The organism is Paenibacillus sp. MDV22-iso6, assembly GCF_058408365.1.
On record NZ_JBZVDZ010000002.1, the window covers coordinates 173015 to 288357 of the forward strand.

A 115343-nucleotide genomic window follows, 5' to 3' on the forward strand; every position below is an offset into this window, starting at 1 on the left:
AAAGGGAACGGAAACAGATCTGAAACAGCCTTCCCAATTCGATATTGTCATTGATTTGAAGCCAAACGCCAAGCTGATCGGTGGATTAAGTCTGGAGGGCAAGATTGAAACGCTGCGCAAGGAGAAAGCGACGGTCGTTCCCACGCTGGCGGTCATGCGAGATCAGGATACGGCATATGTGATGCTGGATCAGGGCAACGGGCAATATGTACAGCAGACGATTCAAACAGGCATCGAGACAGATGACAAGACTGAAGTATTGAACGGCTTGAAACCAGGAGATATTGTTGTGCTTCCATAAAAAAGTAGCATGAGAATATGCTATGTCAATTAGCTCATTACGGGGGGATAAGCCCGTAATGAGCCTTTTTTATGGCTTGGGGAGGCACATCTCGGAATTCCTGCCTGATTTATGGAATTAAATATAATAAATTTTAATAAATTCAATTTACAGTAATATTTACATGGAGTATAATCGATTCATAAGGAGGTGGACACGCGATGTGAGGTTTGTATCGAGGGTAAGCCTTTTTTTAAAACCTCTAAAAGTAAGCGCTTACTTTAATTAAGTCAGAGCAATGCCTTGAAAGCCGTTCACCAAAGATCACCCGCACACACCTACAGATGTTATCCCCCTTGCTTTGTCCCTTAACCTCAGTGTAAGACACCATTTCTGTTTCTTGTTTCACACCTTATTGTTGTTGACCTAGCTTGTCCCAATTGAACTACATTCATGGAGGTGAAGTTCCTACAGCTCATCCATACGTTCTCTACCGTGCATAGCATCTTGCCGACACAGAGGATCAGACATGAGTATATACCCAATCCAAGTACAAGAAAGGTGGAACCCTAATGACAAAATCGAAAACCTTATCGAAAGGCGGAAAGGTGCTTCGCAGAAGTGTAAAACAAATGCTGGCAGCAACGCTGCTCGCGGCGGGCATTTTCCCGGGCATGGCTCCAGGAGTGAGTCAGGCGGCTGAAGCGCATGTGGATAATCCGTTTGTCGGAGCTACGTCGTATTTAAACCAGGATTATTCCGCTCTCGTGGATACGTCCATTGCTCTCACCAGTGATGCAGCGTTAAAAGCCAAGATGGAAACGGTGAAATCCTATCCAACGGCAGTCTGGATCGACCGTATTGCTGCCATTAATGGTGGAACAGACAATGCCGGACGCAAAAGTGTGGAGCAGCATCTGGATGCCGCCTTGGCACAAAAGAAGTCAGGTACTCCAATTACCGCTTCATTCGTTATCTACAACTTACCTGGGCGGGATTGTCATGCCCTTGCATCCAATGGTGAACTTCCACTAACACAGGCGGCCCTACAGACGTATAAAAATGATTATATCAATGTAATTGCCGATATTTTTGCAAAGCCCAAGTATCAGGACATTCGCATCATCGCCATCATTGAGCCGGACAGTCTGCCCAATCTGGTAACCAATCTCAGTACACCAGCTTGTGCCCAAGCGAGTTCAACAGGAATCTATGAAGCTGGTGTGAAATACGCATTGGAAAAGCTGCATGCCATTCCGAATGTGTACAACTACCTGGATATTGGTCACTCCGGCTGGCTTGGTTGGGATAACAACCGTACAGGCGCAATCTCGCTGTATACTAGCGTTGTCCAAGGAACAGCAGCAGGTCTGAATAGCGCCGATGGCTTCATTACGAACACAGCGAATAGCACACCGCTGAATGAACCGAATCTGCCTAATCCCGATCTGAACATCGGCGGACAACCGATCAAGTCTTCCAAGTTTTATGAGTGGAACCCTTACTTTGACGAAACCGATTTCACTGCGGCACTGTATAGCGGATTTGTACAAGCTGGCTGGCCGGCCAGCACGGGCTTCCTCATTGATACCAGTCGTAATGGATGGGGCGGGGTGAATCGTCCAACGTCTGCCACAGGCAGTGATATTAACACGTACGTGAACTCCGGGCGTGTGGATAAGCGCGATCACCGGGGGAACTGGTGTAATAACAGTGGAGCAGGCATAGGTGAAGCACCTAAAGCTGCACCAGGACCAGCCCATCTGGATGCCTATGTATGGGTCAAACCTCCAGGGGAGTCTGATGGCTCCAGCTCGGAAATTCCGAACAACGAAGGAAAAGGCTTCGACCGGATGTGTGATCCAACCTTTACAACTCGTGATGGTGTATTGACGGGTGCACTGCCTAACGCACCAGTGTCAGGTCACTGGTTCCATGACCAATTCGTCATGCTGGTGCAGAACTCATTCCCTGTTCTTCCAGCCAGCAATGGTGGAGGGGGTGGAACGACAGCTCCAGCTGCTCCGGCAACACTGTCTGCGACAGCAGGCAACGCACAGGTTTCCCTGAGCTGGACAGCCTCCACAGGTGCGACCAGTTATAACGTGAAACGGGCGTTGAGTGCGTCGGGTCCATTCACTACGGTTGCTGCTGGCGTGACCGGCACATCGTATGCCAACACAGGTCTGATCAATGGTACAACCTACTATTATGTGGTTAGTGCCGTGAATGCTGCGGGTGAGAGTGTGAATTCGGCTGTAAAAAGTGCGGTACCAGTAGCAGGTGTGACTGCCCCTGCTGCACCAACAGCGCTGACAGCTACGGCAGGCAATGCTCAAATCAGCTTGACCTGGGCGGCTTCGGCAGGAGCGACAGGTTATAACGTGAAACGGGCGTTGAGTGCATCGGGTCCATTCACTACGGTTGCTGCCAACGTGAGCGGCACATCCTACACCAATACGGGTCTGACCAATGGAACGACCTATCATTATGTGGTTAGTGCCGTGAACGCTGCCGGGGAAAGTGTCAATTCTGCCGCAGCTTCTGCAACACCGCAAAGTGTAGTTGTTCCGACCAGTGACCTGGTTCTGCAATATCGTGCGGGAGATACCAACGCGGCAGATAACCAAATTAAACCGTATTTCAACATCAAAAACGTAGGTAACACGGCTGTAAATCTGAGTGATCTGAAAATCCGTTATTACTTCTCCAAAGAAGGTACCGCAGCGATGGACTCTGCTGTCGATTACGCTCAAGTTGGCGGAGCCAACATCCAGCGCACGTTCACCGATTCCTATGTGGAGCTGAGCTTCACTTCTGGAGCAGGCGCGATCCAGGCAGGTGGACAATCCGGGGATATCCAGCTCCGCATGTACAAAACGGACTGGAGCAACTTAGATGAAACCAATGATTATTCCTACGATCCAACCAAAACATCCTATCAGGACTGGAACAAGGTGACCCTCTACAAAGGCGGTACCCTGGTCTGGGGCATTGAGCCTTAAAAGGAGCGAATACAAAACAGGGGCGTTTCCCAGTCATGAACATGACTGGGAAACGTCCCTTTTTTCAATTTTAACGAATGGAGTGCGTCTTATTTCGTGTAATGGAGCTAGTGCAGTGTTTTAACGAATCGTATACACGTTATTACCAGGTTTTCGCCCTGTGTTCACTCTGTTTTCCGATGGTTTTTACCAGATAACGTACCGGAGTTCGTTAGTTTTTCTATTGCCGCTAATCTTCGGAATAAGGTGTGCTCGTTTCGATAGAGTCCTGAACAACACTGAATATTGATCGTTTTGGACGGATATTTGCCTATGTCACAGCAGGTGGGATGTCTATAATAATACCCGATGGGCAGGATGAAGCTGCTCTAATGGAGAGGGAATGGAAGGGGGACGGAGTCAAAGAAGTCTGTTCAGGAGAGCTATTCATTTATATTTTTGTAAGCGCATTCAGTAAAATTTGAAGGATATGAACGTCTGTATGGATTGACGGATGTCGCAACGATCCAAGCACAGCCATAAGCATCACCCATTCTGTCTCAAGGAGAGTGAAGGTCGATGAAATCCAAAACATTAGCGCCGATACATAAAGGATCGGTTTCAGGTATGTACTCCAATCGCAGGAAGGTGCGTATGCCACTTGCAGCCAAAATGCTGTCTTCGGCACTAAGCGTTGCTTTGCTCGTTGCGGGAACAGCGGGTGCGAGCGGAGCAGCAGCTTCCAGTGAGAACAGCGCGGCAGAGGCCAGCGTGCAGTCACATAAGGGAGGGAGTTCTTTGAAAGACATTCAGCTTGAGTATCTTGATCGCGGTCTGGTTGCGGCGTCTACTTCCGAGGGTGTTTTTCTCAGTTGGAGGTTGCTTGGTGACGAGGCCACAGGGTATAGCGATAAAGGTCTGACAGGCACGGATTTCAACGTATATCGTGATGGCAAGAAGATTGCTACGGTCACCGACAGCACCAACTATGTTGATGCCGCAGGCAAATCGTCGTCCCGTTATGAAGTGGCAGCGGTAAGCAAGAAGGGCAAGGAGAGTAAACACAGTGCATCCGTCAAACCTTGGGCGAACGGCTACGTCGATATTCCTTTGCAAAAACCGGCCGATGGTGTGACGCCAGTGGGAGAAGCCTACTCGTATTCTGCGAATGACATGAGTGTGGGCGATGTGGACGGGGACGGTCAATATGAGTTTTTTGTAAAATGGGACCCTTCTAACTCCAAGGATGTCTCGCAAAAAGGCTACACCGGTAAAACGTACGTGGATTGTTACACGCTGGACGGACAATTGTTGTACCGGATCGATCTCGGGGTTAACATCCGTTCGGGTGCTCATTATACACAGATGCTCGTTTATGATTTTGACGGGGATGGCAAGGCTGAGATGATGTTCAAGACTGCACCGGGAACCAAGATCATCAAATATAACAAAAAAGGAAAGGTCACTTCCGAAAAATACATCACCCTTCCGAAGCAGGATCGTAAGGCAGGTTATTCTAACGAAGATGATTACCGTTTAAGTGCAGATGGCTACTATGATCATGTCGTGGATATGTTCAAGAACTGGCATAAACATGAAGAGGTCGTGAAGGGCAACTGGCCTGCTACGTTGGAGGAAGCTTTTGGGATTGAGAAAAAGTATAGTTATCCATTGTCTCAGAAGGATGCTGAGAGCTTGGCCGATTACTTCATCGATGTGTATGCACCAAGCCGCAGTGACAAGAATGAGCTGCGCAAGTTCGAAGGTTTTATCGTGGATGGACCTGAGTATGTAACGGTGTTCGAAGGAGAGTCGGGCAAAGAGCTGGAGACCATTCCTTATGAACCGGGACGGCAGGATGATGGGTTGATGTGGGGCGATTATGCAATGGCGCGTATTGAACCAGCGAACCGGGTAGATCGTTTCCTGGCAGGCGTGGCATATCTGGATGGAAAGAAACCGTCTGCGATCTTTGCACGCGGGTACTACACACGTTCGACCATGGTCGCCTACAACTGGGATGGCAAAAAGCTCAAGCGTGAATGGAAAGTGGACAGTGGCTGGACGCCAATGAAGAACCCGTTCAATGACGGTCCGCATGGGGTGGACGGTACAGATCCAGTATACGGCTCAATTACAACGCAAGGCGCGCACTATTTCAGTGTCGCTGATGTGGATGGAGATGGTAAACAGGAGATTGTGTACGGCTCGGCCACGATTGATCATGATGGCAGTGTGTTGTACAGCTCCAAGGACCTGATGCCAGCGGAGAGTGCTGCTCCGGGAACGATTGCACGTCTGGGGCATGGGGATGCGCTTCATGTAGCGGATATTGATCCGGATCGTCCGGGGCTGGAGATCTTCATGGTGCATGAGGGTGGCCCTTGGGCACCATACGGATATTCCCTGCGGGATGCGAAGACTGGGGAAGTGATCTATGGCGGGTACACGGGCAAAGATACCGGACGTGGCATGATCGGTGATGTGGACCCGACCCGCCGCGGATTGGAGACATGGGCTGTGGGACTTTGGACGGCCAGCAGTGAGAAAATAAGCGATAAGGCTCCCGGCACGAATATGAATATTCGCTGGGCCGCTGATATGACAACTCAAATCGTGGACGGTGCCATTAATGTCACGCCTACGATTAAGGATTGGAATCGGGGAACTCTGCTGACCGCGAACGGCACGTTGACCAACAATTATACCAAGGGTACGCCATCTCTAGTAGCGGATATCTTCGGGGATTGGCGGGAAGAGATGCTGGTGAGAACCGAGGACAGCTCGGCGATCCGCATCTACCTGAGCACCGAAAAGACTGATCGCAAACTGTACACGCTAATGCACGACGCGATGTATCGTGTCGGCATTGCTGGACAGAACAGTGGATACAATCAGCCGTCCTACCCATCCTTCTACATGGCATCGGATATCGACTGGTCGAAGGTTACGCTGCCGAAGTTCGACACGCCCAAGTCGGGTAAGGGTGAAAAGTGAGATTTGAGAAGTGTCCCAATCCTCAGATGATCTTATGATGGTTGGGGTTTGAGGACTTAATACCAGTATGTTGATACTGTTGAACGTATTTGGAAAACCTGAATCCAAGTGTTTCCAACAGTGTTATTTTGTTATAAGAAGTTTACTATTGTATTAAAGTGAAGCTCTGGAGTAACCTCGGTGCGTTTAGGCGTACGGGAGGTTACCCGGAGTTTTTTTGATATGGTCAAACCGAAACAACAAACGACATCATCATTTCAAATGTGCTACGGATGCAAAATCTTGAATGGTATACTTTCCGTTTTCATGAATCAATGTGGTGATGGAGCATTCGGGAATCAGTTGACTTTGCATGGCGATAAAATTAGGATGCCAGACGTTAAGTTCAAGCTCTGGGAATGTGTTTACTAGAAAATCCGTAATTAACCCGCCATGAGTAACGATAACGATATGGCTATCTGGTGGCTCTACATTCGTCAATTCCGTTAGGAAAAAGGCCAAACGTTGGCCTGCCTGCTTAGAGGAATCACCCACAGGTGGGAGGTAGTATGGATCACTTGTGCATCTGTCCCACATCGCGATGAATTCTTCAAAGGTTTGTTCAGGTAGGTCCCCCCAGTTGGCGCGTTCACGCAGACGCTGGTCTTCAGTCACTGTAATGTTTGTTTGGAGAGCAATATGTGCCGCAGTGTTGATCGCTCTTTGAAGTGGGCTTGCAATGATTTTGGTGACAGGTACGTTAGCCAAATGAAGTGCTGTCGACTTAGCTTGTGCTACTCCTTCGGATGTAATGGGAACATCACCGATGCGCTTTTCTTTTAATGCATGCCTCACCAGAAAAAATGTAGTTTTCATAGTCTCACTACCTCCTCGTTATAGATTAGATTAAATAAAATAAAATTGATTAGATTTATAACTAATTATATGTTTATCTAATTTGTAATCGCAATGATTTTTCAATTACATGGTGAAATACATCGCCGAGACTTGCTACAATGGAAAAAAGTGAGGATCGTTGCAGCAACGGAGGTGCAGGCATTGGAAGCAAAACATTGGACAGGCAGTCTGTTTCAGGAGAAACTGCGCACAGAGGACTATGGACCGCGTTTTTACGCGTATTATTACAAGCAATGGGACAACTACCAGATGTCTTATCACGATCATGATTCCACGGAGATCATGTACATTATTTCGGGAATGTGCCGGGTCGATGTACAGATGCAGGATGGCAGCTCGGAACAGGCAGTATTAAAAAAAGGGCAGTTCATTCTGCTGGACGCAGGGGTTCCACACCGTCTGCTGGTGAAGGATGGCGTACCGTGCCGCATGCTCAATGTGGAATTTGGAGTTGCCAGATCGGAGCCAGGGCATCCATCCATTCGCCAGCTTGCGTTGGAAGAGGAGGAAGTCCATGCTTTTTTAGCACAAGCCACGCCTTATCTGGTTTTGCCTGACCCGGAAGAGGTGTACCACATTATGAAAAGCCTTGTGCTGGAGCTGGATCAGCGTGGACTGATGGAGCAGGGTCGATCTTCTGCACCTATTCGGATTATTCCGCCGGAGGAACGCTCGCATCATCGCGAAGCCCGTGATCTGAAGTCGCCTGAGCAAGGTACGCTGGTACGCACGTTGTTTATCCAACTGCTGGTTCGGGTCGCAAGACTGCGCGGGGAATTCAACCGAAGTGCGTTGGATCAGACGGAGCTGTACGTGAAACGTACGATTGAATTCATGCATCACAATATGGATCGTAATATTCAAATGAAGGATATCGCAGCAGCAGTGAATCTGCATCCAGGCTATTTGCACCGTATTTTTCGCCAGCACACGCAGCGCACGCCTACCGACTATCTCACGATGCTCCGAATGGAAAAGGCGAAGATGCTGCTGCAACAGACCGATATTCCAATCTCCGAAATTTCCGATTACGTTGGCGTGGGGAGCAGACAGTATTTTCATATGTTGTTCAAGAAATATACAGGCCGAACTCCGGTTGAATTCCGTTCCTCGATGGAGCGACATGTCAGTCATTATCCACTGGAATAATAGGGGGAATAGGTACTCTGTTTTTATCTGAGCAGGATAGGCTGAATGATCTTCGGACACAAAAGTGAGGATTTTTGACAGCTACTTCGTGAACTGGTCATGATTTTGATAACGCTTCCTTATGTACCGTTGTTACAATGATTTCATCAGGCAACTTCAATTCAATTGCAAGTGTTACTGAATGAAGTCATTAACCGAAGCCAATCGTTTCGGATTACGGGAGGAACTGTGCATGTCGTTTAAAGTGGCATTTATCGGGGCGGGCAGTATCGGATTTACACGGGGGTTGCTGCGGGATTTGCTCGCGGTACCGGAATTCAACAATATAGAGATTGCGTTCTGTGATATTAGTCAGCACAATCTAGACATGGTTACCGAGCTGTGTCAGCGCGATATCCGCGAGAATGGACTGAATATTCAGATTCAGCCGACAACAGACCGGAGAGAAGCGCTCAAGGATGCGAAGTATGTACTGTGTACAATCCGTGTAGGAGGGTTGGAAGCTTTTGCAACCGATGTGGATATTCCGCTCAAATATGGGGTAGATCAATGTGTCGGCGATACATTGTGTGCAGGTGGGATTATGTACGGACAGCGTGGAATTGCCGAAATGCTCGACATCTGTAAAGATATTCGTGAACAAAGCACACCGGATGTGCTGCTCCTCAATTATTCCAACCCGATGGCTATGCTGACATGGGCCTGCAACAAGTATGGCGGTGTTCGCACGATTGGATTATGTCACGGGGTACAGCATGGGCATCACCAGATTGCGGAAGCGTTTGGACTGAAAATGAATGAAGTGGATATCGTATGTGCCGGAATTAATCATCAGACCTGGTACGTCAAGGCTTCCCATGAAGGTAAAGACCTTACGGGTGATTTGCTCGAAGCTTTCGAGAAACATCCAGAGTATAGCCGTACCGAGAAAGTGCGGATTGATATGCTGCGCCGATTTGGTTATTACAGTACGGAATCGAATGGTCACCTTAGCGAATATGTGCCTTGGTACCGCAAACGTCCGGAAGAGATCAAGGACTGGATTGATCTGGACAGCTGGATTAACGGCGAGACGGGCGGGTACCTGCGTGTATGTACAGAGGGAAGAAATTGGTTTGAGACTGATTTCCCGAACTGGATGAAGGATGAGCCAATGCAATTCGCCCCGGAAAAACGAGGCGGAGAACATGGTTCCTACATTATAGAAGGGCTGGAAACGGGACGCGTATACCGCGGACACTTCAATACCGTCAATAACGGTGTGATCTCCAACCTGCCGGATGATGCGATCATCGAAGCACCGGGATATGTGGATCGTAATGGTATTTCGATGCCACATGTAGGCGACCTGCCACTCGGCCCGGCTGCCGTGTGTAATGTGAGCATTTCCGTACAACGACTTGCGGTGGAAGCTGCGGTACATGGTGACGACAAACTATTGCGTCAAGCGTTCATGATGGACCCACTCGTAGGTGCGGTATGTAATCCAAAAGAAATCTGGCAAATGGTTGACGAGATGCTGGTCGCTCAAGCCGAATGGTTGCCTCAATATGGTGACGCCATTGCTGCGGCAGAAGCAAGACTTGCTGCAGGCAACCTGATTCCTACGAAGGAATATGAAGGTGCTGCACGTCTCAAAGTGAAAACCGTTGAGGAGATGCAGCAGGATCGCGATGCCGCCAACAAAAATGCGGGTGAATCGGATAAAGGGAAAGATCGGGAGAAAGTGCAACAATAGATAAAAATGAGTAGGGCTTCTCCAAAATTGGAGGGGCCTTGTTTGGTTCTATTTTTTTTCGACACCACGGATTACAAAGGCAAAAGAGGTATCACCCAAGGAAACCTGCGAATTTTTTGGGGAAGACCAGCCGATAAAGGCTCCATAATAATGAGTACCTTTTTCCTGTGCAAACTGGAATGATCCTTCTCGGAAAGAGATGGGACGTGCCTCCCCGTTCACATATTCAACCAGAGTGAATTCGTTAGGCGGTACATCCGTACTCAAGTTAATAGATATGTTCTCGCCCACCAACACCGAGACAGGTACTTTACCTTCCAGCAATTCCACATCACCTGCATAGTCAGCACACATACCTCCCCAGCAATAACTGCCCTGTACAGCTGGAATAGAGATGCCGCTTTCGCTCTGGATAGTTGGCGTAGGCAGTTCCTGGGGTAAGTTGGGTCCAGATTCCTTAGCGTTCTCCTCTAGTGAACCCAATTCAGCTTCCTTTGTATCTGGCAATGGGAGAGAGGGAGGTTCGTTTGTGCCGTTACTTGGAGTAGGATTACAGCCGGATAATATCAGCAAAGTTGTAAGGAACACGAGTGAAGCCAATGTTCTTATAGTAATGAAAAAATTTATTTTAGCCACCCCCTAATATCTTCCAGACGAAGAAAAAGAGAAGAATGTTGCTCATTGCGACGCATATGTATCATGCAATACATATTACCTTTACAGACATAGTAATATGTCTTATAGTATACCCAGATTGAAGAAAGTCGGTGAATCTGGCAGATGGATGAACAAGCGATTAACAGTGACCTCATTCGAGGCAACATTGACCCCATTATTCTGAGTGTACTTATACCGAAGGATAACTACGGTTATAGCATTATTAAGGAAATTTATCGCAAGAGTGGAGACCGGTTTGAATTAAAGGAACCGACACTCTATTCCAGTCTGAAAAGGCTGGAGAAGAGTGGATATGTGGAATCCTACTGGGGGGAAGAGACCCAGGGAGGACGACGCAAATATTACCGGATTACAACGCAGGGGCAGGAAGCTTATACCCAGCAAGTTCACGCTTGGCACGCAGCCAAAACATTGATTGACTGCATGATTATTTCCGGGGAAAAGGGAGATGAAGAGATATGACATTGGAAGATCGCATTACCCGCTATGTGAATCGTCTGTTCAATGATGCGCAGGATACATTGGCCAATCAGGAGTTAAAAGAAGAGATTCACAGTAATCTCGCTGCACGAATTGAAGATTATATGGAGCAGGGTATGGACGAGGAGCAGGGTTTTCAGACTGCCATACAACATGTGGCTGGCATGGAGCAGATCATGAGTGATCATCGCAGGGTGCATCGCGTTCCTTATTGGACTGCGGTGTTGCAGTCTGCCTTGATCTATAGTCTTATCGCCTGGATCATTACCATTCCAATGAGAGTCATGGTCCAGGGCGCAACCATTAACAATTTGCTTATGATCATGAGTGTGATCGTTGGTGGAGCGTATGTATTTTACATGATGAAAAATAAAAATACTTCGACTGATCCAGAGGACACTGCCGTTATTCGTACACCTGTGTTCTTACAATGGACGCGCAGAGTGTGGTGGTTATGGGCAGGGCTCATCGTTGTGTTATGGGGTACACAGGCGGCGCTGCGATTTGGAAGCAACATCTGGTATAGTCGACCGATTCAGGTAGAGGGACCCTATCAATTTACGGTAATCGCAATTGCTTTTGCCATACCTTTATTAAGTATTATTATTCCTTTGATCGTGCAGAGGGCGTATCGGATCGTGAGCAAGTATGAGGCAGGCGATGTCATATGACGGGAAAGAATAAATGGATTATTGCATTGGTCATGCTCGGTATCTTTGGTGTTATTGTGGTTGAGGGCGTCGTTAATCCGAGAATAGAGGCGAAGCAGTCGCAGTATGAAGCAGAGCAGCAAGATCCGTTGACCCATGATTTTGCGGCATTAGCGAAATATCGCAGTGCTTATATGGGAGACTTCTCTAATCTCAGCCATTTGAATCAAGCCTTGCCTCTAAACGGCCAATTGAATGGGTATCAGTTGGTTCCAGAGACATTTACGGCTCAGATTAATTACAGGATGAATACCAGCGAGATGAAGCCCGAAGAGTTGGAACGAATACTTGTATATAATGCTGCTGCCAATTTTGTATGGATTGATAATTTGGAGCATGTGCTTTATTCATTTGAGGATGTTCAATATACTTTGAGCCGTGAAGCCGCCCAGCAATGGGCCGGAACGGAACTGAAAACCCTTCAGGAACCTGAGGAGTGGGATACATTGGTGCGTAAGAAGCTAGTGGATCCCGCGCAAGTGAACGAAGCTTTTTCACAAATTGTTGACAATTAAGCTGGTTCAAAGATAAGGAAAAGGTAAGAGGCTCGACTCTTCTCCTATGCTATGTTATTATAAGACTCTGATAACGTGGTAACGAACTAAAGCGTTTGGGTTTGGTTATAGACATGGAGGGGTTAGAGAGATGAGAAAACAAGCGATATTTCTATTATTGATCAGCATATGCATGATTGTTGTTGCGGGATGTTCCAGCTCGGGAAGCAAAGATGAACATGCCATTATTGTGGGGATAGATGATAAATTTGCTCCAATGGGCTTCCGGGATGACAAGAATGAAATTGTTGGTTTTGATATTGACTATGCAAGAGCGGCAGCGGAGAAAATGGGTAAAGAAATTACGTTCCAGCCCATTGATTGGTCTTCCAAAGAATCGGAGCTGAACAGCGGCCGAATCGACCTGATCTGGAACGGGTACACGATTACGGATGAGCGGAAAGATAAAGTGCTGTTCACGAAGCCGTATCTGGAGAACAGCCAGGTTGCAGTCACACTCGCGGACTCACCGATTACGAAGCTGGATGAACTGGATGGCAAAAATGTAGGATTGCAGGCGCTGTCCTCTGCGGCAGATGCACTCGCGGCAAGTCCTCTGAAGGATAAAGTGAATGCTTCCGAATTCCCGGACAACGTACTGGCCCTGACCGATCTCAAGACGAAACGTTTGGATGCTGTCATCATCGACGAAGTGGTTGCGAGATATTACATGTCCAAGGAAGAGGGAACGTTCAAACTGCTGGATGAATCCCTTGCTCCGGAACAATACGGCATTGGTGTGAAAAAAGGCAATGAAGAACTACTGAATCAGCTGCAAAAAGCATTGGATGAGCTGAATGCCGATGGCACAGCAGCCGAGATTTCCACCAAATGGTTTGGTGAAGATGAAGTTTTGAAATAGGATCAGGCCACTTGCCTGACATATGTAGTAAACAACATGACCCCGGATTCCAAAAAGGAGCAAGACTCCTGCGGAATGCGGGGTTAACAGATTAGAGGAGCCGATTGCGATGAGCTGGGAGTATTTATTGGGCGTCATGAAGCCCATGCTTGAAGGTGCACAGACCACGATCTTTTTATTTTTGCTGGCCATTATAGTGTCTGTACCACTTGGATTTGGAGTAACCTTATTGATGAAAAGCCGATTCAAGCCGTTGGCATGGATCGCTCATACGTACGTATATGTGATGCGGGGAACGCCGCTGATGCTTCAGCTGTTGTTCTTTTGCTTCGGTCTGCCGCTGCTTCCAGGCGTAGGAGAGTATCTTGTATTTGACCGCTTTACGGCGGCAACGTTGGCTTTTATTTTGAATTATGGTGCGTACTTTGCCGAGATTTTCAGAGGTGGATTGCTCTCGATTGATAAAGGACAACATGAAGCCGCACAGGTACTGGGCCTAAGCAAATGGCAGACGATGACGAAAGTCATCATCCCGCAGATGATCCGGGTTGTACTGCCTGCGACGGCGAACGAGTCCATTACGTTAATTAAAGATACGGCGTTGCTGTATGCAGTTGCCGTACCCGAGTTGCTCCATTATGCACAGGCCGCAGTAAACCGGGATTTCCGTCTGACGCCGTTCCTGGTTGCAGGTATTATTTATTTGTTGCTGACCATGGTACTTACCTTGTTCTTCAAGGCACTGGAGAAACGTTATACATTTGAGTAAACGCGCACGGAACAGAAGTATATAAAGTTATCTAATCTCATCAATTAAAGGACTGTCTGCATATGACACATATTATAGAAGTAAATCAATTAAGAAAATCATTCGGTACACTTGATGTGCTGAAGCAGGTATCGTTCAACGTGAAGCCAGGTGAGGTTATTGCCGTAATCGGGCCTTCGGGTTCGGGTAAAAGTACGATGCTGCGCAGCCTGATTCATCTTGAGGATATTTCGGGTGGCACCATTCGTATCCAAGGCCAGGCGCTGGCTGAGAACGGATCGTATGCAGGTGCCGCGGATATTCGGAAGATTACGGATCGCATGGGCATGGTCTTTCAGCATTTCAACCTGTTTCCGCATCTGACGGTACAGGCGAATCTGGAACTGGCACCGAAGACGTTGAAAAAAGAAAGCTCAGCGATCATCCGGCAGCGAAGTCTGGAGTTGCTCGGTAAAGTAGGGCTCTCCGACAAGGCGGATGCGTATCCCGCCAACCTGTCCGGTGGACAGAAACAGCGCGTAGCGATTGCCCGCGCACTTATGATGCAGCCCGACATTCTGCTGTTCGACGAGCCGACCTCGGCACTCGATCCCGAGCTGACCGGAGAAGTGCTGCGTGTCATCAAGCAGCTGGCACAGGAGAATATGACGATGATGATCGTCACCCATGAGATGAGCTTCGCCCGCGATGTTGCGGATCGCGTCTTCTTCATGGATAACGGCGAAATCGCCGAGGCGGGTCCGCCGGAGCAGATCTTTGGCAATGCCAAGCTGGAGCGCACACGCACGTTTTTGCAGCGGGTGGAAGTGGAAAGGTAGAGGACTGAACAGGAACATGGGCAGGTGCGAATGCCAAGCTCCCATGAAATCCCCGGGAGATTCGCATCTCGTAATTTGTCGAAAACGTCATTTTGTGACCTTTTGGCAACAGATTACTTGAATATAATGGGTTTCATATATTAAACTAAATATAGTAAATGACAATATGGCTGAAAACACGTAATTAGTATATATACATATGCTGTTGTTACGTGTTTTTTTCGCTGTGGCACTCCGTATGGAGTGCGTGGATTGAAATTTCTTGATCCTCTCAGCCAGTTCGCGGTTTGATAGGTGGCACTCCGTATGGAGTGCGTGGATTGAAATTACTTCAGAGTAGTAGTCGATGATATATTTCTGAAGATACAAGCAGACGTTACATGCCCCCTCTGTATTATGCCCGTTCAGGACTTTGTTATTATAAACACAATAATAATTATATAAAATTTATTTCATATTGTATATATTTGACATTTTTTATAAGTATGTGTATGATTATTTCATACCAAATAAAGGAGTTGTTTGAATTATGAGGATGTTGAAAAACAAATTTTCTATCATTATGTTGGTGTCAGCAATGTTTTTTAGTTTAGTTGGTAGTACCTACGCTCAAGCTCAAAACTCTGTAGATGCGAATGGTATGACAAAAGAAGAAGTGTTAGTTGCTAATTTACTTATTGAGCATTTAAAAGTCGATGAAAAAACAGGGTTATTTTATTTCGTTGATGAAGCTCAGTTAAAGGAAACTATACTCAATCAAGCGCCTAATACCAGTTATGAACAGATAAGAAAAGATATTGACCAGGTTAACGGCCTCATTGAAGAAAACCAAAAAGACGGTCCAATTATTCAACCCTATGGCGCCTGTTCAACTGCATTGAGTCTAATCGGATTATTTCACGGCGTTCAAATGAATGCAGCAATGCTGATTTTGGGTGTTGCAACCACGCCAGCACTGTTCGCAATTACGGCGATAACAGGGGCTATATGGGTTGGAGGCTCCTTATTATGCCCATAGGGGGATAATTGATGAAAACATTCTTGGATCGTTATATAATTTCAACTAATTTCTTGTTATTACTAATAATACTTTCGCTGGGATACACACAATTTTACAGTAGTAATGTTTTACTGTATTTTTTCCTAGCAACTGTAACCAGTGCATCTACTTTTTTTGTTGAATTTCTATTTAACAAAGCAAATTATGAAAGAAAAATAAAAGCAAAAAGAATGGCCGTTTACATCATGCCTTTTAATATTATTATTTTTGCTGTAGCAACTTATTTTTTACAAGTTTGAAGTCAGAGTTCGCTCGTTTCAATAACACTGCACTCCTTTATAAGAAATAGCTATACTTTTATGGCTTCAGTTGTGGAGAACCCCCCTGTTTTTGTGCAGGGGGTTTAATATTTCCTGTAAAGTAGGTAAATCGTTTAAAAACGTTGATTTGGTTCAAGATCATATAGGTGTAGGAGACGAAGAAAGCGATATTGATTTCTATTATTGGTGAGTTTAATGAAGGCCGAGTCAGTGAATTTATGAAAACTACAGCTATGGCTAACTCAAGATCAATTACGATACGTATCCGTCAAATAGCCAATTTCCTTCTGGGGAACGAACAAAAGAGAATTCATACGCAATATTTCCTTCAGAACCCTTTGTCGTGATGTATTTGGCTATGAACAGCATGAAGTGGTCTGAATCTTTTTGATTATAACCTCTGAATTCGAATTCATCCCACTGTATACCGTTAAGGAAATGGACTTCATAGGAGTGGCCTGCATTATAAATAGTCATGGTATTGCTGTTTTTGGATATATCTACATTGGGTGAAGATACGGACTCCATATAAGCAATATCTCCAGACTCCATGGCAGCGATCAGCTTAAACGTCATGTTTAGAGTTTCTCTTAAATTGTTTCTGAGCTCCTCGCTATGTACGTTCTCTTGAAGTTGAACGATCTGTTCCTGAAGACGAGCGTTTTCTTCACGTAGTTCCTTGATCGTTTGGATATTTTCCTCATGAAGCTCTACCGACTTCAAAGCTTCGACCGATTTATCCGTTTCACTGCAACCCGTCATCAGAAAAGTAAGTGACAATAGTAAAGGTGTGAATTTATACATAATAAACCTCCTTATCCTTAAAATAGAATATCATATTTCCTGTGCTTCTAGGTGCTCCGTATTTCCGGACAAATAAGTAAATATATTTAATAAAATCGGAATATTTACAAATAATGGAGCATATTTTCCTGGCTTATCAAGTATAATGAGACTACTTAATAAACAGGGAGGATTTACCTTTGGATCAACGTCACAATGATGTGGATCGTTATTATAGCGATCCGCTTCCACCACCACCTTATGTAGTACCAAAAACTAATAGCAAGTCTATTGCAGCTCTTGTCTTGGGGATTTTGTCGCTAACCATACCATACTTGGGATTTTTTATTGGTATCGTAGCTATCATATTTGCGTCGCTGGCACTGAAAGAACTCAGAATTCGTATGGAACAGGGGAAAGGGTTGGCTATTGCGGGTCTTGTCTGTGGGATTATTGGGACGGCTCTCTATGCTATTCTCATTATACTTGTACTGCTATTTACTTTTTTGGTAAGTACCAATGTTACTTCTACATACTAAGTGTTTGAGCTTGTTTCCTACCTCTTTTCCTCATGATCAAAAAAAGCAAGGCCGTGTATAAGCAAACACCCGCTTTTATTGAGGCGAGGGCGTTGCTTACAACATGCCTTGCTTTTTATGTTTCCATCCTACACGTGAAGCACTGCTTCTCTACTTACTTCCTCGCCTTCATTCGTACGATGCACCATGAAATACGTAAAGGTAGCCGCCAGACCAATCACGGCAAAGAGGCACAAAATTCCGATCTGATCCCAAGCCACACCGAACTGTCCACTCGAAATAACAGCTTTATACCCGGTGACCGAATAGGTCATTGGCAGCCATGGATTGAAACCTTTCAGCCAATTCGGAATGAGCTCCAATGGGAATGTACCCGCACTGGTGGTCAGTTGGAAGATTAACATGAGGATCGCCAGGAAGCGGCCGGGATTCTCCAACCAAGTAACCAGAGCCTGAATGATATACATGAAGGTCAGGCTGGTAACGAAACTGAATAAAAGGAACAAAGGCACGCTTTGAACTTCCAGGCCCAAGCCGGACAAAACAAGCCAGGAAGCGAGCAAGGACTGCACGGCACTCATGATCGTGAAAGCCAGCGTTCTGCTCACAAAACGATTCCAGCCACTCGCATCGGTAACCGAGCTGCTGCGTGTTGGTACAACCAGCGTTGCAATCAATGCCCCGACAAACAGTCCCAATGATAGGAAGTATGGCGAAAATCCTGTACCATAGTTGGGTACTTCATTGTGTTTATGTTCATCCACCTGAACGGGCTCTGCGTACATCGTTACGAGTTCATCCGTCTTTTTCACACTACCCGTTTGATCGGCGGCATCATTCAGTTTGGTGGCAAGCTCACCAGAGCCGTCGGTCAATTTGGAGGTACCTTCTTTTAAATCTCCAGCGCCATCATCCAGCTTGCGGGAACCGTCTGCAATGGTGGTGATTCCGTCTGAAAGTTGGTCCAAGCCATCAACCAGTTTTCCTGCACCTGCGTTTAATTGACTCGAACCCTCTGAAAGTTTGGCTCCGCCAGCGGCAGCCTCAGACAACTTGGAGTTGAACTGCTGGAGGCCAGTCGCAAGCTGTACCTGTCCAGTGGATAATTGCGATGCTCCTTCTAGAAGCCGCTGCTCACCCTGCACTAACAGGCTGCTGCCTTGGTGCAGCTGCTGTTGAGCAGCTTGCAGGTTTTGGCTGCCTTCGAGCAATTGCTGTCCACCTTGATATACCTGTTCGCTACCAGCGGCAACAGCCTGGCTTGCTGCCAGAAGTTGCTGTACAGCTGGGTTAGCAGCTAACTCTGGACTAGCTTCAGCTAATTGGGCAAGACCTTGCGCAACGGCCTTGGCACCTTCACTTACTTTGCCACTGCCTCCGACTGAAGCCTGCAATCCAGCGGTCAGCTTGGCACTACCCTCCTCAGTTGCTGCCAGTCCAGCATCCAATTTTGCGGCTCCTTCCTGAGCAGATTGAATCCCAACCTGTAACTTTTTGCCGCCAGCTTCAGCCTGTGCTGCTCCGTCACCAAGCTTCGTACCTGCTGCCGCCAATTGGGACAAACCATTGGAAAGGGAGCTGGCTCCTGTATGAAGCTCATCAATACCCTGAGCCAAGGTGTTCGTGCCTTCTTTTAACGGGGTAATGCCTGTTTCTAGTTTGTTGGTTCCATCGGCCAGTTTGGACAGGTTCTCTTTCAACTTGGAGGCACCTTCATCCAGCTTAACCGCGCCCTCGTTGATATGACTTGCGCCGTCTCCGGCATCTGCCAAACCGCTAGAGATTTTCTCTACCTGATCAAGCAGGGTTTCCGTATAAGATTCCGTCAATTTCGCAGAGACTTTGGATTTGATCTGTTTGACCGCTGTCCCGCCAATCTGACCCGCAAGGAAGTTGTATCCTTCATTGGGTTCATAGATCAGCTCTGCCGGTTGTGGATGGTCATCCATCAGAGTGGTTGCTTTCTCGGAAAAATCCTCCGGAATAACAATCGTCATGTAATATGTGTTGTCTTCCATGCCTTGCTCGGCTTGTTCTCGGGTCACAAATTGCCAGTTGAAGTCATCACTTTTTTTCAATTCATCGACCAGATTCTGTCCGACTTCCAGCGATTTGTCATTGTAGGTTGCCCCCTGATCCGTGTTGACCACGGCGACAGGCAGTTCATTCATTTTGCCGTAAGGGTCCCAGAACGCATTGAGGAACAGACCGCTATACAGTACCGGAATGAACAGCACCACGAGAATCGGAATAAATACTTTTGGTTTCTTGAAGGCGGATTTCAAATCCTGCCCAAATACAGTGAATGATTTCATCATGTTCTCTCCCCATCATTACGCTACTCGGTTGCTATATCTATCTCTAATCGATAAAGGATTCATATTCACATCTTTCTTTATATAGGGGATAGTCCACTTTTGAGAAAGAGGCCCACGAAATCCTTGATCTGATCCTTATGCAGCGAAGGATGCGCTTTGTTCCAATCGGAAGTTAAAGTGACATACAGCTTCAGCAGGACAAAAGAGACCAGTCTGGGATCGTCTTCACGAATCTGCTCTAGTTCCATGGCGCGCTGAACTTGACGTTCTAAATATTCGAGAATGGCTGTCTCTACTTTCTGCAAGCCTTCTTTCGCCTGAGGCGTGCCGAACTCGTTCACCTCCTGAAACAGCTTGATCAACAGTTCATGTTCCTCTCTATACTCCAGCAAAGCGTCCATGCTCTGGTGTACGTTCTCAAGAAATGGTTTGTCGTCCTGCACAGTTTGCTCTGTAATCCGCTTCATATCAGTAATGATCGAGTGGAGGATTTCTCCGAACAGTTCTTCCTTATTCTCGAAAAAAGTATAGATCGTACCTTTGCCCACATTAGCCAGTCTTGCAACTTGCTCCATTGTAGTGGCTTTGTATCCAAACAACGCGAACGATTTCTCAGCAGAGTCAATGACCTGCTGCCTTCGATCGATAGTTTTCATGGCATATGCACCTCCTAATCGTATGCAATGATAAAAGACAACTCAGAGTTGACCGGATTACTTATTTGGTCAATTGGTCGTAAACAAATGTATCATTGAATGGGGAGGAAGGAAGTGATGTTTGTCATAATGTTGGATAAAAGCTTTTGAGGGGGATTAAGTGAAGCTAGTATGTATTCAGACAGGTGCTAACGAAAAAAAACGAGTTTTTGATAAGTAAGACTTTTTTTGTTTCAGAGAAGGATAAGATCTAGGGGGAAATGCCGATAACTGAAATGCATCTTATTTTAAACTATGATGGTTAAGAATCACAGTTGAAGAATCGATAGATGAAGTTAAATATTATGCAGAGATCTCTAAAATTAATTTGATGGTGTTAAATTTATTGGAAGGCAAAACAGAGGTTTTAGATGAATATGTATCATTTATTCTGCAAAGTAAGGAAGAGTTGATTACTGGGCTCTTAACGCTACTTGAAGCAAACCGATTAAGTGGGTTACCAATAAAAGAATATGAAAGTTTATTTGAAGAAAATATACAGATCATTGACTGGAAGAACATTTCAGATACTGATGACTCATATTATCTAAAATTCTGCTATGAACTGGCGATGTATTACGGAAGGAGTGGGAGAAACACCCAAGCAGTAAGAGTCTTATTAAACTGTACTGTAAGTCATACGTAGTTGAAATATCATGTTTGTCTAGGTTGAATAAGGTTTTTAAATAGAATAAATAACGTGGCTGAGTTACACTTGGCTTTGTAGGTTTTGACGATAAAAAATGACTTTTATTGATTAGAGATTAGCTTCCAAATTGCCTTTTGAAATTGCATAGATTTAGTTTTATGTATGACTCATAGCGCAAGGATAACGCTTGTCGATTTTCAATGAAGGCCGCGTATTAACTCATTATCTGTTCGCCCTCCATACGGAGAGCGAGCAGAAGGTCTTATAACAGTTAAAAGAAAATTTCATAAACCAATAACTACTTCACAGATGGCCGAGCTGTCTGTGTTTTTTGACATGATATCGGGTGGAGCAACGTTTACTACAGAAGCGTTGCAGCCCGTTTTTGGAATGATCCATAAATATTTCCTCGCAAGGTGCAGAAGCACACGCTTTAAGGCGTGATCTACCGTATTCGGTTAATTCCATCCCTAATACCAATGAGCAGATGGAAAGCAGTGAATCGCTCAACGAATGTCCTTTTCCTTCCGGTTGATCATATACGAACATGAATTGCCCACCCGTAGTTGTAGATAGGCTTGACTGGATTGGGGCACGAGAGAGATATGTGTTTAGGAAAAGAGAGAGTTCTTCGTCCGTTGCCGTTCGAATAAGATCACGAAAATTATCGCGATACTCATGAACAGCTATTAAATCTTTCGAGGTAGGTAACTTGGTTGACAGCAACCCATGTTTATTCAGAAGTTCTGTGAGTAGAGCCACGCTACCGAGTCTTTCGGGTTCTTCGTAAAAGGGATCATAGGTGTTGATTAGTTCAAATGTGAAAGAAAACCACGTTTCGTTGTAAGACTTCATATTAGTTTGACTCCTTACATTTTTCATTATATAGTAATGCTTAAATTATGTTTTAGTACTTACATAAAGTCAAGTGAGGAGATAGAAATCGATGAACAAAACCATTCAAATGATACATGCACCTACGAATCTTGGGCTCCGTAAACATCCAGATGGACGTGAAAGAGGTTGTGACAAGCTTCCAGATACACTTGAGCAGTTGGGCTTGCATTCAGCTATTGATGTGAAAGTTACTCAACGAATATCCAAGCCTGAGCATCCTATCGAAGAAGTTTTCGATGAAGGAACATTAAATGGCCGACAAGTGGCTACTTACTCCGTTAATTTAGCTAATGTGGTCCAAAAGGTAATAGAAGATGACGATTTTTCATTGGTATTGGGAGGGGATTGCAGTGTCCTGGTCGGGAGCGCTCTTGCCCTCTCGCGGAAGGGGACATATGGATTAATTCATATCGATGCTCATCCGGATTATTATCATCAGGGGAACAGAAAACAGGCTGTTGTTGGCGGAATGGATCTGGCAATCGTTACTGGAACGGGGACAAAGTTTCTTACCAATTTAGAGGGAGGAGCTCCTTATATTCAACCAAAACACGTTCTTTCGATAGGTTACCGAGAATCTGATCCTGAACAGGACATTATAGAGGAAGCCACAATAGCTGGTATTTCTTTTTGCAGTGCAGAACAGATCAGGCGGGAGGGGCTAGAGAAGACGACAACGTTAATACAGAACTATATGAACCGAACCAATGAAGTTGAAGGTTATTGGCTTCATCTGGATGCAGATGTGCTGGATGCTTCGATTATGCCTTGTGTGGATTGCCCGGAATCCAATGGTCTTACCTGGCATGAACTGGAGCACATACTCCAGACGATTTTGGCTTCCAATCTAATTATAGGGATGACGGTAGCTATTTTGGACCCCGATTTAGACTTTACTCAAGAGGTTTCTCGAAAATTTTGCAATCTGCTTATTAAAGTGCTGCAAGGCAAAGAGTAAGCCCATCCGAAATATTAGTTATTAGCCCTCTCACCATCATCCCCACCTAAAGAAAACACAAGTGAACGAAAAGACAGTCCATTGTTGCTCTCTCACAGGAACGCTAAGATGAAGTTGTTGAAGCGTTTACATTATATGGTGAAGGGAGCTTAACTCGGATGCCAGAAATTACGATCAGGCTGTATGAAGGCAGGACGGATGAGCAAAAGCAGGAGATCGTGGAGGTGTTCACACGCGAGCTATCTCGTATTATCGACCGTGAGCCGGATTATATTTCCGTTGAATTCAATGAAATCCCATGGGACGAGAACGTTCCTGATAATTTGAAAGCCATGCAATCACAGAAGCAAGGAGGGGAGAAGACGTGAAGCCGACGGACATTGCGCCGCCAAGCCGAGGAACAGCCAGACTTAACTCGTCTGGTCTGGGCACTCGGCTCGGAGATGCGGGACGTTATCTGTGGCGATACCGGATACTATACCTGCTCTCCGTACCGGGCATCCTGTATTTTTTCCTCTTCAAATATGTGCCTCTGTTCGGCTCGATCATTGCTTTTCAGAACTACAACATTTTCAAAGGCATTACCGGAAGTGATTGGGTAGGCCTGGAGCATTTCCAGAAGATGTTCAGCCATTATGACTTTTTACGAATTCTCAACAACACACTTCTGCTCGGACTATATGATCTGGTGATTGCATTCCCGGTTCCGATCTTACTGGCCATTCTGCTGAATGAAGTACGGATGATTGTGTTTAAGCGTTTGCTGCAAACGATTGTTTACATGCCTCACTTTCTGTCCTGGGTCGTCATTAGTGGTATCTTCATGGGTATTTTCTCGATGGATGCCGGGGTGGTGAACAAGGCACTTGGATTTCTGGGCATGCAACCGATCTACTTTCTTGGAGAAGACTCGTACATTCGTTCCATTCTGATCGGTTCCGGGATCTGGCGCGACTCCGGTTACGGAACGATTATTTTCCTGGCTGCCATTGCGGGCATTAATCCCGATCTGTATGAGGCGGCAGAGGTGGATGGAGCCGGACGTTTGAAGCAAATATGGTCAATTACCCTGCCATCATTACTGCCAACGATTATGATCCTGCTGCTGCTGCACATCGGGAAGTTCCTCGATCTGGGCTTTGAGCGTGTGTTTGTATTCCTGAATCCGCTCAATCTGGAATCTGGAGAAATTCTCGATACGTATATCTACAAAGCCGGCCTGCTCTCACAGCAATACAGCTATACAACGGCCATCGGGTTGTTCAAGTCGGTCGTGGGTTTGATGCTTGTTCTACTCGGTAATTTTTTCAGCAAAAAAACAACCGGCGAAAGCCTGTATTAGGAGGCGAGATAGATGCGTACCCCCAGTGTCCGTTACCGTATATTCCGCATTGGAAATCTCGTTTTTCTTACGCTGCTCTCGTTGACGATGATTCTGCCTTTCATTAATGTGCTGGCTCAATCTCTTAGCAGCTCGGAAGCGATCATGGGCGGAAAGGTCAGCTTCTGGCCAGTTGCTTTTACCTGGATCAATTATGAATATGTATTCGGCGATGCTTCGTTCTGGCGGGCATTTGCGGTATCGGTTGGGGTGACGTTGTTCGGGACGCTGGTCAATCTCGCTGCAACGGCATCGTTGGCGTATCCCGTTTCCCGTCCAGAGTACAAGGGGCGCTCCCTGGTTGTCATGTTTGTCCTAGTGACCGTTGTGTTCTCGGCGCCGCTCATTCCGAACTTCATCTTGATGAAGGAACTACATCTGGTCAACAACCCGCTGGTTCTGATTGTGCCAGGAGCGATTAATGCCTTTAACTTTTTCGTCATGCGCTCGTTCTTCGCACAGCTACCGGGTGAACTGATCGACGCTGCCCGTATTGATGGCTGTGGGGAATTCGGCATCATCTGGCGTATCGTCATTCCATTGTCCAAACCGGCCATGGCATCACTCGGCATTTTCTATGCGGTGGGCCACTGGAACGCCTATTCCACCGCGCTTTATTATCTGAATGATCCGGCCTGGTGGCCGATCCAGGTAACACTCAAGAAGCTGTTTGAGAGTGACGATATTTCCGTCGATCCAGGTTCTGCCGTCTACAGTACCCTTGCACATACATCGCCGGAAGGCATCAAAATGGCAACCATCATCATCGCCACCCTGCCGATTATTATCATTTACCCTTTCCTGCAAAAGCATTTTGTAAAAGGAATCATGGTCGGCTCCGTCAAATCTTAAGTACAAGAAGCATACAGATCTGACGGAAACGGGGGAATGGCGATGTTCAGAATCTTGATTACAGACGATGAACCGATGATTCGGATGGGTCTGGCGAAGATGATCAAGCAAGCGGGACTGTTCGACTGTGAGATACGTCAGGCAGCGCATGGGGAAGAGGCCCTTCAGGTGGTAGAGGCCTTTCGGCCACACATCCTGTTTACGGATATCCGCATGCCGACGATGGATGGTATTGAGCTGTGCCGACGTTTATCCGAGCAAGGAAGTACGATGCGCATTATTGTGGTTTCCGGTTATTCGGACTTTGAATATGCAAGAGCTTGTATGGATTATGGAGTAAAGCGATATCTGCTAAAGCCTGTGGGACGACAGGAGCTTCATGAACTGCTGCTCAAATTGCTGGCAACCGAAGAAGATAAACCTACGGTTTCCCTTGTACCCGTGAGGGAGCTGAATGATTGGGCGATGCGTCTGGAAGATGCCATATGGGAGCTGAGACAATCAGATGTCACGGAGCTGCTCGCAGCATGGTCTGGTCGTTACCCGTCATATTCCTTGATGCCTGAGCAGACAGCGGAGCTTTTTCAGGAATTGCTGGAATTGATTGTGGCCCGCATGAACGCACGTGGCAACGGAACGATGAGTACATCCTGCGAGATAAATGAAAGCGCTTCCTCTAAAGAATGCTTTGAGGCGCTGGGCAACGAGATCCACACGTTAATGAAGACGATCAAGGAAAAGCGCAGTGGCAAGCGCAAGCATCCAGTGGAAGAAGCAAAAGCCTATCTAAAGAAGCACTTGCGCCGCGAAGTGTCACTGGACGAGATTGCCGCCAAGCTGGGCCTTAACCCGTCCTACTTTAGTCAACTATTTAAGCAGACGACAGGGCAGACCTTTATCCAATACCGGATACGCAGCAAAATGGAACTGGCCAAACGCATGCTGGAACAGCCGGGCAACCGGATTACGGATATATCCTACGAAGTGGGGTATGCGGATCATCCCCATTTTACGAAGACATTTAAGAAAATTACCGGACTGACCCCGTCCGAATATCGTAGCAAGTTGGGCATTGAATGATGAAGCGCAGCCTGTCCATCCGTCTGTTCTTTCATTTTGCCGTCGTGATTACGTTGTCACTGTCCGCCATCGGCCTGTTCACCTATACCTATGCCTCGACTGAAATGAACGACCAGCTTGCGGACAACATCGCCCAAACGATGCGCAATACGGCGTACCAGACCGATCTGTATTTGCAAAATTATGATCGTGCGACCTACTCCATTCTCTCGAACGGAAGTGTGAAGCATTTCCTCGATATGAATTCGGAGGACAGTTATGCCTATTACGAGTACAGCCGTCAGATTAAGACGAACGTGTTCCCGCCTGTTTTTATGTTATACCCACAGATCAAGTTCCTGTATGTTATCGGGGATAACGGGCGTGTTGTGATTGATGACAACCAGAATTCAGCTGGCATACCGGATATCGACGCGGCACAGCAATATAAGGAGTTGCTGGCTGCAACCCCTGCAAATGGAGAATCGACGTTGCTTACCCGCAGTATTCGCAGTGGACAGAGCGCCAATGTGATTACGATCGCTCGCCGGATTAGAGGGGTATCCTCCTATACGCCAAACGGAGTACTGGCGATGGAAGTAAATGTGCTGGAGCTTGACAAAATATGGGGAGAACTCGACCTCGGTCAAGGTGGGTATCAGTATGTGATGGATCAGAACGGAACTGTAATCTACACACCCGGGGACGAAGAGGCGCAGACAGCGATGGCGTCCAACACTGTGAATAGGCTTATGCACATGGAGGCAGGATCACTGGAACAGAACACGGATGGCACCAAACGGCTGCTCATATCGGAGCTTTCTGCATATTCGGGTTGGCGTTTTGTCGCTTCCGTGCCGCTGTCGGAGCTGCAAAGACCGATTGCAACGATCCGTTCAGCCACATTATGGGTTGGTGCGGGGACCTTGCTCGCCGCGCTTGTCGTGGCCTACCGGATCGGAGCATCTCAAGTGGAACCTATTCGTGTGCTGATGAACGGAATGAGACAGACGGAGAAGGGAATCTGGAACAAGGTGGAGATGAAGGAAAGGCGCGATGAAATTGGTGTGCTGATCCGCAGCTATAATCTGATGGTCAGCCGCCTGTCGGACATGATTGAGAGTGTATACGAGTCGGAGCTGCGCCGCCAGAAGTCGGAAATCGAGCTTCAGCAGGAGGCGCTGGAACGGCACCGTGCGGAATTTCAGGCGCTTCAGTTGCAGATCAATCCGCATTTTCTCTACAACACACTGGAAACGATCAAATGTTATGCCGTCGTACAGGACTCCGAAGAAATTGCACAGATGGTGGAATACATGGCTCATATGCTCCGTTATTCCATTCAGACCAATCTGGAGGAAATTACGGTTGCTAATGAGTTGAAGCATGTGCTGGCCTACCTTTCCATCATGAAACATCGCATGGATCGAGAGCTTGAAGTTGAGGTTATCATTGCACCGGATCTGTTGCTGGAAAAAATGGTCCGACTCACCCTTCAGCCACTGGTGGAAAATGTGTTACAACACGCATTTCCGCGAGGCATGGAGCCCGGTCACTTTATCCGTATCGATGCTCGGCGCCTGGAAGATCGCTTTCTTGTCATTGTCCAGGATAACGGTATGGGCATGAGCGAGGAACGCCTGGAGAAGCTGCGTGACCGTCTGGAATTGAATCGTCTGGCAGGCGAAGATTCCGATGATGTCTACCATCGCGGAGGCATCGGACTCATGAATGTCCATCGGCGGATTCAGCTTGTATTTGGAGAAACGTATGGCTTGATGATTGAGAGTGAGCGAGGTTTGGGAACGACCATTACGATGGCGCTTCCTGCAGATCAGCATAGCAAACGGATTTAATTGAACCTATACAGGGAGGAAGATCAAAATGAATATTAACTTGCAGAACAAAATTGCGCTGGTTACCGGCTCCAGCGGAGGAATTGGTGCTGCCATTGCTGGGGCATTGGCTCGTTGCGGAGCAAAGGTGGCTGTGAATGGCCTGCATAATATGGATCGGGCGGAGGAGGTCGTGGCCGCCATCCGGGATGCTGGCGGTGAAGCAGCTGCATTTCAGGCAGATGTGACCGATACGAATGCCATAGAATCGATGGTTGGGGAGATTACGCTCCGCTTTGGCGGTCCGATTGATCTGTTGATTAATAATGCAGGGCATCTGGTGGAACGAAGCCCCATTGAAACGATGAGCGAGGAGCTTTACAGCCGGATTATGGATGTCAATCTGAAGAGCGCCGTATTTGTCTCCAAAGCGGTCATTCCTGGTATGAAAGCGGCTGGAGGCGGCCGAATTATCAATCTGACCTCGGTAGCGGCTCATAACGGGGGCGGTCCGGGTGCAGCTATTTACGCAGCCTCCAAGGCGGCGGTCATTGCGTTAACCAAAGGACTTGCCAAAGAACTGGCTCCTGGCGGGATTACGGTCAATGCGCTCTCCCCGGGCTTCATCGGGCAAACGGCATTCCACGCAACGTTCACCTCGGCGGAAGGTCGATCTTCTGCGGTAAGCAGCATCCCGCTTGGACGGGAAGGGACTCCCGATGATGTCGCAGGAGCGGCGCAATACCTGTGTTCCGAGCTGGGTTCTTTTATAACCGGAGAAACGATTGAAATCAATGGGGGAATGTACATGCGTTGATGCTACACCATTGCGATAAGGAGGGGACGATACGATGGAAGTGAAGCGGAAGCTTGCAGAAAGACCTTTGTACCAACCAATCAGCGGGCCGTTCCATGTGGACTATGCACCTGACGAACATACTGTTCTGACAGAAAATCCGCCAAGGTTTACCTGGATGGCGGCACAGCAGGAGGATGAGAATGCCTATCTGCTGCAGGTGTCGGTGGGGCCTTCTTTTCAGGAAGAAGGGACGATGACCTTTGTGCCGCTCCCGTATAACTTTTTCACGCCTGACCGGGTGTTTGAACCTGGGGAATATTATTGGAGATATGCGCTGCTTGTAGATCATCCAGTGCAGCAAGATAGCGAAGCCAAAGCGGACGCTGTGCTGGGTAAGCAACAGGAAATGTCGGCATGGAGTGAGGTGAGGCGATTTACGGTACCAGCGGGATTACCCGACACACCGATACCTTCTCGGGCCCAGCGGTATGTTGCCACGGACACGTCTCACCCCCGGTTATGGCTCGGAGAGAGTGGGCTAAGGGCACTTGCGGATGGCATTGCGTCAGATGCTACATATTGCGGCTGGGATGTGTTTATGGCAAAATCCGTGGAGACGTGGGCCAATCGCGAACTGATCTGTGAACCGCTGCCTTACCCGGAGAACAAACGTGTCGCCCCGCTCTGGAGGCAAATGTACATTGACTGTCAGGAAACGTTATATGCGATTCGGCATCTCAGCATCGCGGGGCGGGTGCTACGTGACGAACGGTTGCTTGAAGCAGCCAAAACCTGGCTGTTGCATGTGGCGGCTTGGGATACGGAGGGAACGACATCCCGTGATTATAACGATGAGGCGGCCTTTCGGGTCGCAGCTGCACTCGCTTGGGGCTATGATTGGCTGCATGATGAGTTGAACAGTGAAGAGCAAGAGGTGGTAAGACGCAGTTTGCTGCGGCGGACAGAACAGGTAGCCCAGCATGTGATGGTCCGTTCGAAGATCCATCATGTGCCTTATGACAGCCATGCTGTGCGTTCATTGTCTTCCGTGCTTGTGCCCTGCTGTATGGCCTTGTTGCATGAGGAGCAGCAGGCTGCAGAGTGGCTGGATTATGCGATCGATTATTATGCCTGTCTGTACTCCCCTTGGGGTGGCAGTGATGGGGGATGGGCCGAAGGTCCAATGTACTGGACAACAGGCATGGCCTATGTGACTGAAGCAATGAATTTGTTGCGAAATTATGCGGGCATCGATTTCTTTCGTCGGCCGTTCTTCCAGCGTACCGGAGATTTTCCACTCTACGTGTACCCGCCCGACGCTCGGCGTGCCAGCTTTGGAGATCAGTCTACGTTGGGTGACCCGGTAAACTTGAAAACAGGCTATCTTGTCCGCCAACTGGCGGGTGTTACAGGCAACCGCTGGTACCAGTGGTACTTTGAGCGTGTCCGCCAATCCGATCCGGGGACAGAGGGAGCTTTTTATAATTACGGTTGGTGGGACTTTAACTTTGACGACTTGGTATACCGCCACGATTATCCACAGGTGGAGGAAGAGTCGCCTGTGGACATTGAGCCGCTTAAGTGGTTCCGTGATGTGGGGTGGGTAGCCATGCATCACCGGATGGACGATCCGGATGAGCATGTTATGCTGCTGCTCAAATCGAGCCGTTATGGCTCCATCAGCCACAGTCATGCGGATCAGAACAGCTTTACCCTGCATGCATTTGGTGAGCCGCTTGCGGCGGATACGGGCTATTATATCGCGCACGGCAGCTCCTTTCACCGGGAATGGCGCAGGCAGACACGCTCCAAAAACAACCTGCTGATTGGTGGAACAGGTCAGTATGCTGAGAACAACAAGGTGCTGAACATGGCTGCCACCGGGCAGATCGAAGAGGCCTATTGGCGGGATGGCGATGGTTATGTGCGCGCGGTAGCGACCGATGCCTATGCCAGCACCGTACCCCATGTGAAGCGTGTTGTACGGGAGATTCATTTTCTGCAATCCTCCTATTTCGTCATTGTGGACCACATTGATCTCGAGAAGCCGGACAGCGTTCAATGGCTGTTCCATGCACTGCACCCGCTACAGCTGAAAGGGCAGAGCTTCCGTCTGAACGGTAATAAGGCGGGGCTTGAAGGGACGTTTGTATATGCTTCCTCCGGTGAGTTGTCGCTCAGCCAGACGGATCAATTCGCAGAGGTGGACCCGGCAGAGTACGAAGGGTTGGAAAGACATTATCATCTGAGCGCAGAAACGCGGCCTGCCTCAAGCCATAGAATTGTAACGCTGCTTGTGCCATATAAGATCGAGGAGCCGAAGTATGTCCCTTATTTCATTGATGACCAGGATCACGGCATTCATCTCTATTTTACCGACAACGGTGTAACGAAGAAGATCGAGGTATCCAAGACGTACTAGGGAGTGCTGACCTAAAGAAAACGCAATCTCATCTAAAACATCCCCATTGTTGCAGGCGGTGGGGATGTTTTAACATCTATTTGAAAGCGCTTCACCAATGAGTGGTACCTAAATCAGGATGAAAAGAGGGGTAGCATGAAAAAGTGGATGGTCTCAGGCATGGCGCTATTGCTGGCGGCAGCTGTCATGACGGGGTGCAACAAAGGGAGTGGGGCAACATCCGGTGAGGGCGGGGGAGACGGCAAAACAAAATTCTCCATTTCACTACGGACGCTGGCGTATACCTATGTGGAGAAGTCACCGGACATTAACAAGGATCAATGGGTGAAGAAACTGGAGGATCTGACCAATACCGATCTGAAAATTGTCCTGGTGCCCCATAAGGAATATGAACAGAAAATGGTCCAGATGTTTGCCACAAATGATATTCCTGACGTGGTGCAGGGTGACGGCGGCGTCAACGGCAAAGAGATGGCCGGCTCGGTCGAAGCTGGAGTATTTCAGCCGCTGGATGAACTGTTACAGCAGTACGGGCAAGATTTGCTCAAAGCCGTGCCTAAGGAAGCCTGGGACCAGGTAACTCATGACGGCCATATCTATGCCATCCCTGAATATTTATCCAATCCATCCCGCCGGGCAACCTGGATTCGCAAAGATCTGCTGGATCAAACGGGACTACCGGTGCCAACTACAGTTGAGGAAACGATGGACGTCTTGCGCGCCTTTAAGAAGCTCGGCGTGGAGAATCCCTATATGGGGCGTGAGGATTTCAAATATGCAGATACCTTTTTCGGTGCCTATGACGTACAGCAGTTCCTGTCCATGATGGAGCAGCAGGGCGACCAGGTTGTTCCGAAGTTCATGGATAACGAGAATATGCAGCAAGCCCTAACTGTCTATAAGACGATGTATGAGGAAGGGCTGATCAACAAAGAGTTCGCGACCATCAATTCCACCGTATTCAAAAATACGATTCTCTCGGGCAAGGCAGGTATGTGGTCCATGAACGCCAACGAACTGATCCAATGGGAGAAGCAGATTAAAGCGTCGGTTCCCGATGCCAAAATCGAGATTATCCCTTCCCCAGTCGGCCCCGACGGAAAGGGCGGTTATTATCTGTACGGTCCGGTGACACGTGCCTACTTTATTAATAAGGATGCTGCTGATCCAGCTTCCATTATCCGTTTCTTCAACTGGATGGTGTCAGACGAAGCCGAGAAGTTTTTCACATACGGCACAGAAGGAGAGACCTACACAGAGGATAATGGCGTGATTTCATATACAGCTCCAACAGACTCTGCTGGTGTGGACGAAGAGCGTTACCGTCAGTCGTTCTTATGGTTCGTACAGGACACGACGTACAATAAAGGCTCGTTATCGCTGACAGAAGAAGGCAGAAAGCTGATGAATATTTACGATACCATCTTAGCCAAAGAAGGTAGGGATGGCATCAACTTTGATCCGCGTTTGGAAGCTTTTGTACAGAATCCCGATATTGCTCCCAATTCGGATACACCTCCTCAGGTATTGCTCACACACATGATCAAGATGGTTTATGGTAAGGAGCCAATTTCCGATTGGCCGAAAGTGGTAGAGGAATGGAAATCCAAGGGCGGCGATCAGGCAATCGAAGAAGCCACTGAAAAATTTAAAAAAGGTGAGGGAGTGTCGACACCGCGTCGCTAACTAAGCAGGATGGAACCAGTGTAGTGAGTCAGCTGAATACGGAGGGGATACAAGTGAATGACGTGTTCAAAACGTGGAAGAAGCGGGTCGTACTTGTTGCCATGTCTGTCATACTCATTAGCGGTATTACCGTTCCCGTGCATGAAGTCCGGGCGATGGAAGACGCTGATCCTCATTCTATTTTAAATACTACGCAGGAAGAAAATATCCCAGATCCAGAGGGCCCAGAGCTGGAGATTTACGCGGAAAACTTTGATGACCCGGACAATTTTGGCTCTACAGGCGGAATTGCACTGAGAGCTCCCTGGCTGCAGGAAGGAGTAGGTGGAAGCAAGGCCAAAACATCATCTTCCACAACTGCACCCTCGCTGCCCAACATGATCAAGATTGACGGAACCGATGCACTTGCGCTGCCACTTGATCTAACTGGATACGGAAATATCCGGCTGAGCTACTATACACGCGCCTCGTCCTATATCAGCGGAAGCATTATTATCGAATGGTCGAAGGACGGGGGCAGTTCCTGGGCAACGCTGGAGACATTTGAACTTCCCCCAGGCACTCCAGATGTGAAGAACAAGGAAGGTAATACGCTAAAAAGCTGGGCGCTAGGTTCGGAAGCGAACAATAACAGCACGGTGAAAATTCGTTTTCGGACAGGAGATGCCATGCAGGCCAACATGTATATCGACAATGTTGCCATTTATGGTCAGGCTATTCCCGGTATAACGCCTGCCCCATCGCCAGTTCCGCCTGGAGAGGAGAATACTGAATTTACGCCACCACAAGGAGTGACTTTATACGAGGATGTGGAGATTGGCACGGCTGGTGGGCGAGCAATCTATTCATCCATTGCTGTTCCTGAGACAGCGGCAGCTGAACCGATGCCGGTCATGGTCTATATCCATGGAGGTGGATGGAATCACGGGGACCGAAAGCAGGCATTGAACTCCATTTGCAATTATGTACTCAAACGCGGTTACATCGGTGTATCTCTGGACTACAGGCTGACGCCTGAGGCGCCTTTCCCTGCCCAGATTCAGGATGTAAAGCTGGCTATCCGATATTTGCGGGCCCATGCGGCGCAGTACAACCTGGACCCGAGTCGTATAGGCGTCTGGGGATCATCTGCGGGCGGCCATCTGGCTGCATTGCTCGGTACAACAGGGGACATTGTGGCTGGTGACACTGTAATGCTCGATACAGGGGTGACGGTAGATGTACCTGATCTTGAAGGCTCTGGCGGATGGCCTGAGTATTCCGACAAAATGCAGGCGGTCGCCGACTGGTACGGACCCGCTGATTTTACAACGACATTTGCCAATAACTATAGCTCGGTCACGGCTCTGCTTGGCGGACATCGTGCATTCGATGTACCGGAGCAGGCCAGACTTGCGATGCCGGGAACTTATGCTTCACCGGATGATCCACCGTTCTGGATTCGGCACGGTGATGCTGATGCCACCATTCCTTACACAGACAGTGTTACTTTCGCGGGACAGCTTCAATCTGCGGGTGTCCCGATAGTGGATATGAAAATCGTACCTGGTCAGGGCCATGGATTTACAGGGACGGCTTCCGAGGTTGCCAATGCGGCGGCATGGGCCTTTCTTGATGAACATGTGAAGAACCGGATCGTTACGGAGCCCATTATGTTCAAAAACAATCCCGAAGACACTTCGCCTGGAGCCGAAGAAGAAAAACCGTTGATTGAAAAGGTCATCGCCAGCAAGCTGCCAAGTGACGATGCGGCGATTGACAGCAGCAAGCCTGATCTGAATTTCAATCAGGCAACGGGCTCCAGCACCGGATTACTAAGCATCTCTTCCACTTCATCGACCAAGAAATATGTGTATTTCAAATTTGATATGTCCGGAAATGAGCCCGATGGAGATCGGTATCGACTACGGATTGCCGCCAAAAAAGGCACATCAAATATCAATACAGAGTTGTCTCTTTACGGTTTGAATGAAACAGACTGGAGCGAATCATCGTTAACCTGGTTGAATGCTCCGGTCCAAAGTCTCAGCGAAAGTTCGCTGCTTGGCAAATTCCGGGTCACGGCAGATCGTAGTGGAAGCCCGGCCGTCTATGAAGTGGATGTAACCGATTATGTGAAGAGTCGTCCAGATGCCGGGCAGATTGCATTTTTGCTCGCGGATGCGGGATCAACAGGTGTTTCCGTTAACGTCTATACCAAGGAAGCCAACGGAACGAGCAATCCGCGTCCACAGTTATCTGTCATTGCTTTAATCGAAGAAGGCAGTGACGCGCAATCACCAGAATGGGAGCAGGGAGCTATACTTGAGATTCGCAACTGGGGAACGGATTTTGCGGAACTGAGATGGCCCGCTGCCAGCGATGATACGGCTGTATCTGCATACCGGATATATCGGGATGGAGTTTTGCTGGCTGAACAAGGTAAGCAGTCATTTCGTGACAGCGGACTTGCAGCCGGAACATCGTACACGTTTCAAGTGAGGGCGATTGATGAAGCTGGCAACGTCAGCAGTGCCCTATCATCCGATTTGACCACCCTTACCGTTCCGGTATCGTCCCTGCCTGTTGCCTCCGTCTCGGCAAGCGGTAGCGACGGCAACCTGGCGACTAATACCATCGACAATAACAGTTATACACGCTGGTCTGTTGCCGGAGAGGGGCAATGGATCACATTTGATCTGGGGCAGGCACAGCAAGTGGGCTATGTTGGGATTGGTTTTTACAAAGGGGATGTCAGGAAGACCTTTTTTGAAATAGAAACGTCTGTTGACGGTGATCATTGGACCCAGGTATATGGCGGCGAAAGCAGCGGGGATACAACAGAAATGCAGGCATTTGATATCCCGGATACTTCTGCACGTTATGTACGGATCACCGGACATGGCAATTCTGATTCAAGTATTTATACAAGTCTGACCGATGTGCATTTGTATGCTCCTTTTGTAGGGGGAGGGACGCCTGTTGCCCTGATTCCATACATTGAGCCTCAACCACCGGAGGGAACGGAGTCCTTTATCGCTCCAGGTCTGACGGAGACAGATGGAACACCACATGCAGTCCATCCTCCTCATGCTGTAACCGGACGTACGATTGATGTACGGGATTACGGAGCAGATCTGGCTGATAATACGAGTGATGACCGACCTGCAATACAGGCTGCCATTGATGAGGCCAGCGTAGGTGATGAAGTGTTTTTGCCTGATGGAGTGTACAATTTTTTGTCCGGGCCGGATGGAACTACCAACCTGATGCTCAAATCCGGGGTGAACCTGAGAGGAGAGAGCAGTGGAGGAACCGTGCTCAAGACATCGTTGGATCAGGTGACGGGCAGCGCCGTCCTAAAAGCATCGGCTCAGCACAGCATTCTCGTATCCAATATGACCCTAACTTCATCCTGGTCTGGCAGCTACACGACCGATCACAAATCCAACAATCCCTCCGCAGGGGGGCCGGATAGCATGATCCACATCGCTAACTATGGTGAGGAACCATCGTATGACATTACGATCGACGGTGTAATTGTGGAGAAATTTAAACGAATGGCTATCCGCATCGAACACAGCCGAGATGTCGTTGTGAAGCATGCAACATTCCGCAATGCAACAGATCTGGGCCCTGGGGGTTCAGGCTACGGAATTTCCATTCAGGGAACGGCCAAGACCGATCGGCTCGGCTTTGACAATGATACGTTATGGAATGTGGTGGAGGATAGTACGTTTGAGGGCCCTTATCTCAGACATGGAGCGTTGATCCAGTTTGTTGCCCATAACAACGTACTGCGTGGCAATACATTTAACGGAACGAAGTTGGATGCTATTGATCTTCATGGTGAACTGGAGTATTTGAATGAAATCTCGGGCAATGTCATTACGGATGTGCTGACAGGCGCAGGGATTGGACTTGGCAATACAGGGGGTTCAGCACCCAGCAATCACAGCAAGTCGGGCAAAGGAAACTACATTCATGACAACACGATCACAAACAGCCAAATCGGCATTTCGGTAACCATGGGCACCCCGGATACTCTAATCGAGGATAATCTCATCGAGAATACAACCACGATTACAGATACGGCAGGAATCAAAGTGCTGAATGGACCGGGCACGGTAATTCGAGGCAATGTGATCCGTAACAATACCGCTAGCGGTTACTGGGGCGTGCGTCTTGAGCGCGACAAAGGTGATGCCGGAGCCGGCAATATTGGCGAAGGAAACCCCGAGAATGTGTTAATTGAAAATAACCGAATCGAAGGTAACACAAACGGAATTGGACTCTTTGCCGGAGTCGGCATTCTGCTGAAGGCCAACATTCTAAACAATGTGAATGAGGACTATTACAAAGCAGCAGGTGTTACCGTTACCGAGCTGTAAAGGATCAGAGCAAGTAGCCTAGCAGGCGTCTATATAAGTTGAAGCTCAATTTTACACTATACTGCAATCGGAGTGATCAGGTGTACCATTTATAGTTCAACTTATGTAGCCTGATGGGCTACTTTTTGTTGTGAATCATTTATTTAAGATTCATTAAAGGTTTGTCCTCTACCATGGTTTCATAAGCCTAAGTTGCTTAACAGAAACCAAGAAGGAGGATTCATCATTTGAATAGTTTACTACGTAAAGTTGCAGTAACGGCCTTGTCCGTGACGATGGTAACATCATCTTTTGCCTTGGTAGGAAGCCCGAACGCTGCGTTTGCCGCAGAGGATACAAGCACCAGCACAGGCGTCACGCAAGCCTATGAATCGTTGTTCCAAACGGACAACGTCATTGATGTGAATGTTACGATTGATGATGCAGACTGGAAGAGCATGCTCGAAAGCCCGCTGGATAAGGATTATAAGAAGGTAAGTGTGGAAGTGGACGGCAACAAGCTGGATAACGTTGGTTTCTCCACCAAGGGTAATCTGACTTTGAAATCCGTAGCCTCCATGCAAGATTCGGACCGTTACAGCTTCAGACTGAAGTTCGATAAATACGACAAAACACAAACCCTGCTCGGTCTGGATAAAATGGTCCTGAACAACAACTATTCCGATCCATCGTACATGCGTGAAGTTCTTCACTATGAAGCGCTGCGCAGCATTGGCATGGATGTACCGATGACGAACTACGTTAATCTGTATATCAACGGCGAACTGGTTGGTTTCTATACCGGGGTTGAAGCAGTAGATGACAGCTACCTGGAACGCAATTACGGTGAAGATTATGAGGACGGTGTCCTCTACGATACGGATGAGAAGAGTTACCTGCAATATTCAGAAGGCAGTGACTACAGCACCATCACCGAAGATTTGGGTACGGACGAGAATAAAACCAAACTCAAAAACTTCATCAAAACGCTGAACGACATGCCTGAAGGTGAAAAAGGTGATATCGAGAGTGTGCTGGATGTGGATTCGGCACTGAAATATATCGCGGGCAACATGGTCTTTGGTAACTATGACAGCTATAGCGGCGACAAAGGGCATAACTACATGCTTTACGGAGATGCGGCTGGCAAATTCACCGTTGTACCTTGGGACTTTAACATGTCCTTTAATGGATACTCGGGTGGAGGCGGACGTGGTACAACAACAACTGGATCAACCACGACCAACACCAATGCAACGAACGTATCCGTGGACGAGCCAGTACTGGGCATTAGCATGGAAAATGTACCGATGATCAACAACCTGTTGGCCGTGCCTGAGTATAAGGAAAAATACTTGAGCTACGTCAATGAGTTGACGGATTATATGGAAGGCATCCAGGACCGCATCACAGGTCTGGCTGACATCATTCGTCCATATGTTGAAGCAGATCCAACGAAGTTCTACACAACAGAGCAGTTTGAATCCAACATTGCATACTCTGCCAACGCTGATGCAACAGGTGGTATGGGTGGCATGGGTGGTACACCACCAGAAGGATTCGAAGGCATGACACCACCAGAGGGCATGGAAGGTATGACGCCTCCAGAAGGTTTTGAAGGCATGACACCTCCCGATGGTACAACACCGCCGGATGGCACAACGGGAACAGGAACAACAGACAGCACAGGCAATACCCAAACACGTCCGGGCGGTAACTTTGGCGGAGGTGGAGGCATGGGCTCCATGGCAGCGGGGTCGCTGACGACGTTTGCCCTGAACCGACTTGCCAATCTGCAAGAGCAACTTGGACGTGAAGTAACGCCTTTGCCAGAGACTTCAGAAGATACAGGCACGGATAACGGAACAGGAACGACCGACAAAGCGATTACGGTAACTCTCGATGGCAAAGCGATTACGTTCCCGGATCAGGACCCGCTAGAGCAAAGTGGCCGGGTTATGGTACCAGTGAACGCCATCCTTGAAGCTTTGGATGCAGAAGTAACGTGGGACAAAACAGCGAAAACGGTAACAGCTGTTCTGAATGACCAGACGCTTGTGCTCCAGATCGGAAGCAGCACAGCAACGGTGAATGGTGAAACGCTCGAAATTGATGCACCAGCCATTATCAAAAACAGTCGCACGCTTGTGCCGGTACGCTTCATCTCTGAAGGACTGGGACTGACCGTGGATTGGGATCAAACGGCTGCACAAGTAACACTTACATCCAAATAAGAAAATCTCTCAGGTATAGTTAGTAATGTTGTACTACGGAGAACAAGAAAAGGGATTCGATGATCAGATCGAATCCCTTTCTGGTACAATGAGGGAAAAGGAGGGAACACATATGGCTCCCGATAAAACAAAACTTTTCCCTAATGATAATATTCGTACCGTTTGTTACATTCAAAATTTGCCGCCGCGCTCTAATGTGCTGATCGGTGATTATACGTATTATAGTGACAACAGTCGTCCACCCGAGCAGTTTTATGACCGCATTCAGCATCATTATGATTTCCTAGGCGATCGTCTGGTGATCGGTAAGTTTTGTGCAATTGCCGAAGGTGTGACATTCATTATGAATGGTGCCAATCATCGGATGGAGGGCATGACAACCTATCCCTTCAATATTTTTGGTGGTGGTTGGGAGAGAGTGACCCCTACGCTGGATCAACTGCCTTTTAAGGGAGACACTGTATTGGGCAATGACGTCTGGATTGGGCAAAATGTAACCATCATGCCGGGTGTCACGATTGGAGACGGTGCCATCGTCGCTTCCAATGAGACAGTCACCAAGGACATCGAGCCTTACACCATTGTGGGTGGAAACCCGGCCAAACCAATCAAAAAGCGTTTCGACGACGAGATCATTGCTTTACTGCTGGAACTGAAATGGTGGGATCAAGATGAGGCGTGGTTGGACACACATTTGGAACGACTGGTCTCTACATACGATCCGCAGACATTGCGTGAGCTTCTGAAGAGTAAGTAGGTTGGTGTACGTAAATTGATTTGCAAAAAAAACGAGACTATCGCTGGTTCCTTATGGAGCCAGTTTTTTTATTTTGCACTCCATATGCTCATCATCATCACACTTCATGGAACCTTGCATATCCACAATAAGCCCCTGGATGGAAGAAGTTAAGAGAGCCAATCCATCTATAGGTGGACTTAACTCCCGTTAAATTCGGCTACACTAAATGTAGATCAGAGAACACGTGGAGAAGGTGAGGAAAAAAACATGATGAATATTGTTATTGTAGCTGTCATTGTTCTATTGTTATCGCTAAGGGAGAAGGAAGTGAAGACATCCCGTTTATGGGTCTTTCCAGCGATTATTGCGTATTGGGTGCTTTCGAGCGTAGTAAATACACCATTAACGGTGGGCAACATTCTGTTATATATTGTTTTTCTCATCATAGGTTGCGGGATTGGTGCGTGGCGGGTACATCTGGAACAGCTTCGAATCCATCCAACTACAGGTAAAATGATGTCTAAGGGATCGCTGGCCAGTAGCTTGCTTCTGATCGCGGTTATGGTGTTAAGACAGCTCGCCAGCCAATGGGATGTGCATCATACGGTGGTTTCACTGAGCAATGCTCTTTTGTTTCTACCTCTGGGAAGTATTGCTGCCCGGCGTTATTTTCTGTATGCCAAAGTCCAGCGCTTTCAAGGCAGAGGTGTATAATCATTTCAAACTTTAGGATTGGAAAGGATAGCTATGCAGAACGATTCGAAATGGATGCAGATTCGAAAGGTGGTACTGGATCATACAGCAGATCTTATTTTAACGTTGCTGCTGCTCTCCAGTCTGATCGAGCCCTTCAAAGAATTGGCGTGGGTCGATTTGGGTGCAGGACTGGTCGTTAGACTGCCCTACCTTATATTGGTTTGGGTTCCACAGTCACTTCGAAATGAGCGGATGCGAACGTTAGGGATATTGGTGATTTGGATGGTGACGCTGCTCTATGCCCAGTTCTTCCAGGCCGAGTATCGTATATTTGAATTAACCTTTTATCTCATCGGATATACTGCGCTAAAATTGCCCATCCATCGTTCTTCGTTGCTTGGCTTCGTTATCATCATTGGGAATGCGGCGCTGCTCTATATGGATGAATACGAACCCAATCAGATTCTGGTGTATTCGATGGCTCACGCTGTAACCTATATTCTATGCTGGGCTGCGAGAATCAGGCGGGAAAGCAGACAGGACAGCAAACGACATTATGAGGAATTGCAGAAGGTGCACGCTGAACTGACACATGCCCATCAGGAGCTTCAGGATACACATCAGGAGTTGGAGCAGGCTACCGTGCGATTGATGCAGTATGCCGTACTTGAAGAACGAAGCCGAATCTCAATGGATTTGCATGACAGTGTTGGTAACCGATTGACATCCATTATTGTTCAGCTTCAGGCATTGCCATATATGATGAAGATGGATGCAGCGGAAGCCGACAAAGCGATGGGTACGGTGCTTGAAGTAGTCCGACAATGTCTCCAGGAGGTTCGGACTGTTGCTCATCAGATGGGCAGCAATGAAGCAGGCCTCGGGCTGGTCGCCTTGACGAGTCTGGTGAATGAGATACGGGAGATGGCAGGTTTCACGATCAAACTGACCCCCCAAGAGCAGACGAGCCATTGGACGCCAGAAACGTCCGAATTATTGTATCGTGTACTTCAGGAAGCGTTAACGAATATCATTCGTCATGCCCAGGCTTCGCAAGTGAAGGTGGACATCTTGGAGAAGGAGCATCAGCTACATATGATTGTGGAGGACAACGGAATGTATCGCAAAGAGAATCCGATCTCTCCCGGTTTCGGACTGTCGAGTATGAGAGCAAGATGTGAAAGGGCAGGCGGTTCCTTATCCATTGATGCAGTCGATCCACATGGAATGAGGTTAACCCTTACCATTCCTCAAGATGTGAAGGAGATTATGGGAGGTGATGAACAATAATGGAGCAAGACATACGGGACATACGTGTACTCCTCGTGGATGACCAGCATCTGGTCCGGCATGGTTTACGTTTTATTATTAATGCACAGCAGGATATGGAAGTGGTAGGCGAAGCGGGCGGGGGACATGAAGCAGTCCTTCTGGCAGCAGAGCTTCGTCCACATGTCGTATTGATGGATGTGCAGATGGAAGCAGGAGACGGACTGGAAGCGACAGCGGAGCTGATGAAGATACTGCCTGACTGCAAAGTGGTCATCCTGACCACATTCGATCATGAGGACTATGTGTACAAAGGAATACGTGCCGGAGCTGTTGGTTATCTGCTCAAGGATGCGGCGCCAGACGAACTCGTTGATGCGGTTCGTGCTGCATATCGGGGGGAGGCGATCTACCGCACGGCGGTGGCAGCCAAGGTGATCGGTCTTGCTATTCGTTCAACTCCGAGTCATTCGGATTCAGTGAAGGAGACGGTAGCAAACGAACAATTGCCGGAACCGTTTACGGGACGGGAATTGGAGGTTTTGCAGCAGATGGCATATGGATTACGGAATGAGGAGATTGCTCGCAAGCTTTTTATCGGAGAAAGTACGGTCAAGACTCATGTACATCGCATTTTGCAAAAGATTCAAGTGGAAGACCGCACACAGGCGGTCGTCTTTGCCATTCGTAATGGATTCGTCAAGTAAACCGTTCTTGATCTTCTGTGGAGTAGTGATCCAAATTCAGCAAATAACCAGCTGCCCCATGCGGAGCTGGTTATTTTGTATGACCTCAAAAACAATGTCTCAAAATTGAGAAAAGAGATGGAATGTTGTGTGAGATAAGTCATAGAATAACTTTAAGTAAGCGCTTCCAACAACATCAATATGAATTCACGGAGGGGTTCAGAATGCGATTTAAGAGAGCTGCCACACCGCTCGTCGCTCTGTTCATGTCGGTCACATTGTTAGCCGGATGCCAAAGTGTTCAGCCGCCATCAGTAAGTGAACCACAAGGGACGGTGGATACACCGACCACGACAACCCAGAACGAACCTGCACCTCAGAGCAACAAGGAAACACCACGTAATGAGACCTTGTATATCAATGGGTTGCAATGGGGGCCACCAACCAACTTCAATCTGTTGAGCGGAAATCCCGCATTTCCAGTGAATTACGGCAACTCCAGGGAACTGGTGTACGAAACCCTGTTTATGGTAAACCAGCTTGACGGTGGCCTTGAACCTCTCTTGGGCAATTCGTATGAATGGAAGGATGAAACGACTCTGCGCATTGAGTTGAATGCGGATGCGAAGTGGAGCGACGGAACGGCTTTTACAGCAGATGATGTTGTATACACCTATGAACTGGGCAAAAAATACGATATCAACTGGAGCAGCTTCTGGACCTACATCAGTGAAGTGAAAGCAGATGGAGCACAGGCCGTGGAAATTAAGCTGAACCCTGATAACCCCAACAAGCTGACCGTACTGGATAGCATTGAACTGATCCCGATGCTGCCGAAGCATATCTGGGAAGAGATCGAGAAGAAGAACAATAATGATCTGACCGCGATTCGTAAAGAGGTTAATGACAATCCAGTGGGAACCGGAGCCTATAAGCTTCATTTTTACAACGACCAGAAAATTACGATTGTCCGTGACGATAACTACTGGGGGCAGAAATTGTTCGGCAAATTGCCCGCACCGAAGTACATCACTCACGTGATCTACAAGGATAATGCCGCAGGTGATCTGGCGTTCAAGAGTGGGCAAGTGGACGTCTCCCAGCAGTTTATCCCTCAAGTGTGGAAGATGTGGGAAGGCGGGGCTGCTGTCAAAACGTATCTGAAGGATGCGCCGTATTATCTGCCCGGTTCCATGCCAAGCATTTTCTTCAATCTGTCCAAAGCCGGACTCGATAATGCTGACGTTCGCCGTGCGATAGCCATGAGCATCAACTATGACAAAATCTCGGAGCTGGCCATGAGCGGATATTCCGCACCGATGCAGCCTTCCCTGACCTTGAACTCGGACGCCGAGTCCAAATATATTGACCAAGATGCCATCAAGTCGTTGCAATGGACGATGGATATTGAAGGAGCCAACGCTCTGCTCGACAAGATTGGAGCAACCAAAGGTAAAGACGGCATCCGTGTTCTTAACGGCAAACGCCTTGGACCTTTCGAGGTTGAATGTCCTTACGGCTGGTCTGACTGGAACGCTGCCCTGGAGATCGTAGCGCAGAGCGCCAAGGCCATAGGGATTGAGATTCGCACCAAATTCCCGGAATCCCCGGTATGGACCAATGATCTGCAAACCGGCAAATTCGATATTATCATGAACACGCCTGCAGGCGGGGTCAGCCCAAGCCAGCCGTGGAACCGTGCGATGACGATCATGTACTCCAAAGGGGTTGCCCCAATGGGTGAGATGGCTTTCTGGAACTGGGGACGGTACCAGAATGACCGTGCAGACGCCATTATTGAAGAGATTCCATCCGTGTCTGACGAGGCGAAGCTGAAGTCACTGTACACTGAACTGAATACCATCTGGCTGAAAGATATCCCTTCTATTCCGCTAATGTACAGACCATGGGTGTTTGACACCGTGAACGAATCGGTTTGGAAAGGTTTCCCGACAGAAGGAGATGGCACCAACATTCCGCCGCAAATCTCGATGGACGGCGCAGGTATTAAGGCATTGTATCAGATCCACAATTAAGGAACTCATATTGAATCAGGACACGATGAAGTGACACGCCACTTCAGACATAAGGCCCTTATCCGCTAAACTCGGGGGTGCTAAATCCTATGAATGCCTATTCCAGATATGTCGCCAAAAAAGTATTCTGGTACGGCCTGACCCTGGTCATTGCCATCGGACTGAATTTTATTTTGCCTAGACTGATTGAAGGTAACCCGGTGAGCATGATCGCTTCCAAAATGACGTCAGGGATGACTGACTCGGATTCCATCAAGCGGGTGTATGAGACGTTTACGGTTGAATTCGGCATTGATCAGCCACTATGGACCCAATTCGGCATCTATTTGAAAAATCTGTTCACAGGCAATCTGGGCACGTCCTTTGGACTGTATCCGAAGCCTGTGACGGACATTCTGGCCTCCGCCGTCCCTTGGACGGTGGGGCTTCAACTTCCGGCCATCCTGGTCGGCTGGATCATTGGTAATTTGCTCGGTGCGATTGCAGCGTACCGGAAGGGTGTTTTTGATAAAGTACTGTTTCCGGTAGCTTTATTTATCAATTCCATTCCTTTTTTTACTCTGGCTATTATTATGCTGTATGTCTTTGCGTTATCACTGAAATGGTTCCCTTTATCGGGCGGATATGACTTCCAGATGGTACCGCAGCTGAGCTTCGACTTTATCATGTCCGTGGTTCGCCACCATACCTTGCCGTTCCTCTCCATCGTGCTTGTGACCATTGGTGGTCAGGCCATTGGCATGCGGGAGATGTCCATCTATGAGCTGAATTCAGACTATGTGTTATACAGTAAACTGCTGGGTATTCGCGACGGCCGAATTGCGCGTTATGTATTCCGTAACGCTATGCTGCCGCAAATTACGGGACTTGCGCTCTCCATCGGTACGATGGTCGGTGGGTCACTCATCTGTGAGATTGTCTTCAGTTATCCAGGCATCGGCACATGGTTGTTCACGGCCATAAGGCAACTGGATTACCCACTAATCTCGGGGTGTACGCTGCTGATTGCCATTGCTGTATTGCTTGCAAATTTCACTATTGATGTCATCTACGGTTTCATTGACCCGCGCATCAAGGCCGCTCAAATGGAGGAACAGTGATATGAAGCATTCGATCTCTATTTTGCTGAAGTCACCCAAATTCATGATCGGCGCGGTGACTTTTGTCGGCATGCTGCTCTTGGTTACGATCTATCCGCTCATTAATCGCAGTGATCCCCTCGAGATGATTGCGATGGCGTTCCAGCCACCTGGCGATGGCCTGCTGCTAGGATCGGACAATTTTGGACGGGACATCTTCCTTGAGTTGATGTATGGCATCCAGACATCCGTACGTGTGGGGCTAATTGCAGGTGTGTTTGCGACCGTTATCGGTCTGGTTATGGGCCTGGTGTCGGGATATATCGGGGGAATGCTGGATAACTTTCTGACGGCGATCACCAATATTTTCATTGTTATTCCTTCGTTCATCATCCTGATCTTGATCTCCGTCAGCATTGATTCACGCAGTTCCCTGGTGACGGCGATCATTATCGGTATAACTAGCTGGCCTTGGACGGCCCGGGCTGTGCGAGCCCAGACGACATCTCTGCGTAGCCGGGATCATGTGCATATTGCAAAAATTTCGGGACACAGTACGCCGCGTATCATTATCCATGAGATTTTGCCCTATATCGCGTCTTATGTGGTGATGGCTTTTGTGCTCCAGACGGCATCGGGCATTCTGTCCGAAGCATCCATCTCCATGCTGGGACTGGGGCCGTATAATACGATCTCGCTCGGCATCCTGATGAACTGGGCACTGGTGTTTGAAGCGCCAGTAGCAGGGGCGTGGTGGGCGTTCATTCCTGCGGCGCTGGCGATTGCCGTCATTACCTTCTCGCTTTATCTGATGAATACGGGCATGGACGAAATTTTTAATCCGAAAATAAGGAGCTAAGACCATGAACCAACCTATACTTCAGGTCAGCGGTCTGAAAACCTATTACCGTACCCGGCTCAAGGAGAATGTATTTGCCGTCGACGGGGTGGAGTTCGGACTGAAAGAAGGGCAGACGCTGGGCATTGCAGGTGAATCGGGCTGTGGAAAATCGACGCTGGCGCTCAGCCTGATGGGCTTTTATTTCCCGCCGCTTCATTATGGCAGTGGTTCGATCCGGATTAATGGTACCGATATTATGCAGCTGAACAAAGAGCAGCTTCGTTCGCGCATTCTGGGCAAGGAAATTGCTTATATTCCGCAGGCTGCCATGAATGCACTGAACCCAACGCTGCGTATTATCAGGTTTATTGAAGATATCATGAAGGAGCATCGTCCGGAGATGAAACGGTCGGATGTGCGGAAGATGGCTACGGAGCGCTTCCAATCACTGAACTTGTCGCCGGATGTGCTGGATATGTATCCAAATGAATTATCCGGCGGCATGAAGCAGCGAACGGTTATCGCCATCTCAACAATTCTGAATCCCAACGTGCTCATTGCGGATGAACCTACTTCGGCACTGGATGTAACCTCCCAGAAGGCGGTCATTCGTCTATTGAAGGATTTGTTGAAGCGCAAAGTAATCAAATCACTGGTGTTCATCACGCATGAGCTGCCGCTACTGTATCATGTCACGGATGAAATTATGGTGATGTATGCCGGTGAGATTGTGGAACGAGGCACGGCAGAGCAGATGATTTTCAATCCGCTGCATCCGTACACTCGCAAACTGATGGGCTCCATCATTGTGCCGGAAGAGGGCATGAAGGAGCACAAACTGGCTGCCATTCCTGGTGCACCACCAAATCTGAAGAATGTGCCGGAAGGCTGCCGCTTTGCAGAGCGCTGTACACTGGTGACCGACGAGTGCCGCCAGGGCAAAATCGAGAACATTCATGTCGATGGGCGAATATATCGCTGTCTCCTGACACCAGAAATGCTGGAGCAGATCAGGGAGCAGGAGCAGGACAGTCACTTACAGCAGGAGAGCATGAACGAAGAGCCCCAGGAGAGGGAAGAAAATCAGGAGGAGAATGACTCAAATAAAGAAGATGTCCGAGATGTTCAATCTGACACAGACGATATCGCAGACCAATGAAATGATTCTTTCTGGGCGTAATGGGCTCGGATCAAGGCTCCCCGAAAGGAGTGAGGTAGTATGGCGATGGGCAAGGTGCTGATCAGCGGCCGCCATCTGACCAAGGTGTACGGTACAGGCAATCGCAAAAAGGCAGCCGTGGATGATGTGAGCTTTGATTTTCATGAAGGGGAGATTATCTCCATTGTCGGAGAGAGCGGCAGTGGCAAGACGACACTCGCGAAAATGATCATGGGCTTGCTCAAGGAAACGGGTGGAGCGATTGAATACGATGGCAAGCCCAGACAAATGAAGCGGTACCGTGAGCGTAAAGCCTATTGGAAGGATATACAGGCCATTTTCCAGGACCCGTTCTCTTCGTTCAACGTATTTCACCGGGTGGAAAAGCTGCTGGTGGACTGTATCAAACTTCAGGGGCTGAAGCTGAACAAAGACGAGGAATATGCCAAAATGAAGGAAGCCTGTTCTTTCGTCAACTTGAAGTTCGAAGAGTTATACAACAAATATCCGTTTGAGCTGTCCGGTGGACAGATGCAACGGCTCATGATTGCCCGCATTTTCATGCTGCATCCTAAGGTGTTGATCGCCGATGAACCAACGTCCATGGTGGACGCATGCTCGCGTTCAACGATTCTGGATATGCTGCTCAAGCTGCGCGATGAGAACCGCATGACGATTGTGTTTATTACGCACGACGTGGGTCTGGCTTATTATGTGAGCGACACGATCTGTATTATGGAGCATGGACGAATGGTGGAGGCGGGGAGAGCGGAGGAAGTTATTCACCATGCGGAGCATCCCTATACCAAACAATTAATCAATGACGTACCCAAAATTCATTCTCCCTGGGTGCTCGATTGACACAAATCAAGCCCTGGACCGTTTTGAGCGGAACAGGGCTTCTTATTGTCCAAGATGAAAGGTTCGTTTTAGCGAGTGGGTAGTTGTGGTGTCTGTGCAGACTCTGTTGATGGGGGTGTTGAATGGGTGTGATCTTCCGCGTTATTCTGGTCTGTCTGCTTGCCCGAATAAAAGTTAATGATATCATCAACCGTAGAAAACACGACATTTACATCAAAATGTTCGTTGTGTGTTTGAATAAAAACCTCTTTTCCGATCTTGTTGTTGCTGTTTAGTTTAAAGCTTCTTTCATTGTTAATCCTGCTGTGAATACAGGAACTTTACCTGCTGGAAGTTGAATTTCCTTACCAGTTCGACGGCTTTTACCCATACGTGCTTCACGATTACGCACTTCGAATTTGCCGAATCCAACCAGTTGAACCTCTTTACCTTCTTTTAAAGCTTCCAAAATCGAATCCAGTACAACCGTTACGGCCTTTTCAGCGTTCTTTTTGGAGAATCCGCCGTTTTTGGCTACTTCTGTGATCAATTGTTCTTTATCCATTTGTCATACCTCGCTTTTCGTTTTTGGATGATAAGTTTATGAAGTCAGCATTTTGAAAGACGCTCTTTGAATCTATGCAAAATGCTCATGTAATAAAACAAAAAGCTGCCTTGTACAAGGCAGCTTTAATATAATTAAACTTTAGTAACGTTCTCAGCCTGTGGACCACGGTTACCTTGAGTTACTTCGAATTGGACGCGTTGTCCTTCATCCAATGTTTTGAAACCGTCGCCTTGAATTGCACTGAAATGAACGAATACGTCTGTTCCTTCTTCAGTTTCGATAAAGCCAAATCCTTTGTCCGCGTTAAACCATTTCACTGTACCTGTTTGCATGTAGTTCCTCCAAAAAATAAGTTTTTAAACGACCATTTTGAAAAGGTTAATTTTAGAATCAACGCTAATCAGGTATATTCAACCCACAGACTTGATGTCCGCTAATGTATCGATTAATATGATAATACCATGTCCGCTAATATAAGTCAAGATTTGGAGGTTTTTTCTAATGGATAAGGGTTCTGGTACTTCGGTACAAGGGGAAATGGTTGTTCAGGAATTCATACATATGCTTACGAATCAGGGAGAATTGACTCCCAAAACCTTGAAGGAATATGCGAGTGATTTGAAGCATTTTACCGAATGGTATATAGGGAACGATTCTCGGAGTGAAGAGATTTCATTTCGAATCGAAGACGTGCATACATCGACTTTGGTCCGTTATCGGGAAGATTCACAAAAGGTAATGCAATTGAAGCCATCTACCATTAATCGTAGACTAATTACATTGAAGCGTTTTTTTAAGTGGGCTTCATCGGAAGCCAGGATCAAGAGTAATCCTTCCAAACCTTTGAAATTCATTCCGGAAGACAAGGTTAGCCCCCGCCGAATGACCACCGAGGAAGAAAGGTCATTCATATCTGCCGTCGAAGACGGTAACTCGCTTCGGGATCAGACTATCCTTACCCTCATGTTTCATACCGGTATACGAACAATGGAGATATGCAATCTCGCTCCCGGTGATATTGAATTGGGCAAACGAAGCGGGCAACTCACCGTGCGGGCTGATAAACGAAACGGTCAACGGAAAATTCCGCTGAACATGACATGTATTGCTTTGTTGAAGATGTACATGGTTGGCCTCGCACCGGATAGTCCTTACCTATTTCCTTCCGAGAAAACCAGTGATCGCTTAACGGAGAGGGCGCTGCGCCATTTGATCAAAAAGGTGATGACTACAGCCGGTCTGGAAGGGCTAAGTTCCCATGATCTGCGTCATCGGTTCGGATACGCTATGGCCGAGCATACACCACTGCATCGCTTGGCAGAAATGATGGGGCATATCAACCCGGATACCACGATGATTTATGTGAAGGGGTTAAATGCCAATTTATCTTTGTCAGCAGAAGAGGATGGAGAAACGGAACCGCATTAAAGTACATGCAGCACTCTTTATGAGGCATTACGAATGGATATAGGATCAATGATGCCCTGACCCACTTCAAGTGGATGAGGGTTGTTTGGTTATCCAAGAATGACTTACATCCCATTCAGACTTGTTGTTTGCATTGATTTGCAATTCTAATGTAATCATGGCATAGGTTCCATCAAGCTTTTCCCAAAAAAGTATCGCCTTTGTATGATCGGGATGTAAAAGCAAGGCAGGCATGACATCTCCGTTTTCCAGCATGGTTCTTCGTTCGTTACTATAATAGGCAGCGATGAAGGAAGAGTGATCTTTATGGGAAAGGGTGTTTAATGAATCCTCCAAGCTGTAAAACAGTTTCCATTCAGTTATATTCTCCTCCTCACTATTCTCATTCAGCGTGTTACGTATCGCCTCTATTCCTCCGCTCCATGATTTTGTTAATTTCTCTTGAAGTTCTTGAGGTTGGTTCTCCCAGAGTGAAGACTGGGTGGATGCTTCAAATCGATCGGTTCGAATCGTCTCCGTGATTGCACCGCTGCAAATTAATATTGCGGCAATACCGGTCGTTATCATTCCGGATTTCAAGTAATTCATCAGTTAATGGATTCCTTTCCTATTTCTTAATTTACTCCTTTCAATAATTTACCATATATTTCGTTTGTGAGCGCTCATTATATCAATCTTATCATCTTAAAAGTAAGCGATTACATAATTAAATTTATATTGTATATTATGATGGCAACCTTGGATCATATCGACATATACATTATTGCTTGGGCTTAAGGCCCGTTAAATAAAGGAGGAATCTGACGTGTACCGGGTATTGCTGGTGGATGATGAAGAGGATGTACGCGAAGGGTTGGTTGTAGAGGTAGATTGGGAAGCGCTCGATCTGCGCATAGTTGGTCTGGCGGAGAATGGACGTGAAGCACTGGAGATGGCAGAACGAGTGGAGCCGGATATTGTGGTAACGGATATCAGCATGCCATTTATGGATGGACTTGAACTTGCTCGAAGGTTGCGGGAGCGCAATCCGCTTGTGAAAGTGGTGATTTTGACTGGATATGATGAATTCGACTACGCCCGACAAGCGGTCTCGCTGAGTGTGGATGAATATTTACTGAAGCCATTCTCGGCGGGACATCTGACAGAACTGCTTACAAGGTTGCGTGCGCAGATGGTGGCTGAAGTGGCCGAACGAGAGGATGTACAGCAGCTGCGCGACCATTATTATACAAGCCTGCCCCTGTTACAGGCGGATCTGATGGCCACTTTGCTACATCGGCAAAAATCACCGGAATATATCCATGGCAAAGCAAAGCAATGCGGACTAGACCTGCATGGTGACCGCTATGGTGTATCCGTATTAACTCTGCATATGGACGGAGAACAATCCGCGGATGCAGAGCTAAAGCAGTTTGCTGCGCTAAACATTGCCGCAGAGGTATGGACGGAACATGGGGCCGGACATGCTTTTATGCATCAGGAGACGATTGTGCTGCTCTATGTAGATCGGTGGGGTGGAGAAGATGGAGAGAAACGACAGCAGCAGGCGCTGGAAAATGTAATGCGCAGCATCAATCACTATCTGCGTATTCCTGCCACTGTTGGATCGGGCTCAATCGTGAACACACTGGCAGGTGTGAAGCATGCCTATGAGGATGCACTACTGGCACTGGATTATCGACTTGTACCGGGGACCGATCCCCTTATCTATATTGCAGATGTGGAGCGGCAGACGGCGGGCAAATTGCGTTTTGACGAGTTGAAGCAGCAAACGCTGACACGTTGTCTGAAAGCGGGTACGCAGGCGGAGCTGGAGGACGCGCTAGAGATCATTTTCCGGGAAATTACGGTGGAGCATGGGCGAAGTGACATTCAACTGTATCTGATTGAAGTTTTAACAAACGTTTGGAAGGCAGCTCAGGCATCGGGCGAGGCCATGGAGGACATTTTTGGGGCAGGGTTCCAGTTGTATGCCGATTTGTTCCGTTTGCCTGGGTTGTCTGAGGCACAAGGTAAGGTGCATGAGGTTTGTCTGCTCGTTCAACATCGCATTGCCAGCGGAAGGCAGCATGTATACAAGGATATTGTGGAACAGGCATTGTCGTTTACCAAAGAACACTACGCCGATCCGGATCTGTCCATTCAGAAAGTATGTGGGCATCTGCATATCAGTTCGGGTTATTTTTGTGGCATTTTCAAAAAAGAAGTACAGCTTACCTTCCTGCAATATCTGATGCAGATCCGGATGGAGGCGGCCAAGGAATTACTTCGATCCACAGAGATGAAGTCGTTTGAGATTGCTGGTCAGGTAGGCTTCGCAGAACCGAATTATTTCAGTTTTTGCTTCAAAAAACATATCGGCGTCTCGCCCAAAGAATATCGCAAACAGACTGCACTAACAGCTAGTGAAGGCACAAGTCGATGAGAACGTTTGCCGGATGGATAAGATCCCTTTGGCTCAAGCTTCGGTCCAGGCTGCGTTCATCCAGAGTCAGTAGTATCCGCTTTATTATTACGTGGTCCTTCTCTGTCTTCATTGTATTGGTGCTGACCATCATGGCGATGCTGCTGCACGACAAATTCACGCAGGCCGCGGAGCGAAGTGCGGAGCTGACGACGAGGCAGATCGTGGATCAGGTCAGTTACAATCTGGAGGATTATGTTCGCAGTATGTCCCATCTGTATCGAGCCATCGAAGAACATATGCTGCGGGATGGCACGTGGGAAGGGGATCAGGTAGATAAACAGCTCGACACGCTGCTCAGCAGCCGCGAAGATATCATCTCCATTACTTTGTTGGATTCAACAGGGCATTTGCTCAAGAACAGACCTTCAGCTGAATTAAAACCGAGTGCGCATGTAACACAGCAAGGGTGGTTTCAATCTGCACTCCGAGTGCCGGATCACCTTAGTTTCTCACTGCCTCATATCCAGAACATGTACACAGGCCCATACAAATGGGTCGTTTCTATGAGCAAAGGCATTACTGTACGTCAAAATGGTCAGGATCGGCAGGTCATTCTGCTGGTGGATATCAACTTCAAACAAATGGACGAACTGAGCCGCCGAGTCAGTCTGGGGCAGCGGGGATACGTCTACATTATCGACGAAAGTGCAGGCAATATCGTCTACCATCCGCAGCAGCAATTGATGTACATGGGGCTCAAGAGTGAAAATATCGAACAGGCACTGGTTGCAACCGGCAGTTATGAAGATGAGGCGGATGGGCAGAAAAGGTTGAATGCGGTCAAGTCTGTCGCCAATATTGGATGGAAAATCGTAGGTGTGGCCTATCTGGATGAGATCATGACAACCCGCCAGGAGGTCAATGGATATCTGATTCGGGTACTGCTGGTTGTGCTGGTACTGGTCATCCTCGTCTCGCTGTTCCTCTCTTCCAGTCTGACACGTCCAATCCGGCGGATGGAACGAAAGATGAAGGCTGTGGAGCGAGGGGATTTTAACGTGGAGCTACCTATCGAAGGGCCGCTGGAAGTGGAACGTTTATCCCGTCGTTTTAACCTGATGGTCTATAAAATTCGGACCTTGATGAATGAAATCATTCATGAACAGGAGCAGAAGCGTCGTCTCGAACTGGAAGCTTTGCAGGCTCAGATCAATCCACATTTCCTCTACAACACGTTGAATTCGGTCGTGCGTATGGTGGGCATGAGCCGGAATGAGGAAGTCATTACGATGATCACTTCGTTATCCCGATTGTTTCGCATCAGTCTCAGTCAAGGCAAAACGATTATTACGGTCAGGGAAGAACTGGAGCACGCCCACCATTACCTGACGATTCAGCAGATGCGGTTCAAGCGCAAATTTAATTTTAGCATGACGGCGCATGAGGATACGTTGGACTGTCTGACACTTAAGCTGGTGCTTCAGCCACTCATTGAAAATGCGATCGTGCATGGCATTGAATATCATATGGACGAGGGATGTATTGAGATTCGTGTATACCGGGAGGACGACAAGCTGGTATTTCGCATTACGGATAATGGGGTCGGCATGACGGAAGAGCAGATGTCGAAACTTCTAATGGGCAGTCCTATCGTGAAAAGTGGTGCAGGATCAGGTGTAGCTGTACGCAATGTACATGATCGGATTCAGCTTTATTATGGCGAAGCTTACGGTCTTGAATTCGAAAGTGAGCTGGAAGAAGGCACAACCGTCTGGATTCGGATTCCGATCCAATCGGAACGAGAGGAGGACGATGCGCATGATGAACAATAAAGGGAATAGCACGTGCGCCAAGGGAACCAGCAAGGTGAATAACATCGATAGAACGGATGGGATCTCGAATTGGGTTTTGAAAATAACAATCTGCAATCGCGTGGAAGTCATACGGATGAGAGTCCCTATCCTTCGTTATATGGGCATGTCAGCAGCAATCTTCTGCCTGTTGTTATGTATGGCGTGCGGTATGTCGAATGCTGATTCAGCGGGATCACAGCCGCGTATTGCACTGATTACGCCAGCGGGAACCGGAGAACTTGCAGAAGCGATACGTCTTGGGGCCGAAGCGGCTGCCAAAGAAGCGGGAGCGGAGCTCATTACGGTGGAGGCTTTTCCCTCAGAGGGGTTAACTTACGCGCCATCTAACCCCGACTTCACAGCAGGACAGGGAAAGGTCAAGCAAGAGCACTTGCAAAATGGGACTTATCCACTGAGCGAGCGTGAACAAGCCCAGGTGGATGCAGTATCACTGGCACTGGAACAGGGAGCATCGGCCCTGTTGATCGATCCCTTGAGTGAGAAGACACTCAGCGACATCATTGAGAAGGCACAGACTAAAGATGCCAACGGAGTGATTATCCCCGTCATTTTGTTGAATGACGAGTTTCCTGTAAAAGGCATAACAAGTGTTATCTCGATAGATAACGTTGAAGCTGGACGGCAGGCGGGTCAGGCCATGGCTGTGCTTCTGGGAGGACGAGGACGTATAGCCTTGCTTGGTCCTGATCCTGTAAATCCTGTTCTGATTAACCGGGAGTTAGGGATAAAGGAATCACTGGCTCAATACCCGGACATTCATGTGGAGGCCCAATCCGTATGCAGCACCCGGGATGCTTGCTGGCAAGCGTCGAAGCAACTGCTTGACCAGCAGCAGGTGGACGGGTTGATTGCCCTTCAGGAACCTGCTTCTCTGGGGGTAGCGGATGAATTGAATCGACGTACGTCCGAGAACAATGGTAACAAGGTGAAGATTGTGGGATTTGGCAGTGAACAGCAGCAGTTAGAGCAGTTACAGGAAGGCAGAATTCAACATTTGATCGTGCAAAATGGATTCAGCGCAGGGTATCTTGGTGTGAATCAGGCCGTTGCACGATTGAACAATCAACAGGTGCAAGCCAGGGTAACGCTAGAAACGAAGCTTGTCAGTACGGACAATATGTTCTGGATGGATAATCAGAAGTTGTTGTTTCCTTTTGTACAGTAAAGGCTCAATTGAGGAAGATTTCGATAAAACAGAGGAAGATATTGTATTCGAATTTATTGTAAACCCTTTCATAATAAAGACATCGGTAAAGCCGAATGAACTTGGGGGAGGTCATTAGGATATGAAGAAAACGTGGATGACATTGTTGCTTACAGCGTGTATGGTTGCGGCGGCGGGGTGCAGCAGTGGCGGAGACAGCGCAGGCGGAAGTACAGGAACAGATACAGGAGGCAAGACGGCGGCAGGGACGGAAACGCCGAAGATTGGCGTGGCGATCTATAAGTTCGATGACACGTTCATGACGGGTGTGCGGAATGCAATGACCGCAGCAGCGGAAGGCAAAGCCACACTCGATATCGTGGATAGCCAGAACGCACAGCCGACCCAGAATGAGAAAGTCGATCTGTTTGTATCCAAGAAATACAACGCAATGGCCGTGAATCCGGTTGACCGGACCGCAGCAGGTGTCATTATTGATAAAGCCAAAGCGGCCAGCATTCCAGTTGTCTTTCTGAACCGTGAGCCGGTTGCTGAAGACATGAACAAGTGGGATAAAGTGTATTACGTTGGAGCCAAGGCGGAAGAGTCCGGCACGATCTCCGGTCAGCTCATTGTGGACTACTGGAAGGCCCACCCGGAAGCAGATAAAAACGGTGATGGTAAACTGCAGTACGTCATGCTGAAAGGCGAGCCAGGCCACCAGGATGCTGAGCTACGGACCAAATATTCAGTTCAGGCCATCCAGGATGCCGGAATTGAAGTGGAAGCATTGGCGGAAGACACCGCGATGTGGGATCGGGTCAAAGGACAGGAGAAAATGCAGGCGTTCCTTGCCTCCCACGGAGACAAAATTGAAGCGGTATTGGCTAACAATGATGACATGGCACTTGGAGCCATTGAAGCGTTGAAAGCAGCGGGATACTTCAAAGACGGCAAAACGATGCCGGTTGTCGGCGTCGATGCAACTGCTCCGGCCATTCAGGCCCTTCAGGACGGAACGATGCTGGGCACGGTGTTGAATGATGCCAAGAACCAGGGCGCAGCTACGGTTGCACTGGCTTCCGTACTTGCGAAGGGTGAGACGCCAACGAAGGAAAACACGGGTTATGACATTACGGATGGCAAATACGTCTGGATTGCCTACAAAAAAATTACGAAAGACAACATTGCCGACGCCCAATAACAGCAGCAAACAGGGACGTCCGTCATGAGATGGCGTCCTTTTTTTGCCGGGTTTACGGAAGGGGAGGATGAAAGATGGAATCACCTTACCTGCTGGAGATGGACGGAATTTCCAAAGCATTTCCGGGTGTGCAAGCACTGAGTCAGGTCACATTGAAGGTAAAGCCGGGTACGGTTCATGCGCTGATGGGAGAGAATGGTGCTGGCAAATCCACGCTGATGAAATGTCTATTCGGTATGTATCGCCCGGATGAAGGAACGATTCGGATGGACGGCAATCAGGTGGAAATTCCGAGTTCGAAAGCGGCGCTTCAACATGGCATATCGATGATTCATCAGGAACTGAACCCGGTGCCATACCGTCCGGTGATGGAGAACATCTGGCTGGGGCGGTTTCCGATGAGGGGGTTGTTGGTGGATGAGAAACGAATGTACGCTGATACACTAGCCTTGTTCAAGGACCTGAATCTGGACATTGATCCCAAGGCTCAGGCGGGAACTTTATCCGTTTCCAAAATACAGTCGATGGAAATTGCCAAAGCGGTCTCTTTCCAATCTAAAGTTATCGTGATGGATGAGCCAACTTCCTCGCTCACGGGCAAGGAAGTAGACCAGCTCTTCGCCATTATTAATCAGCTGCGCAGTCGCGGGGTGTCTATTATCTACATTTCGCACAAGATGGAGGAAATTCTGACGATCTCGGATGAGGTCACGATTATGCGGGATGGTTTTGTGGTCGGTACCTGGGATGCTGCTGATTTAACGACCGATCTGATCATTACCCGCATGGTTGGACGTGATCTGGATGAACGGTTCCCGGAACGGACGAACGTACCTGGAGAAGTGATTTTGAAGGCAGAAGGCTTAACCTCCAGCCAGCCGAATTCGTTCCGTGATGTGACGTTTGAATTGAGGAAAGGCGAAGTTCTTGGAATTGGCGGCCTTGTTGGGGCACAGCGGACGGAATTGATTGAGTCATTGTTTGGCTTACGCGGACTTGCTTCAGGGACGATCTCGATTCATGGGCGCAAGGTGAAGATCAAGTCACCTGCCGCAGCAAAGCGTCATAACATTGCCCTGCTGACCGAGGAGCGAAGAGTCACAGGAATTTTTCCAGTGTTGTCTGTGTATGAAAATACGATTATCGCGAGTCTCGGACGTTACCGGAATCGGATTGGTCTGCTGGATGAGAAGAAAGGCCGAGATGAGGCACGTGAGCAGACTCTGAAGTTTAGAACTAAAACCCCTTCAGTTAACACGCTAATTCGCAACCTGTCTGGTGGTAATCAACAGAAGGTACTTCTGGCTAGATGGCTGTTGACTGACCCTGAAATTCTACTGCTCGATGAACCGACACGTGGGATTGATGTGGGCGCGAAATTTGAAATCTACACTATTATTACGGAACTGGCCCGCCAGGGAAAAAGCATTATTATGATCAGCTCGGAGATGCCCGAACTGCTGGGCATGCCGGATCGAATCATGGTCATGAGCGAAGGGCGGCTTACCGGAATCGTCGACGGTGCTGAGGCAACAGAGCAGGATATCATGAGGCTGGCCGCACAGCAGCGGATGGCTTAGTCAGGAGGGAAATACATGAATACACAAGTTATCAATCAGGTGAAGCAGTATGTGGCGCAGCGTGCGATCTTTATTGTGCTGATCCTACTCGTCATTGGCATTGCCATTGCCGATCCGCACTTTCTTGCTTTCTCTACACTGCGGGATATATTACAACAGTCCTCCACACGGGCCATCATTGCGCTGGGTGCTGCTTTTATCCTGGTAACGGGCGGGGTCGACTTGTCGGCAGGACGGGTCGTTGGTCTAACGGCTGTTGTATCCGCATCGATGCTGCAAATCGACGAATATGCCAATCGGTTCTTTCCCGATCTGCCACATTTATGGGTGTGGGCGCCCATGGTCTTCGGGATTATTGCCGGACTGGCAGTAGGACTGGTGAATGGTATCATAGTAGCCAAATTACATGTTCCACCCTTTATCGCGACACTGGGTACGATGGTTGCGGTATATGGTCTGAACTCGATTTACTTTGATACAGAGCCCAATCAGTCACAACCGATTGGTGGATTGAGACCTGATTTTACCGTTATTGGATCTGGTTACATTGATCTTGGTGGTGGTTATTCCATTCCGTATATCGTATTGATTGCTGTAGCGGTTGCGCTGATCTGTTGGGTCGTCTTCAATAAGACCCGCCTTGGGAAGAATATGTATGCCATCGGTGGCAATATTCAGGCTGCGCATGTGTCCGGCATTCATGTGGCACGCAACCTGATTGCGTTGTATGCCATTGCAGGTGCACTGTATGGACTGGGCGGTGTGCTGGAAGCCGCGCGTACGGGCGGGGCAACGAACAATTACGGTAACATGTATGAGCTGGATGCTATTGCGGCCTGTGTCGTGGGGGGCGTCTCCACAGCGGGTGGTATTGGTACGGTGCCCGGCGTTATGGCAGGGGTTCTGATCTTTGGAGTTATCAATTATGGTCTGACCTTTATCGGTGTAAGTCCTTACTGGCAGCTGATTATTAAAGGGTTGATTATTGTGGCTGCTGTGGCATTTGATATCCGCAAGTATATGGCGAAAAAATAGAAGTGTAGAATTGAATCAAAGAAGCCAGCACTCTTGTCATTCAAGAGTGCTGGCTTCTTTATTTTATGAATTTACAAACCTGTCCACAATATTAACCACAGGACCAACGATGCATAGAAGCAGCATAAACGCGGCTACGTTAAAGGCTACCTTTGTACCATAGTGCGAACGATACTTGCTAGCGATAATTACAGCAGGTATCCAGAAGATTGCCGCCGCCACAAAGGGAAGGTGAAGTCCCTGGTCTCCATTACTATAGATAGGCACGTTCAGTAGATTAAACAAATAGTGGCTGATCTGTACCTTTTCTGTGCCCCAGGGAAAATTAAAGGCCAGCCCCATTGCGAGAACCAGCAGAGAAAGTGTCCCGATGCCCAAAGGTTTTCTTTGTTGTATCATGCTTATCCCTCCATAACCAAGGTTTTATCCTAAATAAATCCATTAATGTATTGTAACACAGTATTGATCAATGTGATGTATGATAGTTTCGCAATCTCCGTTTTCCTATAAACCGTTTGTCCTATTTTAATTATAAATTTATACATTCATGTGAATTTGACAAGCTTCCACTAATCGACAACATTAGCTAATCATTATCGATATAATACATGTAAATAAGATCTTAGATGTGAGAATTATGTCAAAGGGGGCGAGGCCTTTTGCTAAGTTACACGATGAAAATGCTTATTTTCCCGTTGGGATGTCTGCTTGTTATCCTGTCCTCTTATTTTCTAGGGCTTACTCCCCATCTCGCGTTAATGATATGTGCTGGTGTGTTATTTGTAGCAAGTATATATGGGGAGAAACGTTATCCTGCATTGCGTAATATCCATTGGATTTTTCTCGGCATATTCCATTATTTCAGTGAACTGAACTGGTGCGAATTGTTATATTATCTGCTGATCATGTCGATGATTCAAAATAAACAACGTGTTGCGCAGACTTTACCCATTTCGATGCTGTTATTGCTCGAATATACAGTGATTCGGCTTTCCTATGTACCGATTGATACATATGCTTTGCTGGTATCCCTGTTTGACATGTTAACGGCGATTGTCATTATATTTTTTTATCATACCTTGATTAACAGTGAGGCAGAGAAGCGCAGGCTTCGGGAGAAAAATCACTTTCTCACCCTCCATGACCCGCTCACCGGGTTGCTGAATTACGAAGGTTACATGGATGCTCTTAATAAAACGGTGGAGGAGCACCGCTCCTTTCTGCTGATAATCCTGAATATTCAGAATTTTAACGGGTTTGACAAAGAGGTCGAAGACAACTGGTGCAGCGTAATCGGAAATACAGGCGAAATTATTACGACACAGTTTTCGGATGCATACGGTATATCCCGCTATGCAGGAGATCGCTATGCCGTCATTTTGCCTGAAATACAAAATATTGAAGAACGCATGTCGTCACTGCTGTCAGGGGAGTTGCGGGGGTTGCAGGTGAACTACAGTATTTCCTTGTATCCGGGAATGTCGGAGACGTTACAACACTTTATTACGGTGGCGGAGGACAGGTTATTTCAGCAGCAACGCAATAAATGGTTAAAAAATGAAGAAGAGGTCTTCCGTTCCGAAAGGCTTAGAGCCGTAGGTGAACTGGCGGCTGGCATGGCTCATGAAATTCGTAACCCGCTGACAGCCATTCGCGGATTCCTGCAGCTCTCACGCGGACAGGCATTCAATATCGCACCATGGTATGAAGTCATCATGGGGGAGATCACACGTGTAACAGAGCTGACGGCAGAGTTTTTACAGTTCTCCAAACCACACACGAATCACATGAAACCTGAACGAGTAGGGCAGTGTCTCGAACGTGTCATGTCGTTAACCGAGTCGGATGCAGCATCACGAGGCCATCGAATTACACTTGAAATGACTGGGGAGCCAGTCGTGGTTAACATGGATCGGGACAAGATCGTACAGGTTCTAATTAACCTGATCCGTAATGCTTTTGAAGCGATGGAAGATCCGGGTGAAGTGCATATTGATCTGTTACATGATGGAAATAGAGCACTTATTTCGATTACCGACACGGGCAGCGGCATTCCAGAGAACTCTCTGGCAACGATCTTTAATCCGTTCTATACCACCAAGGAAGAAGGTACAGGACTTGGACTGGCACTCTGTCAGAAAATCGCTCAGGATCATCATGGCAAAATTACCGTGCATAGTGAAATGGGGATTGGCTCTACATTCACCCTTCATTTGCCTATGGGAGCTTGATTCTAATAACCAAAAACGCCGCAATTGGCTCCTGAAGAACCGTTTGCGGCGTTATTGATTGTGGTTATGTGTTTTTGTTAATCAATGAACACGAACCCAATCAGGTGATATGTCCCTGATGCAACTGATAATAGAAACCTTGCTGTTGCATCAACTCATCATGGCTGCCTCGTTCGGCAATTTTGCCGTCATCAATGACGAGAATCTGATCGGCCTCACGAATCGTGCTTAATCTATGGGCAATGACAAAGCTGGTGCGATCCTTCATCAAGGTGCGCATCGCTTCCTGAATTTGCATTTCGGTGCGTGTGTCGATGCTGCTGGTCGCTTCATCCAGAATAAGAATCGCAGGATCCGCAAGAATGGCACGAGCGATGGTTAACAGTTGTCGCTGTCCCTGACTCAGATTGCTGCCACCGGAAATGATCGGGGTATCGTAACCCTGCGATAATTTGCGGATGAAGGAGTGGGCATTTGCCAACTTCGCTGCTTGCTGGATCTGTTCGTCCGTTGCATCGGGTTTGCCGTAGGCAATATTGTCACGAATGGTGCCGGAGAACAGATAGGCATCTTGTAACACAATGCCAAGTTCGCGCCTTAGCTGGTCCTTCTCCAGTTCGGAGATGTCACAGCCATCAATGGTAATCCGTCCGCCCGTAATCTCGTAAAAACGGGGCAGCAGGTTGATGATGGTCGTTTTACCCGCTCCAGTCGGTCCGACAAGTGCAATCATCTCGCCTGGCTTGGCGGTGAAGCTGACCTTTTTCAGGATTTCCCTCTCGGAGTTATACCCAAAGGATACATCTTCAAATACAACTTTCCCCTGAATCTGCTGCAGTTGTTTCTTCTGTTCTTCCACGTATTCACTTGGTGTATCAATAATGTGGAATACGCGCTCGGCACCTGCAATAGCTGCCTGAATCAGGTTGTACTGGTTCGCCAAATCATTGATGGGCCGCTCAATCTGGCGGGAGTAAGCAAGGAAACTTACAATCAGCCCGATGGACGTCAGATCATGATAAGCCATCCATCCACCTACCGCTGCCAGTATGGCAAAGCCGATATTGTTCATGACATTCATCGTTGGCCCGACCAGACCGGATACGCTCTGAGCTTGGGTACTGGAAGTGCGAAGCTTCTCGTTCAGATTCTGAAAATGTTTTTGTGCCTGCTCCTGGCGGTTATAGGCTGCAACCACCTTTTGTCCAGCAATGGTTTCCTGAGCGTAGCCATTAAGCTCACCAAGCAACTTTTGCTGGGCGGTAAAATGTTTGCGTGTTCTTGAAGCGATCAGCCGAGTGGCGATCGTAATCAGTGGAACCGTCACCAGACTGAGCAGTGTCAGTCGGACATCCAGGGCTAGCATAATCGACAGGGAGCCAACCAGCAAGATGGCGCTGGACATCAGTTGAGTTACACTTTGATTCAGCGTCGTGGACACGTTATCGATATCATTGGTAGCCCGGCTCATCAGATCACCGCTCTGATTTTTGTCAAAAAAGCTGATCGGCAGCTGTTGCAGCCGTGAAAACAGAGCATGGCGCAGATCTTTCACGGTCAGTTGGGAAACACCGATCATGACATAGGATTGAGCCCACATCATGAACGAGCCGAGGACGTATACGGTCAGCAATAACATGCAGTCTTTCAGCAGACCGTCCGTAATTTTGGGAACGATATGTTCATTGACCGCACGGCCGAGCAGATAAGGTCCTGCCAGATTAAGTAACGTTCCAAGAGCCGTCAGTATCAGAGCGGTGATAACCCCTTTACGATGACGTCCCATGTATGACCATACTCGGATGATGGCGTGCCGTGCGTTCTTGGCTCTTACTTTGGGAACCGGACCTCGGCCGGGTGGCCCAGGTCTTCCGATCATCGGTGGGACAACGGTCTGATGGATGGAGGAAGAAGCGTTTTTAGCCAAATTGAACATCCTCCTTCCGTTGCTGCGAATAATAGATGGATTGGTAATGTGATGAATGGGCCATGAGATGTGTATGTGTACCACTTGCCACGATTTCTCCTTCATCAAGCACGTAAATACAGTCCGCATCCTTTACAGAAGAGATCCGTTGTGCAATCAAGAAGGTGGTACTATTTCTCATTAGTGAATGCAGCGCCTTCTGAATGCTTGCTTCGGTACGCAGATCGACGGCACTGGTGCTGTCGTCCAGAATTAGAACCTCCGGTTGCATGAGTAGGGCACGGGCGATAGAAATTCGCTGTTTCTGTCCACCTGAGAGATTGACCCCGCGCTGGCCCAACTCCGTGTCATATCCATCTTTCAGATTCATAATAAAATCATCAGCCGCTGCCGCTTGAGATGCGGCACGTAGTTCAGCTTCCGTTGCATCAGGTCTGCCGAAGCAGATGTTATCCCGGATGCTGCCACTGAACAGGATGGATTCCTGTAATACGATGGACACACGGCTGCGAAGATCCTGGAGATCCCAGTTACGCACGTTCACTCCATTCACGAGCACTTCACCCTGTGAGGCATCATACAAGCGGGGGATCAGCTGTACAAGTGAGGTTTTGCCTGATCCTGTAGATCCGAGCAGGGCCACTTTTTCTCCCGGCCGAGCCGTCAGTGTAATTCCGGAGAGGGTATGTTCTCCATCATAGCGGAAATATACGTCCTTGAATTCCACCTGACCTGCTCCTTTACGAGACATATCATCTCCCGATTGAATATCAGGCTGGGTGTGAAGCACCTCGTTGATGCGTGTTGCAGATACCTTGGCGCGGGAGAAGCTCATCATCATCATGCCGATTGAAGTGAGCGACGAGAGTACAACCGTTACGTAGTTGATAAAAGCAATCAAATCCCCGGCGGCAATATCGCCTACTACCACCTGAAAGCCCCCAAACCACAGCACCGCTACAATGGTCGCATTCAGCATCAGGCTTAATACCGGTGCATTCAGCGATACGATGCGCCAAGCTTTCACTGCCGTATGGGTATAGTCTTCATTGGCTTGCTGGAAACGCTTCTTCTCCTGACGTGCGCGTGCAAAAGCTTTGACGACACGAATGCCGGCCAGATTCTCTTGAAGAACCGCGTTCACCTTGTCGAGTTTGTTCTGAACGCTGGCGAACAGCGGATAGGAAGCGGATATCAGGATATATAAGATGATAAACAGAATCGGCACGGACAAAATGAGAATGAGCGCCAGTTTGACACTGATCGTAAACGCCATAATAATACTGCCGATGATCAGCATCGGCGAACGGATAAACATACGCAGAAGCATCTGTACAAAGGTCTGCATCTGGGTGATATCACTCGTCAGGCGAGTAATAAGCGAGCCTTCCTGGAAAGTATCCAGATTACGGAACGAGAACTTCTGGATATGATCAAACAATTCCTGGCGCAGATCGGTTCCGTATCCAACGGCAGCTTTGCTTGAAAACAGCGTACATCCTGCACCGCCAACCCATCCGATTAACGCAAAAAGAAGCATAAACAAACCTGTAGTCATAATGTGGGACAGGTTCCCTGCAAGAACACCATCATCCACAATGCTGGACATCAGCTTGGGTTGAAGCAGGTCCATAGCAACCTCAAGGACCATGAGCAGCGGAGCAAGAATGGCCGCTGACTTATACGGGGTAAGAAATCGTTTTAACGTCCACAATGGGAAAAATCACCTCATTCGATATGAAATAATCATGTTGCAAAAATTTATGCAGACAGATGAATCTCACTTAATATTCTCGCAGATTCTGAACCATACGCTGGGCGAGCGCTGACATCAGCTGCGATTCTTCAGGTGTAAAATCTTTCTGGGCTTGGCGATCAAGCTCTTGGAATACTTCTCTCAGTTCCTTAAGCGCAGCACGGCCTTGATCGGTCAGATAGACACGCAGACTGCGCAGATCCTTCGGGTCAGCTTCACGCCGTATAAAACCCGAGCTTTCCATACGTTTCAGCATTACCGTTACCGTTGCAGGGGCGCGGCGAAGCTGTTCGGCCAGTTGTTTCTGGGTCTGACCATCTTCCCGTTCAAGCTGGAATAGCAGCGGCGGTTGTCCAGGATACAACTCAGGGTGGTTGATAAGTTTCTCATGAACCTTGTAACGCTGTAGCTTGACGAGTTCTGATAACTGTCCCATTAACCGTTCATTTCGATCTGATTTCATAAGCGCTTCCATCCTTTTAATTAGTCGACTAACTAAATGATAAGTTTCATTTGACATATCGTCAAGTGATTTTGATTTTTTAAAATGGATACAAAAAAACCTCTGCTTTGAGTGGATGAAGAGAGCATGTTAGCTGACTCTGTTCCTATCTACAAAGAGAGGTTTTTTGGTGTTTTTTTATATGTCGTGGGTAAGGATCATTCTATTTCTTAGAAAACATTTCTTTGGCTTCATCCATGGCCATTTTATTGCCGATTGAAGAATAGTCCAGCCAAGGTTGAGCACCGATCGGGTAGACATGACCTGCTTTGACAGCCTTTAGTCCTTGCCAGATCGGATTATTTTGCAGTTCTTTGAACATGTTCTGAGCTTCATCATCCGAGTTCACAACAACGAAGATCGCATCTGCATCAAAGTCCGGCAGTATTTCACGTGAAACAACTTGATACGGTTTGGACGAATCGAATTCTTCAATGCCTTTAGCTGGAGTTAACCCCAGATCTTCATACAAAATCGGGCCCATTGGACGGCGTGTACTGAATACACGCAATTCTTTGGCGGTAACACGGATAGCCATTACGGTGCCGTCACCGATTGTATCGTGAATCAGGGATTTCACTTCTTCCGTTTCAGTTGCATAATCCTGAATGTATTGCTCTGCTTCTTTCTCGCGGTTGACCAGTTTACCAATGTCTTTCAGATGGTCGCGCCAAGTGCCATCATCCAGATTGAAGACGTGTACAGGGGCGATTTTTTCGAATTTGGCAATATCATCACCGGAGAATTCTTCGTCCAGATAGATGACATCTGGTTTCAGGGCAAGCAAGGCTTCCATGTCCGGGTCCTTAACGGGACCGAGCGGCATTGTATTTTGAAGACGGTCAGCAACATGGGACAGGAAGGCTTTGGCTTCCCCGCCGATCACCGAACCAACCGGTGTAATGCCGAGAGACAGCAGGTCATTGGTCAGATGGATCGACATGGATGCGATGCGTTGATCCCCGGAAGCGGAATTGGTATCCTGTGTAGCGTTCGAAGTGTCCGTAGTAGAACCTTCCGACGCAGAGGATGAATTATTGGCGTTCCCGCAGGCTGCGAGTACAAGCACCAGACAGATGCTCATGAAGAGCATAAGGTTTTTCTTTAACATGGGTAATCTCAATCTCCTTGAACATCTCATGGATGTTGTTTTTATGTTGGGTGTACCGGTGAAATTATTCGGATTGTTCCGATAAATTTATTACTTGGTTCGTACCAGCAGATATAAAAAGTAAGGTGCGCCGATCGCCGCGACCACAACACCTGCCGGAATGGAATTAGGCTGAAAGATCGTTCGCCCAACCGTATCGGCAGCAACCAGGATCACCATGCCGATGAGTCCGGCGGCTGGGATCAGATGGCGATGCATCGGGCCAACCAGTCTGCGGGCCAGATGCGGCGCCGCCAGACCAATGAATCCGATCCCGCCAGCCATAGACACACTGACGGCAGACAATGCTACCGTGCACAATAGCAAAATAACACGTTGGGATCTGACGGGTGTACCAATACTGGTCGCGGCAGCATCTCCCAGATTGAAGGCATCCAGCGTTTTGGAGCGGCTCCATATGTACGAGATGCACAGCACAACCCATGGAAGCAGCGCCTGAACATGAACCCAGTCTCTGCCCCAGACGCTACCTGCCAGCCAGCGGGCGGCGAAGGAATAGGTGTCTTCATCCAAACGCAGGGACAGATAGAGCGTCAGGGCATGGAAACCGGCTGCTACGGCAATGCCCACCAGAATAAGCTTAATGGGGGATACTCCGTTATGTCGGTCATAGGATAGCAGCATGATAATCAACGCCGCGGCGACACTGCCTGCAAAAGCAAACAGCGGAATCAGCAAGGCCACCGAACCATTCATGGAATGGGAGAAGCTTACGAATACCATCAATCCAAAAGCCGCACCTGCATGCAAGCCGAGGATGCCCGGATCGGCTAATGGATTGCGTGTAATGCCTTGCAGCGCAGCACCGGCAACACCGAGTCCCGCTCCGGCGAGTACAGTAACCAGAATGCGTGGCAGTCGATAGTCGAACAATACAATCTGATCATCCGGCGTACCATAGCCAAGCAGGGTGTGAAGCACGGCTATTGGTGATAGGCGAATTGTTCCCGAGTTGAGGCTGATAACGATAACGGCACAGGCGATACAGAGCAGCGCAACGCTGACCGCTATGGAACGTTTGCCTCGTGAAGGTGTATTCGTGTTCATCGCTATAGGGCCCTCCTTTCTTTACGGGCCAGATAGAGGAAGAAAGGTACACCGACAAAGGCAACCATAATGCCTACAGCCAGTTCTTGAGGCGGGTTCACAATGCGTGATCCTAGATCGGCGAGCACCAGCAAGACGGCTCCGAGCAGGGAGGACATCGGAATGATGAGTCGATAATCCACGCCAACCAATTTGCGAGAAATATGTGGTATGACCAGTCCAACAAAGCCGATCGAGCCTACAGCAGAAACGGATACGCCAGCCAGCACAACAACCGCCGTCAAGGCAAACAGTCTGGTCCAGCGGAGGTTGATTCCGAGATTAATCGCAACTTCTTCTCCTAGCGACATGAGAGATATCCGACGGGCCATAGGCAAACTGAGCACGAGAGTAACCAGCAGAACAGGCAGAATCAGCTTCAGATGCCGCCATTCAATTCCCCCGAAACCACCCGCATACCAGAAGGCTAAATCCTGGCTCAAGTCAAAATATATGGCGACACCGGTGCTAAGCGAACTCAGCATAGCTGCAATAACGGCACCCGCAACGGTAAGCCTGATGGACGTCAGTCCTCCGGGTGCCGCCATGCCCAGCAGGAAAATGAGCAGCGTGCCAAGCACAGCCCCTACAAATGACAGGAACATAATCCAGCCATAAGGCAATCCTGGCCAGAAGGCGAAGCTGAGCGCCACGACAAAGGTAGCGCCCGCATTGATCCCCAGAATGCCGGTGTCTGCCAGCGGATTACGTGTGATTCCCTGCATGAGCGCTCCAGCTACAGCAAAGGCTGCGCCAATCACAGCAGCAGCAATGACACGTGGCAGCCTTAGCTCGTGAATAATCTGATGCGGCGTCAAAGCAGGATTGTACTGAAATATGGCAGTCCACACAGTCTCCAGTGTCAGCCCCTTGGCACCAAGAGAAATGGCGACAAACATACTAAGCAGCAGTGCGGCAATGGCCGCCAAAAACATCAGGCCAACCGTCACTGCGGATTTTCTTGATTTGGACGGACGTTGTGACAGTCCCGGATGTTGAATGCGGGTCACTCCTTTGTTACCAACAACGCATTGCTGTTGTTATTGATTATCATTATCAATTAGTGAACATTATAAAATCTTAATTCAGGCCCGTACATGGCATAAATTAAGATTATAGAGATGGACATTTTTTAGATTACAGAAATGCTGGTTTGTTCGTCAACATAGAGAGCGCTTCATCGAGCTGGATGTTGATGGAATACGGAGCGTATACCACCCATGAATTCCAGTCTATGACATGCACACGCCCAGCTTTTACCGCAGGATAGTTTTCCCACAACGGATCAGCCGTAATCTGCTGTAACAGAGTAGTACGTTCGTGCATGGACGTAACCGCAATCAGCAGCACATCCGCTTCCAATCCATCCCATTCTCCAGGCGTGAAAGACATCCAGTTGAATCCCACACCGGCAGGTTTGCCTGTTAGTTCTTTCTGAATTCGATCAGGAGCGGACAGTTGCAGGCTTCGGTAAAATACATGACCGAAGTTGCGATTACTGTACATGCGCGGTCCTTTTGCAGTTAAGGTACAGATCGCGACGGTGACCTGACCTGCTGTATCTCTGATCTTTTTGCGTGCCCGCTCCGCCTTACGCTCATGCCGATCCAGCCACTCCTTTGCCGCTTGAGTACGATCCACGATAGAGGCAATTTTCTGCAAATGACCAAACATGTCTGTCTGATTCCAAGGGATGGTGATGATGGGAGCGACATCTCCGATATGTTCCATCGCTTTAGCGGCTGCGTTGTCCTTGGTCAGAATTAAGTCGGGATTCACATCAAGGAATGCCTGTCGTCCCTGTTCCCACGGTTCATAGGCATGGAACGGCAGCGTCAACGATTTGGGAACATGGGGCAGATGGCCCTGGATCTGCGCTGCGCATGGTGTGATGCCAAGAGTCATCAGGTGATCGGTGTATGGATAGGAGAGTGAGACGATATTTCGATGTACCTGCTTGGCATAGGAAGTTGGCGCATAACCGGCATGGTTCCTGAAGCGGCGGCTGAAATAGAATTCGTCCCGATAGCCTACCTGGCGGGCTACATCACGAATACGCAGATCTGAAGTCATGAGCAATTCCTTGGCCCGATTCATTCGTAAATGAGTGATATATTCGATAGGATTTTTCTGCATCCGACTCTTAAACAGCTGTGAATAATACGACGGATGCATACCTGCCAGTTCGGCCAGCTTTTCCAGCTTGATTTCGTTCATATAGTTTTCCCGCATATACTGCAAGGTGGATCTGAGCCACTGTTCTGGCTCGTCCTGTGCTTCCGCATGCTCCTGACCTTCCTGCGGCCAGAGCGTATGAAACAGATCGGTCAAAAGCAGCTGCACTTTCAAGCTGGTCTGTGAAGCTTCTGTTGTTAATTGTGCGGCAATTCGCTGTATCCCATAGTAAGGGCCCTGAATCCACCCAGTTACAGGTGAACCAAGCTCTCGCTCATATATTCGCCGTTCTTTCGTTTTCTCAGCAACCCGAAACAGATCGAAATGAATGATATACAATTCAATCTCATGGTCCGCATCAGAGAAAAGCTCCAGAGAAGTTCCCGGTGTAGACAAGAAGGCGGACTTACGTGTGACAAGGGATTCGATACCGTTCGCTACCAGCTTGCCCGTGAATTTATGCATGTAGACAAAGGTATGGTGAGGGAGCTCAGTCTGACTCCATTGCCAATGCGTATTCACGGTAACCAGCTCTGCCAGACGCAATTCGAGCAGCGCATCGTTAAGAAAAGCATCCATTTCCGTTCGTGTCATGGATTCATCAGTGCGTTTCGGGTGATCCGGTTGGGTCAACGTGTTGGAGGTATTGCCGTTATTATTGGTGCTTGGATGGGTTAACATGGTGTGACCTCCTTTCCTCGCGAGGTTGATATATCATAGCGAGCGCAGCCGCATATCCGATGTGAACCACTGTCGGTACGTCATCATGCTGAGCAGAATGCTGGTAATGGCGGCTGAGCTGGTAAAAGCAAACACGATCAGAATCTGGTAACGCACGGCCTCAACCGGATCAGCACCCGCAATAATCATGCCTGTCATCATGCCAGGAAGCTGTACGAGTCCTACCGTTTTCATGCCATCGATCGTGGGGATCATGCTGGATTTTACAGAACGTTTCAATACGTCCTGAAAAGCACGTCTTGGCGTTGCGCCAAGTGCAAGCAGGGACTCAATCTCTCCTTTGGAGGATTCGACCTCGCGTTTCATCTGATTCAGGAACAGCCCGGACACCACCATGGCATTACCGATGGTCATCCCGCTCAATGGAATTATGTATTGGGGAGTAGGTTCTACAATTCCCAGTCCTAACAACAGTCCCATCATGAGCAGCTCCGTGACCGTAATTGCAGCCGCAATATATAAGGAAATCCAGCGAAGTCCTTTGCCACGTTTGCCAGCATTAATGGAGGCTACGATAATCATGAATCCGACAATGGCAATGATAAGAACGGGGTGATCCGAGTTAAAAATAAATTGAAGTACATATCCGACAAGCAACAGCTGTACAGCGGAACGAACAGTGCCTATAGCAATATCCTTTTCCAGATCAAGCTTCTGCCAGACAGAGATGAGCATGGTGACCATCACAAATATAATGGTAAAACTCAGAGCGATGAGTGACATGATTTCTCCTTATTCTGCCGCAGGGGCAGGGTTCATAATGAATTGTCTAGCCAGGTCCGTGGCCGGATTGTCAAAAAAATGAGCTGTCGGCTGGCGCTCTAGCAGTGTCTGATTGCCCAAAAACCAGGTGGTTGTACTGAATGATTGTGCCTGTTCCTGATCATGGGTAACCCAGACGAGCGAAGTACCTTCCTGCTGGCTCCAGCGGGTCAATTGTTCTTCCACCAGGCGTGCGTTGGTCCGATCCAGGGAAGCAGTCACTTCATCCAGAAGCAGGACCTCAGGACGCAGCATCATGGAACGAATAAGAGCTATGCGCTGTTTCTCCCCACCGGAGAGGTCAATGGCCCGCTTATGAATATCAAGATTCTCCAGTCCCATACCTGCAAGCAGGCGGCGGGCGAGATCCTGATCGTATGGCTGCCTGTGAAGCAGATGCACTGTTTTCAGGTTATCTTCCACACTGCCTGCCAGCATGACAGCTTGCTGTGCGACATAAGTCATTCGTGTGCGCCAGATACGAGGGTCCGAATCCCGATAAGAAATTCCTTTCCAGATCAGGTCTCCTTCATCAGGAATATCCAGCAGGGCGAGAATGCGGAGCAATGTGCTCTTCCCTTGGCCGGATGCACCGAGTATGGCAATACGTTCTCCCTGATCCACTTCTGCGTTCACATGTTCAAATAAAATACGCTGCTCGGTTAAACCGATACGTTTTACTAGTTTATCAATGGTTAAAAGTGTGGACAAAGTCGGGTCGTCCTTTCATCCGTGATCTGCAATCATCTTAGCAAAAATACGAAAAAATTGAAATGAGAGTGAATCTCAATTAGATCATTAAAATGACAACATGGAATGTGAAAGATGAAACGGGTCTGACGCAAGCGGTTCTTTTTGGTAAAATAAAGAAGACTCCGTGTTGGCCTAATCGAGATCGTGATCTTTTTAAAATATGTTGATATCAGGGGAGGCTTTACGATGACGAAAGTTGTTGGACGGGACAAGGTGAATTGGGGCATTATGGGTACAGGATGGATTGCATCCCAGTTCGCACGAGATCTGGAGCATGCCGGAAACGCCGTAAAAGCTGCGGTGGGTTCACGAACATCTGAAAGCGCAGAGAAGTTTGCAGCTGAATATGGTTTTGCACGCGCTTACGGTTCATATGATGAGATGCTGCAGGACCCTGAAGTGGACATTATTTATGTGGCAACACCGCATCCGTTACATAAGGAAAATGTGCTTGCTTGTCTGGAAGCGGGTAAAGCAGTACTCTGTGAGAAACCGTTTACGATGAATGCCCGTCAGCTGGAGCAATTGGTGGATAAGGCGCGTGAGCGCAATCTTTTCCTCATGGAAGGCATGTGGACACGCTTTCTGCCACCGATTACCCAAGCCAGAGCCTGGATTGCGGAAGGCAGAATCGGCGAGGTACGTTTGGTCAAAGCAGACTTTGGTTTCCGCGTAGGCTGGGAGCCGGAAGGCAGGTTGCTTAACCCGGATCTGGGTGGAGGTGCTTTGCTTGATGCAGGCGTATATCCGATCTCCTTCGCGTCCATGATTTTTGGCGAGCAGCCTCAGCATGTGTGGAGTACGGCGAACATTGGACAGACGGGTGTGGATGAACAGTTCTCCGTACTGTTGTCTTATTCCGAAGGTCGTTCTGCATCGCTGAATGGAGCCATTCGTCTTAACTTGAGCAACGAGGCTGTCATATATGGCACAGAAGGGTACATTCGTTTACCACTTTTCCTGGCAGGCAAAGAAGCTTATCTACATGTGAACGGTCAGGACGAACCGGAGACATTTATCGATGACCGGACGTGTATTGGATATGCGTTTGAAGCGGAGGAAGCAGGTCGCTGCATCCTGGAAGGACGTACGGAGAGCAGAACGATCCAACTGGACGAATCCCTGGAAATCATGAAGTTGATGGACACGATTCGTGGGCAGTGGGGCCTGCGGTACAAATCCGAGTAAATAGACAGGAGTGGAAAAGCGATGGTGAAAATTCTGATCTCCGGATTTGAACCTTTTGGCGGGGATGCGGTGAATCCGACGGGAGAACTGATGGAGGCACTTGCGCATGAAGTGATAGAGGGAGCGGAGCTGAAAACAGTGCTGCTGCCTGTGCACTTCGATGAATGTGCGGATCTGCTAATCGCAGAGATGGAATCCTATCAACCGGATGTCGTCATCGCCTGTGGTTTGGCCAAAGGCAGGACAGCTATTACACCTGAACGGATTGCTGTTAATGTCAAAGATATTCCTCCTGGCTCCTATGCGGACAACCAAGGGCAGAATCCCGTGGACGAGCTCATAGTGGAAGGCAGCCCGGATGGCCTGTTCTCCACATTGCCGATTCGTGCAATGGTGAATAACATGGGGGCAGCAGGCATCCCGGCTGCGGTGTCCAATACGGCAGGTACGTATATTTGCAACAATACGATGTACCGGGTGCTGGATCATATCCGATTGAGACAACTTCCGATTCGTGCCGGATTTGTACATTTTCCAGCTTCAACAGAGATGGCTGTGCTTCAGCCTTCGGTGCCATCACTACCCATTCCCATGATGCTGGATGCTCTGCGGGTTATGATTCGCACGGTAGTGGCGGAGTAATTGAGTTTGGATCAACATTTTGTATAGGTTCGGTTTGTTGTTGGAATAAATTAATAAGGGCTGTCCTATTGTCATGAATATGACTTTATAGGACAGCCCTTTGTATTATCTAACGAACTAGAGTCACTTTTAATAAAATGTTAACGATTCGTTAGCGCCTTGGACACGCAGGTCAATAGCATAGCACTGAGATCGTGCCCAACAGAAAATAGGAAAACGAAATTGGGCACAGCCTCCTATATTTTGTATTGATACCGTGCGAATTAGATCCGCAACAAATCTAGATCGAACTCGGGAACAAGTCCTTCTTTCATCGCTCGTCCAAGCAATGCTGTAATTGCACCGTAACCGTCATCGCCCAGGTTGGCGCTGAACTCATTAACGTACAAGCCGATATGCTGCGCAGTTACATCAGGGTCCATCTCTTGTGCATGTTCCATAACGTATGCTTTGGACTCATCCGGATGCGCCCAAGCGTATTCCACCGAGGCACGTGCCCAACCTGCAAGAGCATGAGCATCCAGGTTACGACGGGCGATGATTGCACCCAGCGGGATTGGCAGGCCAGTGTCGCTTTCCCACCAGTTACCGAGATCTGTCATAAGTTTGAGATCATAATTCTGGTACGTGAAACGTGCTTCATGGATAACCAAACCTGCATCGATCTTGCCGTCCCGTACAGCAGGCATAATCTGGTCGAATGGCATAACGACAATCTCGCCTACACCGCCGGGAACATTTTGTGCTGCCCAGAGACGGAATAACAGGTAGGCTGTTGAACGTTTGCTCGGCACGGCAACTCGGCGTCCCGAGAGATAGGCTGGATCGGTTGTACCGTTAGCGGTCAGAACCAGCGGACCACATCCTCTGCCAAGTGCGCCGCCCGCAGGCAAGAGCGCATAATCATTCAGCACATAAGGCAGTGCTGCATAGGATATTTTCATGACTTCAGGTGTATCTGGTCCATCCGGATTTGCCGCAAGGCCGTTGGTAATATCGATGTCCGCATAACGGACATCAAGCTCAGGTGCACCAGGAATCAGTCCATGCACCCAGGCGTGAAAGATAAATGTATCGTTAGGACAAGGGGAAAATGCAATTTTCATGATGTAAGTACCTCCCGTAAAATGGAACTTGCAGCCTGGAGCGCATCCAGAGCATCCTTGATGCGCCAGGCGTCGCGGTCGCGTGGACCGACCGCGTTGGATATAGCCCGCAGTTCGAGTGCTGGTATGCCGAACTGCTGGGCTGCAGTTGCTACGCCGAAGCCTTCCATGCCTTCGGCGGAGGCATCCGGCACGCGGCGCAATAGCTCCGCGGCCGTCTCGGCAGTTCCGGTCGCCGTGGATACGGTGACCGCCGTGCCTCCGCTGACTGCGAGCCCTGCCCGCTGCAGCTCATGGCGCAGGCGCGCGGCAAGCACCGCGTCCGCCGCCACACGGGACGAGCCGAAACCGAGCTCGTCCACGCTGAGGAAGCCGTCTGGCGTCTGCGAGCCCAGATCGGCGGCAACCATGGCGTCGGCTACCACGAGGGAGCCGACGTCCGCTCGGCCGGGGAACCCGCCGCCGATGCCGGCACTGACCACCAGCGTGTACGCTGGGGTCAGTCCGGTCCCGGCAAGGGGCCCCGGCCTTGAGGATGCGGCAGATGCCTGTGCCGCATCGGGTTCGCTTGGCGCGGCGGAGCCTTGCGCCAGCGCAATTGCGCTAGCCGCTGCTGAGGCAAAGGCCAGCGCGGCAGCGGTTCCTGCTGCGGCCGAGGCAGGGCCAACACCAGCAGCAATCACATCAAAGTGCGCAGCTTGGTCACCCAGGCCGCGTAGTACAGCCTCTTTTTCCGCATCAACGGCGGTTACGATTAATACACGCTGTGTCGAAGCTGTGGATGTCGCGTTTGTTTCAAAGCTACTTGACAAGCTTGCAGTTTCTGGGCGATTACGTTCTATAGAATCATTCTTTTTCTGTTCATTCATCCTGAATTCTCCCTCATGAGGTTTTTATAAAGCCATCTATAAAATATGTACGCATAGGCCAGACGGAGTGACAACTGTACTGACAACGAGCGAAGCGAGCACGTGAACCAGTGAACGAGCACAACGTTCTTCTCCATCATAACGGAAGGGGAAAGATCAGAACAAGCTTTGAACGTATTTAGCGAGATAAGCGATTTAACGAACAGTAGCAACCCGCCCGAACCAACCAAACTGAACCCAAAATCACGCCTTTTAAATACGGGAGTGATCTATTTTTATTTGCCTATATGTCACTTTAATCATATATATAAACCTAACGCGAATCATACGAGAAGTCAAAGTAAATGGTTGACAATCTGTATTAACTGTACTAATAATAGTAATACAGTTAATACACCTTAGGATTGGATATATACACTTCAATATACAGTCATCGTTCATCAATAGGGTATTACAACTTTTATAGAGAGGAGGTGCGGGATGTTCGAATTGGATGTACGCAGCCGTAAGGCGATCTATGAGCAACTAGTAGACAAAATCAAAGAAATGATCGTGTACGGTGTTCTCCAACCCGATGAGCAGCTGCCTTCCGTTCGCACACTGTCCGGGCAGCTTACGGTTAATCCGAATACGATTCAGAAGGCGTACCGGGAACTTGAACGTGAAGGTTATATCTATTCATTGCAGGGAAAAGGGAGCTTCGTATCATCGTCCGTGGAACATCCGAATGCAGCCATGAGAGATGAAATCAGAGCCGCTCTGGTGAAGCTGATTGCGGAAGCTTCATATTCCGGTTTGAGCAAAGCCGATATGACGCTTTTATTTGAGGAAGCGATGGCCCGTATAGAGAAGGGGGAGCCACATGATTGAGCTGAATCAGGTCATTAAGGCATTTGAACAGGAAAAAGCCGTTGATGGCGTCACGATGCAAGTACATAAGGGATCGATCTACGGTTTACTCGGTTCCAACGGGGCAGGAAAAACGTCGCTGCTCAAAATACTGGCAGGCATCTATCGTCAGGATAGCGGAACGGTTCGCATTGAGGGACAAGAAGTATTTGAAAATATGGACCTCAAGGGACGCACCATTTTTATGGCGGATGCGCCATACTTTTTCCCGCAATCGTCCATCCATCAGATGGCTGCCTTCTACCGTTCGGTATATCCGCGCTGGAATGAGGAGCGTTTTGTACAGCTCGGCAGTGTATTTAAACTGGATGTGAAACGTAAACTGCATCGCATGTCCAAAGGCATGCGCCGTCAGGCAGCCGTATGGCTTGGACTTAGCTGCATGCCTGAAGTGCTGCTCATGGATGAGCCAATTGATGGGCTTGATCCGGTCATGCGGCAGCAGATCAAGAACCTGCTGTTCCAGGAAGCAGCGGAGCGTCAGGTGACGATTCTGATCTCGTCTCACAATTTGCGCGAGATTGAAGACCTATGCGACCATGTTGCCATCATGCACAAAGGGCGGATTATCGTAGAGAAAGATCTGGATGATCTGAAGGCTGATACACATAAAATTCAGGTCGCTTTCCGCCATCCTGATCATGCCAAGGCTATGGACGAACAGGTGAATATTTTGCATGAAGAGCAGCGTGGAAGTGTATCCCTGTTTATTGTGAAAGGCAATCGCGAGGCTGTGACGGAACGGTTCCGTGCATTTGATCCCTATCTGCTGGATGTGCTGCCGCTGACGCTGGAAGAAATATTTATCTATGAAATGGAGGATGCAGGATATGATATTCAACCGATTGTTCTGTAACCGGGGCATCCTGTTCCAAAATTTCAGGCAGCATGGATGGATTGGCATTTTGTATCTGCTCACGTTGTTGTTTTCGCTGCCGCTCTATATCGGTACAGAATACCGGGAAGTACCACAGCGGATTACCAGCTTGTTCCAGGCGAATGGGGAAGTGCAAATTCTGTTTGCCATTACGTTCCCGGTAGCTGCGGGTATATTTTTATTCCGTTATATGCAATCTGGTGCTCCTTCGGATCTGTTCCACAGTTTGCCACTGCAACGAAAGCATCTACTCACGGTTAATCTGTTGACGGGGTTCGTCATGATTTTGGTTCCGGTCTGGATTACCACGGCAATAACCGGTTGGGTATGGGCAGTACTGGATCAGCCAGCCTATACTTTCGGTGGCAGTGAGATCTGGATGTGGGGGCTCAGTATGAGCATCTACTCGTTGTTTATGTTCATGCTGACCGTGGTGGTAGGCATTTGCATTGGACAGTCTGTATTACAGGGACTTACCGTGTATGGAATTTTATTGATGCCGGTCGTTGTTTGGTTCATTTTCTCGCTGCATCTGCAAAACCATCTGCTTGGTTATTCTTATGAAGACATTGGCTTTAATGCGGAGAAACTTTCATTAGTCCTGCGTATGGGTTCAATCAGCACAGCTCCTGTAATACGTGGGGAACTTATCATCTATTTGGCTTTAGCCATCTTGTTCATCCCGTTGGCTTATGTGTTTTATGCTAAAAGACAAGTGGAATCCGCCACTCAGGCAATCACGTTCCGTATTGTAAAACCGATATTCCGTTTTGGATTTATGTTTACACTGGTTCTGATAGGTGGGGCTTATTTCACCTCGATTGCACCCAGAGCTTCTGTAGGGTGGGACGTATGTGGTTACGTCCTTGGTGGAATTGTGGGCTATATTGGAGCAGAGATGATTATCCGCAAAACCTGGCTCATTTGGACCAGCAGATTGGTTCCGAAATTGGTTCTATACGGTATCGTGGCTGGATTGATCTTGTATGTACCCGTCGCTGATTGGAACGGATATGCTGCCCGGGTGCCTGATATAAGCAAGGTCAACAGTATTAAGCTTGGCGGAGATCGTTACATTTATAGCAATGGTATTAATGTGAAGGTGGATGATAGTCCATTCTATTCGAATGATCCGGAATATATGGAAGCAATCATCGCTCTCCATCAAAAAATTGTCGATACCGATCTGCCTTTGAGAGATCCAGTTAATCCGGACGATGATTATGATGAGAATGTATATATCAACTACAAACTGGAGAACGGCAGGGTGATGAAGCGCAGATATAATATCCCCGAAACCGAATTCCACAAGGAATTGATGGCTGTAAAACAGACAATAGATTACAAAAGGGTTGCGTATGATACGTTCAAATTGGATGAGGATGCGCTGAGTATTGGACTGCGCTCAAGTCTGAGTCCGTATCGTAAGGTATACATTAGCAATCCCAAACAAGTTCGTGAGTTCAAAGAATTGATGAAACAGGACATCTTGGATCAGACCTACGAAGAACAGCGCTCCCTTTGGCAGTCCTTTGCCTACGCGGAATTGAATCAGAGTTCAACATCTTCCGATCCTTATCAGCCGAAGGAGATGTGGAATTTTGATATTAAACCGAGTTATAAGCGAGTACTGGCATGGTTGGAAGAGAACAACTTATACGACCAGCTTCAAGTCCCGGCAGACGAAGTCGCTTCGGCACAATTTGTGAAGCAGGAGATTGATAGTCCGGGTAAGGCGAAGTGGGTTTACTCTGATTCGGATTATATAGACGGGAATTCAAGCGGTAACAAACAGATCGCAACTAAAAACAAAAAAATAATAAGCGATCTGCTTCAACGTCAACGAGCCGGATATCGGACAGAGAAGGATACGGTCTACCATATCAAGCTTAATTTCATTCGTGGTGAGAATATTTACATGATCCTGAAGGAAGAAGACCTGACAGAAGAAATGAAGGCCATCCTGGCCGAACAGTAAGATAATTTGCAAGTGGGAAGGGTTCTCCCGGTAAATATGCTGATTTCTCGATCTGACTTGACCAGAATACAAGTATGGAATATATTAGAAAAAGGTAATGATTCGATTCGAGATGATGATCATTTCGTCGAATCCCATATGGAACGGCTTATGAGGGAAGCACCCGTAAGAGCAGGCAATACGCCTGACTTGCGGGTGCTTTTTTTGTTTTTTTGCCAGTTTGTATATCAGGGATCGTAATCGAGTCACCGCACAGATACTCCAGCAGGTTCTAACTATCAATTCATATTGAGGGGAGAAGAAGAGAATGCAAACTGGAATTTTGGAGGAAAATGCAAGTCATCAGGTGGGTCATAGTTCATGTTCAGTGCAAGCCAGGCAAAGCCGCATAATTGAGGGAAATGATGACAGGCAAAAGACTATGAATCAATCCCATATGAGGAGCATGAGAGATCGTAGTTTCATGAGCAACCTTAGCAACCGATACGGGGCACGCCCTAACCTTTGTGCTAACGTATGGACGCGTATGAGTCTGGGATTCATCATCATCTTCAGTATCAGTGTGATTTACTATTCCTCCGCTGCTGAAGCGGCGGGTCCTGAGCTTGGCGTAACAGCCCAGAAGGCGTGGGAGACCGTGCTGAGCAAGGCAGATTCGCAGACCAAGTTGTCCCTGCAACGAGCGTACGAGAACGTTGGCAACTGGACGACGCAGGAACAAGCTTGGGAACAAAAGACAAAAACCATTCATGCCGCCAATACCAAGGAGCTGGAACAATTACGTGTAAGTATAAGGCAAATCGATGATACCAAGATCGCTGGTTTAACCGAAAAGGTAAAACAAACCGAGGCCCGGTATGAGTCTTTGTTTGCTTTGTACAGTTCAGTGAATAGGCAGCTCGACGCCGCCAAAGCGATCAAAAACAAAGAATGGAGTGCGGCTATTCGCACCCAAGCGGATACGTTGAAACCAGTTGTTCAGCTTGCCCGAGAAGACATTCGTTTCAAGAAAAAGGAGCTTGCCGAAGCTCGCAAACGGAAAAGCACAGAAGTGAAACGATTGCGTACTTTACTGGCTGGAGCGGATCCGGTGAAGAAGCAGATTCAAACGGGCAAAAAACAGGCGAGCCTATCGAAAGAGCGATATTCAAACGCGTTACAGCAGTTCAAGCAGAGTACGAAGCAAGGCCAGTCATCACGTGTGTTAAGTTCGTTGAACTCATTGGCTGCAGCGACAGAGAAATGGGCAGGCTCCAAACAACATATCTATACACTGGAACAGAAGGTAAGTGCTACCTACGCCAAAGTCAGACAGGAACTGACCAAGAGACCTAAATAAAAGCGAGCTACATTATCCTTTTTGCGACTACCGAGTAACAACAGTATAGTCGATGAGAAGACAGGACTGTGGTACACTCGAAGCAAACGAGGCGGCAGGAGGATATGAATGGCAGACAAAGAAGATTTGACCCGGTTCGGTGTGGCATTTCCCACGCCTCTGATCGAACAGTTTGACAGCTATATTGAAGAGCAGGGATACAAGAACCGTTCGGAAGCTTTTCGTGATTTGGTCCGTAAAACATTGCTGGAGCCCTCTGCATTGCATTCCGAGCAGGATGTAGCTGGAACTATTGTGATGGTGTATGACCACCATATCAGTGATCTTCCTATTCGGTTAATGGAGCTGCAGCACGAGGCACACCATGACATCATCTCCAATATGCATGTGCACCTGAACCATAATCAGTGTCTGGAGGTCATTGCGGTACGGGGCAACCTAGGACGATTGCGTCATCTGCATCAGCAGATCCAGGTTCAAAAAGGAGTACTATATGCAGAGCTGTCCGTAACGTATGTGGATGAACTCAACAAAATGGCAAGCCACCACAGTCCTCACAATCATGATCACAGCTAAAATTAACAAAGTCATCACCATCCTCACAATTCTCCTGATTCTTCAATGGATTAAATTTTAAAAATTTCAATAACCGATTCATTGGCTTTAGCCGACTTTGTCCATAGCACGTATTTAGAACAGCAGATTATTGGTCCAATACCGATAATTTGTTGTTCTTTTGTTTTGTTATAATACCTAACTTCAAATAGTGGATCATCTATTTACACCTCTATTAATCTCATTTAAATTCCCTGTAAATGAAAATAAATGGATTTTGAAGTTAAGTTTGTTGACACAATAAATCTATTTTGTGCTACAATTTTCAAAAAAAGTAACACAGAATTGGATTGAATCGTAAAAGTTAGAGGGGGAACAACGTAAATGCGTGGATTTTCATGGGGGAAACGATCAGTTAGAGCGGGAGTAGGCATTTTACTGATATGCACAGTTGGGTTGTCAGGATGTACACAGGGGACATCCTCAACAGAGAGCGTCCATCAGGCGGCGACTTCTCTTTCCAAAGACGAATTGGTGCTGGCCGTTGGCACGGAACCGGAAGGTGGATTTGATCCCACTACGGGCTGGGGACAGTACGGTTCGCCGCTCTTTCAGAGCACTTTGCTGAAAAGGGATGCCAAGCTCCAACTGGTCAATGATCTGGCGACAGAGCATTTCGTCAGTGAAGATGGGCTGACTTGGACCGTCACACTCCGGGATGATGTAAAGTTCTCCGATGGTGAGTCACTGACGGCCGAAGATGTCAGATTTACGTTTGAAACGGCTGCCAAGAGCGGTTCGGTCATTGATCTTACCAATATGGCTGATGTGGAAGCACCGGATACAACAACTGTCGTCTTTACATTGAAGTCGCCGCAGTCCACGTTTATCAGTCTTCTGACTACACTCGGTATTGTGCCTGAGCACGCCTATGGTCCTGATTATGCCGAGCATCCGGTTGGGTCTGGTCCATACAAGCTGGTGCAGTGGGATAAGGGTCAGCAGGCGATCGTCGAGGCTAACGAACAATATTACGGGAAAAAGTCCACATTCCATAAACTGACGTTCCTCTATCTGGATGAGGATGCAGCCTTTGCAGCGGCGCAAGCCGGAACAGTCGATATTGCGGCTATCCCGGCGGCATTCAGCAAGCAGCTGGTGAGCGGCATGAAGCTGGAATCAGTGAAAACAGTCGATAACCGAGGCATCATGTTCCCGATGCAACCCGCAGGCGCGAAGTCTGGTGACGGCCTGCCCGCAGGCAATGATGTTACATCCGACATCTCCATTCGTAAAGCGGTAAATGTCGCAATTGATCGCACTGCATTGGTGGAGGGTGTACTGGAGGGGCAAGGTCGTCCAGCCTACTCGGTTAGCGACGACCTGCCGTGGAGCAATCCGGATTCTGTATTTGCAGATGCGAATCCCGATGAAGCGAAGCAGATTCTGGCTGATGGCGGCTGGGTGGATACAGATGGTGATGGAATTGTAGAAAAAAACGGCACAAAGGCCGAGTTCAATCTGATTTATTTTGCAGGGGATCTAACGAGACAATCTTTAGCGCTGGCTGCTGCGGATATGGTGGCCCAGGCAGGGATCAAGGTCAATGTAGAGGGAAAGAGCAGGGAAGAGACCAAAAAGCTGGCCTATACTAATGCCGTATTATTTGGGTGGGGAAGTCATGATCCGCTTGAGACATACAACCTCTACAGTAGTACCCATAAAGGGGAAGGTTACTACAACACTGGATTGTACAGTAACCCAACTGTGGACAACTGGATGCAACAAGCTCTCCAAGCGACAACGGAAGAAGAAGCACTGCCCTTCTGGCAGAAAGCGGAGTGGGATGGATCGACAGGATTTAGTTACCAAGGCGATGCGCCATGGGCATGGCTGGTGAACATTGACCATCTGTATCTGGTGAAGAATGGTTTAAATATCGGTGAACAGCAGATCCATCCACATGGTCATGGGTGGCCTGTGACATCCAACCTGGAAGAATGGTCCTGGGAGGAAGAATTGAAATAGAAACGCTGCGGTATCTTTAGCCTGAATTGGGGAGAGATTGGATGGAGGACAGGATGGGATGGGCCAGATTTGTCGGATTTAAAATGCTGCGGCTGTTATCTTTGCTGGCAGGAGTCAGTGTGGTGTCTTTTATATTAATGCAGTTCTCTCCAGTGGACCCGGTGGAGGCTTACATAGGTGGAGATATGATCAGGGTGAGCGCAGAACAACGCAGTCTTATTGAAGAACGTTGGGGACTCAATGATTCACCCGTAGAACGGCTGTTTTCTTGGGGGCAGGCACTAGTTCAGGGCGATCTGGGAACATCGATGATCTATAGACAGCCGGTTGCGGACATCATCCATGAACGATTCATGAATTCTGTCGCTCTTATGGCGGTGGCATGGGTGTTATCCGGTCTGATTGGATTCGGCCTGGGTGTCGCTGCTGCCATGAGGCGGGATTCGCGGCTGGATCGTCTGATCTGTTGGTACTGTTACACACTGGCTTCCACACCGGTATTCTGGATCGCACTGTTACTGCTCATGGTATTCGGTGTATGGCTTGGCTGGCTGCCAATCGGACTTGGTGTACCTGCGGGCATGGCAGCAGATCAAGTGACATGGGGAGATCGGGCCATGCACATGATTCTGCCTGCGCTGACGTTGAGTCTGACGGGCGTAGCCGCTATTGCCTTACATACCCGGCAGAAGCTCGTGGATGTGCTGGACTCGGATTATATTCTTTTTGCGAGGGCACGAGGTGAGCGAGGTGTTCAACTGTTTCGTCGTCATGGGTTCAGGCATGTGGTACTGCCAGCTTTGACGCTGCAATTTGCTTCATTTAGTGAATTGTTCGGTGGAGCTGTGCTCGCGGAGCAAGTGTTTTCCTATCCCGGATTGGGGCAAGCAACAGTCCAGGCTGGATTGCGCGGTGATGTGCCGCTGCTGCTTGGACTTGTGTTGTGCAGTGCGATCTTTGTGTTTACAGGCAATATGATTGCCGACATTCTATACCGTATTATTGATCCGCGCATGAAGGAGGAGGCTATAGGATGAAACAGACATTGGAACGTCCCTCCCGGCCTGCGGCTCAGACTACACAGCATCCGAAAGTTAACTCTCCCGAAAGTGAGGCGGGGAACAAGAGAAATTGGAGGTCAGTACATCCACGTACTCATGGTGGGAAAGGTTATTCAGGTGGCAGTAATTCTCGTTTCCGTAATCCGCGCAAATGGGCGATAATCTGGGGTGGCCTGGGTGTGACATGGATTGCAACCGTGTGGCTGACAGGCAGACTGCTGCCCGCTGAATCGACGCTGACCTCCTTGATGGATCGGAATCTGGCTCCGGCTTGGGCGCATCCTTTCGGTACGGATTGGCTGGGACGAGATATGTTCATGCGCACATTGAAAGGATTGGCAACGAGCATTCAGGTGGGGTTACTCGCGGCTTGTGGCGGCGGACTTATCGCGCTATTGCTGGGTCTTGCTGCTGCTTCAGGGAAAGCTGCGGACCGGGTCATTTCATGGATCATTGACCTCTTCCTGAGTGTTCCTCACCTGGTATCGCTGGTGATGCTAGCTTTTGTGTTCGGTGGAGGGTTGCCTGGGGTGGCGTTAGCCATTGCCCTGACCCATTGGCCGAATCTGGCCCGGATTGTACGGGCAGAGATGATTCAGTTGAGATCAGCAGAGTATATTCACATCTCACGCAGATTGGGTCATTCGCGAATTCGTATTGCGGTGCAGCACATGCTGCCTCATCTGATCCCGCAGCTATTCGTGGGAGTGCTGCTGATCTTCCCTCATGCCATTCTGCATGAGGCAGCGATTACGTTTCTGGGGCTGGGGCTGTCGCCGCAGCAGCCAGCGATCGGTATTATTTTATCAGAGTCGATGAGATATTTATCTGCAGGGATGTGGTGGTTGGCCTTTTTCCCAGGTCTCGCATTGTTGTTGGTTGTTCGTGCGTTTGATGTGTTGGGCGGTAGTCTGAAGACATTAACGGGAACCGGCAGTTCAAGGGAGGTGGTGTAGACATGGCGCTTCTTGAAGTGGAGGAAGTATCGGTTTCGTTCCGGCGTGCTCGAGGATGGTTTGGGCACGAGGAAACCCAAGTTATTCAGGATCTGAATCTGTCTGTCAATGAAGGGGAGATTGTCGCCGTTGTAGGGGCAAGTGGATCTGGCAAAAGTGTGCTGGCGCAGGCGATCATGGGCATTCTTCCTGCCAATGCGACGATAGAAGGTCGGATTAGCTATGCAGGCGAACCCCTGACCATGGACCGGCAGCTTCAACTGCGTGGAGATGAACTGGTGTACATTCCGCAATCGGTCAGTTATTTGGATCCGTTGTTGAAGGTGGGTAGGCAGGTTCAACCTGTAAGCCAAAAGACAGGGCGTAAGCACCGATCGACGCTCCGATCCACGATGCAAAAGGCAGAGCAGGAACTGACGGGACGTTATGGATTGCCTCAGGGCACGTCGGGCAAATATCCGTTTGAGCTGTCAGGTGGTATGGCTCGGCGGGTGTTGATGGCAACGGCCACCTCCGGTGATCCGAAACTCATTATTGCAGATGAGCCAACACCTGGCATCCATCCCGAAGTGCTGGCTGAAACGATGAAGCATTTTCGTCAACTGGCCAATGAAGGCGTCGGCATCCTTTGGATTACCCATGATATTACGACTGCTTTGACGGCAGCAGACCGCATATCCGTATTTTACGCAGGCTCCAATGTGGAGATGGCACAGGTTTGTGACTTTACGGGAAAGGGCGAAAGATTAAGACATCCATACACGAAGGCGCTCTGGAATGCGTTGCCGCAAAATGAATTTCAACCTCTGTCTGGTACCCAGCCTGCAGCAGGTCGGCAGCAGGTAGAAGGATGCTCATTTGCACCACGCTGCATTGGAGCGACCATGGCTTGCACGAACGAACGTCCTGAGCTGCGCAAAGTTCGTGGTGGGGAAGTGAGGTGTGTTCATGCCACTTGAAGCTAGAAAGACAGGGTATCGTTATGGTAAAGACGCTTGGGTATTTCAGGATATAAGTATGAAAGTACAGCAGGGAGAGGCCGTTGGCTTGTGGGGACCCAGTGGTTGTGGAAAAACAAGTCTTGGGCGTATCCTTGCAGGATATGTGGAACCGTTGGCAGGTCAAGTGCTGCTGGATGGGAAGCCGCTGCCCAAAACCGGAGCCTGTCCGGTTCAGCTTGTATTCCAGCATCCGGAGAAAGCGGTGAATCCACGCTGGCGGATGCGCCGTGTCTTGAAGGAAGCTATGATCGAGGATCAGGAGCTGCTCGATGACTTGGGTATCCAGATGAATTGGCTGGATCGCAGGCCCGGTGAGTTGTCAGGCGGAGAATTGCAACGATTCTGCGTTGCACGTGCACTCGGCACAGCAACTCGTTACGTGATCGCTGATGAGATGACCACCATGCTGGATGCGATCACACAGGCGCAGATCTGGCATACCGTGATGAATATCGCGCGTCAGCGTAACCTGGGACTGTTGATCATCAGCCATGATCGGGAGTTACTGGACAGGTTATGCGATCGGATTGTGCAGATGCCAACTTCATAACTTACGGGGTATAAACCGTTTTCCAATATAAAAGGGGTGTCCGAGTAGTCCATCATGAACATGAATCATGGATTTGACTACAGGGACAGCCCCTTTTGCAATTTTACCGAACTCAGCGCTTTAATGAAACGAGCGCGAGTTATTAGACGAAATTCTAGTTTCGTTGTTGGAACGAATCGTAGACTCCTTATGCCCGATTCGTTAGCGTCTTTAATTTACTTTAACGTATTTCAACTTACTTGGTCGACAGCCTGCCCATTAGCACAGACAATCTGCGCATGGCTTCTTCCACTGTTGAACGTGGGCAGGCCACATTCATGCGCATGAATCCTGTACCTTCCGCTCCGAAGATACTTCCATCATTGAAGGCGAGTCCTGCTTCCTTGAGCAGCATCGTACACAGTTGCGCATGCGGAATATTCAACTTTCGGAAATCCATCCACAGCAGGTAAGTCGCTTCTGGAAGCCGGATTCCGATTTGCGGCATATGTTCCGTGACATACTCCTGCACGTATTCCATATTTCCGCGGATATAGGCAAGACAGTCATCCAGCCATTCTTCAGCACCGTTGTAGGCCGCTTCTGCTGCCACTGCTCCCAACGTGCTGATGTTGGCAAGTCCCATCGTTTTCACACCTTGCATGAATGATTCCCGTAGCTTGGCATTTGGAATGATGATATTGGAGGTGCAGAGACCTGGAATGTTGAACGTTTTGCTTGGTGCTGTACAGATGATGCTGAGATCAGCGACAGCATCAGAAATAAGGGCCATTGGTGTATGCGCACCGCGTTGGTGGACCAGATCGGCATGAATCTCATCCGAGACGATGAGTACATTATATTGCACGCATAGTGCAGCAAGGCTTTGAAGTTCTTCACGAGTCCATACCCGTCCAACCGGGTTATGAGGACTGCACAGAATTAGCATTTTGACCCGACCCGTCTTCAGGCAGGATTCCAGATGCTCCAGATCCATGGAGTAATGTCCATCGTTCTCCACCAACGGATTGGTCATCAGTTCTCTGCCTTGACCGCGTACTACTTCATAGAAGGGAGCATATACAGGCGTCTGGATCACTACCGCATCACCTGGTTCGGTGAACCGTTGTACAGCAATGCCGAGTGCAGGTACAATACCTGGGGTGAATACGATCCATTCATCGTTAATACTCCAGTTGTGGCGTCGCTCCATCCATCCCGATAGCGCTGCATGATACGCATCTGTTCGCACTGTATAGCCAAAAATCCCATGTTCCATTCGAGTCTTCAACGCCTGAATGACCGATGGTGGAGCGGCGAAATCCATATCAGCAACCCACATGGGGAGTGCATCTGCAACACCAAAAATCTCCTCAAGCGCATCCCATTTCTCTGATCCCGTGGAGAGCCGATTAATCGGCTCGTCAAATGTATGATTATTGTTCTTGCTCATTGCTTAAATCCCCCTTGAAATCCGTTCCTTCGACTACAATCGACAGATTATTATCTAATAAATTTGGTGATTTCGCAACTTGTAACAGCGGATGGATTCCATTTTATATAGAGCTGCATCCAGGAATATATTCATGTAATAACAATGATTCGAGTGTGAGTATGGACAGTGACGCAGTATATACCCTATTTCCAAACGTCCAAACAGTAAAAACCACCAGGGAAGGTCCATGATATGACCGCTTCCACTGGTGGTTTTTTCGCTGATCCTGAATTCTTCTCGCTCAGGCACACATGAGGAGCAGGAGGAAGAATATTTATCTTTTATTTCATAAATATGATCTTATTATGGCGTTACAAGTGCTCGTTAAACCATCCAGCAATATGCTCCAGACGACGTACCCTTAAGTGAGGGTGACCTCCACGGGACAGCTCGTGATTGGCTCCCGGGAAACGAACGAACCGAGTGGTCTGTTTGCGCCGCTTCAAGGCAACATATAGTTGTTCAGCCTGTTCAATCGGACAACGCAGATCCTGCTCACCATGCAAAATCAGCAGCGGCGTGCTGACATTACCCACATATGCAAGCGGGGAGTGTTTCCATAACTTCTCGGTGTCATCCCATGCATTACCGCCAATCTGGTCTTCCGTGAAAAAGAATCCAATATCACTGACTCCGTAGAACGAGAGCCAGTTAGAGATGGAACGCTGAGTGACGGCTGCCTTGAAACGGTCGGTATGTCCAACAATCCAGTTGGTCATGAAGCCACCATAGCTGCCGCCAGTGACGCCCAGACGGGACTCGTCGATAAACGGATATCGGGAAACCGCATAATCCATGGCTTCCATCAGATCACGATAATCCCCACCGCCATAGTCACCCCGGCAGGCATTCACGAATTGCTGCCCGTATCCGAGCCCACCTCTTGGATTAATATATACAACAGCATAGCCCTGTGCTGCGAGGATTTGGAACTCATGCATAAACGTAAAGCCATACATCATATGTGGACCGCCATGAATCTCAAGGATGGTTGGGACTTTGACTCCTTCCACCATACCAGCCGGTTTCAGCATCCAACCTTGCAGTCGCAGGCCATCAGAGGAATCGAACCAGAAGGTCTCGGGTGTGCTAAGTTGGATTTCTTTATCCAGTTGAGGATTGCTATGGGTCAATTGTATAGGCTTGGCCCCAACTTCATCAGGTTGAGTATATAGAAAGAGATCACCAGGACGAAGTACGTCTGCTACGCCTGCCACAATCTGTCCATTTTCCAGCTCAGCAAACTGATAGAACTCTTTCTCGTCCGGCAAGATGTATTCGGCATGACTGCCATCTCGTGCGAATCGGGCAATCCGGACGCTACCTTCAATAGTAGCAAGACAGAGAATGGATGAACCATCACGACTGAATACCGGGCCCGTATTAGTTAAGTGTGAGCGCATATCACCAACGAGGCTATGATTGATCTGTACATCCCAATCCTTGCTCAGACATACAGGTTGGCCGCCTGAGATCGGAAGGGTATAGAGCTTGACCAACGTAGCATTTCCATAGGAACGGTCGCTGGCAAGCAGTGCAAGGGATTGTCCATCAGGTGCGTACGACAGCCGGCCGAAAGAGTATCCTTCCGGAGTCAACTGCTGCACGTCAGATCCGTCAGCCTTGGCACGATACACATGGTTTGTCAGGGTGTAATCGTTATGCTGCTCGCCTTCTTCCGGAAACTGAGCGATCCAGGCAATGGACTCTCCATCCGGCGACCACGCATAGTCCCCGACGTCATAATGGCCTGTAGTTACAGGGATCGCTTCTCCGCCTTCAGTTGGAACACGGAAGAGATGGGTTCGTCGACCGTTCCACAATCCACCGCTGTCAGATTTCATTCGAATTCGATCCACGACAAGTTCTTGCAGCAGTTTTTTATCTATGTCTTCAGTTTCATCTTCGTCTTTTTCACTCATGTCCACAGATGATTTAACAAGCAAAGTGAGCCCATCCGGTGACCAGAGCAGGGAGCTAACGCCATGCTTTAAATGGCTGACTTGCTGTGCTTCTCCACCATCTGAGGCGATCAGCCACACTTGTGTTTTGCCTTCATGTTCTCGTAAAAAAGCAAGCTGTGAACCATCCGGCGACCAAGCAGGAGCGTGATCCTTATCTCCGGATGTGAAAGCTCTGTCCTTCTGGTTCTCCAGGTTAAGGAGTCTCAGGTGAGAAGAATAACCGTCTCGTGCTTCGTTTGTTTTCCGACTTACATATACCAGTTGTCCGCCCTGAGGAGACGGAGTTGGATCATTAACCCATGTAATCTGAAAAAGATCTTCCGATGTTATGCCGCGCAGACTATTCATTGTTTGTCCTCCCACCACGATCAGATTGTTTTAATTTCCTAACCTTTCCATTTATATTAACGGAAAGCATGAGGCAGGACAACACGATTCTGAACGAACGTACTCCTATTTCTTAACAATATCGCCTGTGCCTGAAAGGAATTATTGGAAGCATGACGAATCCTAATGTTGAATAGTCATGAAATGGACGAAAAGCTGTCTGAAAATGATGTTTATTGTCAGTTGAATCTGTTTAATGAACAATGATATTTAGGTATATTTGGAAATTCAGCTCATTTAATGAGCTGTACCCCGTTTATATAGATCATTCTTGTCTCAGTCACCATGAAGGAGGAGCATCACTTTGTCCACATCCTATGATCAACAGCACGTGGAATACCCGAGCCGGAAGCGAATGGCATGGCTTACAGTGGGGGCGGCACTTTTTGTAGCAGCCGGATTTTTTTTGATGTTTGATGGTTCTTCAGCCAAGGGATCTGCCATTTCTTCCGTTATAGGCTTGTTCTCCATTATATTTTTTGGGCTTTGTCTCTGCTACAGCCTGGTGAAGATGATTAAGAAGGAACCTTCCTTTGTTGTCGATGAACATGGGTTTGTGGATTCATCTTCTTACACATCAGGAGGGTTAATTGCCTGGAAAGATGTTGAGAATATTTTTATGTATGAATTCATGGGACAGAAGATGATTGGGGTTAAATTGTGGGACGAGAAAGCGTTTCTGGATCGTCAGAATGGGATGAAGCGCAAATTAATGACGGTAAACAGCAGCATAGTCGATGCTACGGTAAGCATTGCCCAGAACAGCCTCAAGTTACCACTGGATCAGTTGTATATCATGATGGTGGAGCGTTGGAAGCGATCGAATGAAAGGGCGAGTGAAGGGAGTAGCTTTGATCTGTTTAATAATGAATAGATAATGAGGAATATTGTCAGATTGGAGGAGTACAGATGCAACAAGGAAATCAGACGCGTACGATCCAGCTACCCGATGGGACAACACTGCCTGCAATCGGACAGGGAACATGGTATATGGGTGAGAAGCAATCCAGTCGGAGAGAAGAAGTTCAGGCACTGCGTTATGGTATTGAACGTGGAATGACAGTAATAGATACGGCTGAGATGTATGCTGAAGGCGGGGCGGAAGAGGTCACTGGTGAGGCGATAAAAGACTGTCGTGATGATGTATTCCTGGTATCCAAGGTGTATCCTCATCATGCGGATCGGAAGCAGATGATTACCGCTTGTGAGCGCAGCCTTTCGCGTCTGGGTACAGATCGCTTGGATCTGTATCTGCTGCACTGGCGTGGAGGTGTGCCGTTGGAAGAGACGGTTGAAGCTCTGGAACAGTTGAAACAATCAGGCAAAATTCTGCGCTGGGGTGTTTCGAATCTGGATACAGAGGACATGCAGGAGCTATGGAACATTCCAGCTGGTCAGCATTGTGCAGTGAATCAGGTGCTGTATCATGCAGCTTCTCGTGGTATTGAATACGAGCTTCTTCCCTGGTTGAGGGAACGCCGTATTCCTGTTATGGCCTATTGTCCGCTGGCCCAAGGTGGCAGGCTTCGTAAAGAATTGTTGGAGCATTCAGTCATCCGTGAGATTGCCAAGGATCGAGGAGTCAGTCCTTCGCAAATTGCGTTATCCTGGGTTATCAGGGATGGAGACATACTGGCGATCCCGAAAGCTGTACAGCTGAATCATGTTGCAGAAAATGCTGCGGCGATGGACGTTATTTTGACTCAAGATGAAGTTGTTCGGTTGAATGAGGCATTCCCTGCACCTAAGGGTAAAGTGCCTTTGGATATCGTATAGTAACTTCTTGTAAGATCGATTACATCATACAATGACCGTAATTGGAAGAATCAAGAGTAATAAGAGCAGATCTGGGGATCTGTTCTTTTTTTTGCATTTGGAGCTATTTTAAATAAATGGGCTTTACAACAACAAATCACTAGTGTACTATGTAACTAACACACAGATACAGAGAGGAGCGAGGACATTGTGAGCATCGAATTTGACAACAACTTGCCAATCTACCTGCAGATTATGCAGTACATCAAAAGACAGATTGTGACCGGGACACTTAAGGCAGGCGATAAAATCCCTTCGGTTCGTGAGCTCGCGGCCGAATTACAGATCAATCCTAATACAGTACAGCGAACATTTCAGGAGTTGGAGCGGGAAGAAGTGGTTGAAACCAAGCGAGGTCTGGGCCGATACGTGACAAGTGAGGAGTCGAAAATTATGACGATCAAAAAAGAGATGGCTGGTGAATTGCTGGAGCGTTTTCTGACAGGAATGCAGGAGCTGGGCATCGAAGAACAGGATATCGTAAATATCGTCGCTGTTGCCGTTGCGGAAGGAAAGCAATCACTGCATCGCGATGGAATAGGAGGAACAGTGAATGAGTAATATTCTTGAGCTGAACCATGTGAGCAAAACGTATGGCGGCAAGAAAGCACTTCATGACATCACGCTTGATATCGCACCAGGCCGAATTGTAGGTCTGCTGGGCAGTAACGGCAGCGGTAAAAGTACTTTGATGAAGCTGGTTGCAGGGCTTCTGCACCCTAGCAGTGGAGATGTTCGTGTTACGGGAAAAGCGGTAGGTTTGGAAACGAAGTCGCTGGTATCCTTTATGCCGGACCGCCCATTAACCGAGAGTTGGATGAAGGTACGGGACGCGATTGCGTATTACCGCGATTTCTACGCTGATTTTGATCAAGAGAAAGCGAGAGAGATGCTTGATTTCATGAAGCTTGGAGAGGGAGATAAGGTAAGACATCTGTCGAAAGGTATGAATGAACGACTGCAATTAACACTGGCTCTTTCCCGTAAAGCTCGTCTTTATCTGCTCGATGAACCGATTGGCGGGGTAGACCCGGTTGCACGTGGCAAAATTCTGGATGCGATTGTGAAGTTCTATGACGAAGACAGCAGTCTGATCATCTCTACACATCTCGTAACGGATATTGAACGAATTTTTGATGAAGTGATCTTCATCCGTGAAGGGGAATTGGTAATGCGGGAAGAAGTGGAGACACTGCGTCTCAAGTACGGTAAAAGTGTGGATGAAATGTTCAAGGAGGTCTATGCGGAATGATGACACTGCTGAAGTATGACTTTAGAAGGAATTGGAATACATTGTTGGCTGGGCTAGCCGTATTGATTATCGTTCAGATTGGGCTGGCATTGTTTTTTTCTGAAGTAACAGGGAGTGTTGTAGGTGTCATTGCATATGTCGGAGCAGGTGTGGCTATTTATGTGAAAATGATCAAGACATACCGATCCAATATCCGTTCGTTCAACCGTCGTCTTGTGCCGGTAACAGGGCTGTCTCACGTCTTGTCTCCGATCATATTCGGAACACTCTGCTGGTTGGGCTTAATGGTTGTTGCTGCCATTCACTACTTTATTTACAGTACAACGCATACAGGGATTAACTTTACCAGCTACATTAACGATTCGGGTATTCATGTTTCGGAGATTCTTAATGTGTTGCTGTTTCTCTGGTGGGTGGCTATGTTCAGCATCATAATCATCTTCCTCTCCATTTCTATCGGAGGCAGCTTCCGCTTTAAAACAGGACCGTGGATCAGTATTGTCGCATTTTTCGTACTAGTCAATGTCATTAGCTGGCTGGAGAATATCATCTTCTCGGGTCGTTTTAATTCGAACGAATTATTTCATTTCACTGAAGAAAGCACAGCGCTCTCCTTTACGTCCAATCGGATTACATGGTCAGATGGAACATGGGCCAGTATTATTTTTGAAATCATCGTGGCTGTGATTTTGGTTGGTGTTGCCGTGTATCTGAATAATAAAAAAGTCGAAGTATAAGTTAAGATTCTGTCAGCTGCAGTTTAGCTGGCAGATTTTTTATTTGAAGCAATTCCCATTTCTTATACGTAAATAGGGATATATGTCGTTTTACAATAAAGGAGAAGGTTTATTTCTTGTAAGGGAGGGGTTTCATGGAACTCTATTTCAGAGATAATTTCTTTAATGCAGGGTACACCGAGATTATGAACCATGAACAGGAACGGGCAGGTCATCTCGATTTGAAAAGTGCCTTTGGTTCATCGCTTGATGTATTCGATAACTCGGGACTCATTTGCAGTGGTAAATTCCGCATGTTTAGTAACCGTTGGGATGTGACCTCAGCCGATGGAAGGGAGTGGGGTGTCTTACGGGCGAGGTTCAGCTTTTTCAGTAAGAAGTATGAGTACGATGCAGGACCGCGTGGTGTGTATGATGTCTCCGCGCCGGCGTTTTCACATGATTATGATATCACCGGGATGGGCGGTAAAGTTGTGGCAAGCTTCAGGCGTACAAGTGGCTGGTTCGGTTCAGGCGCATTTGTGTTAGACAACCAATCAGAACATCTGGACACGTATGAATTGATACCGGTTGTGATGGGTGTGCATGCGATTAATAAAAGAAGGAACTCGGCTGCCGGTAGTGGTGCGTAGAGAAAACATATGAACAAAGAGGCTGTCCCTTAGGTCGTTAGTATAACGGGGGACAGCCCTTTTTGTATTATATTATTCTAATGAAACGAACACACGCTATTTGTCCCCCTATGCATAAGTTGGACGTTTAACGAATCACAACTAACAAGAGCTATGCAGAATCACTGCCGTCTGCATTGGCGAAAGGCTTTTCAATGGTGTGGCTGCGCACTCCTCCAGAAGTCCGTTCAGGCAGTGCTTCAAGCTCGGTTTCCGCATAGCGTGCCAATACTTTGGCGGCTGTCTCGGACATTCGCTCTCGAAGCGCAGCATTGTCTGCAATCCGTACTCTTTTGCCCAAAAAACGCATTTTGGACAGCACATAATCCATCTCATTCCGCGGGATGGTCAGTTCAATGCGGTACGTCTGTTGGGCTTCCACAAATTCCACCTGCTTCTCGAAGCAGGAAAAGGCATACAGAATTCGCGACAACTCCTGATTGAACTCCGGCAGCACTTCGATCGTCACGGTGGTCTTTCGGTTCTCCGTTAAAATCGAGATTTTGGCAGCATATTGAGAAGCAGTTTCCGGTTGAAGCGGCTGAGCTTCCGCGGTAATGATGCTGTGCAGCTTGGTGGACATCAGTTTGTTGTAGAGTGGAGCATACCAGAGTACGTACCATTCTTTTTTGACCATGGAATATTCGAGCTTGTAGGGGTATCCAAACTGATCCTGGCTGATTCGTCCATTGCGTACACGCCCTGTCAAGCGAAACCCCTGATGATGCAAAATCATCTGCCGTAATGGTTTGAGCAGCGGATGAAAGACACTGTTTTCTTCACTTTTGGCTTTTTCGGTCAGGTAATCCTGAAGGTCCAGATCCTGCTCTGCATCCAGCATGTCATGCATTTTGTGTAACGTGTCAGGGTGCAGCGCTTCTGGTGCGGCAGGGTGATTCAGCATCATGCGCAGCCAGGCCCGTTCCTGGGATGTCCAGGTGAACAGTCCGGTTTCATTCAATCTCGTCATCATCTGGTAGTTGAACATCTTCTCGAACAGATTCATAATATTGCGCAATCTCCTTCCATTCCTTAATCATCTCCTGACGCAACCTCTGTGGAGCAATCACCTCACAGCTTGAACCAAAACTCCGAAGCCACGGCTTAATCTCGGTGGTACCGTTGACCTGAATTTCATACAGAAAGGTATGTTCCGTTTCCGGCGTAATCGTTCCCCATTGGCCTTGCAAACGAACCCGATCCAGAATGAAGTTACGCTGGCCGTCCTGAGGATGGAAGAATCGGGCTTGAACCGTCACGCTGTTTCCCGTATCCACTAGCCAGCTGTAGCGGCTGATCTCGGCCCACTGTTGCTTCAATTCGAGCATGTATTCTTCTTCAATCGAATCCTGTTCCTCCAGCTGTGTAATGCCTTCCATGCGGAATTTCACAAAGCCTCGGCGTCCCTGAAATCCAATAATATACCAGCGGCCATACTGATGGTCATAGACCACTTCAAGTGGTACGATCCGGTTGGATCTTCCGCCTGCTTCCCGTTCAAAGCGTGGATTCGTATTCTGCGAGCTGTAGCTGGACGGTTTTTTGGGTGAATAATATAGAAACTGGATATGTTTTCGTTGGCGAATCGCACTAAGCAGAGTGTACAGATGTGCTTCGTCCAGAATGCGTGAATAATAGTGGTACTTGTATATGAATGGCTCGGTGGCTTCTTCCTGGGGATAACTTGCGCCAATGGCTTTTTTGAGACTATCCCGCAATATATACCCTTGTACGGACGGAACCTGGGTGTTTGCCATAATATCCACAAAATCATACAGCTCCAGCTGTTCTTCCACGGTTAGACCCGTAAGTACGTCCTGTTGCAAAAGGTAACGATAAGGCCTGCCGCCAGGTTCCTTGCGGATCACCCCCACTTCTTCCAGATACTTCAGATCTGACCGAATGGTCTTCTCGTCAGGCAGCGCTAGGTCCTCCGGAAGTTCAGCGCAGCAGGCATCCAGTAATTCCATTGCGGTTAAAGCTTGATCATGCAGGGTATGCAAAAGAACGGAAAGTCGTTGAACTTCAGTCTCTTTCATCGACTTGGCGCGAAAGAGGAAGAGCAGCATTGGTTCTGCAGATTCCCCATATTGGAAGCGAACGAGATCCGCCATTTCTTTGTTTTGTTCCGAGCCTGATCGTTGGTCAGTGACGGTCTGCATGATTTCTTTTAATCTACGCTGGGTTTTATCAAATGTATGTACGGAGATGCCGAGTCGTTCGGCATACTGTTTACGGTTGTACGCACCACTTGTCAGGGACAACATGCGCAGAAATTGAATTTCTTTGTCAAAGCTTTCTTTAGCCATGAATATTCACTCCTTGGTGGCCTGGAGTCAGGCGGATATAGTGGATGACTATGTTGGCAGAACAATTCTGCGATATATAGAAACATTCGTGATCTTCCCATTTACTATATCCCTACATTGTATCAGGATGAGTGACTGGTTTCATTTTAAACTTATGGAGGTCGCCATACTTTCACCATGTTCGCGTGCAAATGGGTGAGGCATAATAAGGTTGTGAAGCGGGGCAGCAACAAACTCTGCGGATCAAGGTTCCGAGGCGCCAGGGAGGGTTACTTCGACTGTTAATCGACCAGGTCGTTGGTTCGAATCCAATCGCCGCCGTTCATGGCGGTGTAGCTCAGCGGTAGAGCGGGTATTATACCTTCCCACCTTTTTCCTCGGAACATTTTATTATGGAATATCAGTAAATAGACTCACACCGGGAGGTCATGAGGGATGAGCAGAGCGAAACAATTATTTAATCAACCTCAGCCAACGACACGTAATCATGGGGGCTACGGAGCCTATGAGCGATTGGTGGAGGAACAATATATACAGATGTTGATGACCAATACATTGAACAATACGTTTTATGCAGATACACAGCAACTGATGGACGATGCGATGGTCAGTCATCAGGAGATGGCTGAGGTCGATGCAGGGTTTATGGCGCGGGCGCTGGTCTATGCTCGTAATGAAGGTTTGATGCGGTTACAGCCTCTATACGGGCTGGCACTGCTGTCTAAGGTGGACCCGGATCAGTTTGCGAAGGTATTCTCCAAGGTTGTACAGACACCGGCTGACTTGGCCGATTTTCTGACGATTCTAAGAGGAACGGGTCGGGGACAGGGCGGTCGAGCGGTGAAGCGCCAGGTGAGTCAATTTTTGAACGGTATCACTGAGTATTGGGCGATCAAATACAACGGGCGCGGGCGTGGATACAGTCTGGGCGATATGATCGCTACAGCACACCCCAAGCCGACAGATATGAAGCAACAAGCCTTATTCCGTTATTTGCGAGGACATGAGGTGGATCTTACGGACCTGCCGCAGTTGCAGGCGCTGGAAAAATTGAAGGCTACCCCAAACCCGGCAAGTCGGATGCATCTGATCGAAAAAGGCAAACTGCCGTATTCGGTGGTCACATCGATCATGCAGCCGACACGTACGGTATGGGAGGCGTTAATGTCCCAGATGCCGACCTTTGCATTGTTACGTCATCTGAATGCAATGGATCGGGCGGGAGTTTTTGAAAAATCGAAAAATATCGATTACGTAACGGGCCGTCTAACGGATGCGGAAGCCCTGCGTAAATCGCGCATCTTACCTTTCCGATTCGCCAGTGCATATGAAATGATCGCAAGAGAAGAGCTGCGCTATGCTTTGCGGGAAGCGGTGGAGCTATCAATTGGCAACCTGCCATCGCTGCCCGGAAGAACCGCCATTTTCCTGGATCGCTCCGGTTCCATGCAAGGGGATTATTTGCGGATTGGTTCGGTGCTGGCACTGGCGTTATATAAACAAACACGAGGCAACTCGCTGTTCTGGTTATTCGACCATATGGTTGAAGATGCTCGTCCCAAGATGGATGAAAGCATCCTTTCCCAAGCTCACCGGATTCGCGCACAAGGTGGAACCGACACGGGACGGCCTGTACGAGAGCTTCGGGATATCGGAGAAAAAGTGGATCAGATCATTATGATTACCGATGAACAGCAGAACGAAGGCAGTCCGTTATATGCTGAGCTTGAACGTTATCGCCGGATGATGAATCCGGAGCTAAAGGCATTTATTGTGGATATTGCACCTTATCAGCAGGCGATGGTACCGCCACGGGATGGCAAAACCTTTTATATCTATGGGTGGAGTGAAACGGTACTGACGTATATTGCTGAGACTATAACGGGATATGATACACTTGCGAACCGGGTGAGAGAGATAGAGATTTAAATTGGAAATGTGGAGGCCACAGAGATGACTCATGTTCATGAAGAAATGAGAGATACGATTAGACAGCAGCTGAAGCAGATTGAAGAGGAGGAGCAGGTGCGGATCATCTATGCCTGTGAATCGGGCAGCCGGGCATGGGGATTTCCTTCACAGGACAGCGATTACGATGTTCGTTTTCTGTATGTGAGACCACTTGAATGGTACTTGTCCATTGAGGATAAAAGGGATGTTATCCAACGCCCAATCAGTGATCAGCTCGATATGAATGGTTGGGATTTGCGCAAAGCCTTGAAGCTGTTTCGCAAGTCGAATCCACCGCTACTGGAGTGGCTGCAATCCCCGATTCAGTATGACGAACCGTACAGCGTGGCAGAGCATATTCGTGCACTTTCGCCTTTGACCTTCTCGCCAAAGTCCTGTATGTACCATTATCTGAATATGGCGAAGGGAAACTTCCGGGATTATCTGCAGGGTGAGCAGGTGAAGATCAAAAAGTATTTCTATGTGCTGCGCCCACTGCTGGCCTGTGGCTGGATCGAACGTTATGATGCGATGCCGCCGATGGCATTCGAAGAGCTTGTTCAAGAGCTTGTTCCTGCGACTACACCGCTGTATACGGAGATTCATGAGTTACTACGCCGGAAAAAGGCGGGCGAGGAACTGGATCTGGAGCCGCAGTTGCCAGCAATACAGACTTTCTTAGCGGAGAAGATCGAGCATTTTGAACGACTGGCCGGCCAGATGGAGAATGAGCAGATTATTCAATTTGAAGAATTGGACCGTATTTTCCGTTTTGCATTACAAGAGGTGTGGGATCCAACCTGCGATTAAAGTACGAGGTCGTGCGTATTTGCACATCATTTATGGTATGGATTACCTCGCACCGGACAATTTATCCCGGCTCAGCAAACGCAAAACGTCCAAAAAAGAGCGCCACGCTCTGATGGAAAGTGCCTTGGGTATGGAGGGAATCGAGCGTTTTGTGCGCATGGAGCCTGTGGAAAGAGTGCATGAATGTGTGCTCGCAACATTGGCTTTGGAGTCTGAACCGGTGGACCCACGTTTGTAATAGAATCGGTGAAGCATGAGACTTCTGATTCCTTTGGATGCAAGGTAATAGGGCAGGTTTGGTATATCCAAGCCTGTTTTTGTTTATTTTTCGTCAAAATATTTCATTCGAGATAATTAAAATTAGGATTTTTAAGGTTAATATAAATAACTAAAGCCCTATATGTTTCCAATCCATTCTGGGTAATAATTAATAGTAAGCAAGTGGTCATTGGAATCTCACAACGTAACGATAGGGGGTAACCTGTATGGCGTCAATGATTCTGTTGGTGAAACAGACGGAAGACGATGAAAAGGTTATTTATCGATTCGGACCGAATGAGCGGAAGATGGGACTCATTGAAATGAATAAGGTCAAGGAAAGTGTGAAAGAACTGGAACCTGTTCAGGTCGAGGGTGTCAGTCCGAGTTTTTATTTCAATCGGGCCGCACAGCGACTGGTTCGATGTTTGTTCAGAGAAGGCGGTAAGTTCCCTGAACGGACGACATGTGAATCTTAGTTTTTTAAGGCTGGTAAGTCGAACAACAGACTTGATCAGATGGCATATGAAGATAACAAAAGAGGTCCAAGTGCATCCGGAATATGGATGCGTTGGACTTTTTTTAGTTGAGCTGTTATATCATCCATATCCGCATAACCAAAAAGTTCACTGCTCCTTGGAGGAGAGTGAACTGGACATTTTTTAAAATATGGCATTAGAACGTCTTCGCAAAGGAAATCAGTGCAGTAATTGTAATGATGTTAAGCAGCGTCGAGATCAAAACTGTCTGGGCCGCAAAGTCTGGCTCGTTATCATACTCCTCGGCCAGAATGGACGCATTGACTCCGGTAGGCATACCGGATGCGATAATAAGAGCCTGAGCGGCGATACCTTGCAAACCGAGCAGCAATACAATCGAAATCCCGATGGCCGGGCCAATCAGCAAACGCAGAAATGTGCTAATATACACATCAAGACGATACAGGCGGATTGGATATTTCACAATTTGGGCGCCAAGTGTCAACAATGCTACAGCGACCATACTTTGCTGCGCGTAAGTCAGTGGCATAGACAGGAAAGTGGGCAATGGAATATTCCCCATATGAAACAAAATACCGAGCAACAGTGCATAAGGAACGGGCATTTTTAGAAATCCAATGATTACCGCACGGTAATTGCCTTTGAGCTTGGCACCCTGAATGGACAGCACACCATAGGTAAATGTCAGCAATGCCTGTAAAGACATGACCAGTGCCTGGATGGAAGAGGCCAGCGGATCACCACGAAATACCAGGGAGTTGATGGGCAGACCATAATTGCCTGCGTTGTCCAGCATGATGCTGTTGTTGAAGGCAGCCTTCATGCCTTTGTTCATGCGAAGCGAGCGTGCGAACACAGACCCCACAATATAGAGAATAAGTACATATAAGGCGTAAAAAAGCGTGACAGTTCCGAGCAATTCCCCCGACATATCGGAGTGATACATGCTCATAAAGACGGCTGCGGGGGTAATACAATAGAAATTGATTTTGGCGAGGGTGTACAAGTCCAACTTGAACACCTTTTGCATCCAGGACCCGACGGCAATCAGGAGAAAGACGGGCAGGACGACTTCAAGCATGATGTCTGCAATCATCAGTTCAGCTTCCTTTTTCATGAAAATTTCAGTCCGATTTCGAAAATACTTCAACCATTATATCATTTTATACACAGATGAAAGATGTAAATGACTAAAAAAGATAAGGGGGCTTTTCATTATGATTCCAGATCATCTGGATTATGGTTTATCGATATTATTTATTGGATTCAACCCCAGCATCACTTCTGGAGAGACAGGTCATCATTATGCTTATAAAGGAAACCGTTTCTGGCGCATTCTTGAACGTTCCGGATTGACCCCTCGTTTATATGATGCACAAGAGGATGGAGAGTTGCTGAAGCTGGGGTACGGATTTACGAATATTGTGGCCCGACCGACAAGAGGTATGGACGATATTACAAAGGAAGAATATGCAGAGGGACGGCAGATTTTAAGGAAAAAGCTGGAGGAATACCGACCAGACATCGCCTGTTTTGTTGGGAAAGGGGTATACACCCAGTACAGTCAGCGTGCCAAAGTGGAATGGGGATTTCAGGACGACCCGGTCGTTAAGGAAATTCATGAATTTGTAGCCCCGTCATCCAGTGGACTCGTGCGTATGTCGATGGATGAGATTGTAGCGATCTATTCACAGCTCAGTGACTTTGTCTCAGAGAATGCAGGGAGGACTGAAAACGAAGCAAAAAAGAAACTCCACATGGCAGCAAGCGCCGCAGCAATAATGAAACTTCAATGGTTGCAGAGTTCGCCCATCCGGTTTACACCGGGTGGCGCGAATTCTTTTTTTTGGATAAAGTGAGAGGTTTCAGGAAGTGTTTCCGTCTATATAGTACAGAACCATGCATGGAAGCTGTAGAGAAGGGGGATTACATGACTCAACAGATACCAGAGGAGGAGCTCATTCAGCGTATTATTGCGGGGGACAAACAGCTATTCGCTGTGCTCGTGGATCGATATAAAAATAAAGTCTTCGGCATTTTGCGTGGAATGGGTGCGAGTCATCAGGATGCACAGGATCTCGCTCAGGATACGTTTCTTCGGATGTACCGCTATCTTCCGACACGAAGGGAAGGAAGCAGTTTCTCGTCCTGGGTATACACCATCGCTGTGAATCGGATGCGGGATTTTATGCGGCAACAGAAACCTGTGATGACCGCTGTTCATACGGGCTTGGAACAAACCAATGGTGAAACACCAGAGAAACATGTACTGCATAAGGAAATGCAGCGTGAAATATATCGCCAGATGGACCAACTGCCAGAGTCGTATCGGCTTGTGCTGCTGCTTAAATATACGAATGAGCTGAGCTACGAAGAGATTGCAGATATCACGGACATGAGCCCCGCACAAGTGCGTAATGCACTTTATCGAGGGAAGAAAACGTTGAAGAAACAAATGGAGCGCAAAGGAGGTTTATCGACGTATGAAGCCTATTCCAAATGATGAGGATCGATTGTGGGAACAGCATTTCTTTCGTGAGGAGCCGGATGCGGACTTTACACTTGAGGTGATGCGAAAACTGGAAGGGGTGTCCATGGAAAGCGCAGAGCACGGGGATCCATTTACGAAAAAGGCTTCCAAGTCCCATTGGATGCGCCGTACGGGGATTGCAGCGGCGGCAGTTGTGATCCTTGTGGGAGGGGCATGGTTTGCTTTTGATCACACAGCAAAATCGACTCAATCCACGGTAAATGCCGTAAATAACCCGCCATTACCTAATATACCTGTTCCAGAGGCGCTGAAATATTCCAGTTTGGCGGATGATTATAAACGTCTTAAACCTCTTGGACTTGTGATTAATCCGAATATTCATATTGATGATCAGGGCTACAAGCTCAAGATTGAAGATGTGCTTGTAGATCGTTCGCAGATTGTAATAAACTTGCAGCAAACAGCACCTGATGGGACAGGAATATCCGTGTTATATCCCGAATTGGGAAAAATTCATGTTACTGATGAAAAGGGGAGAGAGGTTGCAACCATTGCGAGAGATACCAGATTAAGCAGTGCCTCTCTTAACAAATTAATATTTCAGTTGCAGCAAGATATCCCTGATAAAGTGATCGTGCGTGGAGAATTGGGACATATAAGAATAGGAGATTTCTATGATTTTGTGAAAGAGCCATATGAGGATAGAGATGTTACGGTGGATTGGAGTTTTCAGTTCAACATCGATATGACCAAAGCCAAATCACTCGCTGTTGAGAGCCCGATGGAAAACACGTATACGACACCGGAAGGGTTGGAGATCGATCTGACACAGCTTGTACGCACGCCAAATGGAACACGACTTGATATGGCTGTGAAGCTGGATGATCAGCTTCGTACCAAAGTTGATGAGGATTGGGCGAACTATATGAGCATCATTTACCATCTTGAGATCCCTGACACTAATGAATATCGAATTTTCAATGGGTTTAGACCAGATGCTCGTGAAGCGAAGTTTCGGCTTCATGATCAGAGTGGCGTGAAGGACGGAGGGCCGTTGAAGTTGTCGGAGACATGGGATCCAGCATTTGTAACGGTAGATGCTAAAAAAATTCGTTTTGTCCTCGATGGTTACACCCTCCCGGTGAAAGAAGAGAAATCTGTGGAAGTTGATTTGGATAAGAGGCGTACAGACATTGCATTTCATACCTTTGTGAAATTCGAGCAGCTTGGTGATAAAATCCTATTTGATGATTTTGATTATAAGCCTGTGCCGGAATCATCTAACCTTCAGAAGAGTAATGTGAATAAAGAATATTCCCTTGTCCTGAATGGAACAGGGACGTTCCGAAACGCTTTCCATGGTGATCGCTGGATAGCGGTTGATTCACAAGGGACGGAATATCCTGTTGAAGTAGTTGGTTATCCAGACCAGCCCAATAGTAACGGTGAATACGTTGCCGATAAACTGAAATTGATCATCCGTGGTTTTTACAAAGAGAACGGTAGGAAATTCACTTTAAAACGTGAGGTGGTCGATAGAGAGTATCGAGACGTAAATTGGGAAGTAGATCTTCCGTCGTACACAAGCCTGCCTTGGCAGAAATAACAGTTATGAATGCCAAGAACGGAATGGAATAAGCTTGGATGATTAACTAGATAGAGAAGAAAGGCCCCGCATAATAAAATGCTGGGCCTTTTTGATATTCAATAAAGTTAAGTTGTGCTGATGCTAAAGAAGTTGTGCACATTGAGTTACGCCGATTCCCGTGGAATAAGGGACGTGGATAACATGACCGTTTCTTTTGGTGTTCCCGGGCGTTCAATTCTGCGCTGTAACGCTTCGATCGCACGCTGACCGAGTTCCTCTTTGCACAGGTTGACTGTGGTCAGGGGCGGTGACGATGTGGCGGCGGCATGCACATTGTCGATACCGATGACAAGGCAATCCTCAGGTGTGGAGAATCCCATTTCCTGCAACTTATTCATCCACTGCAAGGCGATATCATCATTGACGCCAATCCAGGCATCGGGCCGCTCGTTCGCGGGCATGTTTTTGATTGTGGCAGCCAATTGATCGATCCATTCGCCGTTCTCATAAGGAATATTCCATTCTCTGAACGTGGTCAACCGACTGCTATCCGCGTGGAAATGGTTCAAAGCCAGTTCGATGCCGATCTTCCGCTGCGCAAAGCTGGCAGCTCGGCCATCATCCGTAATCAGACCGATACGGCGGCACTGCATCGACATTAAATATCTAGCCACAGTAATGCCTGCTTCCAGGTTATCATGGCTGATGGTATCACAGTTCAATAGTGGCTCCTGATGATCCACGAGCACAATTGGGCGGCCTGTCTGGGTCAGTCGTTGCAGGACTGCATGGGGGAAAGCGCCCATGGCGATGACTCCTGCACAACGTTCCCAATCCAAGTGAGGAGCGATTGCCCGTTCTGGCGGCGTGTGTTCATCAGCGACTCCCAGAGAGGGAGATACAATGGCATGATGCCATCCTCTCTCATTACAGGCAGAGATCATGCCTGAGAGGACGCGCTGCCAGTAGTGGGGCTCACCCCGGTTGAGCTGATTCATGCAGATGAGAGCAAATGGGGGTTCGGATTGTTCTGTCTGGGTTGCAGTTGGAACAGTGCTGCTTCCTGGGGTGCTTTGGCGATATCCCAAGGCACGGGCTAATTCCAGCACACGGGCGCGAGTCGCTTCGCTGACACCTGTCTTGCCACTGAGTGCACGGGAGACGGCATATTTGGATAATCCAAGCTGGTCGGCCAGCGACTGGATGGATACTTTACGTGACATTTCATTACTCCTTCATATGTAAACAATTTGCATAAATCCAACGAGCCATTTCAATCTACAAGATATGATCCAATTTATTTTTTAATATACCATCCGTTATGAATTGACGATCATCTTCCGGCACAGTACACTTACAAATAATAATGTTATTATAATTTATCATAACGAAAATAACAATGCGACACAAATCATTGAATGAAACGATGCAAACAAATATGGAAACTTTAATTCAAAGGAGACGACATCCATGGAACAGTTCAGATTACCGAAAATCCCCATGCCGCATCTGGAATTACCGCAAGCTGTGCAGAACATTCTTACCGAGGCCGAGGAACGACTGCAACATAGACCCAGATTGCTGGCACAGTTCCGTAACTGTTTTCCCAACACGTTGGAAACGACGACAAAGCTATTGGATGATGGGACAACCTTTGTTATTACAGGGGATATCCCGGCAATGTGGCTGCGTGATTCAGTGGAGCAGGTGATGCACTACGTTCCGCTGGCAAAGGAAGACGAACAGCTGCAGCGGATCATTGGCGGGCTGATCAAACGGCATACATTCTATGCGGACATCGATATCTATGCCAATGCGTTTAACGAAACGGCTAATGGATGGCATTGGGATGCAAATGATGAGACAGAGATGTCGCCTTGGGTGTGGGAACGCAAGTTTGAACTGGATTCACTTTGTTTCTCTATGCGGCTCGCCTATGCGTATTGGCGTGAGACGGAATTGACGGATATATTTGACGAGCGTTTCAAGAGGGTGATGGAGAGCATAGTAAGTCTGTGGAAAACGGAGCAGCGCCATGGTGAGCAGTCCCCATATCGATTCATGCGGCGGAATTGTCCAGCCCATGATACGCTCCGTAACGAAGGATTGGGGATGCCGGTAAACTATACCGGGATGATCTGGTCCGGTTTCCGCCCCAGTGATGATGCATGTGATTTTCATTATAATATCCCGGCAAATATGTTTGCAGCGGTGACTTTGCGTCAAATGGGGGAGATTGCGAGGTGGGTTTTCAGAGATGAGAAGCTTGTCAGCGAGATGGCTCATTTAGAAGAAGAAATACGACACGGTATTTCCTTATATGGTATTTACCGTCACCCCGAGTATGGGCAGATTTATGCCTATGAGACAGATGGTTACGGCAACTTTTGCCTAATGGATGATGCAGGTACCCCGGGACTTATGTCTATTCCCTATTTGGAGTATGCTTCCACCGAGGACATCGTGTACCAGAATACACGGCGCTTTATTTTGAGCAAGGAAAATCCGTTTTATTATGAAGGACAAGCAGCCAAAGGCATCGGCAGCCCCCATACCCCTCCCGGATACGTCTGGCATATGGCGCTGTCCATGCAGGGTTTGACCGCAGACAATGATAAGGAAATGCTGGAGATGATAGATTTGCTGGAAAACACGGATGCAGGCACCGGGTACATGCATGAGGGTTTTCATTCGGATGATCCAAACACGTTTACAAGGCCGTGGTTTGCCTGGTCGAACAGCCTGTTCTCGCAGCTTGTGTACAAGGCAATGAAAAAAGGAATCCTATAAAAGATACATGTAAAAAAAGATTGCTTACTCCCCGTAAAGCGGCCGTTTCGGTTACGAATCGTTCTTTCGATCGCTGTTATCCCCGGATTTTTTGATTCCCTTTTTGTAGGGGAAATCCGGTGATAAAGGCGAGCACTTCGTTTCTTCAGAATCAATTTCGTTCCCTGCACTACTTCGCGTTTTATCAGAAACTTTTTTTGTACCTTGTATAGGAAAAGGAAGTAGATAAAAAACAATAAAGCCCAAACTGCTAAACTTTTGCAGATTGGGCTTTATTTAATTCAAGTACATAGGCGCTTCGCTATGTGGTTTTCAGCAGATCGGCGATGAGCACCTTTTGACCTGTACGTGCGCTTTCCAGGGATGCGAGAACCATGGCCATACTGAACTGGTTGTCACTGCAATCGGTCTCAGGCAGTTGTCCGGATTCCAGCGCTGCGAACATGTCTTCGAGGCAGCCGTGATGTCCGGTTTTCTCCATGACGGGCAGGTATCCCTCAATCCGCTCACACGGTTGGAAAAAGGACGGTTTGCCTTCCGCATCCAGATGTTGCGCCGAGACAACTTCAGCATAAATGTCATCATTGCCATCCCAGATGGCGGTTCCTTTTTCTCCGGTTACGCGCCAGGATGCTTCCCATGAAGTAGGCACACCTTCTGCGCACCAGGACCCGCGATAGTTAAACACGGAGCCATCGGACATTTCGAAGATACATAGTGCCATCGCATTGCCTTGATACCATGACCCCGGAGGATTGAATTCGTGGCAGTACACCGAGACCGGGTTGGCACCGAGAATATAACGTGCCTGGTCGAAGGTGTGAATCGCCATATCCAGCAGCAATGGACTATCCATCAGGTCACGGAATCCTCCAAAATGTGGACCCAGGAAGAAATCTGCCCCTGCAAAACCGACTTGGCCAATCGTTCCGTCGGAAATCAACTGCCGATAGGCGCGAATACGTGGATCGAAACGGCGATTTTGCATCACAGCCTGAATATTGCCCGTACGGCGTGCAGTCTGAACAATATCTTCACAGTCAGAGAAGGATTCCGCCAGAGGTTTTTCGCCAAATACATGGCATCCTTGTTGTAACGCTGTCATGGCAATGCCGTGATGGCTCGCTGGAATGGTGACATCAAATACGATATTGGCATCAGTTGCTCGAATGGCCTCACTGATATCCGTAAACGTGGGACAGGAGAGACCGTGTCGTGCAGCGAGTGCAACGGCAGTCTGTTCATACAGATCGACAAGCCCCACAATTTCCGTGTCCGGTCTTTGCATGGCGTAATCAACCCAGGTGTTGGACATGGCCCCACAGCCTGCCACAACTACCCGATAAGGATGACTCATCCTATCATCTCCTTATGCTTTTCATTTTTTATGCTCTTGCAATGGATATCATGCAACTCCATGTTAATCCCGTTTCTATACCGGATTGGGAACAAAATCTCCACCACGACATTGTTTCAAATATTTTAACGCGTGCACCTGTCCGGTCATTTCGAGTTCATCTTTGTAGACAGGATCATGCCAACCTTCAATATCAATCGTTCCCTGATACCCATTTTGGCGCAGAATCGTAATGATGTCGGACCAGTTGGTATCCCCGAAGCCGGGCGTACGGTGCCAGACGAATTCTCGTGGGCCGTGCACGCCATATTCTTTGACAATGTCCCAGGCAATGGTGGCATCTTTGCCGTGCACATGGAACACTTTAGGCGCCCACTTGCGCAGCTGCGGAATCGGGTCGATCAGGCTGGACATTTGATGGCATGGCTCCCATTCCAATCCGATGTTTTCGTCAGGAACTGCATCGAACATCATCTCCCAGGCCGTTGGATTATGCGCAATGTTCCAATCACCCGTCTGCCATGTACCGCCCATATTACAGTTTTCAAAAGCAATACGTACACCCCGGTCTGCAGCCCGGCGTGCCAGTTCTCCAAACACTTCCTTGAACCGTGGAATCGATTGGTCAATCGGTTGATCGGTCAGTCGTCCGGTGAACCCGGAGACGATATCCGCTCCGAAGAGCTGGGCATGGTCAATCACCCGTTCCCAACTGGCCAGTGTATCGGCATTATCTCCGGCTCCGGTGAGCGGATTGCCAAACACACTTACTGCAGAGATGACAATTCCCTGTTCGTCCACGATTTCACGGACACGTTTGGCTGTCTCGGCGAGGTCCAGATCACCAGTCGTTTGCCAGAAGGTCAGATTGAATGATTCGAAGCCATGTTTCATAATCTGTGGAATGACGCGGACTGCGTCATGTCCACCTACAAGTGTGCCTATACGTAACGGATTATTCATGGTTGTATTTCACTCCAATATTGGCTTATAGTACTTCGTGACACACTCATTATAGCCGGGCATCTGCCGGATGGCTCTATACAATCTTGTGCAATATTAGTCTGATCTTGTGGGGAGAGGAGGAGACAGCGTGCTGGACCTGAAAGCGCTTCACGAAAATACCCGCATTGACCATAAATCGCATCCATTTCAGCTGTTCCAGAATCGTTGCTGGGGGATGAAAACGGAAGAATGCATTCTGTACTTGCACTGGCATGAACACTTTGAACTGATTTTTATGCGGAAGGGAAGTGCACTGTTTCATATCGACAGCAGGCCTTACGTAGCTCAAGCAGGTGAGGTTATTATCATTCCTGGAGGGGCGCTGCATGTTGGGTATGCTCTGGAGGAAGGGGATATCCATTTTGATTCGGTTGTGCTCAACAGTGCATTATTTCATGATTTTACCCATGATCCCGTTCACTTGAAATATGTTGCTCCCTATCTGGAGGGGAAGGTAAGATTCCCGGTAAAACCGGCGGAGCACGACATAGCTTGCCAAGGCTATTACTCCCTGTTGGATGAAGCCATCGAGGAGATGGCCTCACAGCCGCTTGCCTACCAACTGGTTGTGAAATCCAAGCTGCATGCCTTGTTCACACTGCTTGCCCGTACATTTATGCCACACCAGCTTCCTGATAAAACAAAGGGATCGTATTTTCCCAATCGGGAACGTTTCAAACATTTGATTGAGCAGATTGAAGCGGAGCCAACAGGGAAAATATCCGTTACCGAGGCAGCCGGTCAGGTGGGTCTGAACACGTATCATTTTTGCAAAATGTTCAAAAAACTGACTGGACGCACCTTTGTAGAATATGTGAATGGGTGCCGAATGACGAAAGCCGAACAGTTGCTGCAGGAGAGCAGCCTTACCATTACCGAGATCGCTGCTCAGGTTGGCTGTGATAATGCTAACTATTTTACGAAGCTGTATAAACAATACAAAGGGATGACACCCTCGCAGGGGCGTTTAAAATAGGAAGGCCTTGCGTCAACAGGGTACAAACAAAAATCCGGATCACCGCCAGAGATGTGCGAGTAATCCGGATTATTTTATGAATATCAGATATCAGAACAAACATTTGATCTGTTTTATAAACATTGCTTATTTCATGAATTTCGAGAATAATCGGTTGGCCTTCTTGGAGAGGTCGTCCAATTTGATATTGGCCTGATCCAGTTGATTGTATCCCCATTTGATCGTTTGCAGCATGCGTGGGGAGATGGGCGTACCTTTGATCCGTGGATAAATATTGTGATAGGCCCAGACGAGATGCTCCCAGCGATTATCGTTGCCGTCCTGAATATACTCCGAGACGTCGATGACTTTTCCGCGTCCATTCTGGAGAATTACATTTTTTAGGTGAATGTCCCGTGGATTCAGGCCACGGCTGCGTACTGCCTCACGAGCTTCGTCCACATCGAGCATGACCTGCTCGGGGACCGGGATTCCTTTTTCCAGACATTCGAGCAAGGTATCTCCCGCTTCAAAACTAATCACAAGAACATTCCGGCCGCTGCCGTAATAGGTAGGGAAGTAGGGCAGGCCTTTGAGCTGCTCATATACCTGTTTTTCATTTTCAAGTTTGTCCAGGGCATGATCTGAGTACATCTTGAAGGCATACTGTGGCAAGCCGTCATACGTAAATACCGCCGCATCCGTTCCTGTACCAATACAATTCAGTCCTTCTACATGGCCAATGATGTTCACGAGCTCATTCCGGTCGCTTCCGATGACTTGGATTTGTTGTAATGCCTCTTCCGCCTGGAACCAATCCGGTCGATTCATGGGTGGTGCCTCCTTTTAGGATATGCCTGTACAATTCATCTGTCTAACTGCAAAATCCTGTACTCTTTTAGTATAGTATGTGTTCTGCGTTGTAATTTCATCTTTTGGTGATGTTACTATATAAACGTTACGCATTGAATCGGAAACGGTTGCGGATAGAAGAAAATTACGGAAGGGTGCTTGCGGCGTTTTTGCCCTTTCCTATATACTGTGAGCATTAAGGGATCTCATGCAGATCCGGCATACAGAAAGGCAGAATATCTTATGGCACAATACCCGCAGTGGTCTTATTCGCAGTCGCGGGCGAGTATGTTCGATGAGTGCCTGCGCAAATATTATTATCATTATTATGGAGCCCATAACGGCTGGAAGGCAGAGTCGGCTGATGAGATGCAGGTACGTCTGTATCGATTGAAGCAGCTCAGTAATCTATACCTCGTATTCGGTGACCTCGCACATCGGATGTGTGAATCGGCGGTACGTAGCAGGGAAGAAGGCAAGGATAAACCTCGTGAGCACTTCCTGGAACTGACGATGCGCAAGCTGCTGAATCAGGCGTATGTGGAATCCATGGATCAGGATCAGTGGCGGCTCGACCCCAAGAACCGGGTGATGTTGTCCGAGATGTATTACGGGGATGACACGTTGAATGACCGGATTGCCACGATCAAAGAACGAGCCTCGGCCTGTGTCGGCAATCTGTATCAGACGCTCACGTGGGAGGACTTGTCCCGTGCGAGTACGGATATTTTGGAGATTGAGAAATGGGATACGATGATGCTGCACGATACGCGTGTGTATGTGAAGATGGACTTGTTATATCGTCGCAGCAACGGCAACATCGTCATTGTGGACTGGAAAACGGGCAAGGAGGATGACTTCTCGGATCAGTTGATGCTGTACGCATCCTATGTGAGGGAGCATTACCGGGTTCCACTGGAGCAGATTGAGCTGCGGGTGGAGTACCTGTTAACCGGGACACACCGAGAGTTTACGGCAACGGAAGAGGATATCCTGAAGGTGGAGGAGAACGTGGGGCGGTATATAGCGGAGATGCGCTCCTGTGTGGATGATGAGTATTACAACCGTCCCAAGGACGTCTCGTATTTCACGCCAATGCCTTCACGCCGCGCTTGCCGGGACTGTAATTTCCGTGAGGTGTGCAGCGAACGTGTAGTATAGAGCGCCACCCGAAGCATCTTCAGATCTCATTCCTATTTCATGTAAAAATAAAACAAGAAGCGCCAGCCTGGACAGGATCTGCCCGGACTGGCGCTTCTATTACGTTCCACAGGCCGGCGACAAGGCGCCAGGTGGAACGGTCATATCAAGATTACTGGACCGCGGCGGTATTCTCCAGCGCCTGTCCTGCGGGAACATAGGCATGCCCGAGATCCCGGGCAACCGCCTCATACGTGATATGTCCATTCAGCACGTTTATCGCGCTGCGAATGGACGAACTGCCGCGAATCGCGGCGGCTGCACCGTGGTTCGCCAGCTGCAGCGCATAAGGCATGGTGGCGTTGGTCAGCGCCACCGTAGACGTGCGCGGCACCGCGCCTGGCATGTTCGCTACCGCGTAATGCACAACACCATGCTTCACATAGGTCGGTTCATCGTGAGTCGTGATATGATCAATGGTCTCCACAATTCCGCCCTGATCAATTGCCACATCGACGATGACCGAACCAGGTGCCATGGTGGTAACCATTTGCTCGCTGACAAGAGTTGGCGCTTTGGCGCCTGGAATCAGCACCGC

100 protein-coding genes and 2 pseudogenes (2 of these 102 running past the window's edge) are annotated in these 115343 nt (G+C 48.2%); 71 read left to right on the forward strand and 31 right to left on the reverse strand.

Annotated features, from left to right (window positions below; genetic code table 11):
• From AC4PM4_RS07035 to AC4PM4_RS07045, 3 genes are all read left to right on the forward strand, one after another.
• Positions 1 to 301: the 3' end of an efflux RND transporter periplasmic adaptor subunit gene (locus AC4PM4_RS07035; protein WP_161490609.1), read on the forward strand. 791 nt of this gene lie to the left of the window's left edge; the window shows 301 of its 1092 coding nt (coding positions 792–1092); its start codon lies off the left edge, out of view; the stop codon is at positions 299 to 301.
• Between the two features lie 551 nt (positions 302 to 852).
• Positions 853 to 3285, forward strand: a complete 2433-nt coding sequence (locus AC4PM4_RS07040) for a glycoside hydrolase family 6 protein (RefSeq protein WP_090997547.1) — start codon at positions 853 to 855, stop codon at positions 3283 to 3285.
• A 633-nt stretch (positions 3286 to 3918) separates the two neighbouring features.
• A complete protein-coding gene (locus AC4PM4_RS07045; protein WP_491613405.1) occupies positions 3919 to 6261 on the forward strand; it encodes a rhamnogalacturonan lyase in 2343 nt (780 codons plus the stop codon).
• Positions 6262 to 6513: 252 nt separating this feature from the next.
• Here AC4PM4_RS07045 and AC4PM4_RS07050 read toward each other — a convergent pair whose 3' ends face one another.
• Positions 6514 to 7116: a histidine phosphatase family protein gene (locus AC4PM4_RS07050; RefSeq protein ID WP_491613198.1), complete on the reverse strand. Its 603-nt coding sequence runs from the start codon at positions 7114 to 7116 to the stop codon at positions 6514 to 6516.
• A gap of 183 nt (positions 7117 to 7299) precedes the next feature.
• Here AC4PM4_RS07050 and AC4PM4_RS07055 point away from each other — a divergent pair, with 183 nt between their 5' ends.
• A complete protein-coding gene (locus AC4PM4_RS07055) occupies positions 7300 to 8307 on the forward strand; it encodes an AraC family transcriptional regulator (RefSeq protein ID WP_491613200.1) in 1008 nt (335 codons plus the stop codon).
• A 232-nt stretch (positions 8308 to 8539) separates the two neighbouring features.
• A complete protein-coding gene (locus AC4PM4_RS07060) occupies positions 8540 to 10045 on the forward strand; it encodes an alpha-glucosidase/alpha-galactosidase (RefSeq protein ID WP_491613201.1) in 1506 nt (501 codons plus the stop codon).
• Positions 10046 to 10093: 48 nt separating this feature from the next.
• Here the strand turns inward: AC4PM4_RS07060 and AC4PM4_RS07065 are convergent, their stop codons facing one another.
• The gene (locus AC4PM4_RS07065; protein ID WP_491613202.1) at positions 10094 to 10552 is read right to left on the reverse strand and encodes a hypothetical protein; all 459 of its coding nucleotides are present in this window, start codon (positions 10550 to 10552) and stop codon (positions 10094 to 10096) included.
• Positions 10553 to 10825: 273 nt separating this feature from the next.
• Between AC4PM4_RS07065 and AC4PM4_RS07070 the strand changes: the two genes are divergently transcribed.
• The 8 genes from AC4PM4_RS07070 (at position 10826) to AC4PM4_RS07105 (ending at position 16215) form a co-directional block, all read left to right on the forward strand.
• On the forward strand, positions 10826 to 11185 hold the full coding sequence (locus AC4PM4_RS07070; protein ID WP_491613203.1) for a PadR family transcriptional regulator: 360 nt from the start codon (positions 10826 to 10828) through the stop codon (positions 11183 to 11185).
• Positions 11182 to 11874, forward strand: coding sequence for a permease prefix domain 1-containing protein (locus AC4PM4_RS07075; RefSeq protein WP_491613204.1), 693 nt, complete (start codon positions 11182 to 11184; stop codon positions 11872 to 11874). The genes AC4PM4_RS07070 and AC4PM4_RS07075 overlap by 4 nt, the downstream gene beginning before the upstream one ends.
• Positions 11871 to 12428, forward strand: coding sequence for a DUF4825 domain-containing protein (locus AC4PM4_RS07080; protein WP_269053510.1), 558 nt, complete (start codon positions 11871 to 11873; stop codon positions 12426 to 12428). The genes AC4PM4_RS07075 and AC4PM4_RS07080 overlap by 4 nt, the downstream gene beginning before the upstream one ends.
• A 130-nt stretch (positions 12429 to 12558) precedes the next feature.
• Entirely contained in the window at positions 12559 to 13329 is a 771-nt protein-coding gene (locus tag AC4PM4_RS07085; protein WP_063565932.1) for an amino acid ABC transporter substrate-binding protein, read from the forward strand.
• Positions 13330 to 13438: 109 nt separating this feature from the next.
• Positions 13439 to 14098: an amino acid ABC transporter permease gene (locus AC4PM4_RS07090; RefSeq protein WP_491613205.1), complete on the forward strand. Its 660-nt coding sequence runs from the start codon at positions 13439 to 13441 to the stop codon at positions 14096 to 14098.
• Between the two features lie 62 nt (positions 14099 to 14160).
• Positions 14161 to 14916, forward strand: a complete 756-nt coding sequence (locus tag AC4PM4_RS07095) for an amino acid ABC transporter ATP-binding protein (RefSeq protein WP_491613206.1) — start codon at positions 14161 to 14163, stop codon at positions 14914 to 14916.
• A 529-nt stretch (positions 14917 to 15445) separates the two neighbouring features.
• Entirely contained in the window at positions 15446 to 15934 is a 489-nt protein-coding gene (locus AC4PM4_RS07100; RefSeq protein WP_024628857.1) for a hypothetical protein, read from the forward strand.
• A gap of 11 nt (positions 15935 to 15945) precedes the next feature.
• Entirely contained in the window at positions 15946 to 16215 is a 270-nt protein-coding gene (locus AC4PM4_RS07105; RefSeq protein WP_491613207.1) for a hypothetical protein, read from the forward strand.
• A gap of 273 nt (positions 16216 to 16488) precedes the next feature.
• Here AC4PM4_RS07105 and AC4PM4_RS07110 read toward each other — a convergent pair whose 3' ends face one another.
• The gene (locus AC4PM4_RS07110) at positions 16489 to 17040 is read right to left on the reverse strand and encodes a mediator of RNA polymerase II transcription subunit 4 (protein ID WP_269053512.1); all 552 of its coding nucleotides are present in this window, start codon (positions 17038 to 17040) and stop codon (positions 16489 to 16491) included.
• Between the two features lie 179 nt (positions 17041 to 17219).
• On the opposite strand from AC4PM4_RS07110, the gene AC4PM4_RS07115 reads away from it, so the two are divergent.
• Positions 17220 to 17558: a DUF4190 domain-containing protein gene (locus tag AC4PM4_RS07115; protein WP_090997564.1), complete on the forward strand. Its 339-nt coding sequence runs from the start codon at positions 17220 to 17222 to the stop codon at positions 17556 to 17558.
• A 128-nt stretch (positions 17559 to 17686) separates the two neighbouring features.
• On the opposite strand, the gene AC4PM4_RS07120 is transcribed toward AC4PM4_RS07115, so the two are convergent.
• Complete coding sequence (locus AC4PM4_RS07120) at positions 17687 to 19873, reverse strand: YhgE/Pip family protein (protein ID WP_491613406.1); 2187 nt, start codon at positions 19871 to 19873, stop codon at positions 17687 to 17689.
• Between the two features lie 80 nt (positions 19874 to 19953).
• Positions 19954 to 20532 (reverse strand): TetR/AcrR family transcriptional regulator, encoded by a 579-nt coding sequence (locus AC4PM4_RS07125; protein WP_491613208.1) that lies wholly within the window; start codon positions 20530 to 20532, stop codon positions 19954 to 19956.
• Positions 20533 to 20899: 367 nt separating this feature from the next.
• Here AC4PM4_RS07125 and AC4PM4_RS07130 point away from each other — a divergent pair, with 367 nt between their 5' ends.
• A complete protein-coding gene (locus AC4PM4_RS07130) occupies positions 20900 to 21217 on the forward strand; it encodes a hypothetical protein (protein WP_491613210.1) in 318 nt (105 codons plus the stop codon).
• A gap of 306 nt (positions 21218 to 21523) precedes the next feature.
• Here AC4PM4_RS07130 and AC4PM4_RS07135 read toward each other — a convergent pair whose 3' ends face one another.
• A complete protein-coding gene (locus AC4PM4_RS07135) occupies positions 21524 to 22075 on the reverse strand; it encodes a CGNR zinc finger domain-containing protein (RefSeq protein ID WP_491613211.1) in 552 nt (183 codons plus the stop codon).
• Positions 22076 to 22166: 91 nt separating this feature from the next.
• On the opposite strand from AC4PM4_RS07135, the gene AC4PM4_RS07140 reads away from it, so the two are divergent.
• The 20 genes from AC4PM4_RS07140 to AC4PM4_RS07235 all read left to right on the forward strand — a co-directional run bounded on the left by AC4PM4_RS07140 (position 22167) and on the right by AC4PM4_RS07235 (position 49058).
• Entirely contained in the window at positions 22167 to 23075 is a 909-nt protein-coding gene (locus AC4PM4_RS07140) for an arginase family protein (protein ID WP_063567829.1), read from the forward strand.
• Between the two features lie 158 nt (positions 23076 to 23233).
• Entirely contained in the window at positions 23234 to 23443 is a 210-nt protein-coding gene (locus AC4PM4_RS07145; RefSeq protein WP_063567830.1) for a tautomerase family protein, read from the forward strand.
• 56 nt (positions 23444 to 23499) lie between these two features.
• Positions 23500 to 24417, forward strand: a complete 918-nt coding sequence (locus AC4PM4_RS07150) for an ABC transporter permease (RefSeq protein ID WP_063567852.1) — start codon at positions 23500 to 23502, stop codon at positions 24415 to 24417.
• Between the two features lie 12 nt (positions 24418 to 24429).
• Entirely contained in the window at positions 24430 to 25308 is an 879-nt protein-coding gene (locus AC4PM4_RS07155) for a carbohydrate ABC transporter permease (RefSeq protein ID WP_063567831.1), read from the forward strand.
• A 42-nt stretch (positions 25309 to 25350) separates the two neighbouring features.
• On the forward strand, positions 25351 to 26388 hold the full coding sequence (locus tag AC4PM4_RS07160; protein ID WP_491613213.1) for a response regulator transcription factor: 1038 nt from the start codon (positions 25351 to 25353) through the stop codon (positions 26386 to 26388).
• Entirely contained in the window at positions 26385 to 28223 is a 1839-nt protein-coding gene (locus AC4PM4_RS07165) for a cache domain-containing sensor histidine kinase (protein ID WP_491613214.1), read from the forward strand. Before AC4PM4_RS07160 ends, AC4PM4_RS07165 begins: the two co-directional genes overlap by 4 nt.
• Before the next feature lie 28 nt (positions 28224 to 28251).
• Entirely contained in the window at positions 28252 to 29019 is a 768-nt protein-coding gene (locus AC4PM4_RS07170; RefSeq protein ID WP_491613215.1) for an SDR family NAD(P)-dependent oxidoreductase, read from the forward strand.
• A 34-nt stretch (positions 29020 to 29053) separates the two neighbouring features.
• Positions 29054 to 31423 carry a heparinase II/III domain-containing protein gene (locus AC4PM4_RS07175; protein WP_491613216.1) on the forward strand — a complete coding sequence of 790 codons (2370 nt, stop codon included), beginning with the start codon at positions 29054 to 29056 and terminating at the stop codon, positions 31421 to 31423.
• 135 nt (positions 31424 to 31558) lie between these two features.
• Positions 31559 to 33109 (forward strand): extracellular solute-binding protein, encoded by a 1551-nt coding sequence (locus AC4PM4_RS07180; RefSeq protein WP_491613217.1) that lies wholly within the window; start codon positions 31559 to 31561, stop codon positions 33107 to 33109.
• Positions 33110 to 33132: 23 nt separating this feature from the next.
• Positions 33133 to 37479 (forward strand): alpha/beta hydrolase fold domain-containing protein, encoded by a 4347-nt coding sequence (locus AC4PM4_RS07185; RefSeq protein WP_491613218.1) that lies wholly within the window; start codon positions 33133 to 33135, stop codon positions 37477 to 37479.
• Positions 37480 to 37706: 227 nt separating this feature from the next.
• Positions 37707 to 39692: a CotH kinase family protein gene (locus tag AC4PM4_RS07190; RefSeq protein ID WP_491613220.1), complete on the forward strand. Its 1986-nt coding sequence runs from the start codon at positions 37707 to 37709 to the stop codon at positions 39690 to 39692.
• Between the two features lie 112 nt (positions 39693 to 39804).
• Entirely contained in the window at positions 39805 to 40449 is a 645-nt protein-coding gene (locus AC4PM4_RS07195) for a Vat family streptogramin A O-acetyltransferase (RefSeq protein ID WP_491613221.1), read from the forward strand.
• A 249-nt stretch (positions 40450 to 40698) separates the two neighbouring features.
• Positions 40699 to 41145 carry a hypothetical protein gene (locus tag AC4PM4_RS07200; protein WP_063567839.1) on the forward strand — a complete coding sequence of 149 codons (447 nt, stop codon included), beginning with the start codon at positions 40699 to 40701 and terminating at the stop codon, positions 41143 to 41145.
• Positions 41146 to 41199: 54 nt separating this feature from the next.
• Complete coding sequence (locus AC4PM4_RS07205) at positions 41200 to 42417, forward strand: sensor histidine kinase (RefSeq protein ID WP_161490651.1); 1218 nt, start codon at positions 41200 to 41202, stop codon at positions 42415 to 42417.
• A complete protein-coding gene (locus AC4PM4_RS07210) occupies positions 42417 to 43103 on the forward strand; it encodes a response regulator (protein WP_491613223.1) in 687 nt (228 codons plus the stop codon). Before AC4PM4_RS07205 ends, AC4PM4_RS07210 begins: the two co-directional genes overlap by 1 nt.
• 203 nt (positions 43104 to 43306) lie before the next feature.
• On the forward strand, positions 43307 to 45118 hold the full coding sequence (locus tag AC4PM4_RS07215; protein WP_491613225.1) for an ABC transporter substrate-binding protein: 1812 nt from the start codon (positions 43307 to 43309) through the stop codon (positions 45116 to 45118).
• An 89-nt stretch (positions 45119 to 45207) separates the two neighbouring features.
• Entirely contained in the window at positions 45208 to 46218 is a 1011-nt protein-coding gene (locus AC4PM4_RS07220) for an ABC transporter permease (RefSeq protein WP_063567843.1), read from the forward strand.
• Between the two features lies 1 nt (position 46219).
• Positions 46220 to 47056 carry an ABC transporter permease gene (locus tag AC4PM4_RS07225; RefSeq protein WP_063567844.1) on the forward strand — a complete coding sequence of 279 codons (837 nt, stop codon included), beginning with the start codon at positions 46220 to 46222 and terminating at the stop codon, positions 47054 to 47056.
• Positions 47057 to 47060: 4 nt separating this feature from the next.
• Positions 47061 to 48197, forward strand: coding sequence for an ABC transporter ATP-binding protein (locus AC4PM4_RS07230; protein ID WP_083584831.1), 1137 nt, complete (start codon positions 47061 to 47063; stop codon positions 48195 to 48197).
• Between the two features lie 60 nt (positions 48198 to 48257).
• Entirely contained in the window at positions 48258 to 49058 is an 801-nt protein-coding gene (locus AC4PM4_RS07235; RefSeq protein WP_063567845.1) for an ABC transporter ATP-binding protein, read from the forward strand.
• Positions 49059 to 49329: 271 nt separating this feature from the next.
• On the opposite strand, the gene AC4PM4_RS07240 is transcribed toward AC4PM4_RS07235, so the two are convergent.
• Positions 49330 to 49602: an HU family DNA-binding protein gene (locus AC4PM4_RS07240; protein ID WP_053783990.1), complete on the reverse strand. Its 273-nt coding sequence runs from the start codon at positions 49600 to 49602 to the stop codon at positions 49330 to 49332.
• A 134-nt stretch (positions 49603 to 49736) separates the two neighbouring features.
• Positions 49737 to 49937 (reverse strand): cold-shock protein, encoded by a 201-nt coding sequence (locus tag AC4PM4_RS07245; RefSeq protein ID WP_062320808.1) that lies wholly within the window; start codon positions 49935 to 49937, stop codon positions 49737 to 49739.
• A 169-nt stretch (positions 49938 to 50106) separates the two neighbouring features.
• Between AC4PM4_RS07245 and AC4PM4_RS07250 the strand changes: the two genes are divergently transcribed.
• Positions 50107 to 51033: a tyrosine-type recombinase/integrase gene (locus AC4PM4_RS07250; protein ID WP_491613226.1), complete on the forward strand. Its 927-nt coding sequence runs from the start codon at positions 50107 to 50109 to the stop codon at positions 51031 to 51033.
• Positions 51034 to 51099: 66 nt separating this feature from the next.
• On the opposite strand, the gene AC4PM4_RS07255 is transcribed toward AC4PM4_RS07250, so the two are convergent.
• Positions 51100 to 51600: a hypothetical protein gene (locus tag AC4PM4_RS07255; RefSeq protein WP_176854553.1), complete on the reverse strand. Its 501-nt coding sequence runs from the start codon at positions 51598 to 51600 to the stop codon at positions 51100 to 51102.
• A gap of 238 nt (positions 51601 to 51838) precedes the next feature.
• Between AC4PM4_RS07255 and AC4PM4_RS07260 the strand changes: the two genes are divergently transcribed.
• The 6 genes from AC4PM4_RS07260 to mglC all read left to right on the forward strand — a co-directional run bounded on the left by AC4PM4_RS07260 (position 51839) and on the right by mglC (position 60277).
• Entirely contained in the window at positions 51839 to 53458 is a 1620-nt protein-coding gene (locus AC4PM4_RS07260) for a response regulator (RefSeq protein WP_491613227.1), read from the forward strand.
• Complete coding sequence (locus tag AC4PM4_RS07265; RefSeq protein WP_269053525.1) at positions 53455 to 55272, forward strand: cache domain-containing sensor histidine kinase; 1818 nt, start codon at positions 53455 to 53457, stop codon at positions 55270 to 55272. Before AC4PM4_RS07260 ends, AC4PM4_RS07265 begins: the two co-directional genes overlap by 4 nt.
• Entirely contained in the window at positions 55259 to 56479 is a 1221-nt protein-coding gene (locus AC4PM4_RS07270; protein WP_269053526.1) for a substrate-binding domain-containing protein, read from the forward strand. The genes AC4PM4_RS07265 and AC4PM4_RS07270 overlap by 14 nt, the downstream gene beginning before the upstream one ends.
• Before the next feature lie 121 nt (positions 56480 to 56600).
• Complete coding sequence (locus AC4PM4_RS07275; protein WP_063567849.1) at positions 56601 to 57662, forward strand: galactose ABC transporter substrate-binding protein; 1062 nt, start codon at positions 56601 to 56603, stop codon at positions 57660 to 57662.
• Between the two features lie 74 nt (positions 57663 to 57736).
• Positions 57737 to 59242, forward strand: a complete 1506-nt coding sequence (locus AC4PM4_RS07280; RefSeq protein WP_491613228.1) for a sugar ABC transporter ATP-binding protein — start codon at positions 57737 to 57739, stop codon at positions 59240 to 59242.
• A 15-nt stretch (positions 59243 to 59257) separates the two neighbouring features.
• Positions 59258 to 60277 carry a galactose/methyl galactoside ABC transporter permease MglC gene (mglC, locus tag AC4PM4_RS07285; protein ID WP_076290270.1) on the forward strand — a complete coding sequence of 340 codons (1020 nt, stop codon included), beginning with the start codon at positions 59258 to 59260 and terminating at the stop codon, positions 60275 to 60277.
• A 63-nt stretch (positions 60278 to 60340) separates the two neighbouring features.
• On the opposite strand, the gene AC4PM4_RS07290 is transcribed toward mglC, so the two are convergent.
• Positions 60341 to 60676, reverse strand: a complete 336-nt coding sequence (locus AC4PM4_RS07290; RefSeq protein ID WP_072735161.1) for a hypothetical protein — start codon at positions 60674 to 60676, stop codon at positions 60341 to 60343.
• A gap of 275 nt (positions 60677 to 60951) precedes the next feature.
• Here AC4PM4_RS07290 and AC4PM4_RS07295 point away from each other — a divergent pair, with 275 nt between their 5' ends.
• The gene (locus AC4PM4_RS07295; RefSeq protein ID WP_072735226.1) at positions 60952 to 62508 is read left to right on the forward strand and encodes an ATP-binding protein; all 1557 of its coding nucleotides are present in this window, start codon (positions 60952 to 60954) and stop codon (positions 62506 to 62508) included.
• A 100-nt stretch (positions 62509 to 62608) separates the two neighbouring features.
• Here the strand turns inward: AC4PM4_RS07295 and AC4PM4_RS07300 are convergent, their stop codons facing one another.
• The 9 genes from AC4PM4_RS07300 to AC4PM4_RS07340 all read right to left on the reverse strand — a co-directional run bounded on the left by AC4PM4_RS07300 (position 62609) and on the right by AC4PM4_RS07340 (position 73339).
• A complete protein-coding gene (locus AC4PM4_RS07300) occupies positions 62609 to 64444 on the reverse strand; it encodes an ABC transporter ATP-binding protein (RefSeq protein WP_269053528.1) in 1836 nt (611 codons plus the stop codon).
• Positions 64428 to 66149 carry an ABC transporter ATP-binding protein gene (locus AC4PM4_RS07305; protein WP_400347261.1) on the reverse strand — a complete coding sequence of 574 codons (1722 nt, stop codon included), beginning with the start codon at positions 66147 to 66149 and terminating at the stop codon, positions 64428 to 64430. The genes AC4PM4_RS07300 and AC4PM4_RS07305 overlap by 17 nt, the downstream gene beginning before the upstream one ends.
• Before the next feature lie 70 nt (positions 66150 to 66219).
• A complete protein-coding gene (locus AC4PM4_RS07310; RefSeq protein ID WP_063568243.1) occupies positions 66220 to 66654 on the reverse strand; it encodes a MarR family winged helix-turn-helix transcriptional regulator in 435 nt (144 codons plus the stop codon).
• A 202-nt stretch (positions 66655 to 66856) separates the two neighbouring features.
• Complete coding sequence (locus AC4PM4_RS07315) at positions 66857 to 67804, reverse strand: iron-hydroxamate ABC transporter substrate-binding protein (RefSeq protein ID WP_269053530.1); 948 nt, start codon at positions 67802 to 67804, stop codon at positions 66857 to 66859.
• A gap of 90 nt (positions 67805 to 67894) precedes the next feature.
• The gene (locus AC4PM4_RS07320) at positions 67895 to 68911 is read right to left on the reverse strand and encodes a FecCD family ABC transporter permease (RefSeq protein ID WP_072735164.1); all 1017 of its coding nucleotides are present in this window, start codon (positions 68909 to 68911) and stop codon (positions 67895 to 67897) included.
• Positions 68912 to 68913: 2 nt separating this feature from the next.
• Entirely contained in the window at positions 68914 to 69885 is a 972-nt protein-coding gene (locus tag AC4PM4_RS07325; RefSeq protein WP_491613408.1) for a FecCD family ABC transporter permease, read from the reverse strand.
• A gap of 202 nt (positions 69886 to 70087) precedes the next feature.
• Positions 70088 to 71806, reverse strand: coding sequence for an AraC family transcriptional regulator (locus AC4PM4_RS07330; protein WP_072735165.1), 1719 nt, complete (start codon positions 71804 to 71806; stop codon positions 70088 to 70090).
• Positions 71807 to 71839: 33 nt separating this feature from the next.
• Complete coding sequence (locus AC4PM4_RS07335) at positions 71840 to 72589, reverse strand: ABC transporter permease (RefSeq protein ID WP_064640349.1); 750 nt, start codon at positions 72587 to 72589, stop codon at positions 71840 to 71842.
• Between the two features lie 9 nt (positions 72590 to 72598).
• Positions 72599 to 73339 carry an ABC transporter ATP-binding protein gene (locus AC4PM4_RS07340; RefSeq protein WP_269053532.1) on the reverse strand — a complete coding sequence of 247 codons (741 nt, stop codon included), beginning with the start codon at positions 73337 to 73339 and terminating at the stop codon, positions 72599 to 72601.
• A 228-nt stretch (positions 73340 to 73567) separates the two neighbouring features.
• On the opposite strand from AC4PM4_RS07340, the gene AC4PM4_RS07345 reads away from it, so the two are divergent.
• Both AC4PM4_RS07345 and AC4PM4_RS07350 read left to right on the forward strand, forming a co-directional pair.
• A complete protein-coding gene (locus AC4PM4_RS07345) occupies positions 73568 to 74569 on the forward strand; it encodes a Gfo/Idh/MocA family protein (RefSeq protein ID WP_063568237.1) in 1002 nt (333 codons plus the stop codon).
• Positions 74570 to 74590: 21 nt separating this feature from the next.
• Entirely contained in the window at positions 74591 to 75211 is a 621-nt protein-coding gene (locus AC4PM4_RS07350; protein ID WP_072735167.1) for a pyroglutamyl-peptidase I, read from the forward strand.
• Between the two features lie 263 nt (positions 75212 to 75474).
• Here AC4PM4_RS07350 and AC4PM4_RS07355 read toward each other — a convergent pair whose 3' ends face one another.
• Together AC4PM4_RS07355 and AC4PM4_RS07360 are read right to left on the reverse strand one after the other, a co-directional pair.
• Positions 75475 to 76317, reverse strand: coding sequence for a 1,4-dihydroxy-6-naphtoate synthase (locus AC4PM4_RS07355; protein WP_491613231.1), 843 nt, complete (start codon positions 76315 to 76317; stop codon positions 75475 to 75477).
• Entirely contained in the window at positions 76314 to 77186 is an 873-nt protein-coding gene (locus tag AC4PM4_RS07360; protein WP_491613232.1) for a futalosine hydrolase, read from the reverse strand. The genes AC4PM4_RS07355 and AC4PM4_RS07360 overlap by 4 nt, the downstream gene beginning before the upstream one ends.
• A gap of 480 nt (positions 77187 to 77666) precedes the next feature.
• Here AC4PM4_RS07360 and AC4PM4_RS07365 point away from each other — a divergent pair, with 480 nt between their 5' ends.
• From AC4PM4_RS07365 to AC4PM4_RS07410, 10 genes are all read left to right on the forward strand, one after another.
• On the forward strand, positions 77667 to 78056 hold the full coding sequence (locus AC4PM4_RS07365) for a GntR family transcriptional regulator (protein WP_053783970.1): 390 nt from the start codon (positions 77667 to 77669) through the stop codon (positions 78054 to 78056).
• Positions 78049 to 78951 (forward strand): ABC transporter ATP-binding protein, encoded by a 903-nt coding sequence (locus AC4PM4_RS07370; RefSeq protein WP_063567699.1) that lies wholly within the window; start codon positions 78049 to 78051, stop codon positions 78949 to 78951. Before AC4PM4_RS07365 ends, AC4PM4_RS07370 begins: the two co-directional genes overlap by 8 nt.
• Entirely contained in the window at positions 78926 to 80950 is a 2025-nt protein-coding gene (locus AC4PM4_RS07375; protein ID WP_491613233.1) for a hypothetical protein, read from the forward strand. Before AC4PM4_RS07370 ends, AC4PM4_RS07375 begins: the two co-directional genes overlap by 26 nt.
• 445 nt (positions 80951 to 81395) lie before the next feature.
• Entirely contained in the window at positions 81396 to 82289 is an 894-nt protein-coding gene (locus AC4PM4_RS07380) for a hypothetical protein (RefSeq protein ID WP_491613235.1), read from the forward strand.
• A 108-nt stretch (positions 82290 to 82397) separates the two neighbouring features.
• Positions 82398 to 82865 carry a nickel-responsive transcriptional regulator NikR gene (gene nikR, locus AC4PM4_RS07385; RefSeq protein ID WP_090952953.1) on the forward strand — a complete coding sequence of 156 codons (468 nt, stop codon included), beginning with the start codon at positions 82398 to 82400 and terminating at the stop codon, positions 82863 to 82865.
• 363 nt (positions 82866 to 83228) lie between these two features.
• Positions 83229 to 84872 (forward strand): ABC transporter substrate-binding protein, encoded by a 1644-nt coding sequence (locus tag AC4PM4_RS07390; RefSeq protein WP_269053536.1) that lies wholly within the window; start codon positions 83229 to 83231, stop codon positions 84870 to 84872.
• A 41-nt stretch (positions 84873 to 84913) separates the two neighbouring features.
• Positions 84914 to 85909, forward strand: coding sequence for an ABC transporter permease (locus AC4PM4_RS07395; protein WP_491613236.1), 996 nt, complete (start codon positions 84914 to 84916; stop codon positions 85907 to 85909).
• Complete coding sequence (locus AC4PM4_RS07400; protein ID WP_269053538.1) at positions 85906 to 86889, forward strand: ABC transporter permease; 984 nt, start codon at positions 85906 to 85908, stop codon at positions 86887 to 86889. The genes AC4PM4_RS07395 and AC4PM4_RS07400 overlap by 4 nt, the downstream gene beginning before the upstream one ends.
• Before the next feature lie 2 nt (positions 86890 to 86891).
• The gene (locus AC4PM4_RS07405; protein WP_269053539.1) at positions 86892 to 87848 is read left to right on the forward strand and encodes an oligopeptide/dipeptide ABC transporter ATP-binding protein; all 957 of its coding nucleotides are present in this window, start codon (positions 86892 to 86894) and stop codon (positions 87846 to 87848) included.
• Complete coding sequence (locus AC4PM4_RS07410; protein WP_111620339.1) at positions 87838 to 88440, forward strand: ABC transporter ATP-binding protein; 603 nt, start codon at positions 87838 to 87840, stop codon at positions 88438 to 88440. Before AC4PM4_RS07405 ends, AC4PM4_RS07410 begins: the two co-directional genes overlap by 11 nt.
• Before the next feature lie 235 nt (positions 88441 to 88675).
• Here the strand turns inward: AC4PM4_RS07410 and AC4PM4_RS07415 are convergent, their stop codons facing one another.
• Together AC4PM4_RS07415 and AC4PM4_RS07420 are read right to left on the reverse strand one after the other, a co-directional pair.
• The gene (locus tag AC4PM4_RS07415) at positions 88676 to 89872 is read right to left on the reverse strand and encodes a MalY/PatB family protein (protein WP_269053540.1); all 1197 of its coding nucleotides are present in this window, start codon (positions 89870 to 89872) and stop codon (positions 88676 to 88678) included.
• A 353-nt stretch (positions 89873 to 90225) separates the two neighbouring features.
• Positions 90226 to 92226 carry a S9 family peptidase gene (locus AC4PM4_RS07420; RefSeq protein ID WP_491613237.1) on the reverse strand — a complete coding sequence of 667 codons (2001 nt, stop codon included), beginning with the start codon at positions 92224 to 92226 and terminating at the stop codon, positions 90226 to 90228.
• Positions 92227 to 92569: 343 nt separating this feature from the next.
• Between AC4PM4_RS07420 and AC4PM4_RS07425 the strand changes: the two genes are divergently transcribed.
• The 6 genes from AC4PM4_RS07425 to AC4PM4_RS07450 all read left to right on the forward strand — a co-directional run bounded on the left by AC4PM4_RS07425 (position 92570) and on the right by AC4PM4_RS07450 (position 96701).
• The gene (locus tag AC4PM4_RS07425) at positions 92570 to 93139 is read left to right on the forward strand and encodes an STM3941 family protein (protein WP_090952967.1); all 570 of its coding nucleotides are present in this window, start codon (positions 92570 to 92572) and stop codon (positions 93137 to 93139) included.
• 35 nt (positions 93140 to 93174) lie between these two features.
• Positions 93175 to 94041, forward strand: coding sequence for an aldo/keto reductase (locus AC4PM4_RS07430; RefSeq protein ID WP_072735180.1), 867 nt, complete (start codon positions 93175 to 93177; stop codon positions 94039 to 94041).
• A 189-nt stretch (positions 94042 to 94230) separates the two neighbouring features.
• Positions 94231 to 94641 (forward strand): GntR family transcriptional regulator, encoded by a 411-nt coding sequence (locus AC4PM4_RS07435; RefSeq protein ID WP_090807902.1) that lies wholly within the window; start codon positions 94231 to 94233, stop codon positions 94639 to 94641.
• On the forward strand, positions 94634 to 95332 hold the full coding sequence (locus AC4PM4_RS07440; protein WP_063567684.1) for an ABC transporter ATP-binding protein: 699 nt from the start codon (positions 94634 to 94636) through the stop codon (positions 95330 to 95332). Before AC4PM4_RS07435 ends, AC4PM4_RS07440 begins: the two co-directional genes overlap by 8 nt.
• Positions 95329 to 96069, forward strand: coding sequence for a hypothetical protein (locus tag AC4PM4_RS07445; RefSeq protein ID WP_076290239.1), 741 nt, complete (start codon positions 95329 to 95331; stop codon positions 96067 to 96069). Before AC4PM4_RS07440 ends, AC4PM4_RS07445 begins: the two co-directional genes overlap by 4 nt.
• A gap of 134 nt (positions 96070 to 96203) precedes the next feature.
• Positions 96204 to 96701, forward strand: a complete 498-nt coding sequence (locus AC4PM4_RS07450) for an LURP-one-related/scramblase family protein (RefSeq protein WP_491613238.1) — start codon at positions 96204 to 96206, stop codon at positions 96699 to 96701.
• A 151-nt stretch (positions 96702 to 96852) separates the two neighbouring features.
• Here the strand turns inward: AC4PM4_RS07450 and AC4PM4_RS07455 are convergent, their stop codons facing one another.
• Entirely contained in the window at positions 96853 to 97746 is an 894-nt protein-coding gene (locus AC4PM4_RS07455) for a WYL domain-containing protein (RefSeq protein ID WP_491613239.1), read from the reverse strand.
• Positions 97694 to 99049, reverse strand: a complete 1356-nt coding sequence (locus tag AC4PM4_RS07460) for a helix-turn-helix transcriptional regulator (RefSeq protein WP_491613240.1) — start codon at positions 99047 to 99049, stop codon at positions 97694 to 97696. The genes AC4PM4_RS07455 and AC4PM4_RS07460 overlap by 53 nt, the downstream gene beginning before the upstream one ends.
• 435 nt (positions 99050 to 99484) lie before the next feature.
• Between AC4PM4_RS07460 and AC4PM4_RS07465 the strand changes: the two genes are divergently transcribed.
• From AC4PM4_RS07465 to AC4PM4_RS07480, 4 genes and pseudogenes are all read left to right on the forward strand, one after another.
• On the forward strand, positions 99485 to 100978 hold the full coding sequence (locus tag AC4PM4_RS07465) for a TROVE domain-containing protein (RefSeq protein WP_491613241.1): 1494 nt from the start codon (positions 99485 to 99487) through the stop codon (positions 100976 to 100978).
• A 24-nt stretch (positions 100979 to 101002) separates the two neighbouring features.
• A complete protein-coding gene (locus tag AC4PM4_RS07470; protein WP_491613242.1) occupies positions 101003 to 101809 on the forward strand; it encodes a nucleotidyltransferase domain-containing protein in 807 nt (268 codons plus the stop codon).
• Positions 101793 to 102047 (forward strand): annotated as a pseudogene (locus AC4PM4_RS07475) (polynucleotide kinase); the annotation flags it as partial. The gene AC4PM4_RS07470 and the pseudogene AC4PM4_RS07475, both read left to right, overlap by 17 nt.
• 247 nt (positions 102048 to 102294) lie before the next feature.
• Positions 102295 to 102546: an RNA-binding protein gene (locus AC4PM4_RS07480; RefSeq protein WP_063567677.1), complete on the forward strand. Its 252-nt coding sequence runs from the start codon at positions 102295 to 102297 to the stop codon at positions 102544 to 102546.
• A 196-nt stretch (positions 102547 to 102742) separates the two neighbouring features.
• Here the strand turns inward: AC4PM4_RS07480 and AC4PM4_RS07485 are convergent, their stop codons facing one another.
• Complete coding sequence (locus tag AC4PM4_RS07485) at positions 102743 to 103663, reverse strand: AEC family transporter (RefSeq protein WP_063567676.1); 921 nt, start codon at positions 103661 to 103663, stop codon at positions 102743 to 102745.
• Between the two features lie 121 nt (positions 103664 to 103784).
• Here AC4PM4_RS07485 and AC4PM4_RS07490 point away from each other — a divergent pair.
• The 3 genes and pseudogenes from AC4PM4_RS07490 to AC4PM4_RS07500 all read left to right on the forward strand — a co-directional run.
• Positions 103785 to 104285: pseudogene (locus tag AC4PM4_RS07490) on the forward strand (mismatch-specific DNA-glycosylase); the annotation flags it as partial.
• A gap of 212 nt (positions 104286 to 104497) precedes the next feature.
• Positions 104498 to 105070 carry an RNA polymerase sigma factor gene (locus tag AC4PM4_RS07495; RefSeq protein ID WP_491613243.1) on the forward strand — a complete coding sequence of 191 codons (573 nt, stop codon included), beginning with the start codon at positions 104498 to 104500 and terminating at the stop codon, positions 105068 to 105070.
• Entirely contained in the window at positions 105051 to 106664 is a 1614-nt protein-coding gene (locus AC4PM4_RS07500) for a DUF4179 domain-containing protein (RefSeq protein WP_491613244.1), read from the forward strand. Before AC4PM4_RS07495 ends, AC4PM4_RS07500 begins: the two co-directional genes overlap by 20 nt.
• A 146-nt stretch (positions 106665 to 106810) precedes the next feature.
• On the opposite strand, the gene AC4PM4_RS07505 is transcribed toward AC4PM4_RS07500, so the two are convergent.
• Entirely contained in the window at positions 106811 to 107869 is a 1059-nt protein-coding gene (locus tag AC4PM4_RS07505) for a LacI family DNA-binding transcriptional regulator (RefSeq protein ID WP_452561909.1), read from the reverse strand.
• 247 nt (positions 107870 to 108116) lie between these two features.
• Here AC4PM4_RS07505 and AC4PM4_RS07510 point away from each other — a divergent pair, with 247 nt between their 5' ends.
• The gene (locus AC4PM4_RS07510) at positions 108117 to 109436 is read left to right on the forward strand and encodes a glycoside hydrolase family 125 protein (protein ID WP_491613245.1); all 1320 of its coding nucleotides are present in this window, start codon (positions 108117 to 108119) and stop codon (positions 109434 to 109436) included.
• A 301-nt stretch (positions 109437 to 109737) separates the two neighbouring features.
• Here the strand turns inward: AC4PM4_RS07510 and AC4PM4_RS07515 are convergent, their stop codons facing one another.
• Positions 109738 to 110793 (reverse strand): Gfo/Idh/MocA family protein, encoded by a 1056-nt coding sequence (locus AC4PM4_RS07515; RefSeq protein ID WP_063567670.1) that lies wholly within the window; start codon positions 110791 to 110793, stop codon positions 109738 to 109740.
• Between the two features lie 75 nt (positions 110794 to 110868).
• Complete coding sequence (locus tag AC4PM4_RS07520; protein ID WP_491613247.1) at positions 110869 to 111756, reverse strand: sugar phosphate isomerase/epimerase family protein; 888 nt, start codon at positions 111754 to 111756, stop codon at positions 110869 to 110871.
• A gap of 130 nt (positions 111757 to 111886) precedes the next feature.
• Between AC4PM4_RS07520 and AC4PM4_RS07525 the strand changes: the two genes are divergently transcribed.
• A complete protein-coding gene (locus tag AC4PM4_RS07525; protein WP_063567668.1) occupies positions 111887 to 112774 on the forward strand; it encodes a helix-turn-helix transcriptional regulator in 888 nt (295 codons plus the stop codon).
• 126 nt (positions 112775 to 112900) lie between these two features.
• Here AC4PM4_RS07525 and AC4PM4_RS07530 read toward each other — a convergent pair whose 3' ends face one another.
• The gene (locus tag AC4PM4_RS07530) at positions 112901 to 113584 is read right to left on the reverse strand and encodes a hypothetical protein (protein ID WP_063567667.1); all 684 of its coding nucleotides are present in this window, start codon (positions 113582 to 113584) and stop codon (positions 112901 to 112903) included.
• A gap of 264 nt (positions 113585 to 113848) precedes the next feature.
• On the opposite strand from AC4PM4_RS07530, the gene AC4PM4_RS07535 reads away from it, so the two are divergent.
• Positions 113849 to 114766 (forward strand): PD-(D/E)XK nuclease family protein, encoded by a 918-nt coding sequence (locus AC4PM4_RS07535; protein WP_063567666.1) that lies wholly within the window; start codon positions 113849 to 113851, stop codon positions 114764 to 114766.
• A gap of 151 nt (positions 114767 to 114917) precedes the next feature.
• Here AC4PM4_RS07535 and ald read toward each other — a convergent pair whose 3' ends face one another.
• Positions 114918 to 115343: the 3' end of an alanine dehydrogenase gene (ald, locus tag AC4PM4_RS07540; RefSeq protein WP_063567665.1), read on the reverse strand. The gene runs 708 nt beyond the window's last position; only the last 426 of its 1134 coding nucleotides appear in the window; its start codon lies beyond the right edge, outside the window — the gene reads right to left on this strand; it ends in the stop codon at positions 114918 to 114920.

Bases quoted from the DNA above. Each gene is read 5' to 3' on its own strand.
- AC4PM4_RS07040 (WP_090997547.1), top strand. From the start codon at position 853: ATGACAAAATCGAAAACCTTATCGAAAGGCGGAAAGGTGCTTCGCAGA.
- AC4PM4_RS07045 (WP_491613405.1), top strand. From the start codon at position 3,919: ATGCCACTTGCAGCCAAAATGCTGTCTTCGGCACTAAGCGTTGCTTTG.
- AC4PM4_RS07050 (WP_491613198.1), bottom strand. From the start codon at position 7,116: ATGAAAACTACATTTTTTCTGGTGAGGCATGCATTAAAAGAAAAGCGC.
- AC4PM4_RS07060 (WP_491613201.1), top strand. From the start codon at position 8,540: ATGTCGTTTAAAGTGGCATTTATCGGGGCGGGCAGTATCGGATTTACA.
- AC4PM4_RS07070 (WP_491613203.1), top strand. From the start codon at position 10,826: ATGGATGAACAAGCGATTAACAGTGACCTCATTCGAGGCAACATTGAC.
- AC4PM4_RS07075 (WP_491613204.1), top strand. From the start codon at position 11,182: ATGACATTGGAAGATCGCATTACCCGCTATGTGAATCGTCTGTTCAAT.
- AC4PM4_RS07080 (WP_269053510.1), top strand. From the start codon at position 11,871: ATGACGGGAAAGAATAAATGGATTATTGCATTGGTCATGCTCGGTATC.
- AC4PM4_RS07085 (WP_063565932.1), top strand. From the start codon at position 12,559: ATGAGAAAACAAGCGATATTTCTATTATTGATCAGCATATGCATGATT.
- AC4PM4_RS07090 (WP_491613205.1), top strand. From the start codon at position 13,439: ATGAGCTGGGAGTATTTATTGGGCGTCATGAAGCCCATGCTTGAAGGT.
- AC4PM4_RS07095 (WP_491613206.1), top strand. From the start codon at position 14,161: ATGACACATATTATAGAAGTAAATCAATTAAGAAAATCATTCGGTACA.
- AC4PM4_RS07100 (WP_024628857.1), top strand. From the start codon at position 15,446: ATGAGGATGTTGAAAAACAAATTTTCTATCATTATGTTGGTGTCAGCA.
- AC4PM4_RS07105 (WP_491613207.1), top strand. From the start codon at position 15,946: ATGAAAACATTCTTGGATCGTTATATAATTTCAACTAATTTCTTGTTA.
- AC4PM4_RS07110 (WP_269053512.1), bottom strand. From the start codon at position 17,040: ATGTATAAATTCACACCTTTACTATTGTCACTTACTTTTCTGATGACG.
- AC4PM4_RS07120 (WP_491613406.1), bottom strand. From the start codon at position 19,873: ATGAAATCATTCACTGTATTTGGGCAGGATTTGAAATCCGCCTTCAAG.
- AC4PM4_RS07125 (WP_491613208.1), bottom strand. From the start codon at position 20,532: ATGAAAACTATCGATCGAAGGCAGCAGGTCATTGACTCTGCTGAGAAA.
- AC4PM4_RS07135 (WP_491613211.1), bottom strand. From the start codon at position 22,075: ATGAAGTCTTACAACGAAACGTGGTTTTCTTTCACATTTGAACTAATC.
- AC4PM4_RS07140 (WP_063567829.1), top strand. From the start codon at position 22,167: ATGAACAAAACCATTCAAATGATACATGCACCTACGAATCTTGGGCTC.
- AC4PM4_RS07145 (WP_063567830.1), top strand. From the start codon at position 23,234: ATGCCAGAAATTACGATCAGGCTGTATGAAGGCAGGACGGATGAGCAA.
- AC4PM4_RS07155 (WP_063567831.1), top strand. From the start codon at position 24,430: ATGCGTACCCCCAGTGTCCGTTACCGTATATTCCGCATTGGAAATCTC.
- AC4PM4_RS07160 (WP_491613213.1), top strand. From the start codon at position 25,351: ATGTTCAGAATCTTGATTACAGACGATGAACCGATGATTCGGATGGGT.
- AC4PM4_RS07165 (WP_491613214.1), top strand. From the start codon at position 26,385: ATGATGAAGCGCAGCCTGTCCATCCGTCTGTTCTTTCATTTTGCCGTC.
- AC4PM4_RS07170 (WP_491613215.1), top strand. From the start codon at position 28,252: ATGAATATTAACTTGCAGAACAAAATTGCGCTGGTTACCGGCTCCAGC.
- AC4PM4_RS07175 (WP_491613216.1), top strand. From the start codon at position 29,054: ATGGAAGTGAAGCGGAAGCTTGCAGAAAGACCTTTGTACCAACCAATC.
- AC4PM4_RS07180 (WP_491613217.1), top strand. From the start codon at position 31,559: ATGAAAAAGTGGATGGTCTCAGGCATGGCGCTATTGCTGGCGGCAGCT.
- AC4PM4_RS07195 (WP_491613221.1), top strand. From the start codon at position 39,805: ATGGCTCCCGATAAAACAAAACTTTTCCCTAATGATAATATTCGTACC.
- AC4PM4_RS07200 (WP_063567839.1), top strand. From the start codon at position 40,699: ATGATGAATATTGTTATTGTAGCTGTCATTGTTCTATTGTTATCGCTA.
- AC4PM4_RS07205 (WP_161490651.1), top strand. From the start codon at position 41,200: ATGCAGATTCGAAAGGTGGTACTGGATCATACAGCAGATCTTATTTTA.
- AC4PM4_RS07210 (WP_491613223.1), top strand. From the start codon at position 42,417: ATGGAGCAAGACATACGGGACATACGTGTACTCCTCGTGGATGACCAG.
- AC4PM4_RS07215 (WP_491613225.1), top strand. From the start codon at position 43,307: ATGCGATTTAAGAGAGCTGCCACACCGCTCGTCGCTCTGTTCATGTCG.
- AC4PM4_RS07220 (WP_063567843.1), top strand. From the start codon at position 45,208: ATGAATGCCTATTCCAGATATGTCGCCAAAAAAGTATTCTGGTACGGC.
- AC4PM4_RS07225 (WP_063567844.1), top strand. From the start codon at position 46,220: ATGAAGCATTCGATCTCTATTTTGCTGAAGTCACCCAAATTCATGATC.
- AC4PM4_RS07230 (WP_083584831.1), top strand. From the start codon at position 47,061: ATGAACCAACCTATACTTCAGGTCAGCGGTCTGAAAACCTATTACCGT.
- AC4PM4_RS07235 (WP_063567845.1), top strand. From the start codon at position 48,258: ATGGCGATGGGCAAGGTGCTGATCAGCGGCCGCCATCTGACCAAGGTG.
- AC4PM4_RS07240 (WP_053783990.1), bottom strand. From the start codon at position 49,602: ATGGATAAAGAACAATTGATCACAGAAGTAGCCAAAAACGGCGGATTC.
- AC4PM4_RS07245 (WP_062320808.1), bottom strand. From the start codon at position 49,937: ATGCAAACAGGTACAGTGAAATGGTTTAACGCGGACAAAGGATTTGGC.
- AC4PM4_RS07250 (WP_491613226.1), top strand. From the start codon at position 50,107: ATGGATAAGGGTTCTGGTACTTCGGTACAAGGGGAAATGGTTGTTCAG.
- AC4PM4_RS07255 (WP_176854553.1), bottom strand. From the start codon at position 51,600: ATGATAACGACCGGTATTGCCGCAATATTAATTTGCAGCGGTGCAATC.
- AC4PM4_RS07265 (WP_269053525.1), top strand. From the start codon at position 53,455: ATGAGAACGTTTGCCGGATGGATAAGATCCCTTTGGCTCAAGCTTCGG.
- AC4PM4_RS07270 (WP_269053526.1), top strand. From the start codon at position 55,259: ATGATGAACAATAAAGGGAATAGCACGTGCGCCAAGGGAACCAGCAAG.
- AC4PM4_RS07275 (WP_063567849.1), top strand. From the start codon at position 56,601: ATGAAGAAAACGTGGATGACATTGTTGCTTACAGCGTGTATGGTTGCG.
- AC4PM4_RS07280 (WP_491613228.1), top strand. From the start codon at position 57,737: ATGGAATCACCTTACCTGCTGGAGATGGACGGAATTTCCAAAGCATTT.
- mglC (WP_076290270.1), top strand. From the start codon at position 59,258: ATGAATACACAAGTTATCAATCAGGTGAAGCAGTATGTGGCGCAGCGT.
- AC4PM4_RS07290 (WP_072735161.1), bottom strand. From the start codon at position 60,676: ATGATACAACAAAGAAAACCTTTGGGCATCGGGACACTTTCTCTGCTG.
- AC4PM4_RS07295 (WP_072735226.1), top strand. From the start codon at position 60,952: ATGAAAATGCTTATTTTCCCGTTGGGATGTCTGCTTGTTATCCTGTCC.
- AC4PM4_RS07300 (WP_269053528.1), bottom strand. From the start codon at position 64,444: ATGTTCAATTTGGCTAAAAACGCTTCTTCCTCCATCCATCAGACCGTT.
- AC4PM4_RS07310 (WP_063568243.1), bottom strand. From the start codon at position 66,654: ATGAAATCAGATCGAAATGAACGGTTAATGGGACAGTTATCAGAACTC.
- AC4PM4_RS07315 (WP_269053530.1), bottom strand. From the start codon at position 67,804: ATGTTAAAGAAAAACCTTATGCTCTTCATGAGCATCTGTCTGGTGCTT.
- AC4PM4_RS07320 (WP_072735164.1), bottom strand. From the start codon at position 68,911: ATGAACACGAATACACCTTCACGAGGCAAACGTTCCATAGCGGTCAGC.
- AC4PM4_RS07325 (WP_491613408.1), bottom strand. From the start codon at position 69,885: ATGTTTTTGGCGGCCATTGCCGCACTGCTGCTTAGTATGTTTGTCGCC.
- AC4PM4_RS07330 (WP_072735165.1), bottom strand. From the start codon at position 71,806: ATGTTAACCCATCCAAGCACCAATAATAACGGCAATACCTCCAACACG.
- AC4PM4_RS07335 (WP_064640349.1), bottom strand. From the start codon at position 72,589: ATGTCACTCATCGCTCTGAGTTTTACCATTATATTTGTGATGGTCACC.
- AC4PM4_RS07345 (WP_063568237.1), top strand. From the start codon at position 73,568: ATGACGAAAGTTGTTGGACGGGACAAGGTGAATTGGGGCATTATGGGT.
- AC4PM4_RS07350 (WP_072735167.1), top strand. From the start codon at position 74,591: ATGGTGAAAATTCTGATCTCCGGATTTGAACCTTTTGGCGGGGATGCG.
- AC4PM4_RS07355 (WP_491613231.1), bottom strand. From the start codon at position 76,317: ATGAAAATTGCATTTTCCCCTTGTCCTAACGATACATTTATCTTTCAC.
- AC4PM4_RS07360 (WP_491613232.1), bottom strand. From the start codon at position 77,186: ATGAATGAACAGAAAAAGAATGATTCTATAGAACGTAATCGCCCAGAA.
- AC4PM4_RS07365 (WP_053783970.1), top strand. From the start codon at position 77,667: ATGTTCGAATTGGATGTACGCAGCCGTAAGGCGATCTATGAGCAACTA.
- AC4PM4_RS07370 (WP_063567699.1), top strand. From the start codon at position 78,049: ATGATTGAGCTGAATCAGGTCATTAAGGCATTTGAACAGGAAAAAGCC.
- AC4PM4_RS07375 (WP_491613233.1), top strand. From the start codon at position 78,926: ATGATATTCAACCGATTGTTCTGTAACCGGGGCATCCTGTTCCAAAAT.
- AC4PM4_RS07380 (WP_491613235.1), top strand. From the start codon at position 81,396: ATGAGAGATCGTAGTTTCATGAGCAACCTTAGCAACCGATACGGGGCA.
- nikR (WP_090952953.1), top strand. From the start codon at position 82,398: ATGGCAGACAAAGAAGATTTGACCCGGTTCGGTGTGGCATTTCCCACG.
- AC4PM4_RS07390 (WP_269053536.1), top strand. From the start codon at position 83,229: ATGCGTGGATTTTCATGGGGGAAACGATCAGTTAGAGCGGGAGTAGGC.
- AC4PM4_RS07395 (WP_491613236.1), top strand. From the start codon at position 84,914: ATGGAGGACAGGATGGGATGGGCCAGATTTGTCGGATTTAAAATGCTG.
- AC4PM4_RS07400 (WP_269053538.1), top strand. From the start codon at position 85,906: ATGAAACAGACATTGGAACGTCCCTCCCGGCCTGCGGCTCAGACTACA.
- AC4PM4_RS07405 (WP_269053539.1), top strand. From the start codon at position 86,892: ATGGCGCTTCTTGAAGTGGAGGAAGTATCGGTTTCGTTCCGGCGTGCT.
- AC4PM4_RS07410 (WP_111620339.1), top strand. From the start codon at position 87,838: ATGCCACTTGAAGCTAGAAAGACAGGGTATCGTTATGGTAAAGACGCT.
- AC4PM4_RS07415 (WP_269053540.1), bottom strand. From the start codon at position 89,872: ATGAGCAAGAACAATAATCATACATTTGACGAGCCGATTAATCGGCTC.
- AC4PM4_RS07420 (WP_491613237.1), bottom strand. From the start codon at position 92,226: ATGAATAGTCTGCGCGGCATAACATCGGAAGATCTTTTTCAGATTACA.
- AC4PM4_RS07430 (WP_072735180.1), top strand. From the start codon at position 93,175: ATGCAACAAGGAAATCAGACGCGTACGATCCAGCTACCCGATGGGACA.
- AC4PM4_RS07440 (WP_063567684.1), top strand. From the start codon at position 94,634: ATGAGTAATATTCTTGAGCTGAACCATGTGAGCAAAACGTATGGCGGC.
- AC4PM4_RS07445 (WP_076290239.1), top strand. From the start codon at position 95,329: ATGATGACACTGCTGAAGTATGACTTTAGAAGGAATTGGAATACATTG.
- AC4PM4_RS07450 (WP_491613238.1), top strand. From the start codon at position 96,204: ATGGAACTCTATTTCAGAGATAATTTCTTTAATGCAGGGTACACCGAG.
- AC4PM4_RS07455 (WP_491613239.1), bottom strand. From the start codon at position 97,746: ATGAATCTGTTCGAGAAGATGTTCAACTACCAGATGATGACGAGATTG.
- AC4PM4_RS07460 (WP_491613240.1), bottom strand. From the start codon at position 99,049: ATGGCTAAAGAAAGCTTTGACAAAGAAATTCAATTTCTGCGCATGTTG.
- AC4PM4_RS07465 (WP_491613241.1), top strand. From the start codon at position 99,485: ATGAGCAGAGCGAAACAATTATTTAATCAACCTCAGCCAACGACACGT.
- AC4PM4_RS07470 (WP_491613242.1), top strand. From the start codon at position 101,003: ATGACTCATGTTCATGAAGAAATGAGAGATACGATTAGACAGCAGCTG.
- AC4PM4_RS07480 (WP_063567677.1), top strand. From the start codon at position 102,295: ATGGCGTCAATGATTCTGTTGGTGAAACAGACGGAAGACGATGAAAAG.
- AC4PM4_RS07485 (WP_063567676.1), bottom strand. From the start codon at position 103,663: ATGATTGCAGACATCATGCTTGAAGTCGTCCTGCCCGTCTTTCTCCTG.
- AC4PM4_RS07495 (WP_491613243.1), top strand. From the start codon at position 104,498: ATGACTCAACAGATACCAGAGGAGGAGCTCATTCAGCGTATTATTGCG.
- AC4PM4_RS07500 (WP_491613244.1), top strand. From the start codon at position 105,051: ATGAAGCCTATTCCAAATGATGAGGATCGATTGTGGGAACAGCATTTC.
- AC4PM4_RS07505 (WP_452561909.1), bottom strand. From the start codon at position 107,869: ATGTCACGTAAAGTATCCATCCAGTCGCTGGCCGACCAGCTTGGATTA.
- AC4PM4_RS07510 (WP_491613245.1), top strand. From the start codon at position 108,117: ATGGAACAGTTCAGATTACCGAAAATCCCCATGCCGCATCTGGAATTA.
- AC4PM4_RS07515 (WP_063567670.1), bottom strand. From the start codon at position 110,793: ATGAGTCATCCTTATCGGGTAGTTGTGGCAGGCTGTGGGGCCATGTCC.
- AC4PM4_RS07520 (WP_491613247.1), bottom strand. From the start codon at position 111,756: ATGAATAATCCGTTACGTATAGGCACACTTGTAGGTGGACATGACGCA.
- AC4PM4_RS07530 (WP_063567667.1), bottom strand. From the start codon at position 113,584: ATGAATCGACCGGATTGGTTCCAGGCGGAAGAGGCATTACAACAAATC.
- AC4PM4_RS07535 (WP_063567666.1), top strand. From the start codon at position 113,849: ATGGCACAATACCCGCAGTGGTCTTATTCGCAGTCGCGGGCGAGTATG.